This is a genomic window from Bradyrhizobium frederickii (genome assembly GCF_004570865.1).
GTDB lineage: Bacteria > Pseudomonadota > Alphaproteobacteria > Rhizobiales > Xanthobacteraceae > Bradyrhizobium > Bradyrhizobium frederickii.
Map to the genome: position 1 here is coordinate 1 of NZ_SPQS01000010.1, position 108,689 is coordinate 108,689.

The 108,689-nt window shown below is 65.6% G+C and carries 112 protein-coding genes, 1 pseudogene and 1 riboswitch; of the genes and pseudogenes, 53 read left to right on the plus strand and 60 right to left on the minus strand.

Annotated elements, in window-relative coordinates; translation table 11 throughout:
* Positions 1-393: 393 nt before the first annotated feature.
* The gene (cycA, locus tag E4K64_RS18330; RefSeq protein ID WP_135164778.1) at positions 394-789 is read right to left on the minus strand and encodes a cytochrome c-550 CycA; all 396 of its coding nucleotides are present in this window, start codon (positions 787-789) and stop codon (positions 394-396) included.
* Between the two features lie 227 nt (positions 790-1,016).
* Here cycA and E4K64_RS18335 point away from each other — a divergent pair, with 227 nt between their 5' ends.
* The 5 genes from E4K64_RS18335 (at position 1,017) to E4K64_RS18355 (ending at position 7,002) form a co-directional block, all read left to right on the plus strand.
* Positions 1,017-2,510: an FAD-linked oxidase C-terminal domain-containing protein gene (locus E4K64_RS18335; RefSeq protein WP_135164779.1), complete on the plus strand. Its 1,494-nt coding sequence runs from the start codon at positions 1,017-1,019 to the stop codon at positions 2,508-2,510.
* Positions 2,511-2,571: 61 nt separating this feature from the next.
* Positions 2,572-3,810, plus strand: coding sequence for an FAD-binding protein (locus tag E4K64_RS18340; RefSeq protein ID WP_135164781.1), 1,239 nt, complete (start codon positions 2,572-2,574; stop codon positions 3,808-3,810).
* The gene (gene glcF, locus E4K64_RS18345) at positions 3,807-5,129 is read left to right on the plus strand and encodes a glycolate oxidase subunit GlcF (protein ID WP_135164782.1); all 1,323 of its coding nucleotides are present in this window, start codon (positions 3,807-3,809) and stop codon (positions 5,127-5,129) included. The genes E4K64_RS18340 and glcF overlap by 4 nt, the downstream gene beginning before the upstream one ends.
* Before the next feature lie 84 nt (positions 5,130-5,213).
* Positions 5,214-5,588, plus strand: coding sequence for a histone (locus tag E4K64_RS41155; RefSeq protein ID WP_135164783.1), 375 nt, complete (start codon positions 5,214-5,216; stop codon positions 5,586-5,588).
* A 400-nt stretch (positions 5,589-5,988) separates the two neighbouring features.
* Positions 5,989-7,002: a TorF family putative porin gene (locus tag E4K64_RS18355; protein WP_135164784.1), complete on the plus strand. Its 1,014-nt coding sequence runs from the start codon at positions 5,989-5,991 to the stop codon at positions 7,000-7,002.
* Positions 7,003-7,195: 193 nt separating this feature from the next.
* On the opposite strand, the gene E4K64_RS18360 is transcribed toward E4K64_RS18355, so the two are convergent.
* Positions 7,196-8,953 carry an ABC transporter ATP-binding protein/permease gene (locus tag E4K64_RS18360; protein ID WP_135164786.1) on the minus strand — a complete coding sequence of 586 codons (1,758 nt, stop codon included), beginning with the start codon at positions 8,951-8,953 and terminating at the stop codon, positions 7,196-7,198.
* Between the two features lie 314 nt (positions 8,954-9,267).
* Between E4K64_RS18360 and E4K64_RS18365 the strand changes: the two genes are divergently transcribed.
* Both E4K64_RS18365 and E4K64_RS18370 read left to right on the plus strand, forming a co-directional pair.
* The gene (locus tag E4K64_RS18365) at positions 9,268-10,932 is read left to right on the plus strand and encodes an L-lactate permease (RefSeq protein WP_135164788.1); all 1,665 of its coding nucleotides are present in this window, start codon (positions 9,268-9,270) and stop codon (positions 10,930-10,932) included.
* Between the two features lie 139 nt (positions 10,933-11,071).
* Complete coding sequence (locus E4K64_RS18370; protein ID WP_167772106.1) at positions 11,072-11,470, plus strand: META domain-containing protein; 399 nt, start codon at positions 11,072-11,074, stop codon at positions 11,468-11,470.
* Positions 11,471-11,607: 137 nt separating this feature from the next.
* Here E4K64_RS18370 and E4K64_RS18375 read toward each other — a convergent pair whose 3' ends face one another.
* The 3 genes from E4K64_RS18375 to E4K64_RS18385 form a co-directional block, all read right to left on the minus strand.
* On the minus strand, positions 11,608-12,819 hold the full coding sequence (locus tag E4K64_RS18375) for a hypothetical protein (protein WP_135164790.1): 1,212 nt from the start codon (positions 12,817-12,819) through the stop codon (positions 11,608-11,610).
* A gap of 141 nt (positions 12,820-12,960) precedes the next feature.
* Positions 12,961-14,592, minus strand: a complete 1,632-nt coding sequence (groL, locus tag E4K64_RS18380; protein ID WP_135164791.1) for a chaperonin GroEL — start codon at positions 14,590-14,592, stop codon at positions 12,961-12,963.
* A gap of 137 nt (positions 14,593-14,729) precedes the next feature.
* Complete coding sequence (locus E4K64_RS18385; RefSeq protein WP_028134320.1) at positions 14,730-15,026, minus strand: co-chaperone GroES; 297 nt, start codon at positions 15,024-15,026, stop codon at positions 14,730-14,732.
* Positions 15,027-15,342: 316 nt separating this feature from the next.
* Here E4K64_RS18385 and E4K64_RS18390 point away from each other — a divergent pair, with 316 nt between their 5' ends.
* Positions 15,343-15,861, plus strand: coding sequence for a hypothetical protein (locus E4K64_RS18390; protein ID WP_167772107.1), 519 nt, complete (start codon positions 15,343-15,345; stop codon positions 15,859-15,861).
* A gap of 250 nt (positions 15,862-16,111) precedes the next feature.
* Here E4K64_RS18390 and E4K64_RS18395 read toward each other — a convergent pair whose 3' ends face one another.
* A complete protein-coding gene (locus E4K64_RS18395; RefSeq protein ID WP_126261939.1) occupies positions 16,112-16,897 on the minus strand; it encodes a protein phosphatase CheZ in 786 nt (261 codons plus the stop codon).
* A gap of 315 nt (positions 16,898-17,212) precedes the next feature.
* Between E4K64_RS18395 and E4K64_RS18400 the strand changes: the two genes are divergently transcribed.
* Entirely contained in the window at positions 17,213-18,040 is an 828-nt protein-coding gene (locus E4K64_RS18400; RefSeq protein ID WP_135164794.1) for a L,D-transpeptidase, read from the plus strand.
* A 650-nt stretch (positions 18,041-18,690) separates the two neighbouring features.
* Here the strand turns inward: E4K64_RS18400 and E4K64_RS18405 are convergent.
* From E4K64_RS18405 to E4K64_RS18430, 6 genes are all read right to left on the minus strand, one after another.
* Entirely contained in the window at positions 18,691-19,515 is an 825-nt protein-coding gene (locus tag E4K64_RS18405; RefSeq protein ID WP_135164795.1) for a DUF2076 domain-containing protein, read from the minus strand.
* A gap of 126 nt (positions 19,516-19,641) precedes the next feature.
* Positions 19,642-20,487 carry a ChbG/HpnK family deacetylase gene (locus tag E4K64_RS18410; protein WP_135164796.1) on the minus strand — a complete coding sequence of 282 codons (846 nt, stop codon included), beginning with the start codon at positions 20,485-20,487 and terminating at the stop codon, positions 19,642-19,644.
* Complete coding sequence (locus E4K64_RS18415) at positions 20,484-21,530, minus strand: glycosyltransferase family 2 protein (protein WP_135164797.1); 1,047 nt, start codon at positions 21,528-21,530, stop codon at positions 20,484-20,486. The genes E4K64_RS18410 and E4K64_RS18415 overlap by 4 nt, the downstream gene beginning before the upstream one ends.
* Positions 21,531-21,630: 100 nt before the next feature.
* A complete protein-coding gene (hisG, locus tag E4K64_RS18420) occupies positions 21,631-22,608 on the minus strand; it encodes an ATP phosphoribosyltransferase (RefSeq protein ID WP_126261934.1) in 978 nt (325 codons plus the stop codon).
* A 2-nt stretch (positions 22,609-22,610) separates the two neighbouring features.
* Positions 22,611-23,762: an ATP phosphoribosyltransferase regulatory subunit gene (locus tag E4K64_RS18425; protein WP_126261933.1), complete on the minus strand. Its 1,152-nt coding sequence runs from the start codon at positions 23,760-23,762 to the stop codon at positions 22,611-22,613.
* A 120-nt stretch (positions 23,763-23,882) separates the two neighbouring features.
* On the minus strand, positions 23,883-24,653 hold the full coding sequence (locus tag E4K64_RS18430; RefSeq protein WP_135164798.1) for a 16S rRNA (uracil(1498)-N(3))-methyltransferase: 771 nt from the start codon (positions 24,651-24,653) through the stop codon (positions 23,883-23,885).
* Between the two features lie 210 nt (positions 24,654-24,863).
* Here E4K64_RS18430 and E4K64_RS18435 point away from each other — a divergent pair, with 210 nt between their 5' ends.
* Positions 24,864-25,526 carry a hypothetical protein gene (locus E4K64_RS18435; protein WP_135164799.1) on the plus strand — a complete coding sequence of 221 codons (663 nt, stop codon included), beginning with the start codon at positions 24,864-24,866 and terminating at the stop codon, positions 25,524-25,526.
* A gap of 142 nt (positions 25,527-25,668) precedes the next feature.
* Positions 25,669-26,625, plus strand: a complete 957-nt coding sequence (gene ubiA / locus E4K64_RS18440; protein WP_135164800.1) for a 4-hydroxybenzoate octaprenyltransferase — start codon at positions 25,669-25,671, stop codon at positions 26,623-26,625.
* A gap of 123 nt (positions 26,626-26,748) precedes the next feature.
* Here ubiA and E4K64_RS18445 read toward each other — a convergent pair whose 3' ends face one another.
* Positions 26,749-27,267: a DUF6101 family protein gene (locus E4K64_RS18445; protein WP_135164801.1), complete on the minus strand. Its 519-nt coding sequence runs from the start codon at positions 27,265-27,267 to the stop codon at positions 26,749-26,751.
* A gap of 263 nt (positions 27,268-27,530) precedes the next feature.
* Between E4K64_RS18445 and E4K64_RS18450 the strand changes: the two genes are divergently transcribed.
* The 7 genes from E4K64_RS18450 to E4K64_RS18480 all read left to right on the plus strand — a co-directional run bounded on the left by E4K64_RS18450 (position 27,531) and on the right by E4K64_RS18480 (position 33,664).
* Complete coding sequence (locus E4K64_RS18450) at positions 27,531-28,919, plus strand: TldD/PmbA family protein (protein WP_167772108.1); 1,389 nt, start codon at positions 27,531-27,533, stop codon at positions 28,917-28,919.
* A complete protein-coding gene (locus tag E4K64_RS18455; RefSeq protein WP_135164803.1) occupies positions 28,906-29,715 on the plus strand; it encodes a 3'(2'),5'-bisphosphate nucleotidase CysQ in 810 nt (269 codons plus the stop codon). The genes E4K64_RS18450 and E4K64_RS18455 overlap by 14 nt, the downstream gene beginning before the upstream one ends.
* A 77-nt stretch (positions 29,716-29,792) precedes the next feature.
* Entirely contained in the window at positions 29,793-30,035 is a 243-nt protein-coding gene (locus E4K64_RS18460; RefSeq protein WP_126261926.1) for a DUF4170 domain-containing protein, read from the plus strand.
* A complete protein-coding gene (locus E4K64_RS18465; protein WP_126261925.1) occupies positions 30,032-30,745 on the plus strand; it encodes a lysophospholipid acyltransferase family protein in 714 nt (237 codons plus the stop codon). Before E4K64_RS18460 ends, E4K64_RS18465 begins: the two co-directional genes overlap by 4 nt.
* Positions 30,708-32,054 (plus strand): 3-deoxy-D-manno-octulosonic acid transferase, encoded by a 1,347-nt coding sequence (locus E4K64_RS18470; protein WP_135164804.1) that lies wholly within the window; start codon positions 30,708-30,710, stop codon positions 32,052-32,054. The genes E4K64_RS18465 and E4K64_RS18470 overlap by 38 nt, the downstream gene beginning before the upstream one ends.
* Positions 32,047-33,072, plus strand: coding sequence for a tetraacyldisaccharide 4'-kinase (lpxK, locus tag E4K64_RS18475; protein ID WP_135164805.1), 1,026 nt, complete (start codon positions 32,047-32,049; stop codon positions 33,070-33,072). The genes E4K64_RS18470 and lpxK overlap by 8 nt, the downstream gene beginning before the upstream one ends.
* Before the next feature lie 256 nt (positions 33,073-33,328).
* Positions 33,329-33,664 (plus strand): GYD domain-containing protein, encoded by a 336-nt coding sequence (locus E4K64_RS18480; protein ID WP_135164806.1) that lies wholly within the window; start codon positions 33,329-33,331, stop codon positions 33,662-33,664.
* 378 nt (positions 33,665-34,042) lie between these two features.
* Here the strand turns inward: E4K64_RS18480 and E4K64_RS18485 are convergent, their stop codons facing one another.
* Positions 34,043-34,228, minus strand: coding sequence for a hypothetical protein (locus E4K64_RS18485; RefSeq protein WP_235884703.1), 186 nt, complete (start codon positions 34,226-34,228; stop codon positions 34,043-34,045).
* Between the two features lie 469 nt (positions 34,229-34,697).
* Here E4K64_RS18485 and E4K64_RS18490 point away from each other — a divergent pair, with 469 nt between their 5' ends.
* Complete coding sequence (locus tag E4K64_RS18490; RefSeq protein ID WP_135164808.1) at positions 34,698-34,994, plus strand: hypothetical protein; 297 nt, start codon at positions 34,698-34,700, stop codon at positions 34,992-34,994.
* A gap of 121 nt (positions 34,995-35,115) precedes the next feature.
* Here E4K64_RS18490 and E4K64_RS18495 read toward each other — a convergent pair whose 3' ends face one another.
* Positions 35,116-35,343 (minus strand): DUF2093 domain-containing protein, encoded by a 228-nt coding sequence (locus E4K64_RS18495; RefSeq protein ID WP_135164809.1) that lies wholly within the window; start codon positions 35,341-35,343, stop codon positions 35,116-35,118.
* 195 nt (positions 35,344-35,538) lie between these two features.
* Between E4K64_RS18495 and E4K64_RS18500 the strand changes: the two genes are divergently transcribed.
* Together E4K64_RS18500 and E4K64_RS18505 are read left to right on the plus strand one after the other, a co-directional pair.
* A complete protein-coding gene (locus E4K64_RS18500; RefSeq protein WP_167772110.1) occupies positions 35,539-36,363 on the plus strand; it encodes a dienelactone hydrolase family protein in 825 nt (274 codons plus the stop codon).
* A gap of 190 nt (positions 36,364-36,553) precedes the next feature.
* Positions 36,554-36,700, plus strand: a complete 147-nt coding sequence (locus tag E4K64_RS18505) for a hypothetical protein (RefSeq protein ID WP_135164811.1) — start codon at positions 36,554-36,556, stop codon at positions 36,698-36,700.
* Positions 36,701-36,885: 185 nt separating this feature from the next.
* Here E4K64_RS18505 and xseA read toward each other — a convergent pair whose 3' ends face one another.
* A complete protein-coding gene (gene xseA, locus E4K64_RS18515; protein WP_167772133.1) occupies positions 36,886-38,508 on the minus strand; it encodes an exodeoxyribonuclease VII large subunit in 1,623 nt (540 codons plus the stop codon).
* A 136-nt stretch (positions 38,509-38,644) separates the two neighbouring features.
* Between xseA and E4K64_RS18520 the strand changes: the two genes are divergently transcribed.
* From E4K64_RS18520 to E4K64_RS18530, 3 genes are all read left to right on the plus strand, one after another.
* Positions 38,645-39,655, plus strand: a complete 1,011-nt coding sequence (locus E4K64_RS18520; protein ID WP_167772111.1) for an alpha/beta hydrolase — start codon at positions 38,645-38,647, stop codon at positions 39,653-39,655.
* A 281-nt stretch (positions 39,656-39,936) separates the two neighbouring features.
* Positions 39,937-40,491, plus strand: a complete 555-nt coding sequence (locus E4K64_RS18525; protein WP_167772112.1) for a hypothetical protein — start codon at positions 39,937-39,939, stop codon at positions 40,489-40,491.
* Positions 40,492-40,494: 3 nt separating this feature from the next.
* Positions 40,495-40,794, plus strand: a complete 300-nt coding sequence (locus E4K64_RS18530; RefSeq protein WP_135164814.1) for a winged helix-turn-helix domain-containing protein — start codon at positions 40,495-40,497, stop codon at positions 40,792-40,794.
* Between the two features lie 160 nt (positions 40,795-40,954).
* On the opposite strand, the gene E4K64_RS18535 is transcribed toward E4K64_RS18530, so the two are convergent.
* Positions 40,955-41,488 (minus strand): REP-associated tyrosine transposase, encoded by a 534-nt coding sequence (locus tag E4K64_RS18535; protein WP_135164815.1) that lies wholly within the window; start codon positions 41,486-41,488, stop codon positions 40,955-40,957.
* A 237-nt stretch (positions 41,489-41,725) separates the two neighbouring features.
* Between E4K64_RS18535 and E4K64_RS18540 the strand changes: the two genes are divergently transcribed.
* The 4 genes and pseudogenes from E4K64_RS18540 to E4K64_RS18555 all read left to right on the plus strand — a co-directional run bounded on the left by E4K64_RS18540 (position 41,726) and on the right by E4K64_RS18555 (position 44,966).
* Positions 41,726-41,914 (plus strand): hypothetical protein, encoded by a 189-nt coding sequence (locus tag E4K64_RS18540; RefSeq protein ID WP_126259031.1) that lies wholly within the window; start codon positions 41,726-41,728, stop codon positions 41,912-41,914.
* 199 nt (positions 41,915-42,113) lie between these two features.
* Positions 42,114-42,237: pseudogene (locus E4K64_RS18545) on the plus strand (transcriptional regulator); the annotation flags it as partial.
* Between the two features lie 290 nt (positions 42,238-42,527).
* Positions 42,528-43,811: a phosphoribosylamine--glycine ligase gene (purD, locus tag E4K64_RS18550; RefSeq protein ID WP_135164816.1), complete on the plus strand. Its 1,284-nt coding sequence runs from the start codon at positions 42,528-42,530 to the stop codon at positions 43,809-43,811.
* Between the two features lie 249 nt (positions 43,812-44,060).
* The gene (locus E4K64_RS18555; RefSeq protein WP_135164817.1) at positions 44,061-44,966 is read left to right on the plus strand and encodes an alpha/beta fold hydrolase; all 906 of its coding nucleotides are present in this window, start codon (positions 44,061-44,063) and stop codon (positions 44,964-44,966) included.
* A gap of 149 nt (positions 44,967-45,115) precedes the next feature.
* Here E4K64_RS18555 and tadA read toward each other — a convergent pair whose 3' ends face one another.
* On the minus strand, positions 45,116-45,574 hold the full coding sequence (tadA, locus tag E4K64_RS18560) for a tRNA adenosine(34) deaminase TadA (RefSeq protein WP_135164818.1): 459 nt from the start codon (positions 45,572-45,574) through the stop codon (positions 45,116-45,118).
* 121 nt (positions 45,575-45,695) lie between these two features.
* Between tadA and E4K64_RS18565 the strand changes: the two genes are divergently transcribed.
* Together E4K64_RS18565 and rsmD are read left to right on the plus strand one after the other, a co-directional pair.
* Positions 45,696-47,780, plus strand: a complete 2,085-nt coding sequence (locus E4K64_RS18565; protein WP_167772113.1) for a pseudouridine synthase — start codon at positions 45,696-45,698, stop codon at positions 47,778-47,780.
* Between the two features lie 140 nt (positions 47,781-47,920).
* Positions 47,921-48,475 (plus strand): 16S rRNA (guanine(966)-N(2))-methyltransferase RsmD, encoded by a 555-nt coding sequence (gene rsmD / locus E4K64_RS18570; protein ID WP_135164820.1) that lies wholly within the window; start codon positions 47,921-47,923, stop codon positions 48,473-48,475.
* A 128-nt stretch (positions 48,476-48,603) separates the two neighbouring features.
* Here the strand turns inward: rsmD and mutL are convergent, their stop codons facing one another.
* A complete protein-coding gene (gene mutL, locus E4K64_RS18575) occupies positions 48,604-50,418 on the minus strand; it encodes a DNA mismatch repair endonuclease MutL (RefSeq protein WP_135164821.1) in 1,815 nt (604 codons plus the stop codon).
* A gap of 196 nt (positions 50,419-50,614) precedes the next feature.
* On the opposite strand from mutL, the gene E4K64_RS18580 reads away from it, so the two are divergent.
* Complete coding sequence (locus E4K64_RS18580; protein ID WP_235884704.1) at positions 50,615-51,037, plus strand: hypothetical protein; 423 nt, start codon at positions 50,615-50,617, stop codon at positions 51,035-51,037.
* 56 nt (positions 51,038-51,093) lie between these two features.
* Here E4K64_RS18580 and arfB read toward each other — a convergent pair whose 3' ends face one another.
* From arfB to E4K64_RS18615, 7 genes are all read right to left on the minus strand, one after another.
* Positions 51,094-51,510, minus strand: a complete 417-nt coding sequence (gene arfB / locus E4K64_RS18585) for an alternative ribosome rescue aminoacyl-tRNA hydrolase ArfB (RefSeq protein ID WP_135164822.1) — start codon at positions 51,508-51,510, stop codon at positions 51,094-51,096.
* 157 nt (positions 51,511-51,667) lie between these two features.
* Positions 51,668-53,035: a M16 family metallopeptidase gene (locus E4K64_RS18590; protein ID WP_167772114.1), complete on the minus strand. Its 1,368-nt coding sequence runs from the start codon at positions 53,033-53,035 to the stop codon at positions 51,668-51,670.
* Complete coding sequence (locus tag E4K64_RS18595) at positions 53,032-54,426, minus strand: M16 family metallopeptidase (protein ID WP_205680514.1); 1,395 nt, start codon at positions 54,424-54,426, stop codon at positions 53,032-53,034. The genes E4K64_RS18590 and E4K64_RS18595 overlap by 4 nt, the downstream gene beginning before the upstream one ends.
* A gap of 184 nt (positions 54,427-54,610) precedes the next feature.
* Positions 54,611-55,339, minus strand: coding sequence for a hypothetical protein (locus E4K64_RS18600; protein ID WP_135164824.1), 729 nt, complete (start codon positions 55,337-55,339; stop codon positions 54,611-54,613).
* Between the two features lie 96 nt (positions 55,340-55,435).
* Positions 55,436-55,930 carry a signal peptidase II gene (gene lspA / locus E4K64_RS18605; protein WP_135164825.1) on the minus strand — a complete coding sequence of 165 codons (495 nt, stop codon included), beginning with the start codon at positions 55,928-55,930 and terminating at the stop codon, positions 55,436-55,438.
* 7 nt (positions 55,931-55,937) lie between these two features.
* Positions 55,938-58,946, minus strand: coding sequence for an isoleucine--tRNA ligase (ileS, locus tag E4K64_RS18610; RefSeq protein ID WP_135164826.1), 3,009 nt, complete (start codon positions 58,944-58,946; stop codon positions 55,938-55,940).
* 204 nt (positions 58,947-59,150) lie between these two features.
* Positions 59,151-60,122: a bifunctional riboflavin kinase/FAD synthetase gene (locus E4K64_RS18615; protein ID WP_135164827.1), complete on the minus strand. Its 972-nt coding sequence runs from the start codon at positions 60,120-60,122 to the stop codon at positions 59,151-59,153.
* A 230-nt stretch (positions 60,123-60,352) separates the two neighbouring features.
* Between E4K64_RS18615 and E4K64_RS18620 the strand changes: the two genes are divergently transcribed.
* Positions 60,353-60,748, plus strand: coding sequence for a response regulator (locus E4K64_RS18620; protein WP_008567674.1), 396 nt, complete (start codon positions 60,353-60,355; stop codon positions 60,746-60,748).
* Between the two features lie 179 nt (positions 60,749-60,927).
* Here E4K64_RS18620 and E4K64_RS18625 read toward each other — a convergent pair whose 3' ends face one another.
* The 3 genes from E4K64_RS18625 to E4K64_RS18635 form a co-directional block, all read right to left on the minus strand.
* Positions 60,928-61,782, minus strand: coding sequence for a TIGR01459 family HAD-type hydrolase (locus E4K64_RS18625; RefSeq protein WP_126259048.1), 855 nt, complete (start codon positions 61,780-61,782; stop codon positions 60,928-60,930).
* A gap of 15 nt (positions 61,783-61,797) precedes the next feature.
* Positions 61,798-63,294 carry an EAL domain-containing protein gene (locus E4K64_RS18630; protein ID WP_135164828.1) on the minus strand — a complete coding sequence of 499 codons (1,497 nt, stop codon included), beginning with the start codon at positions 63,292-63,294 and terminating at the stop codon, positions 61,798-61,800.
* A gap of 141 nt (positions 63,295-63,435) precedes the next feature.
* Positions 63,436-64,998, minus strand: a complete 1,563-nt coding sequence (locus E4K64_RS18635) for a winged helix-turn-helix domain-containing protein (protein ID WP_167772115.1) — start codon at positions 64,996-64,998, stop codon at positions 63,436-63,438.
* Between the two features lie 119 nt (positions 64,999-65,117).
* Between E4K64_RS18635 and E4K64_RS18640 the strand changes: the two genes are divergently transcribed.
* Positions 65,118-65,957, plus strand: coding sequence for a class I SAM-dependent methyltransferase (locus tag E4K64_RS18640; RefSeq protein WP_135164829.1), 840 nt, complete (start codon positions 65,118-65,120; stop codon positions 65,955-65,957).
* Between the two features lie 50 nt (positions 65,958-66,007).
* Here the strand turns inward: E4K64_RS18640 and E4K64_RS18645 are convergent, their stop codons facing one another.
* The 7 genes from E4K64_RS18645 to uvrC all read right to left on the minus strand — a co-directional run bounded on the left by E4K64_RS18645 (position 66,008) and on the right by uvrC (position 72,286).
* Positions 66,008-67,138, minus strand: a complete 1,131-nt coding sequence (locus E4K64_RS18645) for a YihY/virulence factor BrkB family protein (protein ID WP_135164830.1) — start codon at positions 67,136-67,138, stop codon at positions 66,008-66,010.
* Complete coding sequence (locus E4K64_RS18650; protein WP_135164831.1) at positions 67,138-67,725, minus strand: phage holin family protein; 588 nt, start codon at positions 67,723-67,725, stop codon at positions 67,138-67,140. The genes E4K64_RS18645 and E4K64_RS18650 overlap by 1 nt, the downstream gene beginning before the upstream one ends.
* Before the next feature lie 92 nt (positions 67,726-67,817).
* Positions 67,818-68,777 carry a 50S ribosomal protein L3 N(5)-glutamine methyltransferase gene (prmB, locus tag E4K64_RS18655; protein ID WP_135164832.1) on the minus strand — a complete coding sequence of 320 codons (960 nt, stop codon included), beginning with the start codon at positions 68,775-68,777 and terminating at the stop codon, positions 67,818-67,820.
* Positions 68,777-69,259 carry a molybdenum cofactor biosynthesis protein MoaE gene (locus tag E4K64_RS18660; protein WP_135164833.1) on the minus strand — a complete coding sequence of 161 codons (483 nt, stop codon included), beginning with the start codon at positions 69,257-69,259 and terminating at the stop codon, positions 68,777-68,779. The genes prmB and E4K64_RS18660 overlap by 1 nt, the downstream gene beginning before the upstream one ends.
* Positions 69,260-69,262: 3 nt before the next feature.
* Positions 69,263-69,514 carry a molybdopterin converting factor subunit 1 gene (gene moaD / locus E4K64_RS18665; RefSeq protein ID WP_135164834.1) on the minus strand — a complete coding sequence of 84 codons (252 nt, stop codon included), beginning with the start codon at positions 69,512-69,514 and terminating at the stop codon, positions 69,263-69,265.
* Positions 69,511-70,128, minus strand: coding sequence for a CDP-diacylglycerol--glycerol-3-phosphate 3-phosphatidyltransferase (gene pgsA, locus E4K64_RS18670; RefSeq protein ID WP_135164835.1), 618 nt, complete (start codon positions 70,126-70,128; stop codon positions 69,511-69,513). Before pgsA ends, moaD begins: the two co-directional genes overlap by 4 nt.
* A gap of 97 nt (positions 70,129-70,225) precedes the next feature.
* On the minus strand, positions 70,226-72,286 hold the full coding sequence (gene uvrC, locus E4K64_RS18675; RefSeq protein WP_135164836.1) for an excinuclease ABC subunit UvrC: 2,061 nt from the start codon (positions 72,284-72,286) through the stop codon (positions 70,226-70,228).
* A gap of 250 nt (positions 72,287-72,536) precedes the next feature.
* On the opposite strand from uvrC, the gene E4K64_RS18680 reads away from it, so the two are divergent.
* The gene (locus tag E4K64_RS18680) at positions 72,537-73,160 is read left to right on the plus strand and encodes an outer membrane protein (RefSeq protein WP_164718784.1); all 624 of its coding nucleotides are present in this window, start codon (positions 72,537-72,539) and stop codon (positions 73,158-73,160) included.
* A 130-nt stretch (positions 73,161-73,290) separates the two neighbouring features.
* Here E4K64_RS18680 and E4K64_RS18685 read toward each other — a convergent pair whose 3' ends face one another.
* From E4K64_RS18685 to E4K64_RS18700, 4 genes are all read right to left on the minus strand, one after another.
* Positions 73,291-73,506, minus strand: coding sequence for a cold-shock protein (locus E4K64_RS18685; RefSeq protein ID WP_008544396.1), 216 nt, complete (start codon positions 73,504-73,506; stop codon positions 73,291-73,293).
* Positions 73,507-73,775: 269 nt separating this feature from the next.
* The gene (locus E4K64_RS18690; protein WP_135165027.1) at positions 73,776-74,636 is read right to left on the minus strand and encodes a 23S rRNA (adenine(2030)-N(6))-methyltransferase RlmJ; all 861 of its coding nucleotides are present in this window, start codon (positions 74,634-74,636) and stop codon (positions 73,776-73,778) included.
* 156 nt (positions 74,637-74,792) lie between these two features.
* Positions 74,793-75,497, minus strand: coding sequence for a ribonuclease T2 family protein (locus tag E4K64_RS18695; protein WP_135164837.1), 705 nt, complete (start codon positions 75,495-75,497; stop codon positions 74,793-74,795).
* 120 nt (positions 75,498-75,617) lie between these two features.
* Positions 75,618-76,079, minus strand: coding sequence for a hypothetical protein (locus E4K64_RS18700; protein WP_135164838.1), 462 nt, complete (start codon positions 76,077-76,079; stop codon positions 75,618-75,620).
* 184 nt (positions 76,080-76,263) lie between these two features.
* On the opposite strand from E4K64_RS18700, the gene E4K64_RS18705 reads away from it, so the two are divergent.
* Together E4K64_RS18705 and E4K64_RS18710 are read left to right on the plus strand one after the other, a co-directional pair.
* Positions 76,264-76,551, plus strand: coding sequence for a hypothetical protein (locus E4K64_RS18705; RefSeq protein WP_135164839.1), 288 nt, complete (start codon positions 76,264-76,266; stop codon positions 76,549-76,551).
* 44 nt (positions 76,552-76,595) lie between these two features.
* Complete coding sequence (locus E4K64_RS18710; protein ID WP_135164840.1) at positions 76,596-77,126, plus strand: DUF3617 domain-containing protein; 531 nt, start codon at positions 76,596-76,598, stop codon at positions 77,124-77,126.
* Between the two features lie 174 nt (positions 77,127-77,300).
* Here the strand turns inward: E4K64_RS18710 and E4K64_RS18715 are convergent, their stop codons facing one another.
* From E4K64_RS18715 to E4K64_RS18725, 3 genes are read right to left on the minus strand one after another with little or no spacing between them, the layout of a single operon-like run.
* The gene (locus tag E4K64_RS18715) at positions 77,301-78,689 is read right to left on the minus strand and encodes an ATP-binding protein (RefSeq protein WP_135164841.1); all 1,389 of its coding nucleotides are present in this window, start codon (positions 78,687-78,689) and stop codon (positions 77,301-77,303) included.
* Positions 78,690-78,708: 19 nt separating this feature from the next.
* Positions 78,709-79,440, minus strand: a complete 732-nt coding sequence (locus E4K64_RS18720) for a response regulator (protein WP_126259063.1) — start codon at positions 79,438-79,440, stop codon at positions 78,709-78,711.
* Positions 79,437-79,979 carry a MarR family winged helix-turn-helix transcriptional regulator gene (locus tag E4K64_RS18725; RefSeq protein ID WP_205680515.1) on the minus strand — a complete coding sequence of 181 codons (543 nt, stop codon included), beginning with the start codon at positions 79,977-79,979 and terminating at the stop codon, positions 79,437-79,439. Before E4K64_RS18725 ends, E4K64_RS18720 begins: the two co-directional genes overlap by 4 nt.
* 338 nt (positions 79,980-80,317) lie before the next feature.
* On the opposite strand from E4K64_RS18725, the gene E4K64_RS18730 reads away from it, so the two are divergent.
* The 5 genes from E4K64_RS18730 (at position 80,318) to E4K64_RS18750 (ending at position 84,600) form a co-directional block, all read left to right on the plus strand.
* On the plus strand, positions 80,318-81,400 hold the full coding sequence (locus tag E4K64_RS18730) for a branched-chain amino acid aminotransferase (RefSeq protein WP_135164842.1): 1,083 nt from the start codon (positions 80,318-80,320) through the stop codon (positions 81,398-81,400).
* A gap of 205 nt (positions 81,401-81,605) precedes the next feature.
* A complete protein-coding gene (locus E4K64_RS18735) occupies positions 81,606-82,130 on the plus strand; it encodes a YegJ family protein (RefSeq protein ID WP_135164843.1) in 525 nt (174 codons plus the stop codon).
* A 40-nt stretch (positions 82,131-82,170) separates the two neighbouring features.
* Positions 82,171-83,691 carry a histidine--tRNA ligase gene (hisS, locus tag E4K64_RS18740; protein WP_135164844.1) on the plus strand — a complete coding sequence of 507 codons (1,521 nt, stop codon included), beginning with the start codon at positions 82,171-82,173 and terminating at the stop codon, positions 83,689-83,691.
* A 100-nt stretch (positions 83,692-83,791) separates the two neighbouring features.
* Complete coding sequence (locus tag E4K64_RS18745) at positions 83,792-83,998, plus strand: tautomerase family protein (RefSeq protein WP_135164845.1); 207 nt, start codon at positions 83,792-83,794, stop codon at positions 83,996-83,998.
* Between the two features lie 209 nt (positions 83,999-84,207).
* Positions 84,208-84,600, plus strand: coding sequence for a thioesterase family protein (locus E4K64_RS18750; protein ID WP_135164846.1), 393 nt, complete (start codon positions 84,208-84,210; stop codon positions 84,598-84,600).
* A gap of 124 nt (positions 84,601-84,724) precedes the next feature.
* Here E4K64_RS18750 and proC read toward each other — a convergent pair whose 3' ends face one another.
* Together proC and E4K64_RS18760 are read right to left on the minus strand one after the other, a co-directional pair.
* Positions 84,725-85,549 carry a pyrroline-5-carboxylate reductase gene (proC, locus tag E4K64_RS18755; protein ID WP_167772116.1) on the minus strand — a complete coding sequence of 275 codons (825 nt, stop codon included), beginning with the start codon at positions 85,547-85,549 and terminating at the stop codon, positions 84,725-84,727.
* A gap of 174 nt (positions 85,550-85,723) precedes the next feature.
* Positions 85,724-86,224: a type III secretion system chaperone family protein gene (locus E4K64_RS18760; protein ID WP_028134393.1), complete on the minus strand. Its 501-nt coding sequence runs from the start codon at positions 86,222-86,224 to the stop codon at positions 85,724-85,726.
* 452 nt (positions 86,225-86,676) lie between these two features.
* Positions 86,677-86,834: riboswitch (FMN riboswitch) on the plus strand.
* 77 nt (positions 86,835-86,911) lie between these two features.
* Between E4K64_RS18760 and E4K64_RS18765 the strand changes: the two genes are divergently transcribed.
* Positions 86,912-87,484 carry a 6,7-dimethyl-8-ribityllumazine synthase gene (locus E4K64_RS18765; RefSeq protein ID WP_135164848.1) on the plus strand — a complete coding sequence of 191 codons (573 nt, stop codon included), beginning with the start codon at positions 86,912-86,914 and terminating at the stop codon, positions 87,482-87,484.
* 155 nt (positions 87,485-87,639) lie between these two features.
* Here E4K64_RS18765 and E4K64_RS18770 read toward each other — a convergent pair whose 3' ends face one another.
* From E4K64_RS18770 to lgt, 5 genes are all read right to left on the minus strand, one after another.
* On the minus strand, positions 87,640-88,593 hold the full coding sequence (locus E4K64_RS18770) for a ribose-phosphate pyrophosphokinase (protein ID WP_164718785.1): 954 nt from the start codon (positions 88,591-88,593) through the stop codon (positions 87,640-87,642).
* Positions 88,594-88,785: 192 nt separating this feature from the next.
* A complete protein-coding gene (locus tag E4K64_RS18775; protein WP_135164849.1) occupies positions 88,786-89,403 on the minus strand; it encodes a hypothetical protein in 618 nt (205 codons plus the stop codon).
* A gap of 185 nt (positions 89,404-89,588) precedes the next feature.
* Complete coding sequence (pgeF, locus tag E4K64_RS18780) at positions 89,589-90,356, minus strand: peptidoglycan editing factor PgeF (RefSeq protein ID WP_126259073.1); 768 nt, start codon at positions 90,354-90,356, stop codon at positions 89,589-89,591.
* The gene (locus E4K64_RS18785; RefSeq protein ID WP_135164850.1) at positions 90,356-91,471 is read right to left on the minus strand and encodes a class I SAM-dependent methyltransferase; all 1,116 of its coding nucleotides are present in this window, start codon (positions 91,469-91,471) and stop codon (positions 90,356-90,358) included. Before E4K64_RS18785 ends, pgeF begins: the two co-directional genes overlap by 1 nt.
* 21 nt (positions 91,472-91,492) lie before the next feature.
* The gene (lgt, locus tag E4K64_RS18790; RefSeq protein WP_135164851.1) at positions 91,493-92,338 is read right to left on the minus strand and encodes a prolipoprotein diacylglyceryl transferase; all 846 of its coding nucleotides are present in this window, start codon (positions 92,336-92,338) and stop codon (positions 91,493-91,495) included.
* A 197-nt stretch (positions 92,339-92,535) separates the two neighbouring features.
* Here lgt and E4K64_RS18795 point away from each other — a divergent pair, with 197 nt between their 5' ends.
* The 4 genes from E4K64_RS18795 to ychF all read left to right on the plus strand — a co-directional run bounded on the left by E4K64_RS18795 (position 92,536) and on the right by ychF (position 95,556).
* Positions 92,536-92,787 carry an accessory factor UbiK family protein gene (locus E4K64_RS18795; RefSeq protein ID WP_135164852.1) on the plus strand — a complete coding sequence of 84 codons (252 nt, stop codon included), beginning with the start codon at positions 92,536-92,538 and terminating at the stop codon, positions 92,785-92,787.
* A gap of 282 nt (positions 92,788-93,069) precedes the next feature.
* Positions 93,070-93,786: a 50S ribosomal protein L25/general stress protein Ctc gene (locus E4K64_RS18800; RefSeq protein WP_126259076.1), complete on the plus strand. Its 717-nt coding sequence runs from the start codon at positions 93,070-93,072 to the stop codon at positions 93,784-93,786.
* Positions 93,787-93,847: 61 nt separating this feature from the next.
* Positions 93,848-94,453: an aminoacyl-tRNA hydrolase gene (gene pth, locus E4K64_RS18805; RefSeq protein ID WP_135164853.1), complete on the plus strand. Its 606-nt coding sequence runs from the start codon at positions 93,848-93,850 to the stop codon at positions 94,451-94,453.
* A 5-nt stretch (positions 94,454-94,458) separates the two neighbouring features.
* A complete protein-coding gene (gene ychF / locus E4K64_RS18810; protein ID WP_135164854.1) occupies positions 94,459-95,556 on the plus strand; it encodes a redox-regulated ATPase YchF in 1,098 nt (365 codons plus the stop codon).
* 122 nt (positions 95,557-95,678) lie between these two features.
* On the opposite strand, the gene E4K64_RS18815 is transcribed toward ychF, so the two are convergent.
* The gene (locus tag E4K64_RS18815; RefSeq protein WP_135164855.1) at positions 95,679-95,975 is read right to left on the minus strand and encodes a DUF4282 domain-containing protein; all 297 of its coding nucleotides are present in this window, start codon (positions 95,973-95,975) and stop codon (positions 95,679-95,681) included.
* Positions 95,976-96,141: 166 nt separating this feature from the next.
* On the opposite strand from E4K64_RS18815, the gene E4K64_RS18820 reads away from it, so the two are divergent.
* The 3 genes from E4K64_RS18820 to E4K64_RS40380 all read left to right on the plus strand — a co-directional run bounded on the left by E4K64_RS18820 (position 96,142) and on the right by E4K64_RS40380 (position 97,554).
* Positions 96,142-96,594: a MaoC family dehydratase gene (locus tag E4K64_RS18820; protein ID WP_126259080.1), complete on the plus strand. Its 453-nt coding sequence runs from the start codon at positions 96,142-96,144 to the stop codon at positions 96,592-96,594.
* Positions 96,594-97,076 carry a MaoC family dehydratase gene (locus tag E4K64_RS18825; RefSeq protein ID WP_135164856.1) on the plus strand — a complete coding sequence of 161 codons (483 nt, stop codon included), beginning with the start codon at positions 96,594-96,596 and terminating at the stop codon, positions 97,074-97,076. The genes E4K64_RS18820 and E4K64_RS18825 overlap by 1 nt, the downstream gene beginning before the upstream one ends.
* Positions 97,077-97,407: 331 nt before the next feature.
* The gene (locus E4K64_RS40380; RefSeq protein WP_164718786.1) at positions 97,408-97,554 is read left to right on the plus strand and encodes a hypothetical protein; all 147 of its coding nucleotides are present in this window, start codon (positions 97,408-97,410) and stop codon (positions 97,552-97,554) included.
* Between the two features lie 42 nt (positions 97,555-97,596).
* Here the strand turns inward: E4K64_RS40380 and E4K64_RS40385 are convergent, their stop codons facing one another.
* From E4K64_RS40385 to E4K64_RS18845, 5 genes are all read right to left on the minus strand, one after another.
* Complete coding sequence (locus E4K64_RS40385; RefSeq protein WP_018648329.1) at positions 97,597-97,734, minus strand: hypothetical protein; 138 nt, start codon at positions 97,732-97,734, stop codon at positions 97,597-97,599.
* A gap of 351 nt (positions 97,735-98,085) precedes the next feature.
* On the minus strand, positions 98,086-98,508 hold the full coding sequence (locus tag E4K64_RS18830) for a hypothetical protein (RefSeq protein WP_135164857.1): 423 nt from the start codon (positions 98,506-98,508) through the stop codon (positions 98,086-98,088).
* A 327-nt stretch (positions 98,509-98,835) separates the two neighbouring features.
* Positions 98,836-99,756: a hypothetical protein gene (locus E4K64_RS18835; RefSeq protein ID WP_135164858.1), complete on the minus strand. Its 921-nt coding sequence runs from the start codon at positions 99,754-99,756 to the stop codon at positions 98,836-98,838.
* A 265-nt stretch (positions 99,757-100,021) separates the two neighbouring features.
* Positions 100,022-100,462: a nuclear transport factor 2 family protein gene (locus tag E4K64_RS18840; protein ID WP_135164859.1), complete on the minus strand. Its 441-nt coding sequence runs from the start codon at positions 100,460-100,462 to the stop codon at positions 100,022-100,024.
* Positions 100,463-100,681: 219 nt separating this feature from the next.
* On the minus strand, positions 100,682-101,128 hold the full coding sequence (locus tag E4K64_RS18845; RefSeq protein WP_135164860.1) for a nuclear transport factor 2 family protein: 447 nt from the start codon (positions 101,126-101,128) through the stop codon (positions 100,682-100,684).
* A gap of 388 nt (positions 101,129-101,516) precedes the next feature.
* Between E4K64_RS18845 and E4K64_RS18850 the strand changes: the two genes are divergently transcribed.
* Complete coding sequence (locus tag E4K64_RS18850; RefSeq protein ID WP_135164861.1) at positions 101,517-101,903, plus strand: hypothetical protein; 387 nt, start codon at positions 101,517-101,519, stop codon at positions 101,901-101,903.
* A gap of 74 nt (positions 101,904-101,977) precedes the next feature.
* Here the strand turns inward: E4K64_RS18850 and uvrB are convergent, their stop codons facing one another.
* The 4 genes from uvrB to E4K64_RS18870 form a co-directional block, all read right to left on the minus strand.
* Positions 101,978-104,965, minus strand: coding sequence for an excinuclease ABC subunit UvrB (uvrB, locus tag E4K64_RS18855; RefSeq protein WP_135164862.1), 2,988 nt, complete (start codon positions 104,963-104,965; stop codon positions 101,978-101,980).
* 93 nt (positions 104,966-105,058) lie between these two features.
* Entirely contained in the window at positions 105,059-105,289 is a 231-nt protein-coding gene (locus E4K64_RS18860) for a hypothetical protein (RefSeq protein ID WP_135164863.1), read from the minus strand.
* Between the two features lie 57 nt (positions 105,290-105,346).
* Positions 105,347-105,571: a hypothetical protein gene (locus tag E4K64_RS18865; protein ID WP_135164864.1), complete on the minus strand. Its 225-nt coding sequence runs from the start codon at positions 105,569-105,571 to the stop codon at positions 105,347-105,349.
* A 113-nt stretch (positions 105,572-105,684) separates the two neighbouring features.
* The gene (locus E4K64_RS18870) at positions 105,685-106,602 is read right to left on the minus strand and encodes a LysR substrate-binding domain-containing protein (RefSeq protein ID WP_135164865.1); all 918 of its coding nucleotides are present in this window, start codon (positions 106,600-106,602) and stop codon (positions 105,685-105,687) included.
* A gap of 205 nt (positions 106,603-106,807) precedes the next feature.
* On the opposite strand from E4K64_RS18870, the gene E4K64_RS18875 reads away from it, so the two are divergent.
* The 3 genes from E4K64_RS18875 to E4K64_RS18885 all read left to right on the plus strand — a co-directional run bounded on the left by E4K64_RS18875 (position 106,808) and on the right by E4K64_RS18885 (position 108,689).
* On the plus strand, positions 106,808-107,587 hold the full coding sequence (locus E4K64_RS18875) for a sulfite exporter TauE/SafE family protein (protein ID WP_135164866.1): 780 nt from the start codon (positions 106,808-106,810) through the stop codon (positions 107,585-107,587).
* Positions 107,584-107,814 carry a hypothetical protein gene (locus tag E4K64_RS18880; protein WP_135164867.1) on the plus strand — a complete coding sequence of 77 codons (231 nt, stop codon included), beginning with the start codon at positions 107,584-107,586 and terminating at the stop codon, positions 107,812-107,814. The genes E4K64_RS18875 and E4K64_RS18880 overlap by 4 nt, the downstream gene beginning before the upstream one ends.
* Before the next feature lie 176 nt (positions 107,815-107,990).
* Positions 107,991-108,689 carry a glutathione S-transferase family protein gene (locus E4K64_RS18885; protein ID WP_135164868.1) on the plus strand — a complete coding sequence of 233 codons (699 nt, stop codon included), beginning with the start codon at positions 107,991-107,993 and terminating at the stop codon, positions 108,687-108,689.

Below are 108,689 nucleotides of genomic sequence, written 5' to 3' on the forward strand. Positions count from 1 at the left end.
CGAATTAAGCCGCGAGGCTGACGAGTCACGTCTGTCACCACACACTCATTGTCATCGCCCGGTTCAACCGGGCGATCCAGTATTCCAGAGAAGCTCGCGATTGAACCGAGAAGCCGCGGCGTACTGGATTCCCCGCCTTCGCGGGGAATGACAGTGTTGCTTGGAGGACCAGCTATCGCCTCATCCTCCGTCATTGCGAGCGAAGCGACTTGTCCGCCGAAGCCTTGGCGAAGGCGGAAGCAATCCAGAATCCTTCCGCGGAAAGATTCTGGATTGCTTCGTCGCAAGGGCTCCTCGCAATGACGCCGTGGAGAGAGCGCGCCAAAATAGATCGCGGCAGCTTCGGTCCTGATGCGATCAGAACCGAAGCTGCCGCGACTGCCTTGTGCAGGCTTACTGCTTAACCTTCCCGTCCTTGTCGTATTGGGCAATGAAGGCCCAGAGATTGTTGATCTCGGTCTCGTTCTTGATGCCGGCGAACGCCATCTTGGTGCCGGGGATCTTGGCCTTGGGGTCCTTGATGTATTCCTTGAACACGGCCTCGTCCCAGGTGATGCCGGAATTCTTGTTCGCGTCCGAATAGCTGTAGCCTTCGACGGTGCCCGACTTGCGCCCGTTGAGGCCGTTGAGCTCGGGGCCGACCTTGTTCTTGGCGCCTTCGCCGATCGCGTGGCAGGCCAGGCATTTGTTGAACGATGTCTTGCCGGCTGCGACATCCTGCGCCATCGCGGCGGGGGCGGTGGCAATCACGGTGAGGATCGTCAGTGCGCCAAAAGTCAATTTTGTCATAAGTGTGCTCTTCGTCTCTTCCCGGGTCAGATGGAGGGCCGTGTTTTGGCAGGTCCGATGCAAGTGGACAAGCCGCGAAACCTTGACAGGTTTCCTGCTAGCAGACTTGTCCCAGAGAGAACTTGCGCTGCAACAAAGCAATGAGACCTTCGGAGGACCTACCCAAAGCGGGCAAGACATGATTGATTTGCTGCGACTTTTCCATCCGGCGGACGAAAGCTTTTGAAATGGCCATCATGATGCCCGCAAGCGACCAGGCCGTGCTCGCGCGCCGCGCTGAGATCGTTGCTGCGTTGCGCGCAATCGTGCCCGGCGAGGGCGTGATCGATACGCCTGCCGAAATGCGGGCCTATGAGTCCGACGGGCTCACGGCCTATCGGCAGCCGCCGATGGTCGTCGTCCTGCCCGACACGACCGAGCAGGTCTCGCTGATCCTGAAATATTGTGCAGGGCAAGGCATCAAGGTGGTGCCGCGCGGCTCGGGCACCTCGCTGTCCGGCGGCGCGCTGCCGCTCGAAGACGGCGTGCTGCTCGGCCTCGGCAAGTTCAAGCGCATCCGCGAGATCGATTTCGACAACCGCGTCGTCGTCACCGAGCCCGGCGTCACCAATCTCGCCATCAGCCAGGCGGTCGCCCATGCCGGCTTCTATTACGCGCCCGACCCGTCCTCGCAGATCGCCTGCTCGATCGGCGGCAATGTCGCGGAAAATTCCGGCGGCGTGCATTGCCTGAAATACGGCATGACCACCAACAACGTGCTCGGCTGCGAGATCGTGCTGATGAGCGGCGAGATATTGCGCATCGGCGGCAAGTCTGCGGAGAACGCGGGCTACGATCTGATGGGCGTCATCACCGGCTCCGAAGGCCTGCTCGGCGTCATCACCGAGATCACGGTGCGCATCCTGCAAAAGCCGGAGACGGCGCGCGCGTTGATGGTCGGCTTTGCCGAGGTAGAGGCCGCCGGCGAATGCGTGGCGCGCATCATCGGTGCCGGCATCATCCCCGGCGGCATGGAGATGATGGACAAGCCGGCGATCCACGCCGCGGAGGCTTTCGTGCATGCCGGTTACCCGCTCGACGTCGAGGCGCTGCTCATCATCGAGCTCGACGGTCCCAAGATCGAGGTCGACGAGCTGATCACGCGGGTCGAGACGATCGCCAATGCCTGCGGCTCGACCACGTGCCAGATCTCGACCTCGGAGGCCGAGCGCAACCTGTTCTGGGCCGGCCGCAAGGCCGCGTTTCCTGCCGTCGGCCGCATCTCGCCGGACTATCTCTGCATGGACGGCACCATCCCGCGCGGCGCGCTGCCGAAGGCGCTTGCCCGCATCCGCGAACTCTCGGAAAAGTACCAGCTCGGCTGCGCCAACGTGTTCCACGCCGGTGACGGCAATCTGCACCCGCTGATCCTCTACGATGCCAACAAGCCCGGCGAGATCGAGCGCGCCGAAGCCTTCGGCGCCGACATCCTGCGCGCCTGCGTCGAGTTCGGCGGCGTGCTCACCGGCGAGCACGGCGTCGGCATCGAGAAGCGCGACCTGATGCCCGAGATGTTTTCCGAGATCGACCTGAACCAGCAGCAGCGGCTGAAATGCGCCTTCGATGCGCAGGGCCTGCTCAACCCCGGAAAGGTGTTTCCGACCCTGCACCGCTGCGCCGAGCTCGGCCGCATGCATGTTCATGCGGGCAAGCTGGCGTTTCCGGATCTGCCGCGGTTCTAGTCTCGATCGCTGCCACGCGCGAAATTTGCCTTTCGCTCTAAACTTGGATACCCGCTCAGTCGTGGATACGCTCAAGGTCAGAGACGCCAAAGACGTCGAAGAAGTCGTGCGCGCGGCGATTGCCAATGAGCAGCCGCTCGAGATCGTCGGTCATGGCTCCAAGCGCGGCATCGGCCATGCGATGGCAACCAATGCCGTGCTCGACGTCTCCGCGCTGAATGCCGTCACCTCCTACGAGCCCAACGAGCTCATCATCACCGTTCAGTCCGGTGCGCCGCTCGCCGACGTGCTGTCACTGATCGACGCCAAGAACCAGCAATTCGCCTTCGAGCCTGTCGACACCGCGCCGCTGCTCGGCACCGCGCCATCGGGCACCATCGGCGGCATGATCGCGGCCGGGCTCGCCGGTCCGCGCCGGATCAGGGCTGGCGGGGCGCGTGATCACCTGCTGGGGGCGCACGCCGTCTCGGGCTTCGGCGACAGCTTCAAGACCGGTGGCAGGGTGGTGAAGAACGTCACCGGCTACGACCTCTGCAAGCTGCTGGCGGGATCCTGGGGCACGCTGTCGGTGATGACCGAGGTCACGCTCAAGGTGATGCCGAAGCCGGAAGCGGAGCGGACGCTGCTGCTCCGCGGCCTCGACGATGCCGTCGCCAACAAGGCCATGACCGCGGCGCTCGGCTCGCCCTTCGACGTTTCCGCCGCCGCGCATCTGCCAAAATCGGCGTTCCGCGCCAAGACCGACGGGCTTGGCGATCTCGCAGGTGAGGGCGAGGCGCTGACCGTGCTGCGGCTGGAGGGCATCACGGCCTCCGCCGCCCACCGCGCCGGATCGCTGCGCGAGTTGCTGGCGCCGTTTGGAACCGCGACGCTGATCGAGGACACGGCTTCCGCGGCGCTGTGGACCACGATCCGCGACGTGCTGCCGTTCGCGGCCGGCGGCGCGCTCGGCGCCTGGCCGGTGTGGCGGATCGTCTGCCCGCCCGCCTCGGGTGCAGTGCTCGGCACGCAATTGGCGCGCGAGACCGGGGGCGAGGTGATCTACGATTGGGGCGGCGGCCTGATCTGGGCGGCGCTGCCGCCGAAGGGCGACGCGCATGGCCCGGCGGTTCGCGCGCGTGCAAACGCGCTCGGTGGGCACGCGACGCTGATCCGGGCGCCCGACGACGTCAGGTGCAATGTCGATGTGTTCCATCCGCAGGCGCCCGGTATCGCCGCCCTGAGCGAGCGGGTCCGCGCCAGTTTCGATCCGAAGACCATCCTGAACCGGGGACGGCTCACGCGGAGCGCTGCTGAATGAAGACCGAATTCTCACTGGCGCAGCTCGCCGACCCTGACATCGCGGAGGCCGACAAGATCCTGCGCGCCTGCGTCCATTGCGGCTTCTGCACCGCAACTTGTCCGACCTATGTGCTGCTCGGTGACGAGCTCGATAGTCCCCGCGGCCGCATCTATCTGATCAAGGAGATGCTGGAGAAGGATCAGGCGCCGACGGCGGAAGTGGTCAAGCATATCGACCGCTGCCTGTCGTGCCTGGCCTGCATGACGACCTGCCCCTCGGGGGTGAATTACATGCACCTCGTCGACCAGGCCCGGGTCAGGATCGAGCAGCGCTATCAGCGGCCCCTGGCCGAGCGGCTGCTGCGCCGGGTGCTGGGCTTCGTCCTGCCGGACCCGCAGCGATTTCGCATCAGCATGGTGCTGGCACGGCTGGCCCGTCCGCTGGCCGTGTTCCTGCCGACGCCGCGCCCCTCGGCCACGCCCGGCCTGGTCCAACGCCTCAAGGCGATGCTGGCATTGGCCCCGCACCGGCTGCCGTCACCGGGGCCGCTCCCGGGCAGCGTGTTCGCCGCGCTCGGCAAGAAGCGCGGCCGGGTCGCGCTACTCCAGGGCTGCGCCCAGCAGGTGCTGGCGCCGCGCATCAACCAGGCCGCCATCAGCCTGCTCACCCGTCACGGCATCGAGGTCGTCCTGGTCAAGGACGAGCAGTGCTGCGGGGCGCTGACCCATCATCTCGGCGACGACCACGACGCCTTGGCCCGCGCCCGCGCCAATATCACGGCCTGGCAGAAGGAAGCGGCAGGCGAGGGGCTCGACGCCATCCTGGTGACGGCCTCGGGCTGCGGCACCGTGATCAAGGACTACGGCTATCTCCTGCGGGAAGACAAAGCGTTTGCGGCCGATGCGGCGAAGGTGTCTGCGCTCGCCAAGGACATCACCGAATATATTGCCGGCCTTGGACTCGAACCGACCGCGCGCCAGGACAACATCGTCGTCGCCTATCACTCCGCGTGTTCGTTGCAGCACGGGCAGAAAATCACAGCTCTTCCGAAAGAATTGCTTTCCAAGAATGGATTCGTGGTGAAAGATGTGCCGGAGAGCCATTTGTGTTGCGGTTCGGCGGGGACTTACAACATTCTCCAACCCGAGCTTGCGGGCCGGTTGCGCGATCGCAAGGTCGCCAACATCGCAAGCATCAAGCCGGACATGATTGCCGCGGGCAATATCGGCTGCATGGTGCAGATTGCCAGTGGCACGTCAGTTCCGGTCGTACACACGATTGAGCTTCTCGATTGGGCTACGGGCGGGTCGCGGCCGGCACTGAACGCGTCAGTTTGAGCTTTCAGAGCCTGAACTTTCCTCCCGAGGTGACGACTGAAGGCGCCCGATCGACCATTGTTCGGCGGCAACAGGAGGACCACGATGGCGAAAGCGAAGAAGAAGAAAAGCAAGAAGGCCAAAAAGGCCAAGAAGGTTGTAGCGGCGAAGAAGACCGCCAAGAGGGCAACCAAGAAGTCCGCGAAGAAGTCTGCCAAGAAGACTGCAAAGAAAGCTGCGAAGAAGTCTGCCAGGAAGGCAGCCCCGAAGAAGGCCGCCAAGAAGGCTGCGGCGAAGTCGGCCAAGAAGGCCGCACCCAAGAAGGCCGCGAAGAAAGCGGCACCGAAGAAGGCGAAGGCAGCTCCTGCTCCGAAGCCATCGGCACCGGTGGAAGCTCCGGCTCCCGAGCCTGCCTCCGAGACAAGCTGGGCGATGCCTTCGTCTTCTGCGGAACCCGCGCCGGCAGAGGGGCAGGGGTAAGCCCGGCCGCTCCCTGGCTCTTGAAGCGATCAGCAATCAGGAAGGCCGCGGCGCCGGGCGCTGCGGCCTTTTTGCATCGTCGCAAGCTGATTCTGCTTCAGCCTTCGGCCGTGCCTGTCTGATTCGTGGCCTGGGGTCGCCCAGCCGAAGACCCCGGACTTACACGGGCCTCCTGTGCACTTTGGAATGCAAAAAATGTGATCGGGAAGCCACACAGGCGGACAACCTTTCGTGAAATGGTCAAAACGCCTAAAAAGTCGGCAGATGCCCGCGCTTTTTGCTTCACGGTTCCTATCCGCCAATCCAGATTGTCGCAGTGATGTAATTTGCAATCAGGTCGAGCGCCCCGGGGGGCTTCCGGGATCCGACTGGGGTCTAAGAACTGGTGATGGGGATCGAAATGAAAAAAGTGGCTTTGTTGGCAACGGCGCTGGCAATCGTGACGACGGGCTCGGCTTTCGCGGCAGATTTGCGGGTGAAAGCGCTGAAGGCCCCGCCGCCGCCGGCCTTCGATCCCTGGGATATCGCCTTCGGCGGTGGGATCATGAGCGACTACATCTTCCGCGGTATCAGCCAGTCGAACCACAAGCCGTCGGTCACGGCCTATTTCGAGCCGCGCTACAACGTCAACAAGGACCTCCAGCTCTATATCGGTGCGTCCGCCTCGAGCATCTCGTTCCCGAACCGCGCAGCGGCGGAAGTCGACATCTACGGCGGTATCCGCCCGACCTTCGGCATGTTCGCCTTCGACTTCGGTGTCTGGGGCTACCTCTATCCGGGCGGACAATGCTTCGGCTCGCAGGGCACCCTGCTGCAGGGCAATTGCGGCGGCGACATCGACTACTCGCAGGGCGCGATCGGCCTTCCCATCAACGGCAACTTCGCCAAGAAGAGCGCGAGCTTCTACGAAGGCTATGCCAAGCTGAACGTCACCCTCAACGATCAGTGGACGGTCGGCTTCAACGAGTACTATTCGCCGAACTTCCTGAACCTCGGCGCCTGGGGCAACTACGCCTCGATCACCGCCAAGTGGACCGCGCCGAGCACGACCTTCGGTGCCAGCGGCGTCGGCATGTATGTGTCGGGTGAGTTCGGCCGGCAGTGGCTCGGCACTTCCGACATCTTCTACGGCATCGCGGGCGATCCGGTGTACGCGAACGGCATCAAGGAGCCGAGCTACAACACTTGGAACGTCGGCGTCGGCTTCACCTACAAGGTGTTCACCCTCGATCTGCGCTACTACGACACCGACCTGAGCAAGGGCGACTGCAACGCCTTCACCAGCGACCACACCGCGAAGTTCGACGGCAGCTTCACCGCCATCAATCCGGGCGGCTTCGGCTCCAACTGGTGCAGCGCGGCCGGCGTCGCCAAGCTCTCGTTCGACCTGACGGCGATGACCAACCTGAAGTAAGGTTCTTCCCGACACGACTTAGCGAGGGCGGCAGGGCAACCTGCCGCCCTTTTGCTTTGGGAAGCCACTCGCGTTGACGGCCGCTCCAGATGCCCGTCCTGGCCGCGCCGGTCCCGGCCGTCCACGTAGTCGCACCAAGAGCGTGGATGCCCGGGACCAGCCCGGGCATGACGATGCGATCGCCTGAAGCGCCTCAGCCCGCCGCGCTCGGCTCCTTCGCAGTCAGCGCGCCGTCGCCGAGGACGTGAATCGCACCGTCCTCCACCAACGCCACCTTGCGGGTATGGAAGGCGTCCAGGGTCGAGCGATGGCCGATCGAGACGATGGTGGCCTGTGGCAGCTTCTCCGTCAGCAGCCGATAGAGCCGGTCCTCTGACGGCTCGTCGAGCGAGGCGGTCGCCTCGTCGAGGAAGAGATAGTCGGGTACGTGCAGCAGTGCGCGGGCAAGCCCAAGGCGTTGCTGCTCGCCGAGCGACAATGTCCGGTTCCAATGAGCGTCCTCGTCGAGCCGGTCCGCCAGGCGCGGCATGCCGACCGCAACCAGGGCGTCGCGGATCTTCTCGGGCGGGATAGAGCCGTGCCCGGCCGGGTAGATGACGGCGTCGCCGAGCGGGCCGATCGGGAAATACGGCCGCTGCGGCAGCATCATCAGCTTCGCCTTCTCGGGAATGGCGATCGTGCCGGTGCCGAACGGCCAGATGCCGGCCATGGCCCGGAACAACGTCGATTTGCCGGAGCCCGACGCGCCGGTCACCAGCACCCGCTCCGACGGCTGGATCGTGAAGGCATCGGCTGCGACCAGGGGCGTGCCGTTCGGCAGGTTGACGAGCAATTGCTCGAGCGTGATGGCCTCGCCCTTCGATGGCACGACGTCGATAGCCGGCTCGAGCGTCGCGCCGCGGGCGGCGGCGCTGACCGACATCTCGAAGCCGTCGAGGCGGGCGATCACGGCGCGCCACTCGGCGAGCGAGCGATAGGCCGTGACGAAGAACGACAGCGCATCCTGCACGCTGCCGAACGCCGAGCCGGTCTGCATCATGTCGCCGAGCTGGATGCGCTTGGCGAAGTAGGCGGGCGCCACCACCACATAGGGAAAGATCGTTGCAGCCTGTCCGTAGCTTGCCGTGAATGCGGTCAGGCGCTTGGTCCGGCTCATGATCTCGTACCAATTGCCGATGACGAAGCCGAAGCGCTGCAAGAGACGCCCCCGCTCGGCGTTCTCGCCTTTCAGGAGGGCGATCTGCTCGGAATTCTCCCGCACACGGATCAGGTTGAAGCGGAAATCGGCCTCGAAGCGCTGCTGCTCGAAATTCAGATTGATCAGCGGGGCGCCGATCCAGTGGGTCAGCGCGGTACCGGCGATCGCATAGGCCACCGCGCACCAGACCAGAAAACCGGGGACGACGATATCGGTGCCGTAAATGTACAAAGGCGCCTTGTAGGAGAGGCCCCAGAGGATGACGACGAACGAGGCCAGCGTCACGATTGAGGACAAAAGGCCGAGGCCGATGGTCAGCGTCTGTTCGACGAAGGTCTTGACGTCCTCGGTGACACGCTGGTCCGGATTGTCGGCAGCGTCGCCCTTGAGCTGCATGCGGTAATGCGTGGCGCCGTCGAGCCATTCGCCGAGATAATGTCGCGTCAGCCATTGCCGCCAGCGGATCTGCAGCCACTGGTTCAGGTAGAGCTTGTAGACGGCCAGCGCGACGAAGGTGAAGGCAAGGCCAAGGAAGATCCAGACCTCCTTGACGAACTCGGGCAGATCGTAGGCCTGCAGCGCGCTGTAGAACCGGTTCTGCCATTGATTGAGCAGCACGTTGATCGCGACCAGCACCAGCTCCATCGCGACGATGACGGCGAGCAGGCCGCGACCGGCCCATTTGTCCTCCGACCGGAAATAGGGGGCGGCGATTCGCCAGACGATCGCGAGCGTGGCGCTGATATTCTTCACAGAGCGGAATCTCCTCGGGGAATGTGCACAAATGCCCGCAGCCAAAGACTTGAAACCATGGCGGAAAGCGGCGCGCTTAGACTAAAGTCGCAAGTTCTGCAATTTGCGTTGTCCTGTCGCACCCTGCAACCCTAGCATGGCGTTCAGCGGCGCGGGGTAGGGACGCTCCGGGATTTCGCGACCTTGTGAGCGGACGGGAACCGCTGCATCCGCGAGGAATTCGCATCCAGCTCGGGGGTTATCGCTTCCAGCGTCAAGCAGGATCGGCTCTCCACGCGGGCCGCCTGCCGCAACATGCGTGGGGGAGGAACACCATGTGGAATCAAATCTATGATCCGCTGCACAGCCCGGTGCTGTCGACGATTGCGGCGGCGGTGCCGGTCGTCACGCTGCTGGTCCTGATCGCGAGCGGCCGCGTCCAGGCCCATATCGCGGCCGTCATCGCCGTGATCGTGACCAACCTGATCACGATCTTCGTCTTCACCATGCCGGCGAACATGTCGATCCGCGCCTCGGTGCTGGGCATCGTCACCGGCTTCTTCCCCATCGGCTGGATCGTCCTCAACGTCATCTTCCTCTACCAGGTGACGGTGAGCACCGGCCGCTTCGAATTGCTCAAGCGCGCGGTCGGCGGCGTTACCGAGGACCGCCGGCTGCAATTGCTGCTGATCGCGTTCTCGTTCGGGGCGTTCTTCGAGGGCGCCTCGGGCTTCGGCACGCCGGTCGCCATCACCGGCGCCGTGCTGATCGGGCTCGGCTTCTCGCCGCTCGCAGCCTCCGGCCTTTCGCTGATCGCCAACACCGCGCCGGTCGCCTATGGCGCGCTGGGCACGCCGATCCAGGGCCTCGCCTCGGTCACCGGGCTCGATCCCTACATCCTGGGCGCGATGGTCGGCCGGCAATTGCCGTTCTTCTCGCTGATCGTGCCGTTCTGGGTGGTGTGGGCGTTCGCGGGCTGGAAGGGCATGAAGGATGTCTGGCCGGCGATCCTCGTCACCGGCGTGTCGTTCGCAATCCCGCAATTCGTGATCTCGAACTACATCAATCCCTGGATCGTCGACATCGGCGCATCGCTGATCTCGATGGGCGCGCTGATCCTGTTCCTGAAGGTCTGGCAGCCGAGGGAGCTCTGGCTGTCGCCGGCGCTGCGCGGCCGCGACGAATCGGCGGCCACCATGGCGGCCGCAAAGCCGCTCGACAGGACGCCGCTGACGCAGAGCGAGCTGTTCAGCGCGCTCTTGCCGTGGATCATCGTCTGCATCGTGATGCTGGTCTGGGGCAACGGCGCCTTCAAGGCCTGGGCGAATTCGATCTTCGTCTGGAACTATCCGGTCCCCGAGCTGCACCAGATGATCAACAAGATGCCGCCGGTCGCGCCGGGGCCGACCAAAGAGAGCGCGGTGTTCGGCTTCACCTATCTGTCGTTCACCGGCACGGGCATGCTGATCGCGGCGATCATCTCCGGCGTCCTGATGGGGGTCCGTCCCGGCCGGCTCCTGACCGAATACGGCCGGACCATCCGGCTGTGTGCGATCTCGCTGATCACGATCTCGGCGATGCTGGCGATCGGCACGCTGACGCGCCTGTCCGGCGTCGACGCGACGCTCGGCCTCGCCTTCGCGGCCACCGGCGTGCTCTATCCCTTCTTCGGCACGCTGCTCGGCTGGCTCGGCGTGGCGCTGACGGGATCGGACACCGCCTCCAACGTGCTGTTCGGAAACCTGCAGAAGATCACCTCGGAGCAGCTCGGCCTGTCGCCGATCCTGATGAGCGCGGCCAACTCGTCCGGCGGCGTGATGGGCAAGATGATCGACGCCCAGTCGATCGTGGTCGCCTCCACCGCCACCAATTGGTACGGCCACGAGGGCACGATCCTGCGCTTCGTGTTCTGGCATTCGATCGTGCTGGCCTGCCTCGTCGGCGTGCTCGTGACGTTGCAGGCCTATGTCTGGCCGTTCACGGCGATGGTCCTGAAGTAGCAGGCCACGTCCGGCTTTCGACGCAGATCCCCGCGAGGTTCGCCCTCGCGGGGATCTTTGCATCCGGGCAGCGCGAACCTTCTCAATGGCGCCGCCGTCTTATAGAAGGTGCGGAAAATCAGGTCGGACGAGAGGTCTCATGGTTCTGTTCAAGCGGTTGGTGTGTGCGGCGGTTGCAATACTCGCGATGTCCACGCTCGCGCGTGCCGAGGACGGTTTTCCGTTCGGCACCGAGATGACGCTGGAAGCGTTGCCGCAGGCAGGCTCCAAACGGATTCCGAACATCGAGATCGGCGACCACGGCGAGGTCGTGCTGGAGCTCTGGTGCAAGGGCGGCAAGGGCCAGTTCTCGGTCGCCGGCAACACCGTGATCTTCGTTCCCGGACAGATCCAGGACCGCTCCTGCCCGCCGGCAAGAGCCCAGGCCGACGACGAGCTCGTCGCGGCGCTCGCCAGCGTCGAGACCTGGAAGCGTCAGGGCGATGTGCTGACCCTGATCGGCCCCAAGCCGCTGCGGTTCAGGACGACGGGGAATTAGGGCTCTCGTGTCCCGGACCAGGCGCGTCGCGCAAGCGACGCGCCGCAGAGCCGGGACCCAGACTCTCCGCGATCCAGTCTCTGGCCTCTGGGCTCCGGCTCGTAGCGCTTCGCGCTACGTCCGGGGCATGGCGTACGTCACTTCCACACCGACTTGTCGGCGTCCCAGCGCTGACCCCTGAGCTCCCTGGCGAGCGCCTCGATCGAACCGTTGTCGTCGGGCTGGTCGCCTTCCTCGTCGACCGAGGCGTCGTCGGAGAGATTGAGCTTGGCGCCGCTGCTCTCGTCGGCGGTCGTCGTCGCGGGGCTGCCGATCCAGAGCATGAGCTTGTCGGTGGTGCCGGGCTTGTCCGGCGAGACGAGCCCCGTGACCTCGATTGTGTCGGTCAGCTCGAGCGCCGGAAAATCCTGGTTCGGGCGCTTGAAGACCAGCTTGAGCTTGCCCGTGGCGGAGTTGAAGCTTTGCGAGACCGGCTTTGCCGCGAGCGTTCGGCTCAAGACGTTCGAGACGGCGGTTGCCAGCTTGTTGCGGTTGATCTTGTCGCCCTCGCGCCAGTCGGCCGCGGCAAAGCGGATGGTGCGGTCCATCTCGGTCATGCCGGCGGTCCACCCTGCGGCAGTGACGCCTTGCATCGCCTTGAACTTCGCCAGCAGCGCGCCGGCGCGCTCGGGATCGACCGACATGTTGATGGTCTGCTCGCCCGCGCGCAGCGCATCGCAGCCGACATTGAGGCTCGCAAGCGTCACCTCGACGTCCTGGCCCTTCAGGCTCTTCAGGAAGTCGGTCGCCGCATCCAGCTTGACCTTGACCGCGATCGCCTCCGGCGAAACGTCGGTAAAATCCTTCGGCTGCGCCGTGATGCCGTCGTCGGAGGTCTGGTTGTCCAGGAATTCCTTCTCGCTGAGATCGGAATTGTCGGGCGAGGTGACCTCGGTCACCGCCTGGCCGATGCTGATCTGGCCGCGAAACTCGAAGAAGTCTCCGCTCTGCTTGCGCAGCAGCTTGACGCTGACGGGCGCCTTCTCACTGATGCTCTGCGTGGTGCCGGTCAGCGTCTGGCCCGCGACCTGGAGATTGACGACGAAGCGGTCCTTGCGGTCGGAATTCTTCGCGATCGGGTAACAGACGTCGAGCACGGCCGCGGTGACCGTCTTGCCCTGGCGCGTCTCCTTCAGGATCACGTCGGCATTGCCGTCCATCAACCCGTCGATCGAGGTGAAATAGCGCGTCTCCACGCCGCCGGGCGCCGTGGCCTTGGGCGACAGCTTCATCTGGGCGGAGGCGACCTTCGGTGAAGCTGCCAGCAAAACCGCCAACAGGGCTGTCGAACAAACCAGAAGCGCGCGCATCGACGACATCCTCAAGCAATCAGAATCGGCGCCACCGTAGTGGGTTTTGGCCGTGGATTGAATCGGAAAGCGGTACCCATCGTTCCCAAAAAGAAGGCCGCCCGGAGGCGGCCTTCACAACATTGTCGTGCAAGGATGGACTTAGAAGCCGCCCATGCCGCCGCCGGCGGGCATGGCGGGCGGGGCTTCCTTCTTCGGCGTCTCGGCGACCATGGCCTCGGTGGTCACCAGCAGGCCGGCCACGGAGGAGGCGTCCTGCAACGCGGTGCGCACCACCTTGGCCGGATCGATGATGCCCTTCTCGACCATGTCGACATAGTCCTCGTTCTGGGCGTCGAAGCCGAAGGTCTCGGACTTGTTCTCCAGGATCTTGCCGACCACGATCGAGCCTTCCACGCCGGCATTCTCGGCGATCTGGCGGATCGGGGCTTCGAGCGCCTTCAGCACGATGTTGATGCCGGCCTGGACGTCGGCATTGGCGTTGGTGAGGCGTCCCACCGCCTTCCTGGCGCGGAGCAGCGCGACACCGCCGCCGGGGACGATGCCTTCCTGCACCGCGGCGCGGGTGGCGTTGAGGGCGTCCTCGACGCGGTCCTTCTTCTCCTTGACCTCGATCTCGGTCGCGCCGCCGACGCGGATCACCGCGACGCCGCCGGCGAGCTTGGCGAGGCGCTCCTGGAGCTTCTCGCGGTCGTAGTCCGAGGTGGTCTCCTCGATCTGGGCCTTGATCTGGCCGACGCGGGCCTCGATGTCGGGCTTCTTGCCGGCGCCGTTCACGATGGTGGTGTTCTCCTTGTCGATCACCACCTTCTTGGCGCGGCCCAGCATCTTGACCGTGACGTTCTCGAGCTTCATGCCGAGGTCTTCGGAGATGAGCTGGCCGCCGGTCAGGATCGCGATATCCTCGAGCATGGCCTTGCGGCGGTCGCCGAAGCCCGGCGCCTTGACGGCGGCAACCTTGAGGCCGCCGCGCAGACGGTTGACGACCAGGGTGGCCAGCGCCTCGCCCTCGACGTCCTCCGCGATGATGACGAGCGGCTTGCCCGACTGCACCACCGCTTCCAGCACCGGCAGCATGGCCTGCAGGCCCGAGAGCTTCTTCTCGTGCAGGAGGATGTAGGCGTCCTCGAGCTCGGCGGTCATCTTCTCGGGGTTGGTGACGAAGTAGGGGCTGAGATAGCCGCGATCGAACTTCATGCCCTCGACGATGTCGACTTCGGTGTCGAGCGACTTGTTCTCTTCGACGGTGATGACGCCCTCGTTGCCGACCTTCTGCATCGCCTGGGCGATCATCTTGCCGATGGCGGCATCGCCGTTGGCCGAGATGGTGCCGACCTGGGCGACCTCGGAGGAGGCCGCGACCGGCTTGGCGCGCTTCTCGATGTCCTTGACGACGGCCAACACCGCGCTGTCGATGCCGCGCTTGAGGTCCATCGGGTTCATGCCGGCGGCAACCGCCTTGGCGCCCTCGCGCACGATGGCCTGGGCCAGCACGGTCGCGGTGGTGGTGCCGTCGCCGGCGAGGTCGTTGGTCTTGGAGGCGACCTCGCGCACCATCTGGGCGCCCATGTTCTCGAACTTGTCCTCGAGCTCGATCTCCTTGGCGACGGTGACGCCGTCCTTGGTGATGCGAGGCGCGCCGAACGATTTCTCGATGACGACGTTGCGGCCCTTCGGGCCGAGCGTCACCTTGACGGCGTTGGCGAGAATGTCGACGCCGCGCAGCATGCGATCGCGCGCGTCTCCGGAAAACTTGACGTCTTTGGCAGCCATTTCTGCAGTCCCTCGTGTTTCGTGATTGGCTCGTCGCATCGCTTCCGGGATCCGAAGATCGAACCCCGGCGGAATGATGGATGCCCGGATCGCTTGGATCCGGGCATGACATTCAGCGGCTGTTCAGGCGGATGGCCTTAGGCCAGCACGCCCATGATGTCCGACTCCTTCATGATCAGGAGCTCTTCGTTGTCGATCTTGACCTCGGTGCCCGACCACTTGCCGAACAGCACGCGGTCGCCGACCTTGAGGTCGATCGGGGTCAGCTTGCCGGTCTCGTCGCGGCCGCCGGGGCCGACGGCGACGACCTCGCCCTGGGACGGCTTTTCCTTGGCAGTGTCCGGAATGATGATGCCGCCCTTGGTCTTTTCCTCGGCGTCGATACGTTTGACCACGACACGGTCATGCAGCGGACGAAATTTGGATTTAGCCATGACGTTTCCCTTTGGAGGCTCGCTTCGGAAGTAGTGGAAGTGGGTGCGGCGGCGCTTCCGTCCATCCCCTATCCCAGGGTTCGAACGACGCGCTTAGCAATCGGGCTTTCCGAGTGCTAATAGTGGGCTCGGAAATATGGCTTGGCCGCGATCCTGTCAAGCAAAGGTGGTTAAGCGATTGGTGAGGCGGATATAGGATGGTGGCATTGGAAACTTGTTCGGGGCGCCGACGTATCGAAGGACGTCATTGCTCCGGCAGCTTTTTTGCGCTTGGCTGCGTGAGGGGTGCGGCCATGGTCTTGCTCGGGGGAATGCCATGATCAGTTCAGCTCACGCGCGCACGGTTGCCAATCTGGCAGCCGCCTCTTGTCTGGCGCTGCTGCTGGGCGCCTGTGGCGGCGGCATGAGCCTGCCGTCCTTCTCGTCCGCGCCGCCGCCCGAAGCGGAGCCCGGCGTCGCCCCGGAAATGCCTGCGACCATTCGCGCCGACGAGATCGTGGGCCGCTGGGGTCTGGCCTCGTTCCAGAACCCGGCCGACCGCGCCCGCACCGAGGCGGCCGCCCGGGCCCAGTGCAAGAATCCCTACGTGATCACCGCCGGTTCCTCCGGCGGCGTGATCATGCATCTGGCTGACCAGGCGACGCCCCAGGAGCTGCGGCTGAAGGGCTCGCCGAGCGGCAAGAACTACATCGGACCGGCGGGGCCGACCCCCGGCGAGCAGGACCGCGAAATCGTCTCCTTCGACGGCCGCGTCCTGATCACCCGCTTCATCGACAAGGACGCCGCCACCCGCTACGGCAACATGGTCTACGTCCGCTGCGCACCGAGGGCTTAAAGGCGATCGTGCGACTTCCCCTCTCCCCCCAAGTGGGAGAGGCGGCTCGCCGCGTAGCGGCGAGACGGGTGAGGGGGCTCTCTCCCCACGTCTAACTCGCATTGGAATGCGCGGAGAGACACCCCTCATCCGGCGCTTCGCGCCACCTTCTCCCACAAGGGGAGAAGGGGCAGTCGCTTGTTGGGCGATAGAAATCAAAAAAACGCCGGCCTCGTGGCCGGCGTTTTGTTTTTCTGTCGGTCTTGCGCGCTCAGTCGAACAGCGCGTCGATGTCGTCCTGCGAGGCGTGGCCGACGTCGCCGTTGAGCTTCGGGCCGTTGAGAAGCTTTTCGTCCTCGCTGCGATTGTCCACCTGCGGCGGCACGTGGGACTTGATCGCGTCGACGCCGCCCCAGATGTCCATCATCGCATTGATGTGCTGCTCGATGAACTTCATCGTGGTCATGACCTTGCTGATGCGCTGGCCGGTCAGGTCCTGGAAGTTGCAGGCTTCGAAGATCGAGATGACACGTTCCTGGATGTCGTCGGCGAGCCGCTTCTGCTGGTCGATCGAGTCCACCTTGGACATGGCGCTGGCGGCCTGGTCGATCGATTCCGCGGCTTCGAGGATCTGCTGCGTCGCCTGCTCGGTGCCGCCGACCACCGCGCCGAGCTCGCCATTGACCTTGGCCATTTCGCCGCCGTCAAAGCTCTTGCCGTGCAGCGTCGCGATTTCGCGCTTGGTGCGGTCGATGGCGTCGTGGATGAGGTCGAGCTCGACCTTCAGCTTCTCGCACTGCTCGATCTGGGCCCGATAGGTCTCGAGCATCGTGCGCGCCTCGGAAAGCTCGTGGGCGGTGGAGGCGTCGATCGCCGCCATGGCCGCGCTACCGGACAGCGGGGCCGCCGTGATGCCCTTCGCCATCTGCGCGCGGATCGCGCGTAGCTCGGCCATGATCTCGCTATGCATCGGGATTGCCTCTTCGGTTACGTCCAAAATCGGCATCTCGCCACCAGCGATGTCCTCGACGCGAAAACGTTTGCGGTGAACAGCCATCAGGATACTCCCCCACCTCACTCACGCGTCTTTGTAGGCAGAAGCGATTTAACACGAAGTTCACAGCCGGAACTGTTGTGCTGCGTCGCGCGCCGGGGTGCAAAGAAGCGATTAACCATGGCCGCGCCGCGTTCATCGAAAATAAACGCTGATCGCCAAATTGCCGCTTCGCTCGCGACGTGGTGAATCCAAACACGCTTTCCGTTTACCAAACAAAACGGCTTTTGCCTTTTATTGACCACGTCGAAGGGCGCGGACCAGCCATCAGCTCTCCACGACGCATGTGATCTAGACGAAACAGTACAGAGTACGTCGATGTTCAAGAAAATGTCTGTCGCGCTGCTCGGCAGCGCTTGCACCTTCATTGTCGGCGCGAACGAGGCCAGCGCCTTCGACAACGCCGTGCCGAACGATCCGCCCGCGGTGCTCTATGCGCCGCAGGTGCCGCCCGCGCCGGTGCGCGTCGCCTCCAATTCGAACATGGGCGGCGGTTTCATCGAATTCCTGTTCGGCGACGGTCCCGGCCGCGGTCCGGCCTACGCGCCCGAGCGGCCGGTGTATCAGCAGCAGCCGGCTTATTACGATCAGCGCCGCCTGCCGCCGGTGGGCGAGCCGCAGATGCAAGGCGGATATCAACAAGGCGGATATCAGCAGGGTACGCTGCAGCAGGACGCGGTCGATCCGCGGCAGCGTCAGTTCGATCCGAAATTCGAGAAACAACTCGTTGACTATAGCGGCAAGGAAAGTCCCGGCACGATCGTGGTCGATACGCCGAACAAGTTCCTCTACCTCGTCGAGGGCAACGGCCGGGCGATGCGCTATGGCATCGGCGTCGGGCGCCCCGGCTTCACCTGGTCCGGCGTGAAGTCGATCACGGCCAAGCGCGAATGGCCGGACTGGACGCCGCCAGCCGAGATGCTGGCGCGCCGGCCGGATCTACCCCGGCACATGGAGGGCGGCCCGGAGAATCCGCTCGGTGCCCGCGCGATGTATCTGGGCTCGACGCTCTATCGCATCCACGGCTCCAACGAGCCCTGGACCATCGGCACCAATGTGTCCTCCGGCTGCATCCGCATGCGCAACGAGGACGTCATCGACCTCTATGGCCGCGTCAATGTCGGCACCAAGGTCGTGGTGATGTGAAGCGTCATGCGCTCGATGCAGCGATCAAATCCGATTGCCGCGCCGACTCGAAATGCGCGGCATCCAAGTGGGCGCTGCCGCCGCCGAACGCCTGCCTGAAGGGTCTATGATTGCTGACGGTGCCGCAACCCGAGACGAGGGACAGCGGAGCGGCGACGACGAGTTGACGAGGCCGGATGCGGTGCGCGAGCCGAGCGGTTCAAGCGCCGCACCGTCAGCTCCGCCTTCCTGATGCGCTCGTGCAGTCCTTCCAACTCGTACAATTCGGTGATGAGATGTGTTGTGACGTCGCTCAGGCTTGCAATGCGCTGCTGAAGTGGACTCATTCTCGAAACCCTTCGACTATAGCCAAGAGAGGCAGCCACGACGTGTGGCAAGCAACGTGTTCGCCCAGTTGAACACCTATGTCCAAATTTGGAAATCCGGGAGTCTACGTGCTGCACGTGTCGGAGTGCGATTTCGTTCTGTATGGTGAAGTCAGGCTCGTCTCGTGACGTTCTGCTCAGTGCTCTCCGACAAGCGCCGCATGCACTAATCATATTATATCGATTGGCCTCCTTGCGGGTGATGGCCGAGCGGACGCTTGAGCTCTGCTTCGAAAGAAATCGGCCGCCCGGAGGCGGCCGTTCCACGTCTGTCGCTCGAATTGCCTACGCGTAATCGCTGCCGCCGTCGTCGTCGCCGCCGAAGTCGCTGTCGTCGGCCGTGTCGAAGCTGTGGTCGCGATCGTCGCCGTAGTTCTGGTCGTTGTTGTCGCGGTCGTTCGACGCCTGGTCGGTGAAGCCCTGGCGGGACTCGCGATTCGAGCCGACGTCGTCGAGACCGGCATCGCGCGCGAGCGAGCCGCCGGACTGGTCGCTGCCGCTCCAAGGGCTTCCACCGGCGCTACGGTCACCGAGGCCATTGGTGTCGCCGAAAGCCTGCTGGTGCGATCCGCCCATCATGCCGCGGATGCTGGAGAGCAACAGCGAGCCGCCGACGACGCCGGCCGCGGCCGCGGCCGCCGTGCCGAGGAACGAGCCGCCGCCACCGCCGACCGGCGGAGCGCCATAGCCCTGACCCGGGCCTTGTTGGCCGTAGGCCTGTCCGTAAGGCGGCGCACCGTAGCCCGGCTGCGTCTGCTGCGCCGCTCCGCCGCTGTTCCAGACTGGCCTCTGCTCACGCGGCGGCACGTTCGGAACCGAGCCGCGCGAGGGGCCTCCGCCGAACAGCGTGTCACGCATGGTGTCGAGGAAGCCGCCGGACTGCGCCTGTTCGGGCGCATGGGCCGCTTCCAGCTCCTGGATGCGGGCATTCGCGCGCTTCAGCGCCTCGTCCTGCACCAGCGTCGTCTGCACCAGCGCATAGACCGCGCCGGGCGCCTTGCGCAGCCCGTCGGAGATCGCGGCGATCGCATCGGGATCGCGCGGTGCATTTTCCAGCTTTGAAAGCCGGTCAAAAAGGTCGTCGACGAGCTGGCGTTCCTGCGGCGTCATGATCTCTCTCCTTTGCGCAAAACCAAGCGCGCAGGAGATGTAGGGTTCCATTGTGGCCCCAACAGTGCCGGCCGGATTAAATTTCGGTATGCGACAAGCTGCCTCGCGGCTTGCCGTCCGCCGTCTTCACCCCAGCGTGGCGCCGCTGTCCGCCAGCAGACGCGCGAAGGCGTCGCTTGCGAGATAGGCGTGCTCCCGCTCGCGGACATCGGTCATCGGGTCGAGGCCGGCAAGGACATCGTCGACGAAGCCGGGGTGGCACATCACGAGGCCGCCGTCGGGGAGGCCTTCCAGGAATTGCCGCATCAGCGCGCCGAAATCGGTCGCCCGCGTGAAGTCATAGGCGCCGGCGAAGCCGGGATTGAAGCTGAGGCCGGCGCTGCCGGCGCGGCGGCGGAATTGCGCGCTGAGGATATCGAGCACCATGGCCTTGGGGGAGGCCAGCCGCAGCTTGAGCGGCAGGTCGCGGCCGCACTGGCGCACCCAGGCGTTTGGCGCGGCGGCAACGACCGCATCGACGAAGCCGTCGCGGACCTGCGGATAGAGCTGCACATGCTGATGGCCGTCGACGAAGTCGGGTGCGCGGCCGAACGCCTCCGCGAAGGCGGCGAGCTGCGCCTTCACCTCGTTGCGGAAGAATTCGGGGTCGAGCCGCCGTAACACGCCCGCGCGCAGCAGCTTCGGAAACGGCATGAACATGTCGCCGTCGAGCGGACGGAAATGCATGGTGAGCGGCCGGAACGGCGCCGACAGCGTCACGTGCAATCCGATCGCGCAGCGCGGGCTCGCTGTCGCGGCGGCCTGGAGCGCTTCGACCTCGCTGCGCTCGATCGCCGGCCCCACCGTCATCACCGACGTGGCGTTGAGGCGACCGCGTTCGATCAGGTCGCGGATGGCACGGTTGACGCCCGGACTGATGCCGTAATCGTCGGCGCAGAGCCAGATCCGCCGCAGCTCCGCGGCCGCGCTCATTCGGCCGCCGTCCTCTTCGCGGCGTCGTCCGCCTTGTCGGTCTCGTAATGCTTCTCGGTGTGCTCGGCGACGAAGTAGATCGGGCGCGCCTTCAGCTCGGAGAGGATCTTGCCGATATATTCGCCGACGATGCCGATCATGATGAGCTGCACGCCGCCGATCGTCATCAGGCCGATCACGAGCGAAGGATAGCCGGGCACCTGCTTGCCGGTCGTGAACACCTCCCAGAGGATCGAAAGGCCGAACAGGAAGGCGCCTCCGGCGAGGATGACGCCGAACAGGCTGGCGAAGCGCAAGGGAGCCACCGAAAACGAGGTCAGGCCCTCGATCGACAGGCCAAGCAGGCTTGCGGCGTTGAAGGTGGTGACGCCGTGGACGCGCGCCGCGGGCTCGTAATCGACCCGGATCTGGCGGAATCCGATCCAGCTGGCGAGGCCTTTGAAGAAGCGGTTGCGCTCGGGCAATTGCCTGAGCGCGGCGACAGCGCGCGGGGAGAGCAGGCGGAAGTCGCCGGCGTCCTCGGGAATCTTCTGCCGTGCGCCCCAATTGATCAGCGCATAGAAGCCGTGCACGGCGACGCGGCGCAGGAAGGTCTCGTTGTCGCGATGCGCCTTGGCGGTGTAGACGACGTCATAGCCGTCTTCGATCCAGTGCCGTACCAGCTGTTCGATCAGGGCCGGCGGATGCTGGCCGTCACCGTCCATGAACATGACGGCGCCGAGCCGGGCATGGTCGAGGCCGGCCATCAGCGCCGCCTCCTTGCCGAAATTGCGCGACAGCGACACCACCTGGACGTCGATCGCATCGGCCGGCAGCGAACGCGCGATCGCCAGCGTCGCATCCTTGCTGCCGTCGTCGACATAGACGACTTCGCAAGGCAGCCGGTAGCGCTCCCGCAAGGTTCTTGCGAGATCGCAGATGCGCTGATGCAGGGCGGCGAGGCCCGCCGCCTCGTTGTAGACGGGGACGACGATCGACAATCCCTTCGCGGCGGCGGTGCCCGCGGTGGTCGTCATGCCTGATACGTCAGAGCCCAGCGTCATCGATCAAGGTCCCAGGGGCGTTCAAAGTCATCTCAACAGCATATGGTAGCTGCCGTTTGCTGTCGCAAAGCTGAACGGAAAAGCTGAACCGGCCCGTGGCTCACCGCCGCAGGAACGCTTCGAGCTTCGCGAACAGCGGGTTCTCCCGGTCGAACACGTAGTCGAGCGAGACCACCGAGACGGTCTCGGCGCCATGCTCGCGCAGGAAGCTCGCCAGCGCATAGAGCTGCCCCGGTGGGCAGTGCAACGTCAGCATGCCTGACGAGGTCGGCCCGCCGAACGGAGCCTCGACGCCGAACCGGCTATGGGCTTCGCCGAGCAGGGCGGCGTCGCATTGCCGGAAGCGGGTGCGGACCTCGCGGTATTTGTTGGCCCGCGCCCTTGCGGCGATGTGATCGAGGATGATGCGCGCCGTCTCCCGCGCCTGCGGCGACCAGTCGGCCTCCTTCGAGGCGACCAGATTGGCCTGGCTGCGCAGGATCACGCCGTCGTCGAGCACCCGCAAGCCGTTGGCGGCGAGCGTCGCGCCGGTCGTGGTGATGTCGACGATCAGCTCGGCGCTGCCGGCCGCAGGTGCGCCTTCGGTCGCGCCGGCGCTTTCGACGATGCGGTAATCGGTGATGCCGTGGCTCTGGAAGAACGCGCGGGTGAGATTGACGAACTTGGTCGCGACCCGCATCCGCATATGATGCTGCTCGCGGAAGCCGGTGGTGACGTCGTCGAGATCGGCCATGGTGCGGACGTCGATCCAGGCCTGCGGCACCGCGACGACGACGTCGGCATAGCCGAAGCCGAGCCCGTCGATCAGCGACACGCGCTTGTCGGCATCGGCAATGTTCTCGCGCACCAGGTCCTCGCCGGTGACGCCGAGATGCGCGAAGCCGCGCGACAGCTGCGATGCGATCTCGCTCGCCGAGAGATAGGCAACCTCGACATTGTCGAGGCCGGCGATGGTGCCGCGATAGTCGCGGGCGCCGCCGGCCTTCGACAGCTTCAGGCCGGCGCGGGCGAAGAAGGCCTCGGTGTTTTCCTGCAGGCGGCCCTTGGAAGGAACGGCCAGAACGAACGGCGCGCTCATGATCAAGCCCCCACCTTGCGGCCGATCCTGGTCAGCGCATCCACCCAGACCGAGAAGCCGACCGCGGGAATAGGTTCGGCCGAGCCGAGCTGGGTCATCAGTCCGTCATAGCGGCCGCCGGCGACCAGCGGCTCGGCGCCGTTGCCCCGGTGATGCAGCTCGAATTCGAAGCCGGTGTAATAGTCGAGGCCGCGTCCGAATGCGGTCGAAAAGCGCGTCTGCTTCACGTCGATGCCGCGCGCCGCCATGAAGCCGACCCGGCTTTCGAACTGGTCGATGGCCGCAGCAAGGTCGAGCTTTGCATCGGCGGTGAGCGCGCGCAGCGCGGCGATGGAATCGTCGGGATTGCCTGATATCGACAGGAAGCGCTTGAGCACGGTGATCGCCTCGCGCGGCAGCGCGCCGCCCTTCAGCGTCGATTGCTCGAGGAAGCGATCGGCGATCTCGGCCGTGGTGCGGCCGCCGACATTGGTGGTGCCGGCGATCGACATCAGGTCGGTGACGAAGGCGAGCGCGGCCTTGCGGTCGGAGCCCGCGAGCGCGGCGAGCACGCCCTGATATTCGCTGCGGGTCGCGGTGGTCGCGGCCGCCAGCCGCTCCAGATCCTGCTCCAGGCTGATCTTGCGGTTGAAATCCTTGACCAGGCGGCGGCGCCAGACCGGATAGAGGTCGAGCGCATCGAGCAGCGCGTTGAACAGCGCCACGTCGCCGGTGCGGATCTCGACGTCGCGGACGCCGAAGGCCGCGGTCGCCTCCAGGGCAAGTGCCAGCGTCTCGGCGTCGGCCGCGGCGCGGTCCTGGCGGCCGAACGATTCGATGCCGGCCTGCAGGAATTCGCTGGCCTGGCCGCTGCGGTAGCGAAACACCGGACCGAGATAGCTGAACCCGGCCGGCTGGCCGGCGCGGCCGGAGGCGAGGTAGTCGCGGGCGACCGGAATGGTCAGGTCCGGACGCAGGCACAGCTCCTCGCCCGTGAGGTCCGTGGTCAGGTACAGGCTCTTGCGGATGTCCTCGCCGGAGAGGTCGAGGAACGGCTCGGCCGGCTGCAGGATCGCCGGCTCGGCCCTGACATAGCCCGCCTGCGCGAACGACAAGAGCAGCGTATCCGCCCAGGCGGCGGAGCCGGCAGCATTTGAGGTGGCAGTCGCGGTCATGACAGAGGTCCATCGTCCCGGTGGAACCGGGCAGGGCAAGGGAAGGACAGGAATTGCGCAGCCCTTAGCATGGCCCGAAAGCGGTTTCGACCTCCAAAGGATCAATCGCTTAACGGGGGGTCAGTCGGATTTGGCGCCGGTGATCCGGCCGCCCCAATCGCCCAGCACCGCCTGCACCAGCGCCAGCGCCGCCACGGCGGCCGTGTCAGCCCGCATGATCCGGGGTCCCAGGGCGAGCCGGAGGATCCTGGGTTGCCGCAGCAGCAGGGCCCGCTCTTCTTCGGCAAAGCCGCCTTCGGGGCCGATCAGGACGTCGATACCCTGTCCGGCCGCGCGCGCGGCTTGCAGGCTCTGAACCGGGTTCTCGACCTCCGCGGCCTCATCGCAGAAGATCAGCAGGCGGTCGGCCGGGCGCTGGCTGAGGAAGCGCTCCAAGGCGACCGGTTCGGCGACACTGGCGATGCTCAAAATGCCGCATTGCTCGGCTGCCTCGACGACATTGGCCCGCATCCGCTCGGTGTTGACCCGGGAGGCCTGGGTGAACCGGGTCAGAACCGGCTGCAGCGCGGCGGCGCCCATCTCGATGGCCTTCTGGACCATGTAGTCGAGCCGGGCATGCTTCAGCGGGGCGAAGACGTAGGCGAGGTCGGCAAGTCGGTCCTGGGGCCGGGTCTGCTGCAGGATGACGAGGCCGTCCGGCCGCTTGCGGCCTTCAATGGCGGCCTGCCACTCGCCGTCCCGCCCGTTGAACGCCAAAACCTCGGCCCCGGCGCCAAGCCGCAGCACATTGCCGAGATAATTGCTCTGATCGCGGTCGAGCGCGACCCTGGCGTCCTGGGCAAGGGGGGCGTCGACGAACAGGCGGGGGGCGCGAAAGTCGTGGGCGGGCATCGTTCAAAAGTCCAATTTGGCGCCGTTATTAACCGAAAGCGGCCATTTGGGGGGTAAATATTGCCAAACCGCCGCGTCGGTGCGCCGCGCTCTTGCCCTATTCGGCGGGTTGTTAAGCGCCGGCGGGAATCGTAAAATCGCGAGCACGCTGGTTGCGCTTCGATTGGAAGACGCTGGACCCCGTTGGCTCCTGCCGGAGAGATTTTCTTGATGATCCGTCATTTGATGGTTCCGATCGCTGCCGCCATGGTCACCATGGTTGCCTCTTGTGCCTATGCGCAAAGCGCGTTCCCGGCCCCCCTGCCCAATCAGGCTCCCACCAGTTCTGCGTTTCCGCCGGTGAACGGCTCGGCGCCGACCGCGTCGGTTGGTGCGGCTCCGCAATCGTCATTTCCCGTGAACGGCGCCGCGCCGATCGGTGGCGCCGGTGCTTTCAGCGCGGCTCCGCCGACCCAAGCCGGTCCCGGCGAGGATTGCATGAAGGCGTTCATGCCCCTGCGCGAGGAAGCCGAGAAGCGCGGCAAGCTGATCAAGGCCGCGAGCGACCGTCACGCGCCGCCTGACGAGGCTTGCAAGCTGATCCGCAATTTCAGCCAGGCTGAAACCAAGATGATCAAGTACATCGAGGCCCACGCCGCGAAGTGCGGAATCCCGCCGCAGGTCGGTGCTCAGATGAAGGACGGCCACAAGAACACCGAGGCAATGGCGAACAAGGTCTGCAACGTTGCGCAGCAGATGCAGAACCAGCCGCGCGGTCCGGCCGGCCCGTCGCTGAGCGAGGTGCTTGGGTCGGGCTCGGCGCCTGAGGCCAATGCCGGCAAGAAGGGCGGCAGCACCTTCGACACGCTCAACGGCAACGTCCTCACCCGATGATACACGTGCCGCCGATTTGAAGTTCCTACGGTGCTCGCCGCGAGATCTCATAGGAACTTCAAATCGATAAGCGGCACGTGAACTAAAATTTTCTGTGCTAGTGCCCTTGTAGTTTTCGAAGTTCGTACCGGAATACGCCGCGATGGAATACGAACTTCGAAAACTGGGCACTAGCACATCCGCCCGCGTTGCCGATTCCACCGGCAACTGGGTCGATACGCTCGCGCCGCCTTGGGCGCGGCCTTACCTCCGCCTGTCCCGCTTCGATCGTCCGATCGGCTCCTGGCTGCTGTTGATGCCATGCTGGTGGTCGGCTGCGCTCGCGAGCGGCATGGCGCATGACGTCCGCGGACTGCCGCTCACCATCGCGCTGTTCTTCGTCGGTGCCTTCGTAATGCGCGGAGCGGGCTGCACCTGGAACGATATCACCGACCGCGATCTCGACGACAAGGTCGAGCGCACGCGCTCGCGGCCGCTGCCGTCGGGGCAGGTGAGCACGAAGCAGGCGCTGGCCTTCATGGTCATGCAGGCGCTGATCGGCCTTCTGGTGCTGCTGCAGTTCAACCGCTTCGCGATCGCGACCGGAATCGCCTCGCTCCTGATCGTCGCGATCTATCCCTTCATGAAGCGGATCACCTGGTGGCCGCAGATCGTGCTCGGGCTTGCCTTCTCCTGGGGCGCGTTGATGGGATTTGCCGTCACCTTCGGCCGCATCGATCTCACTGCTCTGGTGCTCTATGCCGGCGCGATTTCCTGGGTGATCGGCTATGACACGATCTACGCGCATCAGGACGCCGAGGACGACGCGCTGATCGGCATCAAGTCGACCGCACGCCTGTTCGGCGCGCATACGCACCAGGCGCTGATCCTGTTCTACGGGCTGTCGGTGATGCTGATCGGCGTCGCGCTGGCCTCAGGCGATGCGCGCTGGCCGGCCTGGCTCGGCCTCGCCGCCTTCGCCGCGCATCTGGCGTGGCAGATCGTGCGGCTGCGGATCGAGGATCCGAAATTGTGTTTGCGCCTGTTCAAGTCGAACAGGGATGCGGGCTTGCTGCTGTTCGCCGGACTGCTCGCCGACGCGCTGATGCGGGCGGCGTAGCTGTCGTAGGGTCGTCGTAGGGTGGGCCAAGCGAAGCGTGCCCACCTTTCCTATCAATCATTGAGAGATGGTGGGCACGGCGCGAGTGCGCCTTTGCCCACCCTACGGCACCGTGATTGCCGCTCAATCCCTTGCGATGATCTCGCGTTCTTCGCGATGAACCGGCAGCTCGCGCGCCATCGCGACGCGCCGGCGCATCAGGAATTTCGGGCGGCGGGCGCGGATTGCATTGGCGCGGCGGCGGCGGGCTGCGGGCTTGCGCGCACCTTCGTCGAGCTGCGGCAGCGCGAACAGCTCGCTCCAGATCGCCCAGGCCTCGATGAGCTCGTCGCCATCGGCCCCGACCAGCAGCGGCACGGACAACGAGGGATCGCGATGCACGAGCACGAGGGCTTGCGCCTCGTCGTTGCCGCGCAGCGCGACGCCGGTGAAGTCGCTGACGCGGACGTTGATCGCCATCTGCATGCCGCGGACGGCACGGCGCAGCACGACACGTTCGCGATGAAGCTCGATCTGCCTGACATATCCGTCGGCGCGCGGGTCATGCGCATCGAAGCGGACCGGAAGGGAAAGAGGGTCGAGCCGCAGTGAGCGGCTCGACCCGGCGGGGTGGGCCCCGCATGTTGCTGTTTGACGCCTCACGGCTTTCGTTCTCCCCGCCAGGATTATGTTCCCGGTCGATGCGAGGACCTTAGCGCGCGCTCTTCCGAAACCGCTTAAAAAGGCTGGTTAACCCACCGTCACTGCTCCTCATGATTGACAAGACCTTGGCGCGCATGATTGACGAGACGTTGCGCCGAAGTTGCGAATCTGAGCTTTGCGGGCTGAAAATGCTTGAAGTCCGCGCGATCAGGGCACATCTGTGGGTTCCGGCCCCGCACCCCCGCCCCAACAGGATTTCGTTCGTGAACGCTTCACCATCCGCAAGCTCGACCACAGCCAATCGCGACCTGTTCGATCAGTCCGCGCTCTCCGATCTCGCGCAGCGGCTGGTCGAGGCGGCCAGGCGCGCGGGCGCGGACGCGGCCGATGCGGTCGCGGTGCGCGGCGTCTCGCAAGGCGTCGAGGTGCGCGACGGACGCGTCGAGGAATCCGAGCGGTCGGAGGGCGACGATGTCGGCCTGCGGGTGCTGGTCGGCCAGCGCCAGGCGGTGGTCTCGACCAACGACGTCAGCGGCGATGCCGTGACCAAGCTTGCCGAACGCGCGGTCGCGATGGCGCGCGTGGCGCCGGACGACAAATATGTCGGCCTCGCCGATCCCGCGCTGCTCGCGCGCGATTTCCCCGATCTCGACCTGCTCGACCCCGGTGTGCCCGCAACCAGCGAGCTCGAACGCCGCGCGCTCGCGGCGGAAGCCGCGGCGCTCGCCGTCAAGGGAGTGACGAAATCCGGCGGCGCCTCGGCCTCCGCCGGCATCGGCGGCATGGTGCTCGTCACCTCGACCGGCTTCCACGGCTCCTACCTGCGCTCCAGCCAGGGCATCTCGGCCACCGCCATCGCCGGCGAGGGCACCGGCATGGAGCGCGACTACGACTTCACCTCGGCGCCGCATGCCGCCGATCTGCTGTCGCCGGAAGCCGTCGGCCGTTCCGCCGGCGAGCGCACCGTGGCGCGCTACAATCCGCGCAAGGTCGAAACCTGCAAGGTCCCCGTCGTGTTCGATCCGCGCGTTGCCGGCTCCCTGGTCGGTCATCTCGTCGGCGCCATCAACGGCGCCTCGATCGCGCGCAAGACCAGCTTCCTGAAGGACAAGCTCGGCCAGCAGCTGTTTGCCAACAACATCCGCATCGTCGACGATCCCCTGCGCAAGCGCGGCCTGCGCTCGCAGACCTTCGATGCCGAGGGCGTCGCGGTGAAGAGAACCGCGCTGGTCGACGAGGGCGTGCTGACGACCTGGCTGCTCGATTGCGCCACCGCGCGCGAGCTCGGTCTCGTCACCACCGGCCACGCCCATCGCGGCGTCTCCTCCTCGCCCTCGCCGGGGCCCTACAATCTGCATCTCGAGGCCGGCGCACTGAGCCCCGCCGAGCTGATCTCCGACATCAAGCAGGGTTTCTACGTCACCGATCTGATCGGCTCCGGCGTCAACGGCGTGACCGGCGATTACAGCCGCGGCGCCTCCGGCTTCTGGATCGAGAACGGCGAGATCACCTATCCCGTCAGCGAGGTGACGATCGCCGGCCATCTGTTCGATATCTTCAAGTCGATGCAGCCCGCGAACAATCTCGAGTTTCGCTACGGCATCAATGCGCCGACGGTGCGCATCGAGGGTTTGACGCTTGGCGGACGTTGACGCGAACGACACGATCCGGACGCGCGACGCGGCGCTGCTGCAAGAGACGGTGCGGGAAGCGGGCGCGCTGGCGCAGTCGATGTTCCGCACCGAGCTGAAGAAGTGGACCAAGGGCGCCTCCTCGCCGGTCTCGGAAGCCGACATCGCCGTCAACGATCTGCTCGAAAAGCGCTTGCGCGGCGCGACGCCGGATTATGGCTGGCTCTCGGAAGAGAGCGCCGACGATGCGGCCCGGCTGTCGCGGCGGCTGACCTGGATCGTCGATCCCATCGACGGTACGCGCAATTACCTGGGTGGCCATGACGATTGGTGCGTCAGCGTCGCGCTGGTCGAGGATGCCTCGCCCGTGCTGGCCGCGGTGTTCGCGCCGACGACCGGCGAGTTCTTCTTCGCCGCGCGCGGACGCGGCACGACGCTCAACGGCGTCCCGGTGCGGGCGACCTCCGGAGCCGAACTGGATTTCGCCCGCGTCGCCGGGCCGAAGCCGCTGGTCGAGCGCCTGAAGCCGTCCCTCGGCGACATCAAGCTGCATCCGCGAATCGGCTCGCTGGCGCTGCGCCTGTGCCGGGTCGCCCATGGCGCGCTGGATGCGGCTTTTGCGGGGGGCAACAGCCACGATTGGGACCTTGCGGCGGCCGATTTGATCGTGCAGGAAGCCGATGGTAGGATGAGCGACCTCTCCGGAGAACCCATCCTCTATAACCGCCGGGAAGTGGCGCACGGGGTGCTGGTGGCAGCGGGGCGCGATCGTCATGCGGGCATTGTCGCGCATTTTCGAAACCGCCCCTTGGCCTAGGCGCTTCGCGTCGTGCTTGTCGAACACTGTGCTTGTTGAACACTGCTTTGCCGGGCAGCCCGTTAGGAACAGAACTGATGCCAGATAGTGCCCCGCAACAACTGCTTCACCTCGTCATCGGCGGCGAGCTCGTCGATCTCGAGCACAACGTCTTCAAGAATCTCGACGACGTCGAGATCGTCGGCCTGTTTCCGAATTATGCGACCGCCCACGCCGCCTGGCGGGCCAAGGCGCAGAGCACGGTCGACAATGCGCAGATGCGCTATTTCATCGTCCATCTCCATCGGCTGCTCGACCCGAATCAAGAACCGGCACGTTGAAAAAACTGCTTCGCAATACGCTGCGAAGCAGCTGGTTTCAGCGTGCCGTCGGGGTTCTGGCGGCCGAATATCTGCGTCTGGTCTGGCGGACCAACAAGTTCACGTTCGATCCGCCCGACGTCTATGAACGCGTCGAGCCGCAGATCCCGGCCATCTTCGCGTTCTGGCACGGCCAGCATTTCCTCACCCCCTTCATCAAGAACAAGGACTCCTACCGGGCCAAGGTGCTGATCTCCCGTCACCGCGACGGCGAGTTCAACGCCATCGCGGTGGAGCGGCTCGGCATCGGCCTGATCCGCGGTTCCGGCGATCATGGCGGCGCCTTTCACCGCAAGGGCGGGGTCGGCGCCTTCAAGGAAATGGTGCGGACCCTTCAAGACGGTTGTAATGTCGCGCTGACTGCCGATGTCCCCAAGCGCGCGCGCGTGGCCGGGCTCGGCATTATCATGCTGGCACGGGAATCGGGGCGGCCGATCATGCCTTTCGCGATGGCGACCAGCCGCTTCATCCGGCTGAAGAACTGGGACCGCACCACCATCAATCTGCCGTTCGGGCGGGGCGCCTTGGTCGGCATCAAGGAGATCCACGTTCCCGCAGATGCCGACGCCGCCACGATGGAAGCGCTGCGGCTGGAGCTGGAAGAGACGTTGAACGAGGCGACCAGGCGCGCCTATGCGCAGCTCGGCCGCCCGGGGCCGCAAGATGGCTAAATCGCTGCCCATTGCACTGCCGATGACGCTGCGGATGTATCGGCGCCTGGCCGCGGGCCTGGTGCCGCTTGCGCCTGCGCTGATCAAGCGGCGGCTCAGGCAGGGCAAGGAGGACCCCGCGCGCGTCGGCGAGCGGCGCGGCCTGTCCCGCGACGTGCGGCCGCATGGCCCGCTGGTCTGGATCCACGGTGCCAGTGTCGGCGAGGTGCTGGCCGCGGCGGCGCTGATCGAGCGGTTGCGCGATCTCAATCTGCGAATCCTGCTCACCTCGGGCACCGTCACCTCGGCTGCCGTGGTCGCAAAGCGCTTTCCGCCCGACGTCATCCATCAATACGTGCCGTACGATTCCCCGCGCTACGTCGCGCGCTTCCTCGACCATTGGAAGCCGTCGCTGGCGCTGTTCATCGAATCCGATCTGTGGCCGAACCTGATCCTGGCCGGCGCGGCGCGCCGGGTGCCGATGGTGCTGATCAACGGGCGGATGTCGCCGCGCTCCTTCCCGCGTTGGCAGCGCATGCACGGCACCATCTCGGCGCTGCTGTCGCGGTTCGACATCTGCCTGGCGCAGTCGAAGATCGATGCCGAGCGCTTCTCCGCGCTGGGCGGCCGCGATGTCGTCACCACGGGCAATCTCAAGCTCGACGTGCCGGCGCCGCCGGCCGATCCCGCCAAGCTCGAACGGCTGATGGCGATGACGCGCGGCCGGCCGATCATCGTCGCGGCCTCGACCCATCCGGGCGAGGACGAGATGCTGGTCGCGGCGCATCGCAGCCTCGTCGGTGTCTTCCCGCAGCTCCTCACCGTGATCGTGCCGCGCCATCCCGATCGCGGCTCTTCGATCGCCGGCCTGATCACGGCCTCGGGCCTGACGCCGGCGTTGCGCTCGCGCGAGGAGCTGCCGACCGCGACCACCGACATCTATGTCGCCGACACCATGGGCGAGCTCGGCCTGTTCTACCGCCTCTCGCCAATCGTGTTCATGGGCGGCTCGCTGATCCGCCACGGCGGGCAGAATCCGATCGAGGCGATCAAGCTCGGCGCCGCCATCGTCCATGGTCCGCACGTCTTCAACTTCACCGAAGTGTTCGAGGCGCTCGATGCGAGCGGCGCGGCGCGGCAGGCCGACACGCAGGAAGCGCTGGTCAAGCAGCTCGGCCAGTTGCTGGCCGATCCCGCCCTGCGCGAGAAGATGCAGCGCGCAGGCTCCGGCGTGGTCGAGCAGCTCGGCGGCGCACTGGATCGCACCATGACGGCGCTCGAGCCCTATCTGCTGCAATTGCGGATCGAGATGGGGGCTGCCAATGCGTGAGCCGGCCTTCTGGTACCGGCCACGTTCTCTTCCGTCGTATGCGTTATGGCCGCTCGGAGCGCTCTACGGCGCGATCGCCGAACGGCGCATGCTGCTCCCGGGCACGGACGCCGGCATTCCCGTGATCTGCGTCGGCAATTACCATGTCGGCGGCGCCGGCAAGACCCCGACCGTGCTGGCGCTGACCAAGCTGCTGCGCGAGCTCGGCGAGACGCCGGTGGTGCTCAGCCGCGGCTATGGCGGGCGCCTGAAGGGCCCGGTGATGGTCGACCGCGCACGCCACACCGCAGCCGATGTCGGCGACGAGCCCTTGATGATGGCGCGCGACGTCCCGGTCGCGGTCGCGCGCGACCGCCTCGACGGCGTCGCGCTGGCGAAGTCGCAAGGCGCCACAATGATCCTGATGGACGACGGTTTTCAGAACCCGCGCCTTCTGAAAGACGCGTCGCTGATCGTGATCGACAGCGAGCGCGGCCTCGGCAACGGCCAGGTGTTTCCCGCCGGCCCCTTGCGCGCGCCGCTGCAGGCCCAGCTCGCGCGCACCGACGCGCTGGTGCTGATCGGCGACGGCCGCGCCGCCAACGATGTCGCCGCCGAGCTCGCCAAGCGCAACAAGCCCGAGCTGCGCGCGCACCTGAAACCGGATGCTTCATCCATTGCGCAGCTCTTTGGCAAACGTGTTCTCGCCTTTGCCGGCATCGGCGATCCCGAGCGCTTCTTCAGGACATTGCGGGCAAGTGGGATCGAGATTGTCGGCAGCCGTGCCTTTGCCGACCACTACCCATATTCCGAGCGCGACATCGAGGATTTGTGGGGCGACGCCAGGCGCAACGGGCTAACGCTGGTGACGACCGAGAAGGACCTTGCGCGAATCCATGGCGGCGAAGGGATGTTGTCCCATGTCGAAGGAATAGTGCCGTTCAAGGTAACGTTGGAGTTCGACGATCCCGCCGCGCTCCGGGAGTTGATCAGCGATCATCTCTACAAGGCGCGCGAGCGGCGGTACAGCGCGCGTTGATCTCGTGCACTAGGCAAGCGTCTCTGCCATAGCTCATCCAGCGACGTGTCGCGGGTGACGAATTCTCTTCCGCGCTCTTGGCAGTTGATGTAGCCTTTCATGAGAGCCGTCACCAGGACGTGCCGAACTCCCGGCAATCATAGACGGCGTTTATGCCCACGGCGGGCGCGATCTTGTTATTTCAGATGCGACGGCCGCAACGACCAGTTCGGAGCGGCAGGGAGAGTCATTGCCAAAAAACAGAGGAGAGCATGCCATGCATTTTTGCCTCACCGGACAATACACACCACGCGCTCTCAACGCCATCTTGGAAAATCCCACGACCAATCGCCAGGAGGCCGCCAGGAAGCTCATTGAAGCGGCCGGCGGAAAGCTGATTTCGATGTACAGCGTCGCGGCCGACGGCCCAGGCGTCCTGGTGATTTTTGATGTGCCTGATCCGGGCGCGGCTCCGGCCATTTCCGGACTGACCGTTACGGCAGGCACCCTGCAGAACGTGAAGCTGACCCGGTTGTTCACGCAGGACGAGATCAAGCAGGTCCGCCAGAACGCGGCGAAGCTGCGTTCTTCATATACTCCGCCCGGAGGCTGACATCCGGATCTCGAGCGAAGCCGCCGCAGGCGTTGCAGGCGGCGGCAACGCTCACATCACAGAAACAATCAATTCTGCAAGCCGATGCGAGGCGAAGGTCTGGCGTCCGTCGACGGACGATGCAATGCGGTGCGTGCTGCGTCCGGTGCCATGGGTCGGATTGAACGTGCCAGCAGCCCCGGTTCCCCGCGGCGGTCGTGCTTCAGCAGTCAGTTATGCTCACCACGCCCCAGCGGCCATCATTCCGACAATGGTCAGGCACGAGAGGCAGGCCACCATGACGGTATAGTATTCGGGTGTATTCATTGCAGGCTCCCAAACTGTTGCCAATTGCCTGGTCATTGCTACGCGGGAGAGGTTACCCGTCGTCGGGCCGCTTCAGTGCGGCGCGCGGTCATCGGGTTGGCGATGTGTGTCCGTCTTGTCATCGTCACCCTGATCTGCAGGATGATGATCCGCGTCCAGCGCCTGAGCGCGTTCAGTCGCGATCAGAAGCTGTTTCCGCATTTCAGCAAGACGGGCGCGACAATATTCACGATAGAGCAACTCGAATATGGCGGGCATGGTCACCCCCATCGTTTGGCTTGATATTCCACCGCGAATTTTCCTGGTGAACGTAGCCGTCCAGATGACTCTTCGATATGAGTCCGTTCACAGACTGCGCCAATTCCAAAGCTCAATGGTCGTTTGGTTGGCTTGATTGTCTGCGCGATAAAAGGAGCAGGGCCAGTTACCTAACATGTAACTATAGCAGCCCTCTGTTTCAGCAAGACTTCGTCGAACAACTTAAGGGCGCCGAATCGCAACGAAGAATCCAACCACAGCGCGAAATGACTAACCACTGAGTGCGCGCACTGTTCGATGCAACGCGGAGCGTGAGGCCGCGACGATCGTGGTGCAGGATGTGCTCGTGCCGTTGCCGCCACCGGAGCTGAGGTTGGCCTTTGCCAGGTAGATGGCGACGCCGAACGGGCATTCAGCCGGCATTCATGGCGAGGCTCCTATCGATAGAGCTGCATCCAGGAGAGGTCAGATGAAATTGCGGTCCGCGCTTCTTACCGCCAGCGTCATGTGTCTGCCGGTTCTGCCCGCCCTTGCCCAGACATCCGCACCGACCGCCACCGTGCCGGTTCCCGCCACCAAGCGCGTAACATGCCTTGCCACGACGGCGAGCCTGAAAGGGCAGGACAAGCGCGATCAGCTGCAGCTCTGCCTGGCGCAGGCGCGGCTCGATTGCCTGAAGCAGGCGATCGATCAGAAGATCGTCGGTGAGGCGCGGAAGAGTTTTATCAAGACCTGCGTGGGCAGCGATGCGCCCGAGCCGCAATAGCCGAACCATGCCAAGAGTTCGATCTTGTAGGGTGGGCAAAGCGAAGCGTGCCCACGTTCTTCGTCGCTATCGTGCAGAGATGGCGGGCACGGCGCGTTGCGCATTTGCCCACCTTGCGGGATCACGCCTGCGGTTTCGGCGCGCCGGGAAAATGCCGCTGCAAGACGGCGGCGGGCGTGGCGTAGGCCTCCTGCAGGTCCACGCTCCAGTACTTCAGCTCGTCGAGCGGGATCCGCGCGTCGGTGATCGCGCAGCGTACGTAGGTCCCCGGCGAGATCACGCGGAAATCGCCGTCGAGATATTGCACCTGCGCTTCGCCATGGCCCGAGGGGCCGAACTTGTTCAGCACGGTCGAAAGTCTCCGTGGAAGGCCGCTGCCAAGGAAACCCCTGGAGGGCACGATGTGTTGGCCAGGATGTAGCATAGATAGGGCGGCTTGTCCGCCCGTTAAACCCACCGGTTTGTGATGTTTTGCCGCCGCTCCCGCGTGATAGTGCCTTCCGCGAAGGATCGTTGGTTCCGGCACCTCCTACGGCAGAGTCCGATGCGCCTTCGATTGACCGCCCTGTTCATGACGCTGCTGATGTCGGCCGCGCGTGCCGCGCCGGCGCCGCAGCCGGTCGAGATTCCGCTGGCGTCAGGCGTCCTCCATGCGCAGCTCTACAAGCCCGAGGGTGCAGGCCCGTTTCCGACCGTGATCGCGCTGCATGGCTGTGGCGGGCTCGGTGGCCATTCCGATTCCGTCCTGCCGCTCTATCGCGACTGGGCCGAGCGCCTGCTCAAGGCTGGTAACGCCGTGCTGTGGCCCGACAGCTACGGCTCGCGCGAGCTCGGGCCGCAATGCCGCGTCAAGGAGATGCACGTCAAGACGCGCCGTGAGCGCGTCGCCGACATCGCGGCGGCGCGGGCCTGGCTGGCGAAGCAGAGTTGGGTGGCGCGCGACCGCGTCAGCCTGATGGGCTGGGCCAATGGCGCCAGCGCGCTGCTCTGGGCCGTGCGTCCGCAGAGTGGCGCGCGGGACCACGGCCCGGATTTCCGCGCCGCGATCGCGTTCTATCCCGACTGCCGGATTTCCGCCGGCCTCGGCTGGAGCACGCGGGTGCCCACCCTGGTGCTGATCGGCGCCGATGACGACGTCTCGTCTCCGCCGGCCTGCCGCCAGATGGTCGAAGGCGCGCATGGCCGCAGCGCGCTCGCGCGCATCGTGGTCTATCCCGGCGCCTATCACGATTTCGACCGCGCCGACACGCCGCCGCACGCAGCTGCCGGCAGCAACGATGCCACAGCGCCCGAGCGCGGCCATCTCGGCACGGATGCAGAGGCGCGCGCGGAATCGCAGCAAGATGTCGCGAAATGGCTGGCGCGGTGATGGTGGTACCGTAGCCCGGATGAGCGCAGCGATATCCGGGGAGGCTGGTCCCGCATATCGCTGCGCTCATGCGGGCTACACGTCCCACATCAAGCGGGGCCGACCGGGAAGCTACGGATCGCGCAAGGCGCCGATTTCAGCACGTGACGGCGCCTTAGTTCGACCACGATGTCGATTCAACGCAATTCCCATGCGCAGCCGCATCGTCCTCTTCTCCGCACTCGTCGTCTTCACCGTCGCGATCTTCCTGTACGAGGCCCATGCCGGCGCCCCACAGCACGCGCCGGACCATTGCGGCTTCTGGACCACGATCGATGCGGGATTGTCCTGCCGCTGAAGTCCACCAATCCACCTCCGTCACCCTGAGGTGGCCGCTTCTTCAGCGGCCCTCGAAGGGCGACGGCCCGGCTGCAGCTCGGGCGTACATCCTTCGAGGCTCCCGGCGCGGTGCCATGCACCGCGCCACTCGCACCTCAGGATGACGGGCTGGCATTCAGATCGACAGCAAAGGCGCGCCCAGCCTCAGAACAAGCTGCCCTGATCCACCGGTTTCGCCACGCGCTTCGGTGCGGGCTTTGCGTCCGCCGCCGCGGGCTTTGGCTGCGCCGGCGCGCGCTTGGCCGTCGGCGCCGGTCGATCCGCATCCGCGGTCGCGCCGACGCGGCCATCGGCGAACTCGATCTCGACGCGTGCGCCAGGACCAATCGCGTCGGCCGCATGCAGGGGATGGCCGGCCTCGTCCCGCACCAGCGCAAAGCCGCGCGCGAGCACGCTGCGATAGGACAAAGCCGACAGCAGCTTGCCGCTGTTCTCGACGCGGGCATCGAGCCGGTGCAGCAGCGTCGCGAGCGCGCGTTGCGCCCGCTCCGCCAGACGATGCGTGCGCTCGCGCTGGCGGGCAATCGCGTTGCGCTGCGCCTGCGCATTGGAGAGCTTTGAGGCGCGCAAGCGAATCTGGAGCCCGGCGAAGCGGTCGCGCCGCTGCCGCAGCAGCGAACGCGTGGACAGGCCGAGCCGTTCGCCGCACACGGTGAGCCGGTGGTCGGCCTGTGCGATCTGGCCGTGCAGCACCCGCAGCGTCAGTTTTGAGCTGGCCGCGGTGAACCTGCGGAAATGCGCGTGCGTGTTGGCCTTGAGGCAGCGGGGCAGGGAGGCGCCCGCCGAATCCAGCCGCTGCCTGGGAATGGCGAGCAGATCGCCGGCCGCCGGCAGCGCGCGCGCGGCGGCGCGCAGTTCGCTGCGGCGGCTTTCCTGGGCGCGTTGCCAATAGGCGCGGGTGCGACGGCCGAGATCGGCGACCTCGACGAACAATTCGCTGCGCACCGGCACCGCCATCTCGGCCGCCGCCGTCGGCGTCGGGGCGCGCTTGTCGGCGACGAAATCGATCAGCGTGATGTCGGTCTCGTGCCCGACCGCGGAGATCAGCGGGATCATGCTTTCGGCCGCCGCCCGCACCACGATCTCCTCGTTGAACGACCAGAGGTCCTCCAGCGAGCCGCCGCCGCGTGCGACGATGAGCACGTCCGGCCGCGGAATCCTGCCGCCCTCCGGCAGCGCGTTGAAGCCGCGGATCGCGGCCGCGACCTGGTCGGCCGAGCCTTCGCCCTGCACCTTGACCGGCCACACCAGCACGCGGCGGGGGAAGCGGTCCTCCAGCCGGTGCAGGATGTCGCGGATCACGGCGCCGGTCGGCGAGGTGACGACGCCGATCACCTCCGGCAGCCACGGCAGCAGCTGCTTGCGCGCCTCGTCGAACAGGCCCTCGGCGGCGAGCTTCTTCTTGCGCTCCTCCATCAGCGCCATCAGCGCGCCGATGCCGGCCGGCTCCAGCGCCTCGATCACGATCTGGTATTTCGAGGAGCCCGGATAGGTCGTGAGCTTGCCGGTGGCGATGACCTCGAGCCCCTCCTGGGGCTTGAAGCGCATCCGGCCGTGCACGCCCTTCCAGATCACCGCCTCGATCTTGGCGCTCTCGTCCTTGAGCGCGAAATAGCAATGGCCCGAGGAGTGGGCGCCGCGGAATCCCGAGATCTCGCCGCGGACCCGGACATGGCCGAAGGTATCCTCCACAGTCCGCTTCAAGGACTGGGAGAGCTCGGAGACGGTGAATTCGTACGCGTTGTTGAGTTGTTCCGCAGGCGGCATCGGCAAACGATTCGGCATTTGGGGTCGGACCCGACGTTAAGGATTTTCATGGCGCGGCGCCAATCCGGCGATTGATTCTAAGAGTACTCTGTAATATAGAGTTATCTATTGTTGATCGATTTGAGGGAGGCAAGCCATGGCGGTCCGTCTGGTGCGCGGCGTTCTGAACGGCCTGAAATGGGTCCTGTGTGCGGCCGGCGCGGTGGCGCTGACCTTGGCCGCAATGATCGCAACGCCACTGGAGCGGCCGCCTGAGATGCGCTCCGTCTCCGACTCCAGCAAGGGGATCGACTGGTCCACGCTGCCATCGCTCGAGCGCTTTCAGGCGCGTGACGGGACCTGGATCGGCTATCGCCATTACGCAGCCAACGGCCCGGCGACGGGCGGCGGGGCGATCTTCATTCACGGCTCCTCCGGCTCCAGCGGCACGGTCAACCATGCGCTGACCCATGCGATCGCCGCGCGCGGCGTGGAGACCTGGGCGCTCGACATCCGCGGCCATGGCGGCTCCGGCACCCGCGGCGACATCGGCTATGTCGGCCAGCTCGAGGACGACCTGATCGATTTCGTCGCCCATCTGCGCAAGGGCGCGCCGGACCTGCCGCTCACTTTGATCGGCCATTCCGCCGGCGCCGGCTTCTCGCTGCGCGTCGCCGCGACGCCGATCATGCAGGACATGTTCGTGCGCACCGTGCTGCTCGCGCCCTATCTCGGCTACGACGCGCCGACCAACCGGCCGGATTCCGGCGGCTGGGCCAAGGCCGACATTCCACGCTTCCTGGGCCTGACCGCGCTGCGCAAGCTCGGCATCGACTGCTGTTCGCAGCTCCCGGTGCTCGCTTTCGCGGTGCCCGCGACCTCGGCGAAGTACCTGACCTCGACCTATTCGGACCGCCTGATGCGCAACTTTGCCACGCGCGGCTATCGGCTCGATCTGCCGGCAACCACGCGTCCGATCACGATCTTCGGCGGCGGCGAGGACGAGATGATGATCTCGGACAAATATGCGGAAGTGGTGCAGACGCTCAAACCTTCGGTCGACGTCAAGATCATCGACGGCATCAATCACATGGGCATCGTCACCAATTCGAAGGCGATCTCGGTGATCGCCGAGGACGTGGCAAGGCGCGGGGTAGGGCAGTCGTGATGCGCCCCGTCGACGGCAAGGCAATCGCAGACAGGAGCGGTTTCCCCGCGGCCATCCTTCGAGACGCCCGCCTGCGGCGGGCCCTCAGGATGAGGGGCGGAGTCCGCGGCAGCCGCTTCAACGGGTCCTGGTGCAGCTGAGCCTCATCCTGAGGAGACCGCTGGAAGCGGTCGTCTCGAAGCCTCATCCTGAGGAGACCGCGTAGCGGTCGTCTCGAAGGACGAGGCGCTCAGGTGTCACCGAGCGTCATACGAGATAGCCCAGGGACAGAAAGGGACGACATGATCGACAGCAAGGAGGCATCCGCAGCGCTGGCCGATATCGACGACATCGTCCAGCGCGTGAAGCAATCGCAGCTCTATGAGCTCGCGAGCCTCGCTGCGGTGTGGTGGGGTGTGCTGGTGTTCGCAGCCAATCTCGTGACCTGGCTCTGGCCGATCTACGCGGTCTACGCCTGGGTTGCGGTGGACGTTCTCGGCGTCGGCGGTCTGATTGCCCTTCGCGTGTTCAATCCGAAAAACCACCCCTTTGGGGCTGGCGTTGGCATCAGGCTGTTCCTGATATTCGCCCTGTTCTTCGCGTTCGGCTATCTCGTGACCAACGTTGTCGGTCATTTCGGTCCACGCCAGCTGGGAACGTTCTGGCCGATCTATTTCATGCTGTTCTACACACTCGCCGGGCTCTGGTTCGGCTACGCCTTCGTTGCGATCGGTCTTTGCATCACGGCGCTGACGCTGTTCGGCTTCTTCTACATCGGCGAGGCATTCCCGCTGTGGATGGCCTTCGTCAACGGCGGCGGCCTGATCCTCGGCGGGCTCTGGATGCGGCGGATCTAGCGCATGGCCGAGCTCGACGACATCATCCACCAGCCGCTGCGGCTGAAGATCATGGCCGCGCTGAACGCGCTGCCCGTATCGGCCGGTCTCGAATTCGCCCGCCTGAAGAAGCTCACCGGCGCCACCGACGGCAATCTGGGCGCGCATATCGAGACCCTGGCCAAGGCGGGGTACGTGTCCGTGGAGAAGGCCTTCGTCGGCAAGAAGCCGCAGACCACGGTCACCGCCACCGCCGCCGGCCGCGGCGCATTCGCGCGGCATGTGGCAACGTTGCAGGAGATCATTGCGGGGAGGCAGGTGTAGCGGCCGCCGTCATTCCGGGGCGCGCCCCCTTGGGCGCGAACCCGGAATCCATCCCACCTCCGACGCTGCGGCCCAATGGATTCCGGGTTCGCGCTGCGCGCGCCCCGGAATGACAGTTCGTAGGACGGGTTGAGCCCTTGCGAAACCCATCGCTTCTCTATCACCGTTCACCGTAACCGCGGCAGTCATCCGACTGATCGCCGGCCCAATCGGCCGGGTAATTGCCAAGCTCCACGTGGCGATGAAACGAGGAGGGAGCCCAGTCACGTACTCGGTTGACGAGCCCGTGCTTGACCGGATTGATATGAACGTAGTCTACATGCCGCGCGAAATCGCCTTCGTCGCGAATGGTATGCTCCCAATATCTGCGCTGCCAGATGCCCCGTTCACCTTTGGCCGAGCGGCTTTGGGATATCCTTTCGTTGCGCGCCAGACCGCGCGAAAAGGTGGATTTGATCAACTGCCAGCGCATTGCAAAATCGGCATCACCTTCTGGTAATGTCCACACCGAGTGAAGGTGGTCAGGCAGCACCACGATGGCATCGATGGTAAATGGATGGCGCCGGTGCGTTTCGCGAAACGCCCCGCGCAACACCTCGATATGATCTGTCAGCAACGCCAGCCTCCGCTCCGCCAGATTGACGGTGAAGAAGAAGCACCCACCCGGAACGAAGTTGCGGCGGTACGCGGTCATTACGCGATCTTATCACGAAACAAGTGCGATGGGTTTCGCAAGGGCTCAACCCATCCTACGGGCTGCGCGCATCGATGTCAGCCTTGCCTGTTCGGCTGGTATGTGCCGCGGCTCGACTAAGAGCCTCGACGGGACCGGGAACAATGTCCATGTGATCTGATTGGAACGTTGGTACGTCCAATCCGGGATCAACCAGCGAGCTTCCTGGGAGGCGTCTTTATCAGGGAGGAGCCACCAATGGATGACGAACGAAAATCATCAAAGGCGGGGGAACAGGCCGCTGAAGGCTTGCGTGAAGCGACGTCCAAGGAAGAAGCGAAGAACGAGAGCAAGATGGGGCACGATCTGGCCAAGGGGTCTGATCGTTTCGAAGAGCGCTCGAAAAGCTCCGATGGAAAGAGCGCAGAAGAGAAACAAAAAGGGTGAAAGCAGACCCGTTTCTGCGGGCTCGGTGCAACCTCTCCCGCGTGCGGGAGAGGTCGCGCAAGGCGCGGGTGAGGGCTTTCTCCTCTGGGGGAGTATCCCATTGCGGAAATACCCTCTCCCCAGCCCTCTCCCGCAAGCGGGAGAGGGAGTGCACTTATGTTGCAGCGATCAAACCTGATCTCATCACGCTTTAGGAAACGCCGCCGAGAAAGCGTTCGTCGGCAAGAAGCCGCAGACCACGGTCACCGCCACCGCCGCTGGCCGCGGGGCGTTTGCGCGGCACGTCGCGATTGCAGGAGATTATCGCGGGGAAGCAGGTTTGATCGCCTGCGGTGCCGATTGCTGTGCCCTCGCCCCTTGCGGGAGAGGGCATCTCCGCTGGTAGACACAAGCTCACTCGGGTGAGGGGTTCTCTCGGCGAGTCCTATTTCCAATTGGAATCTGCGGATGCAACCCCTCATCCGGCGCTTCGCGCCACCTTCTCCCGCAAGGGGAGAAGGGGCAGCAGAGCAAGTCGCCGGAATGACGGGGAGTCCTGGCCGTTTCCCCTTGAGCCCCCCGCCGATTCGTGCGACCTCCGCCCTCAGCAAAACCCCTCATTTCTGAGCCCTCGATGCATATTCTCCTGCTCGGTTCCGGCGGCCGCGAACATGCCCTGGCGTGGAAGATCGCAGCCTCCCCCCTGGTGACCAAATTCTGGTGCGCGCCCGGCAATGCCGGCATCGCGAAGGAGGCCGAATGCGTGGCGCTCGATGTCGCCGACCATGCCGCGGTGATCGACTTCTGCAAGCAGAACAAGGTCGAACTCGTGGTGGTCGGGCCGGAGACGCCGCTGGCGGCCGGCATCGTCGATGATCTCACCGCCGCCGGCATCAAGGCGTTCGGGCCGAGCAAGGCGGCCGCGCAGCTCGAAAGCTCCAAGGGGTTCACCAAGGCGCTCTGCACCGAATTCGGCATTCCGACCGGCGCCTACAAGCGCTTCACCAATGCCAACGATGCGCGCGACTACGTGGGCAGCCAGGGCGCGCCGATCGTGGTGAAGGCCGACGGGCTTGCCGCCGGCAAGGGCGTCGTCGTTGCCAAGACCGTGCGCGAGGCCGAGGACGCCATCGCCATGATGTTCGAGGGCGCCTTCGGCGAGGCCGGCGCCGAGGTCGTGATCGAGGAATTTTTGCCCGGCCGCGAGATCAGCTTCTTCGCGCTGTGCGACGGCGAGACCGCGATCCCGCTGGCCTCCGCGCAGGACCACAAGCGCGTGTTCGACCACGACGTCGGCCCGAACACCGGCGGCATGGGCGCCTATTCGCCGACGCCGCTGGTGACGCCTCAGGTCCACGACGCGATCATGGCCAAGATCATCCTGCCGACGGTATCAGGCATGAAGCAGCGCGGCACGCCGTTCCGCGGCGTGCTCTATGCCGGCATCATGCTGACGACGCAGGGCCCGAAACTGTTCGAGTTCAACGTCCGCTTCGGCGATCCCGAGTGCCAGGTGCTGATGCTGCGCATGATGTCGGATATCGTGCCGGCGCTGCTGGCCGCCTGCGACGGGCAGCTGAAGCATTTCGATCTGCGCTGGCACAAGGAATCCGCGCTCACCGTGGTGATGGCGGCGAAGGGCTATCCCGGCGACTACCAGAAGGGCACGCGCATCGAGGGGCTCGACGACGCCGCCAAGGTGGACAATGTCGAGATCTTCCACGCCGGCACGGTGGCGAAGGACGGTGCGATCCTCGCCAATGGCGGCCGCGTGCTCAATGTCTGCGCGTTGGGGGCGACCGTGACGGAAGCGCAGGCCCGGGCCTACCAGGCCGTCGATCGCATCCGCTGGCCGGAAGGCTTCTGCCGCCGCGACATCGGCTGGCAGGCGGTGGAGGCGGAGAAGGCCAAGATCTGACACAGCTTCGGGCTGACACAGCTTCGGGCTGACACGGCTTCGGCCGAGCGTCCGGATGGGCCGGAAAGGTACGCCGGGCCGGGACTCCCGCGGTTTTGGTCACCGCGCCGCCACATCCGCACTCCAGAAATGTGCAATCAGCTGTTGGGGTTAGTGACCCCGCAGATCATACCGCTACTGTGCATGGGGTTGTTTTCGACATTTTTTGGTCGGGCGGCCCCACGACTGACCAGATAAGGATGCAACAAGATGTCCGATCTCGCCGACCTCTATCCGGATTTTGCCGCCGAATGGATCAATACCTCGTTCGGCCGCGTCTTCGCCCGCGTCGGCGGCAGCGGGCCGCCGCTGTTGCTCCTGCACGGCTTCTCCGAGACCCACGTGATGTGGCATCAGGTGGCGCCTGAGCTGGCCGAGCACTTCACGTTGATCATCGCCGATCTGCCGGGCTACGGCTGGTCCGACATGCCCGAGAGCGATGCGCTGCACATCCCCTACAGCAAGCGCGCGATGGCGAAGGCCATGGTCGAGATGATGGAGCGGCTCGGCCACGTGCACTTCGCGCTCGCCGGCCACGACCGCGGCGGCCGCGTCTCCTACCGCCTCGCGCTCGACCATCCCGGCCGGCTGTCGAAGCTCGCGGTGCTCGATATCCTGCCGACCTATAATTACTGGGAGCGGATCAACCGCGCCTACGCGCTGAAGATCTATCACTGGACCTTCCTGGCGCAGCCCTATCCGCTGCCGGAGACGCTGATTTCGAGCAACGGCGAGTTCTTCCTGCGCTTCAAGATGGCGAGCCAGACCAAGTCGAGGACGCTCGATGCGATCGATGAGCGGGCGCTCGAACATTACCTCGCCCCGTTCCGCGATCCCGCCCGCGTGCATGCGATGTGCGAGGACTACCGCGCCGGCGCCTATTTCGACTACGACCTCGACAAGGCGGATTTCGAGGCCGGCAAGAAGATCACCATTCCCATGCTGGCGCTGTGGGGCAATGCCGGCGTGGCGCAAGCCGCGGCGACGCCGCTCGATACCTGGCGGCAATGGGCGACGAACGTGGAGGGCATGCCGGTGGATTCCGGCCACTTCCTCACCGAGGAGAATCCCGAGGTCACCGCGAGCGCGCTGCGGGAGTTTTTCGCGGCCGGTTGAGCTGTGACGCTGCAGGCCACACACTCAACTGTCATCGCCCGGCTTGACCGGGCGATCCAGTACGCCGAGACGGCAATGGTTGATCCGAGAAGCCACGGCGTACTGGATGCCCCGGTCAAGCCGGGGCATGACAGCGCAGGGTGGAGCCGTCAGCGCCGCTGCCGGAAGAACTCCTTGAGCAGCCGCGCCGCCTCGCTCTCGCCGACGCCGGAATAGACGTCCGGCGCGTGATGGCAGGTCGGGGAGGCAAAGAACCGCACCCCTGATTCCACCGCGCCGCCCTTGGGGTCGGCGGCGCCGTAATAGAGCCGCCTGATCCTTGCAAACGAGATCGCGCCCGCACACATGGTGCAGGGCTCCAGCGTCACGTAGAGGTCGCAGTCGACGAGGCGCTCGCTGCCGATCTTCGCGGCGGCCTCGCGCAGCGCGATGATCTCGGCGTGGGCGGTCGGATCATGGTCGGTCAGCGTCCGATTGGCGGCGGTGGCGATGACCTCGTAATTGCGGACCACCACGCATCCGATCGGAACTTCGCCCGATTTTCCGGCATTTTCGGCCGTCACAAGCGCCAAATCCATGAAAGAAGGGGCTTTCATGCCTCGTATCATCGCCAGAAACCTGCTAGTAGCTCCGCCTTCAGCAAGAGTGGATACCGATTTTGCCTGAGCATGCGGCTCGGAACGAGCGCGCACAATGCTCATCGCACTACCCCCGTAAGTGAGATCATTCATGCCTCGCGACAGCGACAAAGACAACGATTCCCGCGGCCGGCGTGATCGAGGCCCGGCCAAGGGAGCAGCGAAGGGCCGCTCCGGCAAGGCGCGCGGCCCCGAGAAGAAGTTCGCCAAGCGCGGTTTCGAGGGCAAGAGCGACAGGAAGGGCGACAGCCGCCCGCCCCGCGAGGGTCGCGAGGACCGTCCGTTTCGCCGCCGCGAGGAGGGCGATGCCCCGCGCCGGGATTCTTCCGACCGTCCGCGCTTCAAGCGCGACGATCGCGGCAATGAAGGCCGCGGCGAGCGCAGCTTCAAGCCGCGTGGCGACCGTCCTTTTTCCGATCGTGGATCGCGCGATGGCGACAAGCGCTCCTTCAAGCCGCGCGGTGACCGCCCGTCCCATGGCCGTGACGATCGTCCGCCGCGCAGCCGCGATCGCGACGAGTCCCGTCCCGCCGGCCGGTTCGGCGACAAGAAGTTCGGCGACAAGCGGCCGTATTCGCCGCGCGGCGACCGTCCGGAGCGTCCGTTCGACGGCGAGCGAAAGTTTTCGCGGGGCGGTCCGGATCGCGACCGTGGCGATCGCGGCGATTCAAAGCCCTGGCAGAAGCGCGACGCGGCTCCGCGCGGCGATCGGCCGCCGCGCAAGGATTTCGGCAAGGGTCCGCGCAAGGATTTCGGCGGCCGTGACCGCAGCGAAGACAAGCCCTGGCAAAAGCGCGACGACCGCCGCGAAGGCGGCCGCGGCGAGGATCGTCCGCGGTTCTCGCGCTCACGCGACGATCGCGCATCGGGTGATCGCCCGTTCCGCGAGCGGCCCAAATTCGACCGGCCGCGCGAGGATCGTCCAAAATTCGATCGGCCCCGTCGTGACGGCGATGGCGACCGCGGCGGGCGTGGTGGCGACCGGCCGAAATTCAATCGTCCGCGCGAGCGGTCGGAAGGCCGTTCCGATTGGCACGAGCATCCGCGCAGCGAAGGCCGTTTCGGCGATCGCCCGCGCCGTGAAAACGAGAATGAAGCCAGGATCTTCGAGAAACGTCCCGCCTTCGGCGGCCGCGGTGCCTATCGCGAGCGCGATCGTGATGTCGACCGGCGGCCGCGCCGGGAAGAAGAGCCGAAGCCGAAGAAGGCCGGCGAGCGCATCGCAAAGGTGCTGGCGCGCGCAGGCCTCGCCTCGCGCCGCGATGCCGAGGAGATGGTCACGCAGGGCCGCGTCACCGTCAATGGCCGCGTCATCAACTCGCCGGCGCTGGACATCACGAAGAACGACGTCGTCATGGTCGATGGCAAGCCGTTGCCGGAGCGCGAGCGCACGCGGCTGTTTCTCTATCACAAGCCGCGCGGACTCATGACCACGCATGACGACCCCGAGGGGCGTCCGACCGTGTTCGACAATCTGCCGGAAGGTCTGCCGCGGCTGATCAGTGTCGGCCGGCTCGATTTCAATACCGAAGGCCTCTTGCTGCTCACCAACGACGGCGGGCTCGCGCGCACGCTCGAGCTGCCCGATACCGGCTGGCTGCGCCGCTACCGCGTTCGCGCCCACGGCGACGTCACCCAGGCGCAGCTCGACGAGCTCAAGAATGGCATTGAGATCGAGGGCGTCAAATACGGTCCGATCGAGGCGACGCTGGAGCGCGATCAGGGCGCCAATGTCTGGCTGGTGTTCGCGATCCGCGAAGGCAAGAACCGCGAGGTGCGCAACGTCTGCGCCCATCTCGGGCTCGAGGTGAACCGGCTGATCCGCGTCTCCTATGGCCCGTTCCAGCTCGGCGAGGTCCCCGAAGGTCAGGTCGAGGAGATCAAGTCGCGGGTGCTGCGCGAGCAGCTCGGCGACAAGGTGATCGAGAAATCGGGGGCGCAGTTCGACGTGCCGTCGAAATCCTCGCGTGTCGACGATGCGCCGCGCGAGACGAAGCCCGCCAGCAAGCGCGCCGTGATCAACGACCGTAAGGGCCGCCGCGTGCTGGTCCAGCGCACCGGCAGCGAGGAGGCGCGCGAGCGCAACGAGGAACAGGCCAGCGGCTACGGCCCGCCGCGCCGTCCCAAGCGCGGCTATCACGGCAAGCGCGATCTGACGCCGCGGGATGGCGAGTAAGCTTCAATGCTTGGAGCGACGCCGACACCGCGCAACAGGTCGTCATGGCCGGGCTTGACCCGGCCATCCACGTCTTGCTTGCGTCTACTACTGAAGAACGTGGATGCCCGTGACAAGCCCGGGCATGACGGAGTCGTGTAATGCGCGTCGTCGGCGGTCGCTTGAAGGGGCGCAATCTCGCCTCACCGTCCTCGCGCGACATCCGCCCGACGGCGGACCGCTTGCGCGAGTCCGTGTTCAACATCCTCATGCACGCCTATGACGATCCGATTGCCGATGCGCGCGTGCTCGATCTCTTCGCCGGCACCGGCGCGCTCGGCATCGAAGCGGTCTCGCGCGGGGCGAAGTTCACGCTGTTCGTCGACAATGGCGCGGAAGCGCGGGCTCTGCTGCGCAACAATGTCGAGACGCTGGGCCTGGGTGGCGTCACCAAGGTCTATCGCCGCGACGCGACCGATCTCGGGCCTGCGCATCCCGTCGAGCCGTTCTCGCTGGTGTTCCTCGATCCACCCTATGGCAAGGGCTTCGCGGAGAAGGCGCTGGCCTCCTTGCGCGACGGCGGCTGGCTGACGCCGGGCGCGCTGCTGGTGGTGGAGGAAGCGAAGGCCGCGCAGTTCGCGACGCCGGAGGGTTTTGAGGAGCTGGAGCGGCGGACGTATGACGACACGGAGTTCGTGTTCTTGCGGAAGCCGTAGCTCCGAAACGTCGCTGTCGTAGGGTGGGCAAAGGCGCAACGCGCCGTGCCCACGATCTCTGCATGATTGAGACAGGTGGTGGGCACGCTTCGCTTTGCCCACCCTACGGCAGCGCGATTACGGCACCGTCACCTTCGCCCGAACAGCTTCTCGACATCGCTCAGCTTCAGCTCGACATAGGTCGGCCGGCCGTGATTGCACTGGCCGGAGTTCGGGGTGTCCTCCATCTCGCGGAGCAGGGCGTTCATTTCCTCCGGCCGGAGCCTGCGGCCGGCGCGCACCGAGCCGTGGCAGGCCATGGTGGCGGCGACGTGCATCAGGCGGCGTTCGAGCGGCAGCGCCTCGTCCCACTCGGCCATGTGCTCGGAGAGATCGCGCAACAGGCCGCCGGCATTGGTCTTGCCGAGCAGCGAGGGCGTCTCGCGCACCGCGACTGCGCCGGGGCCGAAGGATTCGATGGCGAGGCCGAACGAGGCGAGCTCGTCGCTGCGCTCCAGGAGGCGCTCGACCGTCGCCTCGTCCATCTCGACGATCTCGGGAATGAGCAGGATCTGCCGCTGCACGCCGTTCGCGGCCAGCGACGCCTTCAGCCGTTCATAGACAATGCGCTCGTGCGCGGCATGCTGGTCGACGATGATCAGCCCGTCGCGGGTTTGCGAGACGATATAGGTCTCGTGGATCTGCGTGCGCGCCGCGCCGAGCGGGCGGTCGACGAGGTCCGCCACCGGCTGCGTCTCGATCCGCACGTCCGCGCTGGGTGCGCCGACATCGAACGCGGCCTGCGCGCGCTCTGCAAAAGCGGATGTCGCGGCGCCCTCGAATGACGGCATCGGCGCGACAGGGGCGGCGGGCGAGGCGCGCCAGTCCCAGCTTGCAGAACGCTGCGGCGTGAAGGCGGGCCGGAACGCGGACAAGGCGCTCTCGCCGCTGTTGGCGGCGGTGCGGCGTCCCTCGCGCGCGAGACCTTCCTTCAATCCGTGCACGATCAGCGCGCGAACGAGGCCGGCATTGCGGAACCGCACCTCGGTCTTGGCGGGATGCACGTTGGCGTCGACCTCGCGCGGATCGAGCGTGACGAACAGCGCCAGCACCGGATGGCGGTCGCGCGGCAGATAGTCGGAATAGGCCGCGCGCACAGCGCCGAGAATCAGCTTGTCCCGCACCGGGCGGCCGTTGACGAAGAGATATTGCCCGAGTGCGTTGGCCTTGGTCAGCGCCGGTGCCGCCGCATAGCCGGCGACGACGACGCCCTCGCGCTCGGCATGGATCTCGATGGCGTGGCTGCGAAACTCCGCCCCCAGGATGTCGCCGAGCCGGGTCAGCCGTCCAGCAGCGCCGGGCAGCGCCGCCGCCCAGGTCACCGGCGCGCGCTCCTCACCGGCAAGCGTGAAGGCAATGTCGGGCCGCGCCATGGCGAGCCGCCGCACCACCTCGCGGATCGCTTCGGCCTCGGTGCGGTCGGTCTTCAGGAATTTCAGCCGCGCCGGGGTCGCATAGAAGAGGTCGCCGACCTCGACGCGCGTGCCGTGCGCCAGCGCCGCCGGCATGATCTCGGATTTCTCGCCACCTTCGACCGTCAGCGCCCAGGCATGCGGCTCGCTGGCATGGCGTGTGGTGATGGAGAGCCGCGCGACGGAGCCGATCGAGGGCAGCGCCTCGCCGCGGAAGCCGAGGGTCCGAATCTGGAGCAGGTCCTCGTCGTCGAGCTTGGAGGTGGCATGGCGCTCGACCGCGAGCGCGAGGTCTTTCGCGGTCATGCCGCCGCCGTCATCGGTGATGCCGATCCGCCGCCGCCCGCCGCCATCGGTGAAGACGTCGATCCGGCTCGCACCGGCATCGATCGCGTTCTCGACCAGTTCCTTGACCACGCTCGCGGGTCGCTCGACCACCTCGCCGGCGGCGATGCGGTTGACGATCTGTTCGGGAAGTTGGCGGACGGGCATAGGTTCACTCGGTGAATGTCCCAGTGTAACGCCGCCCGGCAACAAATGCATGGGTAAGGTCGCGCTTCCCACATACCAGATGTGGGAAATCCCGCGCCTCGGGCAGTTCCGATGAAATGCGGCGTTCGTGCGCGGGTGCCGCATATGAGGAGCGTAATTCCGCGAAACCGCCGCGAAATCCCTAAACGATCAACACATGAAACCGTTTGCATCACGGGTGCGCCGTTCGCACTCTTTGCGCGATGTGATGGTCCGGTCCGAAAGGAACGGCGTGGAGAATCGCCGAACCGTTCATCGCGAGCAAATCCAGGAGAAATGGATGAAGTTGGTGAAGACCTCTGCAATCGCATGCGCTCTCTCGGCTCTCATTGCGACGCCCGTTCTCGCGCAAGGCACATCGTCCGGCGTCAAGTCCGGCGGCACCGTGCAAAGCAAACCGATGCAGGGCGGCGCGACCATGGGCAGTGAGGATGACGACGTCGGCGCTCAGCAGGGGAGTGCCGGCGAGAAGGTTGGCATGAAGTCGGGCAGGGGGACCAAGGGTAACGCTGCAACCACGGGCAGTGCGACACACAAGGGCACGGCCGACGATTCGGCTGCGACCGGCAAGCGCTACTGAAGTCAGCTTGCGAAGCGCAAACCTCCGGTCGCATCGCGGCCGGAGGTCTTGCTCGATCAATCGTCGAAGCCGCGGCCGCGCTTTGCCTTGACGTCGCTGCGGCGCTTCTTGCCCTCAAGCCGGCGCTGCTTTGAGCCGAAAGTCGGTTTTGTCGCGCGCCGCGGCTTTGGCCGCACCATCGCCTCGCTCAGGATTTCGACCAGCCGGTCGATGGCATCCTGGCGGTTGCGCTCCTGGGTGCGGAAGCGCTGCGCCTGGATCACGATGACGCCGTCCTTGGTCATGCGCTGGCCGGCAAGGCGGGCGAGGCGTAGCGCCGCATCCTCCGGCAAGGTCAGCTTGCGCGTGTCGAAGCGCAGTTGCGCCGAGGTCGCGACCTTGTTGACGTTCTGCCCGCCCGGGCCGGAGGCGCGGACAAAGCCGATCTCGATGTCGTCCTCGTCGATGACGAGATCGCGGGATATCCGCAGCATGATGGCACCAGGAAAAGGATTCGTGCGCGCACCATAGCTGCTTTGATGGAAGTTTGCCGCGCTCTATCCGTTCCCTCCCCCCTTGTGGGGGGCAGGGGAGGGGGCAGCCACGGGCGCCCGTGCGGCAGCCAGAGAACGCTGCTGCTTGCAATAAAGATCAATTCGACTTCGTCGCCGGAGCCGCGGTCGGCTGCGCCGCGGCCTGCGGGGCGCGGCCGACGACGACGGTCAGGAGGCCCTGGCCCCAGAGCCGCTTGGCGGCCGCCTTGGCGTCGTCCAGCGTCACGGCATCGACGATGGCGTTGCGCTTCTCGATATAGTCGATCGGCAGCTTGTCCTGCTGGTACTGCAGCAGCGCTTGCGCCAGCTTGGAGGAGGTGTCGAGCGCCAGCATCTGCGAGCCCTTGAGGTACGACTTGGCCTCGTCGAGCTCCTTCTGCGTCGGGCCTTCCTCGGCGATCCGGCGCACTTCCTTCTCGATGGCATCGATGGTGTCGCCGGAGCGGTCGGCGCGCGTGCCGGTATTGCCGATGAAGATCGCCGAATGCTCCATCCAGAGCAGTGATTCGAACACCGAATAGGCGAGGCCGCGCTTCTCGCGGACCTCGCGATAGAGACGCGAGGACAATCCGCCGCCGCCGAGGATGTGGTTGACGACATAGGCCGCCATGAAGTTGGGATCGCTGCGCTTCACGCCGGGCCCGCCGAAGGTGATCACGGTCTGCGGCACGTCGAGGGTCACGAAGGCGCGTTGCGGCGGCCTTGCGGCCTCGACGTCGGGGACCGGCGTGAGGTTGGCCTTGGCGGGCAGGCTGCCGAAGGTGTGGTCGAGCAGCTTGCCGAGCGTCGCCGGATCGACGTCGCCGACGACCGCGACCTTCAGCCCATCCCTGGCCAGCACGCGGCCGACATAGTCCTTCATGTCGGCGACCGTGATGGTCGGCACGCTGTCGAGGTTGCCGTTGGTCTGCCGGCCGTAGGGATGATCGCCGAAGGCGACTTCCAGGAACTTGCGGCTCGCCAGCGAGGTCGGGTTCGTGGTCTCGCGGCGCAGGCCCGAGATGACCTGCGAGCGGATGCGTTCGACATCGGCGGTGTCGAAATGCGGCGAGGTCAGCGCGCTCCGCAAGAGATCGAAGGCCTCGTCCTTGTTGTCGCGCAGCATGCGCAGGCTGCCGCGGAAGGCGTCGCGGGTGGCGCTGAAGGACAGCTCGATTGCGCGGCGGTCGAGCCGCTCGTGGAAGGTCTTGGAATCGAGATCGCCGGAGCCTTCGTCGAGCAGGTCGCCGACCAGATTGGCGACGCCAGACTTGTCCTTGGGATCCTGGGCCGAGCCGCCAGCAAAGGAATATTCCATGGCGATCAGGGGCACGGTCGCGTCCTGCACGAACCAGGCCTCGATGCCGCCGGGCGAGACCAGGCGCTGGATCTTTGCGGCGGCGAGCGACGGCGACACCGCAGCCAGCGCGAGTGCGGCGCCGGTGACGAAAGAGAATGCAACGTGTCGAAGGAAGGGATAGGTCACGACCGCTTCTCCTCGCGCTTGGCAGCACTGGTGTCCTTGATCAGATAGCCCGTGACCGAACGCTTCTTCTCGAGCCATTTCTGCGCGACGGCGCGGACCTGCTCGGCGGTGACCGCGCGGATGCGGTCGGGCCAGCTCCTGATGTCCTCGATCGACAGGCCGGTGGTCAGCGCGCCGCCGTACCAGCGTGCCAGCACCGCCTGGTTGTCCTGGGCGTAGATCGCTTCCGCGATGAGCTGGGTCTTCACGCGCTCCAGATCCTCGGCGCGGATCGGGTTCTGCGCCACGTTGGCGATGACGCCGTCGACCGCCTGCTCGACCTCCGCGAAGCTGACGCCGGCTTTCGGCGCGGCCGAGATCGCGAACTGGGTCGGGTCGAGCGAGATGCTCGAATAGCTGGCGTTGGCGGAGACCGCGAGCGGCTTGTCGACGACGAGGGCGCGGTAAAGATAGGAATTGCTGCCGCTGCCCATCAGCTGCGCCAGCACGTCGAGGGCCGCGCTCTCGCCGGCCGCGGCCGTGGTTGCCGACGGTACGAGATAATAGCGCCGCATGTTCGGCTGCTCGACGCGCGGATCGGCCAGCGTCACGGTGCGCGGGGCGGCGGGCTCAGGCTCCTGCGGACGGACGCGCCGCGCCGGGATCGCTGATTGCGCCGGGATCGAGCCGAAATTGCGCTCGACCAGCGGGCGAATTTCGGCGGCGTCGACGTCGCCGGCGATCACCAGGATCGCGTTGTTCGGCGCATAGAAGCGGCGATAGAAGGCGAGCGCGTCCTCGCGATCGAGCTTCTCGATCTCCTGATGCCAGCCGATCACCGGCCGGCCGTAGGGATGATTGAGGTAGAGCGCAGCCATGATCTGCTCGTTCAGCCGCGCGTCGGGATTGTTGGCGACGCGCATGTTGTATTCTTCGAGCACGACGTCGCGCTCGGGCAGCACGTTCTCGTCCTTGAGGATCAGGCCGGTCATGCGGTCGGCCTCGAACTCCATCATGGTCGGGAGCTGCTCCTTCGGCACACGCTGGTAGTAATTGGTGTAGTCGACCGAGGTCGAGGCGTTCTCGTTGCCGCCGACGCGGAGCACGGTCTGGGAGAATTCGCCGACGGGATGCTTCGAGGTGCCCTTGAACATCAGGTGCTCGAGGAAGTGCGCGAGCCCGGATTTTCCCGGCGTCTCGTCGGCCGAGCCGACCTTGTACCAGATCATCTCCGTGACCACGGGCGTGCGGTGATCCGGGATCACCACCACCTGCATGCCGTTGCTGAGCGTGAAGCTGGCGGGCGGGGCCGATGTGACCGTGGTCTGGGCGAGGGCCGCCCCGGCCGTCAGGACACTGGTCGAAAGCAGCGCGGCAAGGAGGCGGGCAGCCGATCGGTAAGAGGACATCATGATCCTTTTGGAACGCCGAGTCCGGATCTCCGGCTCGGAGGCACGGCATGCTACACCGTGCGGCTGAGGCTTCGCGTCACGAAGCAGAGAACGCCATCAACTCGGGAGCAAGCCAGCGGCCGAAGCCATACAAGGGCCGGCGGCCAGCTCCGCGGTCCGACATGTTCGGGTCGGAACAGGAGCGCTATTGCTCCTTCTCCTTGCCGGACCGGACGTCGAAATAGGTCCGCTTCGAGTTATCCGGCCCGGAGCCGTAGGCGTAGTTCGGCGAGGGCGTCTGATATCCGGGCGGCGGCTCCACCAGCGATTGGCGTGGTGGCTCCGACGTAAACTGCTTCGACTCGGGCCCGTTTCCCTTGAACAGATTCCATAGCCCGCCGGTGTATCCGAGCTGGGCGGGGCTGAGAGTCGGATTAGCGATGTTGCTGCCCGGCTGAACCGGATCATTGCCGCTCTTTTCGGCTGCGGCCGTCTTGTGGGCGTTGATCTCGGCGGGCGAGAGCGGCCGGGCATTCTTCCAATACTCAGCCGCCTTGTTGTCGCCCCCCTTCTTCCGCGCGGCGACGGCGTCCTTGCGGCGCTTCTCGTCGGGGTCCTTCGGCCAGTTTGGCGCAACCGCGGCCTCCGTCGCGGCCGGCGGCGGGAGGTCGAGCTTGGGCGGCACGACCAGCGGCGAACGCTCACGGTATTCGATGCCGGGCTTCGACATGCTCTTGGCGCCGAGGCCCGACATCAGATTGTCGATGAGCTTCTCTTCGAAGGTCATGTCGTCGTCCTCGTCGTCACCAGCGCGGGCGGCGCCAGTCGACATCACGAGGCCAATGCCGAGCGCGACAGCGGACAATTTCAAAGCCCGCCAGAACCCCCCTTGGGGGTCTCGAACCATTGACCCGCTGGTCTTCGAGCTGCGCATTACGATACCTGTTCCATATTGTGGCAGATCGCCGCTCAAATGCGGCCAGTCCCTCGCAAAAACCGGGTTCCGCCTGCCGGTCCGTATCGGCCGGGATCAGGGCGCTTTTGCGGCGGGTATCCCCAGGAAGGAATCATACAATAGCGCCGCCACCCCAGCAACGATCGCCACGTCCGCGAGGTTAAACACGTACCAATTATAGGTATTTCCGCCGATCTCGATGTGGAACAGCGCGAAATCGACCACCGCACCATAGGCCAGGCGGTCGATGCCGTTGCCGATGGCGCCGCCGATGATCAGGCCCAGCGCAACCGTGGCGAGCCTGGTGTGCGAGCGGGCCATCCAGATCGCCAGCGCGACCACGGCGAGGGCCTTGACCGCCATCAGCGCGAGCTGCGCCGCCTGGCTGTCGTTCTGCAGCCAGCCGAAGCTGATGCCGATATTCCAGGCCAGCACCAGGTCGAAGAACGGCGTCACCTTGACGACGCCGCGCCGGGCAAGGTCGAACCCGTTCAGCAGCCAGAGCTTCGAGACCTGGTCGGCCACGAGCGTGACCATTGCCGCGAGGATGCCGGCGCCAAGCGGGGTCATGCGGGAATCAGACCGCCACTCCCAACGCCTTCCATTCGCGCAGCGCCTTGGCGTCGCGCGGGGTGACGTCGGGGTATTCAGCGTCCTCGCCGACCATCGGGGAGATCTTCCAGGAACGGGCGCATTTGGTGCCGACCGCCTTCTCCACCACGACCGCGACACCGGGCACCGCATCGAGACGGAACGCCGAGGCCGGCGCCTCGCCCTCCCGCACCTCGTAATTCGAGGTGATGCAGACTTCAGCCAGATCGATGTCGAACAGCGTCATGAGCATGTCGCGGTCGGCGACATAGATTACCGGCGAGGCCTCCAGCGAGGAGCCGATGTTCTTGGCGGCGCGTTCGAGCTCGAGCGCCCCGGTGACGACGCGGCGGACGTTGCGGATCGTCTCCCACCTCGCGGCGAGCTTGTCGTCGCGGAAGTCTTCGAGATCGGTCGGGAACAGCGTCAGATGCACCGACGCTTCGGCGCCGGGGCGATACATGCGCCAGGCCTCCTCCGCGGTGAAGCTGAGGATCGGCGCCAGCCATTTCAGGATCGAGGTGCACAACAGGTCGATCGTCGTCAGCGCGGCCTTGCGCGTCAGCGAGGACGGCGGATCGCAATACAGCGTGTCCTTGCGGATGTCGAAATAGAACGCCGAGAGCTCGCTGTTGAGGAAGGCGGAGAGGGTCGCGACCACGGTCTTGTAGTCGAACTCCCGATAGGCCTTGTCGACGGCGGCGGCGCGCACCGCCAGCTCGTGCAGCATCAGGCGCTCGAGCTCGGGCATCTCGGCCGGCGGAACTGCATCGGCCGGCTTGTAATGATGCAGCGTGCCGAGCATCCAGCGCACGGTGTTGCGCAGCTTGCGATAGGTCTCGACGGTGTTCTTCAGGATCTCCGGGCCGATGCGCTGATCGTCGGTGTAGTCGCAGGACGCGACCCAGAGCCGGAGGATGTCGGCGCCGGATTCCTTGATGACGGCCTGCGGCTCGATGGTGTTGCCGAGCGACTTCGACATCTTGCGGCCGTCCTCGGCCTGGGTGAAGCCGTGGGTCAGCACGATGTCGTAAGGCGCGCGGCCGCGCGTGCCGCAGCTTTCCAGCAGCGAGGAGTGGAACCAGCCGCGATGCTGGTCCGAGCCTTCCAGATACATCACCGTGTCGGTGCCGCCGTCGACCTTGCGCTTGATGCCGGCGAGCCCGGGAAACTGCACGGGGTCTTCGAGTACGAATGCGTGGGTCGAGCCGGAATCGAACCAGACGTCGAGAATGTCGTCGACCTTCTGCCAATCCTCGCTCGCGCGCGCGTCCAGGAAGCGCTCGCGCGCGCCGGTCGCGTACCAGGCGTCGGCGCCTTCCTGCTCGAAGGCCTCGCCGATGCGCGCGTTCACCGCCTCGTCCTGCAGGATCTCGGCGGAGCCGTCGCCCTTCTCGCGCACGAACACGGCGATCGGCACGCCCCAGGCGCGCTGGCGCGAGATCACCCAGTCGGGCCGGGCCTCGATCATGCCGTTGATGCGGTTCTCGCCCGACGGCGGCACCCATTGCGTCACCGAGATCGCGTGCAGGGCGCGGGCGCGCAGCGTGTCGCCGCTCTTCGCCTTGCCGCCTTGCGCAACATCCTTGTCCATCGCGATGAACCATTGCGGCGTGTTGCGGAAGATCACCGGCTTCTTGGAGCGCCAGGAGTGCGGATATTGATGCTTCAGCCGGCCGCGCGCGAGCAGCATGCCTCGTTCGACCAGCGCCTTGATCACGGCCTCGTTGGCATCGCCCTTCTCGCCCTTGTCGTTGATGACGCGCTTGCCGGTAAAGCCGGGGGCATGATCGGTGTAGGCGCCGTTCTCGTCGACGGTGTAAGGGATCGCCGTGTTGATGCCGCGCGCGTCGAGATCGCGCGCCTGCGCCATCCAGGCATCGAAGTCCTCCCGGCCATGGCCGGGCGCGGTGTGCACAAAGCCGGTGCCGGTGTCGTCGGTGACGTGGTCGCCGGGCAATAGCGGCACGATGAAGTCGTAGCCGCCGGCGAGGCCCTTGAGCGGATGGGCGCATTCGATCGCGTCCATGGTGTCGCCGGGGACGTCGCGGAGCTTCTCGTAAGCGGTCACACGCGCCTGCTTGAAGACCTCTTCAGCGAGCGCGTCGGCGAGGATCAGCAGATCGCCGGTCTTGGTCCAATTGTCGGCGGGCGCATCCGTCACCTTGTAAAGGCCGTAGGCGATCTTCGGGGAGAACGAGATGGCGCGGTTGCCGGGCAGCGTCCAGGGCGTGGTGGTCCAGATCACGACGCTTGCGGAGGCGAGCGCACCATGCGCGGGCGAGGTGACCGGGAATTTCACCCACACCGTATCGGAGGTGTGGTCCTCGTACTCGACCTCGGCTTCGGCCAGCGCCGTCTTCTCGACCACGCTCCACATCACCGGCTTGGAGCCGCGATAGAGCGTGCCGTTGGCGGCGAACTTCATCAGCTCGCGCGCGATCTGGGCCTCGGCCGGGAAGCTCATGGTGGCGTAGGGATGGTCCCAGTCGCCGATGACGCCGAGGCGCTTGAACTCCTCGCGTTGCACGCCGAGCCAATGCGTGGCGTAGGCGCGGCACTCCCGGCGGAAGTCGATCATCGCGGCAGAGTCGCGGAAGTCGGGCTTCTGCTTGCCCTTCTTGCGATAGTGCTCTTCCTCGACCTTCCACTCGATCGGCAGGCCGTGGCAGTCCCAGCCCGGCACGTAGTTGGAATCGAAGCCGAGCATCTGCTGGCTCTTGGTGACGAGATCCTTGAGGATCTTGTTCAGCGCCGTGCCGATATGGATGTTGCCGTTGGCGTAGGGCGGGCCGTCATGCAGCACGAACTTGGCGCGGCCACGGGCAGCCTCGCGCAGCTTCTCGTAGAGGCCGATCTCGTACCAGCGCTTGAGGATCTCCGGCTCGCGCTGCGGCAGGCCGGCGCGCATCGGGAATTCGGTCTGCGGCAGGAACAGGGTCTTCGAATAGTCTTTGGCTTCAGATTTTTGGGACTTTTGCGGCTTTTCGGACATGAGGCTGACTGGCTCGGAATGGCGCGGGAACGGATGGCGATGCGGAATCGCGGGGGTGAAACGACCAAATCCCGGTCTTGCGCCGAGCCCTTGGGCTCAGGCGGAAGCCGGGCTGCTAATCCCTATGATGCGCCGCGCAAACATGGGCTCTCCATAGCAGGGGGGCGGAGGAAGCGCAAAGGTTCGGGAAGGCCGGGTTTGGGGTCAATCGACGGCGCCGAGCCGTGGAAACGCGTCCGGGGCGGCGGCCAGGATGGCGCGGGCGCGGGCGGAATCGTCGTCCATCTGCCGGATCAGGGCCTCGATACCCTCGAACTTCAGCTCCTCGCGGATGAAGCCGATGAAGGCGCAATCCAGCGCCTGCCCGTAGAGATCGCCCTTGAAGTCGAACAGGAAGATTTCCAGCAGTGGGGCGCCATTGTCGAAGGTCGGGCGGCGCCCGAAGCTTGCCACCCCGTCCAGCCGCTCAGTGCCGCGGCCGACCCGCACCGCATAGATGCCGTGCTTCAGGCCGCAATTGGCATCGAGGCGGATGTTGGCGGTGGGATAGCCGAGATCGCGGCCACGCTTCTCGCCGTGGATCACCTCGCCGGTGATGAACCAGGGCGCGCCCAGCATGGTGGTGGCCTCGTCGAGCTGGCCCTCGGCGAGGGCGATGCGGATCGCGCTGGAGGAGACCGGCCGCTCGTCGATATCGACATGCGGCTGCACGTCGACTTCGATGCCGAGCCGGGGCGCCTCGTTGACCAGCAGGCTCGGCGAGCCGACCCGTCCCTTACCGAAATGGAAGTCGTACCCCACCGCGATCCCGCTGACGCCGAGCCGCCCGATCAGCTCATGGTGAATGAAATCTTGCGCGCTGGTTCCGGCGCGTGCCTTGTCGAAGGTCATGACCACGGCGCCGGCAAGCCCGGTGCCGGCCAGAAGCCGCAGCTTGGCCTGCTCGTCCGTCAAGCGGAATTGCGGGGTATTGGGGCTGAAGAACCGCCGCGGATGCGGCTCGAAGGTCAGCGCCAGCGCGGGGCGGCCATGCGTCCGGCCCATTTCCAGGGCGGCGGCGATCACCGCGCGGTGACCGAGATGAACCCCGTCGAAATTGCCCATGGCGACCACGGCGCCCCTTGGAATCGCGGAAACGGGCGTGCTGTCGCGGATAACGTTAAAATGCGGGGCCATCAGGGGAATTCTCGAACCGGCGGGACCGGCCGGGACCGTGGCGCGACCGGCCCAATGAAGTCAAGCGGAAGGGGGAGCGCCGAATCCCACGCCATTTCAGTTCGTTCGGGACGCCCCCAATTAACGCGCTGTTTAACGCCTTGGTGCTAGTCCTTGCATCTGGAACAGGCGGGGCTCCGGCCCGGCAGGTCCGATCGTAATATTCCTGGGTATGCGTTGGGGGAGTCGAGATGGCGGTTGATTTGTCGATGCCGGTTCTGGTGGTGGATGACTACAGCACCATGATCCGTATCATCAGGAATCTGCTGAAGCAGCTTGGCTTCGAGAATATCGATGATGCCAGCGACGGTTCGGCGGCGCTGAACAAGATGCGCGGCAAGAAGTACGGGCTCGTGATCTCCGACTGGAACATGGAGCCGATGACGGGGTACGACCTCCTGCGCGAAGTGCGCGCGGATCCGAACCTCGCCACCACGCCCTTCATCATGATCACGGCGGAATCCAAGACCGAGAACGTGATCGCGGCCAAGAAGGCCGGCGTGAACAATTACATCGTCAAACCGTTCAACGCGGCGACGCTGAAGACCAAGATCGAGGCGGTGTTCCCGGACATGGCAAGCGCGTAAGGCGCGCACCTAACCGCAAAACAACTGTCCATCGAGATCGTCATGCCCGGGCTTGTCCCGGGCATCCACGTTCTTGGATATGCAAAGTAAGTCGTGGATGGCCGGGTCAAGCCCGGCCATGACGGCGTCCAGGGCACGGTCATTGGTCTAAGCCCGCGCCACCTGGGCGGACTATGCCGTCACCACTTCAATTCGCGCATCAGCGCCTTCGGCGGGTGGCCGAACAATTCCATCACCGATGCCGGGTCGAGCTGGTCAAGGCCCTCGAACTCCTCGGCATGGATGCCGCGGGTCACGAACAGGCAGTCGATGCCGAATTCGCGCGCGCCGGTTAAGTCGGTGCGGACGGAATCGCCGATCGCCAGCACCTTCTTCCGGTCGATCTGGTGGCCCTGGCGTTCACCGGCGAGCGCCATGGCGCGCTCGTAGATCGGCCGGTGCGGCTTGCCGTAGAAGATCACTTCGCCGCCGAGCTCGCGGTAGAGCTCCGCGATGGCGCCGGCGCAGTAGATCAGCCGGTCGCCGCGTTCCACCACGATGTCGGGGTTGGCGCAGACCAGCGTCAGCTTGCGCTCGCGCGCCTTCAGCATCATGCCGCGATAGTCTTCCGCCGTCTCGGTCTCGTCGTCATAGAGGCCGGTGCAGACGATGTAGTCGGCTTCCTCCAGCGGCGCGGCCTTCGCGTCGAGGCCGCGATAGATCGAGTTGTCGCGCTCGGGCCCGAGCCAGAACATCTTGCGGCCGGGATGCTCGGCGACATAGAGCCGGGTCAGGTCGCCCGACGAGACGATCGCGTCGTAGGTCTCGTCGGCGACGCCGAGCTTGCGCAATTGCCGCTGCACGGAGTCCGCCGGACGCGGCGCGTTGGTGATCAGGATCACCGTACCTCCGCGGCTGCGATAGGTGTGCAAGGCCTCGCAGGCTTCGGGGAATGATTCGAGGCCGTTATGGACGACGCCCCAGATATCGCTGAGAACGACCTCCACACCGCCCACGAGCTCGCGCAGGCCTTCGGCGAAATGCAGCGTGGTCATGATACGTGCGGCCGATCAGATGCGGCGCGCCAGCGCCGCGTTGCCGGTGATGCGTTGTGCTGGAGCAGCGGCTGACGTCGCGCCAGATGTCGTGCCTTGGCTGGGGGAAGCGGAGCCATTGGATCCTTGCGTGTCCTGCGCCTGGTTCGGCGCGGCCCCGCCGGTAGCAGATGCCCCTTCCGGCCGCAATGGCCGGGGCGGCGCAAACAGGAAGCCCTGGCCGAACCGCACGTCATAGTCGAGCAGGTCCACGACCGCGCGCTCGCCTTCGATCCTTTCGGCGATCAGGTCGATGCCGAAGCGGCCGAGCAGGTCGGAGAGGTCGGACGGATGGATGTCCGAGGTCGATGCCCGCCTGGGGTCGAGCAGCAGCGCGGCCGGCACCTTGATGAAGCGCACCCCTCGATCGGCCAGCTCGCGCGGCTCGATGCGCAGATCCGTGACGTGGTCGATCGAGAAGCGGAAGCCACGCTGGGCGAGTGCCGCGAGATTCTCGGTCTCGGCCGGGCCGAGATTGCGGAACGTCGATTGCTTGAACTCCAGCACCAGCGAGGGCGCCAGCGCCCGGTTGGCTTCGAGGAAGTCGAGGCATTGCGCGAAGGTGGTGGAATTGCCGAGCGTGGACGCCGCGACGTTGCAGAACACGCCGACGTCCTTGTTGCGCACCATCAGGCGCCGCAGCACCTGCACACAGCGCAGCATCACCATGTTGTCGATGCGCCCGATCAGCCCGGAAGCCTCCGCGATGCTGATGAACTCCTCGGCTGCGACCAGCTGGTCGCGTTCGTCGCGCAGGCGCGTCACCGCCTCGTAGAACCGCACCTTGCGCTGCGGCAACGTCACCATCGGCTGGAGGAAGATGTCGATGCGGTTCTCGTCGATGGCGTTGCGCAGCGTCGCCAGCAATTGAGTCTGGTTGCGCCCGGTGGCGGTCTGAATCGGGTTGGAGGTCGGGGCCTGGACCGCCGGCGCCGGCCGCGGCTGCGCCGATGGAGGCGGAGGCGAGGGTGCTGCGGGAAGCGGGGGAGGGGCGGCTCGCCGCTCCTCGAACGGCGCAACCAGGTCGATCGGTGCCTCCGGCTCGGCCGTGGCGGGAGCCGCCGGGCTGCCGGCCAGCATGTCCTCATGGGCCGACACGGTGGTGGCGAGCTGCCTGACCAATCCGCCGAGCTCGTTGATCTCGCCGACCACCGACTGGATGCGGTCGGAGTTGGTCGAATTGGACGAGGCGATGCGTCCCTCGATCGCAGCCAGCCGGCGGCCGAACTCGGCCACCTGGCGGGCGAGGTCGGCAGTGCCGCGCGACAGATCCGCGATCTGGCCGCCGACGTCGCTGCGGTCACGCAGCCGCATCGACACGGCGTTGTAGAGGATCAGGAAGGTCAGCGCCGTGAGCGCCACGATCGCGGACTCAGTTCCGCTGATGCCGGCGACGGCGTAGAGCGCAAGCCCGAGCGAGGCTGCGACCAGAACCATGCAGATGGCGATGAAAATCGTCGAAATGCGAATCATGCCGCGCGTTACGCCTCAAGAGCTGCCTGCCTCACCCGGGAAAACACGGGTCGCGATGCGATTCCGTCCTGCCTCGTGCCCCCAAAGCAGCATGAGCTTAACATCATTGTTGATTCGAGGGGATAGCGGCCCCGCTGAGGCTCAAGTCAATCCGGCCCGGCGAAAGCCTTCGAGGTAGCGTTCGCGGTCGCTGGCAAGCTTGACCGGCATGAACTCGGCGAGCCAGGCGAGCGAGATGTTCGGCTGGGCACGGCGGAGCTCCTTCAACGCCGCGTGGGCGAGATCCCTCTGCCCGGCCATGCCGGCCGCCGCCGTCAGCACCCGATGCGCGCCGACGAAATCGCTGCGCTGGCGCAGGGCCTCCTGAGCGAGGCGGATCGCCTCAGCGTCATCGCCGCCGAGGAAGCGGGCATAGGCGGCTATACCGTAATAGACGGGGGCATAGGGATCGCGCGGGCTGAGGCGGATCGCCCGCCGCGCGGCCTCGTCGGCATCCCGCCAGCGGCCGCAATAGCCGAGCGCCAAACCATAATAACCCTGCGCCAGGGCGAAATTCGGATTGAGCCGCAGTGCCGTCTCGAATTCGGCCAGAGCATCCTGGAACCGGCGTGCAAACAAATTGACGTGGCCGAGCGCGTTGTGCGCCCAGGCATCCTCGCTGTCGGCACGGATGGCGGCCCGTGCGGCACGTTCGGCACCGGTGATTGCGCTGTCCATGTCCATCCAGCCCATATGCGCCGTGAACATGTAGCTCGTCCCGAGCAGCCCGAGCGCCTTGCCATAGTTCGGGTCGAGCGCGATGGCTTTTTCGAGCAGGGCCTGCGCGACGACGTGATCCTGCCGTGTCACACGCCAGTAATGCGACAGCGCGCGCATCACGAGATCCCAGGCATCCATGCTGTCCGGCGGCTTGCGTTGGGCGCGAAAGCTTTCCGCTGCATAGAGCTGCGGCTCGATCGCCGCGACGATAGCTTCGGTGATCTCGTCCTGCACGGCAAAGACGTCGGCAAGCTCGCGATCGTAGCGTTCGGCCCAGAGATGACTGCCGGTCGCGACATCGTTGAGCTGCGCGCTGATGCGGACGCGGTCACCTTCCTTGCGGACGCTGCCTTCGACGACGTAGCGAACACCGAGTTCTTGGGCGACCTCACGCAGATGAACCGCGCGGCCCTTGTAGATGAATGAGGAGTTACGCGCGATCACGAAGAACCAGCGCAGCTTCGATAGCGCGGTGATGATGTCCTCGCTGATGCCGTCGGAGAAATAGTCCTGCTCGGCCTCGCCGCTCATATTGATGAATGGCAGGACCGCGATGGCAGGCCGGTCGGGCAGCGGCAAGCCTGCCGATGTAGCGGCTGCCGGCTGGCTCGTCGCTGCCGGCGTCGCCGCCTCGGAGAGCTCGGTGACTTCGCCGACAAACCGGACGCCCTTGCGCGCGATGGTGCGGATCAGCCGCTGCTCCTCACCATTGTCGTCGACGGCGCGCCGCGCGGCGTTGATCCGGCTGGTGAGCGTCGATTCCGAGACGACGCGGCCGTTCCAGACCGCGTCGAGCAGATCGTCCCGCGTCACCACGCGTTCGCGGTTGCGAAGGAGATAGAGCAGAAGATCGAACACCTGGGGCTCGAGCGCTATCAGCGTCTTCGCGCGGCGCAATTCGCGCCGCCCGGCATCGAGCACGAAATTCTCGAAATGAAACGCCACGCCAGCCTCGGTTCGGGCTCGGAAATCAAGGTCCTCTCAGCGTAAAATAATGCCGCTCTCAAGGCCAGCGCGCCGCATGCGCCCTATCGTCCCGGCGTTTTCAACCCCGGAGAATTGCCATGTCGACATCCGCCGCGCTCAAACAGGCTCCCACCCAGCCCGATCTTGCCGCCATCAAGCAGCGCCAGCATGGCGCCTGGTCTTCGGGCGACTATGCCGTCGTCGGCACCACACTGCAGATCGTCGGCGAGCAACTCTGTGAAGCCTTGGACTTGCGCGCCGGCAGCAAGGTGCTGGACGTCGCCGCCGGCAACGGCAACGCGACGCTGGCTGCGGCGCGGCGCTGGTGTGACGTCACATCCACCGACTATGTGCCGGCGCTGCTCAAGCGCGGCCAGGAACGTGCGGCGGCGGACCATCTGACGGTCGAATTTCGCGAGGCTGACGCCGAAGCGCTGCCGTTTGCGGACGCGAGTTACGACGTCGTGCTCTCGACCTTCGGCGTGATGTTCACACCGGACCAGGAAAAGGCGGCCTCCGAGCTTGCACGCGTCTGCAAATCCGGCGGCAAGATCGGGCTCGCCAACTGGACCCCGCAGGGTTTCATCGGCCAGCTGTTCAAGACCATCGGCAAGCATCTGCCGCCGCCGGCCGGCGTGAAGTCGCCGGCGCTCTGGGGCACGCCGGCGCGGCTCGAGGAGATGTTCGCAAGCCAGGCCTCGGATATATCGGCCGAGCCGCGCATGTTCGTGTTCCGCTATCGCTCGCCCGAGCACTGGCTCGATGTCTTCAAGACCTTCTACGGGCCGACGCTGAAGGCGTTTGCCGCGCTCGACGAGAGCGGGCAGGCCGCGCTGCGACGCGATCTCCTGGCGCTGCTCGGCGAGTTCAACCATGCCGATGACGGCACCATCGTCGTGCACAGCGAGTATCTGGAAGCCGTCATCACCAAGCGCTGAGATGCCGTTCGATCGGGCCGGATGAGCTCCGGCCCGATCGTCGTCATGGGCTAAAATGGCGCAGCGGCTCCGACGGTGTCGGCCGAGACCGCATCGCGGGTACCGAGCGGCTTGGGCTGCCCCTCGGTCGTGTCCCTCAGCGTCTGCCGCTCGATCTCCGAATTCAGCTCGGCGCCGAACATGATGACGATCGCCGACATCCACATCCACGTCATCAGGCCGATCGCGGCGCCGAGAGAGCCATAGGTCGCGTTGTAATTGGCGAACTCAGAGAGATACCAGGACAGCAGCGCCGAACCGGCGATCCAGAGGAGGGCGGCCGTCACCGCGCCGAAACTCAGCCATTGCCAGCGCGGTGCATCGCGACTGGGCGCGAAGCGGTAGAGGATCGCGAGCGCCACCAGCAGGATGAGGAACATGAGCGGCCATCGTGCCAGCGCCACGATCAGCTTGCTTTCGGGCGCCATGCCGATGTGATTGAGTGCCAGCGGGAAGGCGACGACAACGCCTACCATCACCAACAGGGCCACGATGCCGCCGATTGTGAAGGCGAGCGACACCAAGTTGAGCTTGATGAAGCTGCGCTTCTCACGCTCCTCATAGGCCACGTTGAGGGCATCGAAGATCGCCTTGACCCCGGCATTGGCGCTCCAGATCGCCAGCAAGAGGCCGAACAGGAAGGCGGCACCCAGCGTGGTATTGCCGTTCGAGACCACGCGCGCCACCTGGTCCTCGACGATCTGGAACGAGCCCTCGGGCAGCATGGTCGCCAGCGTCTGCAGATTGGAGCTGATCGTCGCGGGGTCAGCGAACAGGCCGTAAGAGGAAACCAGCGCCGTGACCGCCGGAAAGATCGCGAGCAGCCCGAAGAACACGACACCGCCCGCGGTCGCGAGCAGGCGGTCCTCGTCGATGCGCTGATAGGTCCGCCAGAAGATATCCTTCCAGCCGGCCCAGGGGATTGAGAACGGGCTCTTGGCATGGCGGCCGCGGCCGAGCTGCATGGCCGCGCGCGCCGGGTGTGTTTCCGGTGAATTCGCCTCGCCCTTGCGGTGGTCTTGCGGAGGCCCCGACCCGGCCAGGCCAGAGTCCTGAAAGTAGCGCTCCGCCGTCAGCACGAACACGGCTGTCGCCGCCACCAGCAGCCAGGAGTCGATCTGTTCGGAGCGCCGCACCAACATCAAGCGTCCAATCGATGACCGTGGCGCCTGCGGCGCGCCGCCGTATACCCCGCCAGTCCAATCGCCGCGAGCATCAGGCCAAGCTGCACGGATCGGTTGGTGCGAACCGGCCAGGCTCTTGCGCCATGGCGGCGCTCGCCCGGCGCCAGCGGCGCAAGGGGAATCGTGGTCGCGACCTCCTTGACAGCCTCCTTGACCGTTCCGCGGGGAATCCGCGGGGTCGCAATGGCAACGCGCAACCGGCTGGCAAGTGGCACGATCGGCTTGGCTTTGCGCCTCATCTGCGCCATCGCCACCCCGGCGCAGACCGCCGCCAGCACCAGCAGCACGCCCGCGACGACACCGAAACCCCAGAACTGCCCGTAGCTGATGGCGACCCAGCGGTACAGGGCGATCAGGCCGACGAAAAATGTCGCCACGACGAACAGGCCCGCGGCCGCGAACAGACCGCCGGCCACGGCGTAAGACGTTACCTTGCCGGTGGCCTGGCTGGTCTGGTCGCGCAGATAGGATTGCGCGGCGCGTTTGACGTGATTGAGCTTCAGCGCCATACCGGCGCGCAGCAATTCGCCCGATGGCGCGAGCATCTGGAGATCCTCCGAGAGCGAGAAAATTCGTTCGGGGGATGAACGTGGCCGAATTTGAGTTGTTCCGACCGAGCTCGGTCCGTCCTGATGAATCAGCCGAGATCGGCGGCCGCGATCCAGAACACCTCGCCTTCGGACTCCTCGGTGTCGAGCCAGAGCAGCGGCAGGTCCGGAAAGGCCTCGTCGACCAAGTCCCGGCCGCGGCCGATCTCGCAGATCAGCCCGCCGTCCGGCGTCAGGTGATCCGGCGCCTCGCGCAGGATGCGCCGCACCACATCGAGGCCGTCGGCGCCGCCGTCGAAGGCGAGCTTGGGCTCGGCCCGGCATTCCGGCGGCAGCGCGGCCATGCCTTCGGCATCGACGTAAGGCGGGTTGGTGATGATCAGATCGTATCTGTTGTCGCCGAGCGGGGCGAACAGGTCGCCGCGATACAGGCTGATGCGGTCCTCCAGCCCGAACTCGCCGACGTTCCGTGCGGCGACTTCGAGCGCGCCCTTGGAGATGTCGACGGCATCGACAATGGCATTCGGGAAATGATGCGCGGCGAGGATGGCGAGGCACCCCGACCCCGTGCAGAGATCGAGCACGCGCCCGACGGCGGTGGGATCGTCGATCAGCGAGCCGGCCTCGCCGTCGCCGCCGAAATGCGAATCCAGGAGCTCGCCGATGAAGGAGCGCGGAACAATGACGCGCTCGTCGACATAGAAGGGCAGGCCGCGCATGTAGATCTTGTTGACGAGATAGGCGGCCGGTTTGCGCGTGGTCACGCGTTGGTGGATCAGATCGAGGACGGTCTTGCCTTCCGCGGCCGTGACGCGCGCGTTGGCGAAGCTCTCGAGCTGTTCGGGATGCAGATGCAGCGCCTCGCAGACCAGAAAGGCGGCTTCGGCGACCGGATCGGTCGTGCCGTGGGCAAAAGCGAGCTTGGCTTCATTGAAGCGGCTCACCGCATAGCGGACGAAATCGAGCAGCGTGAGGAGCTCGCCGCGTCCGACTTTCGCGAGCTTTGGCGCGGCGCGGCTGCGCGCAGTCTTCTTGGTTGCTCTTGCCATCAGGATTTGGTCCAGCGTGCGGCGGCTTGGTCGTCACGGGCCTGGGCTTCGACCCAGCCGGTGCCGGTGGCGCTCTCTACCTTCTTCCAGAACGGCGCGTTGGTCTTGAGGTAATCCATCAGGAACTCGGCCGCCTGGAACGCGGCCTGGCGATGCTGCGAGGCGGTCAGGACCAGCACGATGTTCTGGCCCGGCATGAAGCGGCCGACACGGTGGATCACCGTGACGCCGTTGAGCGGCCAGCGCGAAACGGCTTCGTCGGCATGACGCCTGATCTCTTCCTCGGCCATGCCGGGATAATGTTCGAGCGTCAGCGCCGCGACCTTCGCGCTGTCGTCGTCGGCGCGGCAGATGCCGGAGAAGCTCACAACCGCACCGATATCGGTGCGGCTCTGGGTCAGGACCGCGATCTCGCGGGCGATGTCGAAATCGTCTTCCTGAATCCGGATGGTGACGGGGCAGGTGGCGACAGGGGTGGTCATGGCCTAGCCGCCGGTCATCGGCGGGAAGAACGCGATCTCGCGGGCGCCGGCGATCACGGCGTCCGATTTGACGTGGGCGTGGTCGATGGCGGCGCGGATCACCTTCGGCTTCTCGAATGCGTAGGCATAGGCCTCGCTTTGGCCCGACAGCCAGGCGATCAGCTCCTCGACGGTGCGCACGGTCGCCGGCGGCTCGATGGTCTCCTCCGCCTTGCCGACGCGCTCGCGCACCCAGGCAAAATACTTCACCTTCATCCCTCGTCCTCCTTGATGAGGTGATGGATGCCGGCGCGGAAGTAATCGTAGCCGGTGTAGATGGTGAGGATCGCCGACGCCCACAGCAGCGCGAGGCCGATCATCGAGACCACGGGCACCACCTCGTCGCCGGCAGGTCCCGCGAGCAGGAAGCCGATCGCGACGAGCTGGACCGTGGTCTTCCACTTCGCAAGCTTGGTCACGGGCACGCTGACGCGGAGCGCGGCCAGATATTCGCGCAGACCCGAGACCAGGATCTCGCGGCACAGGATCACGATGGCGGCCCACAGCGACCAGCCGTGGATGATGCCGTCGGCGGCGAGCATCAGCAGGCAGGAGGCGACCAGCAGCTTGTCGGCGATCGGATCGAGCATCCGGCCGAATGCCGATTGCTGATTCCAGATCCGCGCGTAATAGCCGTCGAGGTAGTCGGTGACCGCAGCCGCAATGAAGATGGCGACCGCGACCCAGCGCAGCCACAGCGGCTGATCCAGGATGGACTGCGCGTAAATGCATCCGACCACGACCGGGATCGCGGCGATCCGGCCATAAGTCAGGATGTTCGGGAGGGACATCGCGCGCCTCGTCGTCCCTCGTGTCGTGGCGATGTTCATCCGTCCTACCAATACCGCTCGGGCCTGAAGGTCAACCGTTCCGCTTCCCAGATGGGTGCGGGATACGACGACCATATGACCGCGGTCCCCCTTTAGTTCATCCCGGCTGGGGATGGAAATACTCGAAAATCCTGCGGGCGCTCTCGGCGCTCACCCCCGGAACCTTGCCGAGATCGGCGATCGAGGCCCGCTCGATCTCCTTCAGGGTCCCGAAATGATGTAGCAAGGCACGTTTGCGGGACGGGCCGATGCCCGGAATCTCCTGCAAGCCGGCCTCGCGGATGTCCTTCTTGCGCAGCTTGCGGTGCGAGCCGATGACGAAGCGGTGAGCCTCGTCGCGCAGGCGCTGAATGAAATAGAGCACGGGATCGCGCGGCTCGAGCTTGATGGCCTCGCGCTCCGGCATGAACAGGGTCTCGCGGCCGGCATCCCGGTCCGGCCCCTTGGCCACCGACATCAGCGACACCTGGTTCAGGCCGAGATTGGCGAAGATCTCGCGGACGGCGTTGAGCTGGCCGCGGCCGCCATCGATGATGACGAGGTCGGGCCATTGCGGAAAATCGTCGTCCTTGGCCTTGGTGCCGGCGTCCTCGGGCGGATTGATCAGGCGCTTGAAGCGCCGCTCGAGGACCTCGCGCATCATGGCGAAGTCGTCGCCGGGCGTGATCCCTTCCGACTTGATGTTGAACTTGCGGTATTGGTTCTTCACGAAGCCGTCGGGGCCGGCGACGATCATGGCGCCGACCGCATTGGTGCCCTGGATATGGCTGTTGTCGTAGACCTCGATGCGCTTGGGCGGATGCGGCAGGCTCAGCGTCGCGGCCATGGCCTCCAGCAGCCGGCTTTGCGTGGCGGTGTCGGCGAGCTTGCGGCCAAGCGCCTCGCGCGCATTGGTCAGGGCGTGGATGACCAGCTCCTTCTTCTCGCCGCGCTTGGGCGCAGTGACCTCGACCTTATGGCCGGCCTTGATCGCCAGCGCATTGGCGAGCAGCTCGCTCTCCTCGATCTCGTGCGAGAGCAGGATGTTCCTGGGCGGCGGCTTGTCGTCGTAGAACTGCGCGAGGAAGGAGCCGAGCACCTCTTCCGGGGTGAATGACTTCTCCGCGCGCGGGAAATAGGCGCGGTTGCCCCAGTTCTGGCCGGTGCGGAAGAAGAACACCTCGACGCAGGAGAACCCGCCCTCCTGGTGGATGGCGAACACGTCGGCTTCCTCGACCGTGCGCGGATTGATGCCCTGCTGCGACTGGATCGCCGAGAGCGCGGCGAGGCGGTCGCGGTAGAGCGCCGCGCGCTCGAACTCGAGTTCATTGGCCGCCTTCTCCATCTCGCCGGCGAGTTCCTGCTTCACCGCGTGGCTCTTGCCGGACAGAAAGTCGCTCGCCTCGCGCACCAGCGTCGTATAGCCGCCGAAGTCGATCTCGCGGGTGCAGGGGCCGGCGCAGCGGCGGATCTGGTAGAGCAGGCAGGGCCGGGTCCGGCTCTCGAAGAAGGAATCGGTGCAGGAGCGGATCAGGAACGCGCGCTGCAGCGCCGTGATGGTGCGGTTGACCGCGCCGGCCGAGGCGAACGGACCGAAATAGCGCCCGGGCCGGCTCTGCGCGCCGCGATGTTTCAGGATCTGCGGCGCCCAATGGTCGCCGGTGATCAGAATGTAGGGAAACGACTTGTCGTCGCGCAGTTGCACGTTGAAACGCGGCCGCAGCTGCTTGATGAGGTTGGCTTCCAGCAGCAGCGCTTCGGTCTCGGTGTTGGTCGAGACGATCTCCACCGTCACGGTGGCGGCGATCATGCGCAGGATGCGCGCCGGCTGCGGCGCGCTCTGGCGCGCATAGTTCGACAGGCGCTTTTTGACGTTCTTGGCCTTGCCGACATAGAGCACGTCGGCATTCGCGTTGAGCATGCGATAGACGCCGGGCGAGGTCGGGGCGAGGCGGACGGCGCGCTCGATCGCCTCGTGGCCCGTCGCCAGCGGCTCCTCGCCGACCGCGCCGCTCTCCTCCAGGATATCGGGCAGCCGCGAATCATCCTCGTCCTCGCCGCCCGGGGCGGCGGGATCGACGTCCGGCGCTATCAACGTCTCGGGGGGCACGTCGCTCGCGGCGGCCCGCGGCAATTTGCGCGCGCGTTCGTCCGGATTGTCGGTGGAATCGTGAACCATGGGGCGAATCTAGGCGCTCGGGGTGCCGATTTGAAGTTCCGGCCGTGCGGCACGCACAGGACGGCGGCGCAGTTCCCGGTAACGCTTCGTTAAGTCTGTTAACAGCGCGGTAACCCGGCTTAACAGCCCTTTAAGCTAAAACTCTCGATAAATCTTACGCGAAAAAGTGATGGTTCCGTAACCATGCGGTTGTGCCTCGCGCGGCGGCGCAGGCGCCGCAGCGGCGACGGCAGTTGCGTTGGAGTGTGTGATGAAGAGGCTCGTTGTGGGCGCGGCCGCGTTGGTTGCAGCCGGCTGGACAGCTTCGGCAGAGGCCGCCGATCTCAATTACGGGCAGCGCGCCCCCTATACCGTCAACCAGCCGCTCAATGCCTATAGCTGGGCGGGTCCCTATCTCGGCGGCAACATCGGCTACGAATGGGGCTCGGTCGACAACAATCCCTCGAAGCCGTCGGGCTTCGTCGGCGGCGTGCAGGCCGGCTACAATTTCCAGAACGGCCCTTGGGTGTTCGGCGTCGAGGGCGATATCCAGGTCAGCGGTGCCGACGATACTTTCGCACCGTGGAAGTTCTCCAATCCGTGGTTCGGCACCCTGCGCGGCCGCGCCGGCTATGCCTTCAACAACGTGCTGTTCTACGGCACCGCGGGCCTTGCGTTCGGCGAGCTGCGTGGACAGACCTTCGGCTGGGCGGAATCGCATACGACCGCCGGATGGACCATCGGCGGCGGCGCGGAAGTCGGCCTCGCTCCGAACTGGAGCGCCAAGCTCGAATATCTCTACATCGATCTGTCGACGAGTCAGTTCGCAATTACGGGGGTGTCAAACGGCTATAGCGCCAGCGTTGTTCGCGCAGGCGTGAACTATCGCTTCTGACAGCTGAAGAAGAAAATACCGGACAACACCTTCCCGGCCGCTCGCGGCCGGGAATTTTTTTTGCGCCGAGTATTTCTTTGCGCCAAGTATTGCGGCGAAATATTGCGCCGCGTGTCTTGCGTCGGGCCCGCTAGGAGAGGATGACCAGGTTGACCGCCTTCGGCCCCTTCCCCTTCTTGTCCGGTTCGACTTCGAAAGTAATGCGCTGTCCTTCCGCAAGGTCCTTCAGTCCGGCCCGCTCCACAGCAGTAATGTGCACGAAGACGTCGCGGCCGCCGTCGTCAGGCTTGATGAAACCGTAGCCGCGTTCACCGTTGAAAAACTTGACTGTTCCCGTCATGGCCATCGGGAAACTCCCCCTCATTGCTCCTCCGTCGCGACGCAGACTCACGTCGCGACATGACTGGGCATTACGAAGCCCGGGAGAGCTGGCCATCCTTGGGCGGACCTAACGGTCCGGCCGGATCTTTCTTAGGCCTTCACTCCGCCGCAACCATTCGCGGAAGCGGAACGTAAAGCCAGTCACAGAAACAGCATAATACGGTTCTCTGCGGATTGACTACCGCTCCTGCATATTTTTCCCAAGAATGCCGGAGTGTTACGGCTTTGCTTGCTTTAAGGCTTGGGTACCTCCAATCGGAATCTGGCAGCGCCGCCCTGGCCGAGCGGCATTTCCAGCTCGGGCAGGATGGTCTTGAGCTCGCCCTGCAGCGTGTAGGGCGGATTGACGATCAGCAGCCCGGCGGAGGCCAGAGCGCCACCATCGAGCTGGGGCGCGACGCTGAATTCGAGGCGCAGGCATTTTCCCGGTGGTTTTGCTGCGGCTGCGAGCCGCGCCACCGTTTGAGCCAGCGTGTCGGTGGCACGGCGGCTCTTGGCCGGATACCAGATGACATAGATACCGGTCGGCCATTTCGCGAAGGCGGTGGCGAAGGCTTCGCCCAGCCGCTCGAACTCGTCCTTGGCCTCGAACGGCGGATCGATCAGCACGAGGCCGCGCCGCTCCTTTGGCGGCACGAAGGCCGGCAGCGCCACCCAGCCGTCGAGGTCGACCACGCGGGCCTGTTCGTCGCGGCGCAGCACGCCGATCAGCGCTTTCCGCGCCTTCGGCTCGAGCTCGCAGGCGACGAGCCGGTCCTGCGGCCGGAGCAGGCCGCGCGCGATCAGCGGCGAGCCGGGATAGGCCTTGAGCTCCCCCTGCGGGTTGAAGGCGCGGACGATGTCGAGATAGGGCTTGGTCAGCGCCGCGCTCTCGTTCGACAGGCGGGCCTGCATCAGCCGCGCGATGCCGGTCAGCCATTCGCCGCTCCGGCGCGCCTCGTCGCTGTCGAGATCGTAGAGGCCGGCTCCGGCGTGGGTATCGATGACGCGGAAGGGCCCCGGCTTGTCCTGCAGATAGGTGATGATGCGGGCCAGCACGATGTGCTTGATGACATCGGCGAAGTTGCCGGCGTGGAAGGCGTGGCGGTAGTTCATGTCGGGAGAGTTACGACATCGCGCGCCGAAAGTAACGGCCGTCATTCCGGGGCGGTGCGCCAGCACCGAACCCGGAATCCACTTTGCTACCGGTAACGCCGAGAGATGGATTCCGGGTTCGCGCTCCGCGCGCCCCGGAATGACGGCGAATCAATCCTACCCACCCCTGATCGGCGGCATCGTCACCTGATCGCGCCGGCAGGCGCGGCGATCGGTTTCCTCGCAGGCGCGGAATTGCAGGTCCTTGCTGAGGCAGATGCGGACCTCGGAGAGCCGGGTGCGGTTGCAGGTGACCGAGACGGCGGCATTGCTCAGCCCCGGATTGGCCTTGATGAAGGCCTCCTCGACCTCCGCCGGCGCCACGGTCCTGGATTGCGACAAATCGAGATATTCGGCCGGAATCTTGATCGCGGCGCGCGCTTTGCGGATCGTCTCGAAATAGCTGCGATCGGCGAGGCCCGAGCAGGTGCCGTGCTTGTCCCATTCGTTGAAGATCAGCCCCGGCGCCGGCATCAGATCGAGCATCGAGGAGACGATGCTCCGGTTCAACCGCGGCGCGGGCCGCTGGCAATATTCCGGGAAGCCGTTCTCGTATTGCGGCCACAGCCCATGCACCACGAAGGCGTAGGGCCGTCCGCTGCACTGGAGCTGGGAGCGGCCGCCACGCTCGGCCGCCTCCTCGCAGAACGAGGGCGACCATGACAGCGACAGCACATAGAAATCGAACTCGCCAGGGGCGTTCTGCCGCTTGTCCTGGGCCTTGGCGTCACCGGCGAACGAGGCCAGGCTAGCCGCAAGGATCAGGGAAAGGGCCAGCGAGATCACCAGGCGAGAGAAGGAATGCAATCTGGAATGAAACATGGCAACGCCCCTCAACTAGACTGTGAAAGGAAGCCTAGCAGGCGATAAGAACATTTCAAGAACAAAATTCCGGCGGCCGCCGTTTGGCCGCTGACGGGCCCCGAAGCAGGCGGCTCGGACTTAAGGCCGGGCGGCGCGGCAGGCCGGATTGTAGGCCCAGTTGCGGTCGAGCCCGACCACGCACCATTCGACGCCGCTGCCGTAGCTGGCGAACCCGCCATCCTCGATGATCGAGAAGTGCACCTTGCGCGCCTTGCCGTCGGTGAGCATGGCCTCGCCGGTGCAATAGCGGCGCGGAATGTTGTCGGACTGCCATGGCCGGTACGCGGTCTCGCGAACGGCGGCAAAGCCGGTGATCTTCAGCGAGGAATTCCAGAACGTATATTCCTTCTCGGCGAACTCGTGCACGATCCTCGGCAGAGCCCAATCGCAATTGGCGACCGTGCCGTCATAGCGCGGTCCGCTCAGCCAGAAATTCATCTCCAGCGGATTGGCGGCCCGGGCCTCGCCGAGCGACAGCGCTCCGAACAGGAGGCCGAGCATGGCGGCAAAGCGGAGCGATTTCAGGGAGGGGGCGCGCATGGTCAATCCGGACAGCTAAGGTCTTGCGAAGGGGGACGGTGCCGTGAAGGGCGGGGGAGGTCAAGTGCAGCGCGGCAACACTTCGCCAGGACTTGACCACAACGTCGCGGTCGGCAGGGCTTCGGTTCTTTTCACTTCCATCCCGGCACCGTAGAGTGGCGGCCAGCCAATTGGAGTGACGATAATGCGAATCATTGCGGCCGCGGGCGTTCTTGCCCTGGGTATGATGGCGGGCCAGCCGGCGCGGGCCGACATCGTGCCGCCGTTCAAGGGCAATGACACCGGCGGCATCATCGCCTATTCGATGGCCACCCAGGTCGATGCACGTCAGGTCGCGGTCGATCACTGCGCGCGTTACGGCAAAGTGGTCAAATTCCTCGGCGTGCAGGCCTATGAAGGCGGCTATATCTCATTCTCCTGCCGTTGGGTGCCCTATGGCGCCGCCGAGCAGCCGATCCGCACGCTCTACTAAGGCGCTATTGTAGCGCCGCACTCTCTCAGCCGGGAGCTTCTCGCATGACGCGCAAACTTGCTTTGCTCGGCTCGACGCTTTGCCTCGTGGTGTCGGCGGGCAGCGCCAGCGCCGATGATCTGCCGGTGCGCAAGGCGGGTCTTTGGGAAATGAAGCTGGTCACATCAGGCTCACCCATGCCCGAGATGACCATGCAGCATTGCACCGACGAGACGGTCGACAAGGAGATGAACAACAACGTCTCGCCGATGGCCAAGCAGATCTGTTCCAAGCAGGACATCAAGAAGACCGCGACCGGCTATGTCAGCGATTCCGAGTGCAGCGTCGCCGGGGTCAACACCACCTCGCATGCCGAGATCACGGGCGATTTCAACTCGGCCTATACGGTGAAGACCACCTCGCGCGCGCAAGGCGGCGTCGCCGGCGCGGCGGGACGCGATACGACGATGCAGCTCGAAGCGAAGTGGCTCGGGGCCTGCAAGCCGGACCAGAAGGCCGGCGACATCGTGATGCCCGGCGGCTTCAAGATGAACGTGCGCGACATGGACAAGCTGAAGGCGCTGCTGCCGAAGTAGGGTGAGATAGTCGCTCGGAAGTCGGTGCGCTCCCTCGCCCCGTTCTTACGGGGAGAGGGTGGGGTGAGGGGCTCTCTCGGCAAATGAGACCGCTGTGAGACCTGTACCCCCTCACCCGAATTCGATCTGCGATCGAATTCGACCTCTCCCCGCAAGCGGGGCGAGGTAAGACAGTTACACCGGAATCCTGACGCTCGCCCTCAATCCCCCCATCGGGCTGTCGCCCAGCGTGATGTCGCCGCCGTGGGAGCGGGCGATGTCGCGGGCGATGGCGAGGCCAAGGCCCGTGCCGCCCTCGTCCTGGTTGCGGGCGTTGTCGAGCCGCAGGAACGGCTTGAACACTTCTTCGCGCAAATGCGTCGGAATGCCGGGCCCGTCGTCGTCGACCGTCACGGTCAAATAACGGTGATCGCGCTGGCCGGTGATGGCGATGCTCTTGCCGTAGCGCGCCGCGTTGGTGACGAGGTTGGCGAGGCAGCGCTTGAACGAGGCCGGCTTCACCGTCACAACGGGCAGGCCGTGGAAGGCGACGGTCGCGGTATGGCCGTGGCGCTCGGCGTCGCCGCGCAGCTCCTCGAGCGCCTGCGCCATGTCGGTCGGTTGCGACTGCTCGCCGGAATCGCCGCGCGCAAAGGCGAGGTAATCTTCCAGCATCATCGACATCTCGTCGACGTCCTTGCGCATGCCCTCGAGCTCCGGACTGTCGCCGATCAGCGCCAGCTCGAGCTTGAAGCGGGTCAGGATGGTGCGCAGGTCGTGGCTGACGCCGGCGAGCATCGCGGTGCGCTGCTCCATCGTGCGCTCGATGCGCGATTTCATCTCGAGGAATGCGACCGCCGCGCGCCGCACCTCGCGCGCGCCGCGCGGTCTGAAGTTCGGCGCCTCGCGGCCCTTGCCGAAGCTTTCGGCGGCGTCGGCAAGGCGCAGGATCGGCCTGATCTGGTTGCGCAGGAACAGCACCGCGACGATCAGCAGGATCGAGGAGGTGCCGACCATCCAGAACAGGAAGATCTCCGAGTTCGAGGCATAGGCGGCGCTGCGCTGCGCGAACACGCGCATCACGGCATCGTCGAGCTGGATGCGGATCTCGACCAGATTGGAGCGGCCGACCGTGTCGATCCAGAACGAGCGCCCGATCTGGCGGCCGAGCTGCACCGACAGCGTCTGGTCGAGCAGCGAGAAGAACGGCTTCGGTCCCGGCGGCGGCATGTCGCCGGCGGGCAGGAAATCGACGACGAGGCCGAGGCGCTGCTGCGCGATGCGGCGGATCTGGTCGCGATCCCGGTCCTGCGGATAACCCTTGTAGACGTCGATCAGTGCGGCGATGTCCTGCACCACGGCGGCCGACAGGCGGCGCGTCACCGTGTTCCAGTGCCGCTCCATGAACACGAAGGCGACCACCGATTGCAGCACCACCATCGGCACGATCATGATGAGGAGCGCGCGGGCGTAGAGGCCGGTCGGCATCCAGCCCTTGAACGCGTGGCCCATCCAGCCATTGGCCGCGGAGACGCGGCCGGCGGCGCTCTTCAGAAGCGTCAGGCCGGTATCGATCGTGCTCATCTGGCGCGCTTCACTTGATTTATGGCGAGGCCACCAGCCGGTAGCCGATGCCGCGCACCGCCTGGAGGAACAGCGGATTGGCGGGATCGGTCTCGATCTTGCGCCGGAGGCGGTTGATCTGCACGTCGACGGCGCGCTCGTTGACGCTGCCGTTGCCGGTCAGCGCGCTGCGCGGCACGGTCTCGCCCGGCGTCTCCGAGAGAATGCGCAGCATCTCGCGCTCGCGGTCGGTGAGGTGGATGACCTCCTCGCCCTGGCGCAGCTCGCCGCGCTCGAGGTGGTAGATGTAGGGACCGAAGGCGATCTTCTCGATCGTCGTGGCCTGCGGCGGCGGGGCGGCGCGCTTGAGGATGTTGTTGATGCGCAGCGCCAGCTCGCGCGGCTCGAACGGTTTTGCCACGTAATCGTCGGCGCCGATCTGCAGGCCCTCGATGCGGGCCTCCGCCTCGTGCCGCGCCGTGAGCATCACGATCGGCACCGAGGAGGATGTGCGGATGAAGCGGGCGAGATCGAAGCCGGTCTCGCCGGGCATCATCACGTCGAGGATCAAGAGGTCGAAATGCAGACCCAGCAATTTCGATCGTGCATCGCCGGCGCTCGCGGCGGTGGTGACGCGGTAGCCCTCGCTGGCAAGGAAGCGCGACAGCAGATCGCGGATGCGGCGGTCGTCGTCGACCAGCAGCAGATGCGGCGCGTCGTCGGCAGGGCGCGCCGGCGGGCGGGCGAGAGTGGCAGCGAGCGGCACGGTCACTCCTTGGTGGTTTGATTGACGGAAGCGAAGATGGTCTCGAGCACCTTGTCCGGATCGTCCCGATCGATCATCGCGCGCAGGAAGCGTTTGACCGTCTCGGCGTCCTGCGGCCCGATCTCGGCGAGCGCCTTGGTGATCCGCGTGGTCTGCAGCCCGGCGAGCTTCTGCACCAGCGCCTCGCCCTTCGGCGTCGCGTAGAGCAGGCGCTGGCGGCGGTCGTTGTCACCGGTCTTCTGCACGATATAGCCCTCGTCCAGGAGCTGCTTGAGCACGCGGCCGAGCGATTGTTTGGTGATGCGCAGGACGTCGAGCAGATCGGCGACCTTGAGGCCGGGATAACGGTAGACGAAGTGCATGACCCGGTGATGGGCCCGGCCGAAGCCGAAAGCCTCCAGCTCCTGGTCGGGATCGCCGACGAAATCGCGATAGGCGAAGAACAGCAGCTCGATGATATCCCAGCGCAAATTGCTTCCATCGCCTGCGGCCGGCCGAGGCTCGGCGGCGCTTTCAGAAGGATTCGCGAAATTTATGTCAGGCATATTGACGTATCTTGGGTTCAATGTTACAAAACGATCGATCCGCACGAAATTTTAGATCGTTTCGTGGCGGGCGGCATCGAAGCAGGACGGCGGAAAGAGCCGGACAGGCGACGACGGCCGGATCAGATCTACCGTGCGATTGTCGAGCGGCATTTCGGCAAAACATACTGGACTTCCGCCTCCCGCAAAAGCATGTCCTCAGCGACATGCTGGCCACGGGAAACCGGCCGTAACAAGGCTGGCGGCGGTCCGGCCAGAAACCAATCAAGCCGGCCGGCCCCCGAACGGGGCCGGCGGGCGCCAGAACAGCGCCGTTACCGGCAGCGGGAGCCAAGGACATGAGCATGACATTCGACATCCAGCCCGCAACCAATCCGACCCCCGAGAAGGACCGCGTGGCCAAGCTGGTGGATCCCGGCTTCGGGCGGGTCTTCACCGATCACATGGCGATCGTCCGCTACAACCAGGCCAAGGGCGGGTGGTACGAGGCGAAGATCGAGGCCCGCGCCAACTTCCAGATGGATCCGGCCGGGGCCGTCCTGCACTACGCGCAGGAGATCTTCGAGGGTCTGAAGGCCTACAAGCGCGACGATGGCGGCGTGAATCTGTTCCGGCCCGACGCCAATGCGCGGCGTTTCAAGGACTCCGCCGACCGCATGGCGATGGCGCAGCTGCCCGAGGACGTCTTCATCGAGGCGGTCGAGCAGGTCGTGCGCATCGACCGCGCCTGGATGCCGGGCGGCGAGGGTAGCCTGTACCTGCGTCCTTTCATGATCGCGAGCGAGACCTTCCTCGGCGTCAAGCCGTCGTCGGAGTACATCTTCTCGGTCATCGCCTCGCCGGTCGGCTCCTATTTCAAGGGCGGACCCGCGCCGGTCTCGATCTGGGTGTCGGAGAACTATACGCGCGCCGCCGTCGGCGGCACCGGAGCCGTCAAATGCGGCGGCAATTACGCCGCGAGCCTGCGCGCCCAGGCCGAAGCCATCCAGCACGGCTGCGATCAGGTCGTGTTCCTGGATGCGATCGAGCGCCGCTACATCGAGGAGCTCGGCGGCATGAACGTCTTCTTCGTGTTCGACGACGGCTCGCTCTCGACGCCGCCGCTCGGCACCATCCTGCCCGGCATCACCCGCGATTCCATCATCACGCTCGCCCGCGATGCCGGCAAGACCGTGCGCGAGGAGCCGTACTCGCTCGACCAGTGGCGCAAGGATGCGGCCAGCGGCAGGCTGAAGGAAGCCTTTGCCTGCGGCACCGCCGCCGTGATCTCGCCGATCGGCAAGGTGCGTTCGGTCAGCGGCGATTTCGAGATCTCGGGCGGCGCCGCCGGCCCCGTCGCCATGGGCCTGCGCAAGCAGCTCGTCGACATCCAGTACGGCCGCACCAACGATCCGCACAATTGGATCCGCAAGGTGTTTTGATCTCTCGTGTCCCGGACGCGCGAAGCGCGAGCCGGGACCCAGAGTGCCAGTGGCTGGACCCCGGATCAGCAGCGCACCACGCCGCCAAGAAGCGGCGCGCTGCGCAGCATCCGGGGAACGCCGGCCGGTATCTGGCGCCATGAACGCCCCGCCACGATCTCGCGACAAAGCCAGGACACATCAAGGCATCCTGGACATCGCGATCATGGCAACAAGACTCTCCCAACCCATGAAATGGGTCGTTCTCACCGCAATCACCGGCGTCTCCGTCTTCGGCATCCTGACCATCGGCCCGACGCACGAAGTCGCAGCGCAAGACCGCTCGCCGATCGTCGACGTGCGCACCGGCGATCCAGAGATGAACGCGGCGATCGCGCGGGCTCGCGGCACGCTCCCGACGTTCTGGGCCTCCTACGAATCGCCGAAGCCGACGGAGACCGGGCACGCCCTGAAGGTGCGCTTCTCGACCCGCAAGGGCGGCGAGCACATCTGGATCGGCGAGGTGAAGAAGCAGCCCGACGGGACCTTTACCGGTCTGTTTGCCAACCAGCCCCGCGATCTGCCGGGCAAGCACGCCGGCGATAAAGTTTCGTTCGCCGAAGCCGACATCTCGGACTGGATGTTCATGCGCAACGGCAAGATCGTCGGCGGCGAAACCATCAAGCCGACGCTGAAATCGCTGCCGAAGGCGGACGCGGATGCGCTGCGGGCGCGGATGGAGCAGCCGTAGGGCAGTTGCCGCCTCGCGCCCCGGCTGGTAAACGCCGCGCATGGCCGAGAAACCCAGAAAACCCCAGAAACTGAAGGCGCGCCTGCCGCGCGGGCTCGAGGATCGCGATCCCGCCGCGATCCGGGCGACGCGCGAGATGGTCGAGAAGATCCGCGCCGTCTACGAGCTCTACGGCTTCGAGCCGGTGGAGACGCCGGCGATGGAATACACCGACGCGCTCGGCAAGTTCCTGCCCGACCAGGACCGTCCGAACGAGGGCGTGTTCTCGTTCCAGGACGACGACGAGCAGTGGATCAGCCTGCGCTACGATTTGACCGCGCCGCTCGCCCGCTACGTCGGCGAGCGCTACGGCACCGACGCTTTGGTCCTGCCCTACCGCAGCTACCGCGTCGGCTATGTCTTCCGCAACGAGAAGCCCGGCCCCGGCCGCTTCCGCCAGTTCATGCAGTTTGACGCCGACACGGTTGGCTCGGCGACGCCGGCGGCGGACGCCGAGATCTGCATGATGGCTGCGGACACGATGGAGGCGCTCGGCATTGCGCGCGGCCAGTATGTGGTGAAGGTGAACAACCGAAAGGTGCTCGACGGCGTGCTGGAAGCCATTGGGCTCGCGGGTGACGAGAACGCGGCGCGCCGGCTGACGGTGCTGCGCGCGATCGACAAGCTCGACAAATTTTCCACCGACGAAGTGCGCAAGCTGCTCGGTCCCGGACGCTGGGACGGCGGCGAAGAAGGCAAGGGCGACTTCACCAAGGGCGCCAATCTGAGCGAAGCCGAAGCCGACGTCGTTCTCGCCATCACCAAGCCGCGCGAGGATTGGAAAGAGGCCGTTGCCGCCGCAGAGACCTACCTCGCCAAGAGCCCGGTCGGTCAGGCCGGCGTGAGCGAGCTGGAGGAGATTGCCAAGCTGGTCACGGCGTCGGGTTACGGTGCGGATCGCATCAAGATCGATCCCTCCGTCGTGCGCGGCCTCGAATATTACACCGGGCCCGTCTACGAGGTCGAATTGCTGCTCGAGACCAAGGACGAGAAGGGCCGCCCGGTGCGCTTCGGCTCGGTCGGCGGCGGCGGGCGCTACGACGGCCTGGTCTCGCGCTTCCGCGGCGAGCCGGTGCCGGCGACCGGTTTCTCGATCGGCGTGTCGCGCTTGCAGGCCGCGCTGACGCTGCTCGGCAAGCTCGACACCAAGCCGGAATTCGGACCGGTCGTCGTCACCGTGTTCGACCGCGACCGCGTCGCCGATTATCAGAAGATGGTGGCAAGCTTGCGCGCCGCCGGCATCCGTGCCGAGCTGTATCTCGGCAATCCCAAGAACATGGGCAACCAGCTCAAATATGCCGATCGCCGCAACTCACCGTGCGTGATCATCCAGGGCTCCGACGAGAAGGCGCGCGGCGAGCTGCAGATCAAGGATCTGATCGAAGGCGCCAAGGCGGCCGCCGCGATCGCGTCCAACCAGGAATGGCGCGAGAGCCGGCCGGCGCAGTTCTCGTGCAGCGAAGCCGATCTCGTCGCCAAAGTGCGCGAGGTCCTGGCCCGCCATGACGTAAAGTGGGGCTAGCCATTCCGGGAGGCCGTCATGCCCGGGCTTGTCCCGGGCATCCACGTCTTGTTTGATGGCGACCGTCAATGGCCGGCGTCCGGCCGCAAGGGAGAGAACAATGCCTGAGATCACCATCAGCATGGCCGAAGGCCGCACCGACGAGCAGAAGGCCGGCATGATGCGCGACATCACGCAGGCGCTGGTGAAGAATCTCGGCGTCGATGCCGATGCCGTCGTCATCCAGATCAACGAAGCTCCGCTCCGCCACAAGATGAAGGGCGGCAAGACCTTCGTGGAACGCGCGGCGGCGGCTGCGAAGAAGTAGCCACGGGCAGCGCGGCATTCTCCACTGTCGTCCCCGCGAACGCGGGGACCCATAACCACAGGGAGTGGTTGTGGGGCGGAACTGGTAATTCCGAGTCTTCGTCGAACTCAACCCTGTGGTTATGGGTCCCGGATCGGCGCTTCGCTCGAGACAACGCTACGCGTTGTCACGAGCTGCGCTTGTCCGGGACGACACCGTGTGAGGGTCCCATGGACGCACGCGACTTCATCACGATCGGCATGAGCGCCGAGCGCACGCTGGTGGTGCCGGCCGAGCGCACGGTCGGGCATTTCGTGCCCGGCATGCCCTTTGTCTATGCGACGCCGATGATGATCCTGGAGATGGAGATGACCTCGGGCGATGCGATCCGCGCCGCGCTGCAGCCGGGCTGGGTCACTGTCGGCACCGAGGTCGATATCCGCCATCTCGCCGCCGCCCTCGTCGGCGCGACGGTGCGGACCGCCGCAAGGGTGGTTGCGGTCGAGCGCCGCGTCATCCGCTTCGAGGTCGAAGCTTTCGAGGGTACGCGCAAGCTCGGCGAGGGCCGTCACGCGCGCGGGCTTGTGAATGTCGAGATGTTCAACAAGCGGCTGGGTAAGTAGGGTGGATTAGCGAAGCGTAATCCACCAACTCGTTTGACGATCGCTGAAACATGGTGGGTTACGCCTTCGGACTGCGCTTCGCGCAGCCGACGGCTAACCCACCCTACGAAGGTACGGCACCTGTTTACTTCGCCAATTCCTTCGATCGCTTGGTCGCTGCGGCAATGGCGCGGATCATGAGATCGCGCAGGCCGGGCTCGCCCATCAGGACGCCGAGCGCTGCGGCGGTGGTGCCGCCGGGCGAGGTGACGTTCTGGCGCAGCGTGCTCGAGGGCAGCTCCGACCGGTGCAGCAGTTCGCCGGAGCCCGCGACCGTCTCGCGTGCGAGCTTCGTTGCGAGCGCCTCGGGCAGGCCGGCCTCGACGCCGGCGCGTGCCAGCTCCTCGGCGAGCAGGAACACATAGGCTGGCCCTGAGCCGGAGACGGCCGTCACCGCGTCCATCAGGCCTTCGTCCTCGACCCATTCGACCGAGCCGGTGGCGCGCAGCAGCGCGTCGGCCACCGCGCGCTGCGTGGTGCTGACGTTGTTGGCCGCGACGGCTACGGTGATGCCGCGGCCGATCGCGGCCGGCGTGTTCGGCATCGCGCGCACGACGGCGCCGCCGCAGACCTCCTGGAGCGAGGCGATCGTGGTTCCCGCCATGATCGAGACCACCGAGGTCCGGTCCGAGACGAACGCTTTCAGTCTTGCGCCGGCCTCGCGGAACATCTGCGGCTTCACCGCAACGACCAGTGTCTCGACGGGGCCGAGCGTCGTCGCGTCGGGATTGAGCGCGACACCCCTGGCGGCGAGCGCGGTGATCTCGGGCGAGAGATGCGGATCGATCACGGCGACGCGGCGCGGGTCGAGCCCGCCCGAGAGCCATCCGGTCAGCATCGCGCCGCCCATCTTGCCGGCGCCGGCGAGCAGGATGGTGCCGGTGATGTCTTGAAGGGTGCTGTTCGCCATCGTTGCCGCCACACGCTCAGTGTCGTCCCCGCGAAAGCGGGGACCCATAACCACAGGCGGTTCTAGTGGATGAAGATGGTGGCAACAAGCGTTGTGCCACAACGGGCATCACGCGGTATGGGTCCCGGATCTTCGCTTCGCTCGTCCGGGACGACGCTGGAGAGAGGCGATCCCCTACGCCTCGCCGACCGTATCGAACATCGCGGCGTCCATGGCCTCGGTCGTGGTCTTGCCCGCCCACACCACGAACTGGAACGCCGGGAAATAGCGCTCGCAGGCGTGGATGGCGCCGGCGAGCATGGCCTCGCATTGCGCGGTCGAAGCGGTCAGCCCGCCCGGCAGCACCAGGGCCTGGCGGTGCATCACCATGCCGGTGTTGGTCCACAAATCGAAATGACCGACCCACAGCTGCTCGTTGACGGCAGCGACGAGCCGCTGCACCTCGCCGCGACGCGCGAGCGGAATCTTCATGTCGAAGGCGCAGGCCAGATGCAGCGCCTCGATCTCGCCCATCCAGGTGAAGGAGAGCTGGTAGTCGGTCCATTGTCCCTTCGAGACAATCGTGAGTTCGTCTTCGCCGGAGCGTTCGAACGGCCAGTTGTTGCTGGCAGCGATATCCTCGACCACCGCGAGCGGATGGCTTCTGGAATCGATAGTGCCTTCGAGCAGGGACATGCCGTCTCGACCTCTTGCCTTTTTGTTATCCTTGATACGCACGCGGTCGGCCCGGCACGCTCCCTCAACGTCGCTGCTGCGATCCCTCAGGGTCGCTCTTGCGATCCCCAGGTCACTGTTGCGATCCCCTCGGATCAGCGCGGGCCTGTCGCGGATCAAGTGATGTGATTTGCGGAATCTGCGCAACCGGGTCCCGAGTCCGTCCACAAGCCAGGACTCGTTCGTCCACAGCTCATCTCCGCCACAATTCTTAACGTCGGAAGTCCCGGATCCCGATGCAGGAAGAACAAACCGGAATCGGATTCGGCGGAGGGCGCCAGTCGTTAATTCCGTCCCGCGAGGCCCGGACCGCCGCGCCGGCATGGGACCATGCGATTTGCCCATGCGGAACACGCTTGCCGCGCCGGCGCGCCGGCGGCATATTTCCGCCCAGGCCGTTCATCCCGAGCGGCCGATGTTCTCAGGGCGGGGTGAAAGTCCCCACCGGCGGTAAGGGCCGAAAGGCCCAAGCCCGCGAGCGCCTTCCCTAAGGGGTTCCCGAAGGGAAGGGTCAGCAGATTCGGTGCAACTCCGAAGCCGACGGTCAAAGTCCGGATGAAAGAGAACGGTCGGTGGCAGACGCATCGCAAGGTGCGGCTGTTTGTCGTTCCGTGTGCCCTGATTCTGGTCCTTAAACCGAGGAAAGCCATGAATCAGATGCTGCAAGATCCCCAAGTCGAAGCTCTCCAAGCCGAAACTGAAATCCACCAACCGTCGGTTCCGCAAGGACCCGCGACCGAGCATCCACGCTTCGCCAAACCGCAGCGGGTGGCCTTCGTGAAGGCCTGCTGGCACCGCGACGTGGTCGAGGAGGCCCGTATCGCCTTCATGAGGGAGGCCGCGGCGCGGCACCTCACGCATGTCGACGTGTTCGAGGTGCCGGGCTCGTTCGAGATCCCGCTGCATGCGCAGGTTCTCGCCAAGACGCGGCGCTACACCGCGATCGTCGCCGCCGGCCTCGTCGTCGACGGCGGCATCTATCGCCACGAATTCGTCGCCGACACCGTGATCAAGGCCTTGATGGACGTGCAGCTCCGCACCGAGGTGCCGGTGTTCTCAGCGGTGCTGACGCCGCAGCAATTCCACGAGACCGAGGTGCACTACGACTTCTTCCGCAAGCATTTTGCTATCAAGGGTGTCGAGGTCGCCGCCGCCTGTGCGGAGACCCTGCTCGGCCTCGAACGTCTGCGTGGCCAGGTCGCGGCGGGCATCGTGGGGTAGGATGTCTCTCCCTCTCCCCGCAAGCGGGGAGAGGCGAAGAAGATCAGTCGTAGGGTGGGCAAAGCGCAAGCGTGCCCACCTTCTCTCGCAAAGAAAATAAGGTGGGCACGGCGCGTCGCGCCTTTGCCCACCCCACGAGACCAGCAAAAGAAAAATCAGTCGAACAGGCTCGACACCGACTCTTCGGCCGCCGTGCGCGCGATCGCATCCGAGATCAGGCTGCCGATCGGCAGCGTGCGGATGTTCGGCGCCTTGGTCACTGCCTCCGTCGGCAGGATCGAGTCGGTGATCACCAGCTCCTTCAGCTTGGAGCCGGAGATGCGGGCGGCCGCGCCGCCGGAGAGCACGCCGTGGGTGATGTAGGCGTAGACGTCCTTGGCGCCCTTGGCGATCAGCGCGTCGGCCGCATTCACCAGCGTGCCGCCGGAATCGACGATGTCGTCGACGAGGATACAGGTGTAGCCGGCGACATCGCCGATCACGTTCATGACCTCGGATTCACCCGGGCGCTCGCGACGCTTGTCGACGATCGCGAGCGGGGTGTTGATGCGTTTGGCAAGGCCGCGCGCGCGGGCCACGCCTCCGACGTCGGGCGAGATCACCATCACCTTGGAGAGGTCGAACTTGTCCTTGATGTCGCGCACCATCAGCGGCGCGGCGTAGAGATTGTCGGTCGGGATGTCGAAGAAGCCCTGGATCTGGCCGGCATGCAGGTCGAGCGTCATGACGCGGTCGACACCGGCCTGCGTGATCAGATTGGCGACGAGCTTGGCCGAGATCGGCGTGCGCGAGCCCGATTTGCGGTCCTGCCGGGCGTAGCCGAAATAGGGCAGCACCGCGGTGATGCGGCGCGCCGAGGAGCGGCGCAGCGCATCGGTGATGATCAGGAGCTCCATCAGATGGTCGTTCGCGGGAAACGAGGTCGACTGGATGACGAAGGCATCCGAGCCGCGGACGTTCTCCTGGATCTCGACGAAGATCTCCATGTCGGCGAAGCGCCGCACCACCGCCTTGGTCAGCGGCAGGTCGAGGCCTTGCGCGATCGCCTGCGCGAGGGCCGGATTGGAGTTGCCGGCGACGAGCTTGATGGAGCCGTTTTTGGCCGACATAGACGCTTCCTCCCGCGCTTTGCTGGATACGACGTTCAACATCTCAGATCCCACTGGAAGCACGGTTACGACGGGCGAGGAAATATCAGGCGGGAGGCTGCAATGGCAACCCGGAAGGCTACGTTTTCCCTTCGAAAATCCTGAGTCGGGCCAACGGTTTGGCCGCAACTTCAGGCCGTGGTTTAGCAGGGGTTATTGCTCGGCATAGCCGAGCGCCGAGGCCGGCATCTCCGGCGCGGGCGGGACCGGAGCGACGCTCGCCACCGCCGGACCCCGCAGGCCCGGAGCCGTGCTCGGCGCATCCGGCGTGCCGTTGATCATGTTGGAAAGTCCGCCGAATCCGGCCTGGGCGATCTTCCGCAGCACCAGATCGTCGGCAGCCGCCCACGCGTCGCGACCGCCCTTGGCCGAGGTCGGTTCCTCGCCGGACAGGCGCAGCGCGCGCTGCTGGTTGGCGTCGTAGACGTCCCAGACCCAGGCGATCACGGTCTTGCCGCGGACGATCTGGGCGGAGAGGTAGCTGCGCACGCGGTAGGCGGCCGAGCCCTCGCGGGAGACCACGGACAGGCTGCGCAGCTTGGATTCGCTGTCGAGCACGCCGACCATGCGGTCGAACACCTGCGGCGGCGGGCCGTCGATCGATTCGAAGGCGACCGTCGCGCCCGAGCCGGTGCTCGGCGCCATCGCATAGGAATTGGCGGCGCTGCCACCACCGCCGGCGCAGCCGCCAAGCGCGGTCGCAGCCGCCAGCAGCATGACCGCCAGCACGCGCGAACCCGCGCGGCCCAGGATGAATGACGCGTCCCTCATTATGGAGGGCAGCGATATCGTTAAAATCGGTTAAGGTCTAGGGCGGTGGCGACACAAGCTGCCGTCAATCCGGGGCGCGCCACCTGGCGCGAGCCCGGACTCCATTTCTCCCCGTACATTGCTGCACGATGGATGCCGGGTTCTCGCTTCGCGCGCCCCGGAATGACGGGATGTTGCCCTTGTGTTCACGCTTCGAGCGCAATCGCGTGGACGTGGCGGCCGTAATCCGGCTCCTTGCGATGTACCGAGCGGCGATAGCTGAAGAAGCGCTCGTCGGCATAGGTATCGAGACCGAGATCGTCGATCATCAGGATGCCGGCGGCCTCGAGCCGCTGGCGGATGAAGCCGGCGAGATCGAACATCGCATGCCCCTCGCGCACCGACGGGATGAAGAACATTGCATTGTCCGCATCGGCCTCGATGAAGCGCGCCACGAACTCGTTGCCGACCTCGTAGCTGTCCTGGCGGATCAGCGGCCCGATCGCGGCGATGATGCCCCCGCGGCTGGCGCCGAGATCCTCCATCGCCGAAATCGTTGCCTCCAGCACGCCGGTGAGCGCGCCTTTCCAGCCGGCATGTGCGCCGCCGATCACGCGCGCATGGGGATCGACGAACAGCACCGGTCCGCAATCGGCGGTGGAGACGCCGAGCGCAATGCCGGGCGTTTTCGTCACCAGCGCATCGCCCTTCGGCCGCGGCCCGCTCGGCCACGGTGTCTCGGCAACCAGCACGTCGGGCGAGTGGATCTGGTGCAGGCTGAGGAAACGGTCCGCGGCGACACCGACATGCTCGGCCATGCGGCGGCGGTTCTCCGCAACGAGGCCCTGATCGTCGTTGGAGCCGAGCCCGCCGTTCAGCGCGGAATAGATGCCGCCGGAGACGCCGCCTTCACGCGTGAAGAAGGCGTGGCGCAGGCCGGGCACCGCTGCCAGCAGCGAGGAGGTGAGCGTCATCAATTGCCTCCGGCCTGTTCGAGATCGCTGAGGCCGGCGATGCCCGTCAGCCGCGGCTCGGAGATGCCGAGCACCTTGAACATCGAGCCCATGCCGCCGCGCCCGGTGTCCGTCAGCCGCTTGAGCGCGATCGAAATGTCGGTGGCCACTTCCGGCGTTGCCTTCTGCATCAAAGCGGCAGCCCTCGTATCGATGCCGATGCGCTTGAGGAAGTCGCCTTGCGCCACCGGCCCGTGCACGCGCGCGCCGACATCCTCAGCCGCGCGCGCCAGCGCCTGGAAGTCGACATGGGCGGTGACGTCGGCCTGGCCCGGCGCCTTCAGGGGATCGGCGAAGGTGTGGCGGGCAATCGCCTGGAACGTGTCGCCGGCATCGCTGCGCAAATGGCCGTAGTCGATGATCAGGGCCGCGCCGTCCTGGTCGCGCACGCGGGTGGCCAGCTTCATGATCTCGCCGTCGGGCCGCCATTCGAACACGGCGCCGACCGGCGCGGCGCGCACCAAGGGCGGCAGCAGCACGTCGAAGCGCGGGGTCGGCTCCGGCGCCTCGCCGAACTGAAGCCTGCCGTTGCCGTCGAGCTCGATCACGCGCTCGTGCCAGCCGTTCTCGAGGCGGACCATCTGGTGGATCGGCAGCACGTCGAAATATTCGTTGGCGAGGATGATGCTCGGCCCTTCCGGCACGTCGTCGATGCTGTCGTGCCAGGAGATGTTGCGCACGGCGGACAGCGTCGCGCCCTGCCGCTCGCGCAGGACCGGATTGACCTCGACCATGTGGATATGGAGCGCCTGATAGAGCGGCGGCAGCACGCGGAGTGCGCGCAGGGCGTCCGCCATCATGGTGCCGCGGCCCGGTCCGAGCTCGATCAGCCGCAGGAATTGCGGCGAGCCCATCTGCTTCCAGACCGAGGCGGTCCACAGGCCCAGGAGCTCGCCGAACATCTGGCTGACCTCGGGCGCGGTGGTGAAATCGCCCTCACGCCCGAGCGGATCGCGCGAGACGTAATAGCCATAGCGCGGATGCATCAGGCACAGTTCCATGTAGCGCCAGACCGGCATGGGGCCTGAGGATTTGATCAGCGCCTTGATCTCGTCGAGTAGCGGCTGGTCGGTCACGGCGTACTTTCTCGAAATGAATTAACGAATGGCCTCAACGGGCTGCGGCGCACCGCGCCTGACTGCCAATACAATAAGTATGAGGCCGACGATAAGCATCGGGATCGACAGCAGCATGCCCATGGTTAATCCGCCCCAGAGGAAACCAAGCTGTGCGTCCGGTTCGCGGAAATGCTCGCCGGCAATCCGGGTCAGGCCATAGATCAGGATGAAGGCGCCGAGGATTATGCCGGGCCGCTTCAAGGCACCGTAGCGGATCATGATCGCAAGCACGGTGAACAGCAGGATGCCCTCCATGCCGGCTTCGTAGAGCTGGCTCGGATGACGCGGCAGTTGCGTCGGATCGTTGGGGAAGATCATCGCCCAGGGCAGGCTCGCGTCGGTGGCGCGCCCCCACAATTCGCCGTTGATGAAATTGGCGATCCGCCCGAGCAGCAGCCCGACCGGGGCGACCGCGGTGGTGATGTCGCCGAGCGACAGGATCGAGATGCCGTTGCGATAGGCAAACCACATCACCGCGACGACGCAGCCGAGGAAGCCGCCGTGGAACGACATGCCGCCCTCCCATAGCCTGAAGATCGCGGCGGGATGATCGACGAAGAAGGGCAGGTTGTAGAACAGCACGTAGCCGGTGCGGCCGCCGAGGATGATGCCGAGCGTGACCCAGAGGATGAAGTCGTCGATCTGGAGCAGCGAGATCGGCGCCGGTCCGCCCCACAGCCGGTCGTTCTTCAAGAGCGAGCGCGCATAGAGCCAGCCGAACACGATGCCGCAGATATAGGCCAGCGCGTACCAGCGGATCGCGAACGGTCCGATCTCGAGCGCGATCGGCTTGAAGGCGGGGAAGTCGATCAGAAGAAGCTGCATCGCGCCTTCTATGTCCAAGCGAAATCGCGGCGGTCGGCGCCAGCAGACGCCATGTGATTCTTCTTATGCAGGGACGTCGAGTACGATTGCAAGGACACCGGGGCATGACAAGGATATCACCCCGCGGCCCTTGAACCGCTCCCTTCGGATTGCCATTGTGTTTCGGAGAGTTCGCGCAAAGTTTATCGGAGGCAGCCATGACCCAGACCAACAACCGGTTTTTCGACGAGATCGGCCGCCTGATGAACGACGCCGCCGGGGCCGCCCAGGGCGTCAAGCGCGAGTTCGACACGGTGATGCGGACCCAGGCGGAGAAATTCCTGCGCGACATGGATCTGGTCAAGCGCGAGGAGTTCGAGGCGGTCAAGGACATGGCGCGCCTGGCGCGCGAGGAGAATGAAGCGCTGAAATCGCGCATCGCGGCGCTGGAGGCCAAGCTCGGCGGGTAAGTTTCCCTCGGCGTCATTCCGGGGCGATGCGGCAGCATCGAACCCGGAATCTCGAGCTTCTCAGGTGCGCAATTGCGCACCATAGTTCGGTCGCTGTGCGACCGCCCCGGAATGACGGCAGCCGGTCTCTCTTCCCGCCAGCCATTCTCCTTGTCATTTCCGCATCTTCCAGCTAAAAGCCCGCCAAGTTCGTGGCCCCCGCACCCCTGGAGGCTTGCTGCGAGCTATGCCATGGGCCGCGCTGCGGCCCATTAACTTTTGCAAAAACAAGGACTTAACGACATGGCGACGACCGTCAAGGAATTGAAGGCGACCGCACGTCCGAAGAGCGGCAAGGGGGCCGCCCGGGCTGAGCGTCGCGCCGGGCGCGTGCCCGGAGTGATCTATGGCAACAACCAGCCCCCGGTGACGATCTCGATCGAAGATCGCGAACTGCGCCAGCGCATCCTCGCCGGCCGGTTCCTGACCACGCTGGTGGACATCGATCTCGAGGGCAAGAAGCACCGCGTGATTCCGCGCGACTATCACCTCGATCCGGTCAAGGACTTCCCGATCCATGTCGACTTCATGCGGCTCGGCGAAGGCGCCACCATCCGCATCAGCGTGCCCTTGCACGTCGTGAAGGCGGAAACGTCCCCGGGCGTGAAGCGCGGCGGCACCGTCAACATCGTCGCCCACGCGATCGAGCTCGAATGCGGCGTCGAGAGCATTCCGCAGTACATCGAGGCCGATGTCGGCTCGCTCGAAATCGGTCACTCGCTGCATCTGTCCGACGTCAAGCTGCCGGCCGGCGTGAAGGCGCTGACCCGCGAGGACGCGACCCTCGTCACCATCGTGCCCCCGTCCGGCTACGCCGAAGAGCAGAAGGCCGCGGCTGCGGCTGCAGCTCCTGGCGCTGCTGCGGCAGCTCCGGCCGCTGGCGCTGCGGCTCCGGCCGCGGGCGCTGCTGCGCCTGCCGCGGCTGCCAAGGCTCCCGCCGGCGGCGACAAGAAGAAGTAATCTCTCGAAAGAGCTGGCGCGGGGTCCCTGATCGCGCGCCGGCTGAGGGGCGCGCCGCGTCATGCGACTCTTTGTTGGGCTCGGCAATCCCGGCGCGAAATACGCACGTAACCGGCACAATATCGGCTTCATGGCCGTCGACGAGATCGCGCGGCGTCATGGCTTTGCGCCGTGGCGCCGCAGGTTTCAGGGCGAGACTTCGGAAGGCACGCTCGGACCTGAGCGCGTGATCCTGCTCAAGCCGACCACCTACATGAACGAATCCGGCCGCAGCGTTCAGGAAGCGGCGAGCTTCTTCAAGATCGCGCCCGGCGACGTCACCGTGTTCCATGACGAGCTCGAACTGCAGCCGGGCAAGGTGCGGGTGAAGATCGGCGGCGGCATCGCCGGACACAACGGCCTGCGGTCGATCTCGGCGCATATCGGCAACGACTATCGCCGCGTGCGCCTCGGCATCGGTCATCCCGGCGTCAAGGAACTGGTGCACGCCCACGTGCTGTCGGACTTCGCCAAGGCCGACAACGACTGGGTGGCGACGCTGTGCGAGGCGGTGGCCGAGCACGCAGGCCTGGTGGCCAAGGGCACGGACGCGACCTTCGCCAACAGGGTGCATCTCGCCATGCAGGCGAAGGGATTTTTGACCAAGGACGACAACGGCAAGGAATAACGCTGGTGGGATTCAAATGCGGAATCGTCGGATTGCCCAATGTCGGCAAGTCGACCTTGTTCAACGCGCTGACCGAGACGGCCGCGGCGCAGGCCGCGAACTATCCGTTCTGCACCATCGAGCCGAATGTCGGCGAGGTCGCCGTGCCGGATCCGCGGCTGGAGAAGCTCGCCGCCATCGCCAAGTCCGGCCAGATCATCCCGACCCGGCTGACCTTCGTCGACATCGCGGGCCTGGTCCGCGGCGCCTCCAAGGGCGAAGGCCTCGGCAATCAGTTCCTCGCCAACATCCGCGAGGTCGACGCCATCGCGCATGTGGTGCGCTGCTTTGAAGATTCCGACATCACCCATGTCGAGGGCAAGATCGCCCCCCTCGCCGACATCGAGACCATCGAGACCGAGCTGATGCTCGCCGACCTCGACAGCCTCGAAAAGCGCGTCGACAACCTCACCAAGAAGGCCAAGGGCAACGACAAGGACGCAAAGGAGCAGCTCGACCTCGTCAACCGCACCCTGGTGCTGCTGCGCGAGGGCAAGCCCGCGCGCCTCGTCGAGCGCAAGGCGGAGGAGGAGCGTGCCTTCTCCATGCTCGGCCTGCTGTCCTCCAAGCCCGTGCTCTATGTCTGCAACGTCGAGGAAGGCTCGGCCGCGACCGGCAATGCGTTCTCCAACGCCGTGGAGGAGCAGGCCGCCAAGGAGGGCGCTGTCGCCGTCGTCATCTCGGCAAAAATCGAATCCGAGATCGCCACGATCTCACGTGAAGAGCGCGCCGACTTCCTGGAGACGCTCGGCCTGGACGAAGCCGGCCTCGATCGCCTGATCCGCGCCGGCTACAAGCTGCTCGACCTCATCACCTATTTCACCGTCGGCCCGAAGGAAGCCCGCGCCTGGACCATCCATCGCGGCACCAAGGCGCCCGCGGCGGCCGGCGTGATCCACACCGATTTCGAGAAGGGTTTTATTCGCGCCGAGACGATTGCGTATGAGGACTACGTCGCGCTGGGCGGCGAAGCCGGCGCGCGCGATGCCGGCAAGCTCCGCCTCGAAGGCAAGGAATACGTCGTCGCCGACGGCGACGTGATGCATTTCAGGTTTAATACGTAAGCCGGGAATACCGGTGCCGTAGGGTGGGCAAAGCGGAAGCGTGCCCACCGCCTGTAGCCATTGAGAAAGATCGTGGGCACGGCGCAAGCGCGCCTTTGCCCACCCTACGGCACCTGCGAGGCTCACCGCATCCCGCTGCCCTGGTCGCGGATCGCGCCGAGATGTTCGTTGATGCGGAAGACGATCAGGATCAGCTCCGCGAGGATGCGCGAGAAGACGATTCCGACGACGACGCTCGCGATCGACGACAGCAGCACCAGGAAGCCGCCGAACGGGCTGATCGCCATCGCGGCGAGCCCGGAGAAGATGCCGGAGAGACCGAACAGGCAGATCAGCGCGATCACCAGCCAATAGAAGGTCTTGATGATGGTCGGCGTGATAAAGCGGTCCCATTGAAACAGGTCGCTGAATGAAAACATTGCTCTCCCCAGGGCATTGGGCCTTGGTAAATGGATCCCGGTCCTCGGTCGATCCGACTCAGATCAACGCCGCCACCCGGTATGTAGCACGAGCCATGCGGGCCGGCGGGTTGAGATTGCCGCAAAGTGCGGCCACAATCTGTCATTCCCGCGAAGCTTTCCCAAGATGACCCTGACCTTCGAAGATTTCCCGCCCGGCCGGTTCGGCACGTTCGGCCCGCGCCACGTCACCCGCGACGAGATTTTGGCCTTTGCCGCCGAGTTCGATCCGCAGCCGATGCACCTGGACGAGGAGGCCGCCAGCAAAAGCATGCTGCGCGGTCTGTCCGGCTCGGGCTGGCATCTCTGCTCGCTGATGATGCGGATGATGGCCGACGGCTTCATCACCCGCGCCGCATCGCTGGGATCGCCCGGCGTCGACGAGGTGCGTTGGCTCTCGCCGCTGCGGCCCGGCGACGACCTCACGCTCGATGTCGACGTGATGGAGGCGCGCAGCTCGAAGAGCCGGCCCGAGCTCGGCATCGTCAAGTTCAAATGCACCGCGCGCAACGCCAAGGGTGAGGCGCTCGCCGAGATGACGTCGCCGATCCTGATCAAGCGGCGCGAGGGAGCGGCCTGATGCAGTTCTTCGACGACATCGAGATCGGCCAGCGCCGCGAGATCGGCACCTATACGTTCACCGCCGAGGCCATCAAGACATTCGCCGCCAAGTTCGATCCGCAGCGTTTTCATCTCGACGAGGAGGAGGGCAAGAACTCGCTGTTCGGCGGGCTCGCCGCGTCGGGCTGGCATGTCGGCTCGGCCTGCATGAGCCTGCTTGTCGCCGACGGCCAGCGTCTGGCGCGCGAGGCCGCTTCGCGCGGCGAGGAGGTTGCGGTGTGGGGCCCGTCGCCGGGCTTTCGTGACCTGCGCTGGATCAGGCCGGTGCTCGCCGGCGATACCGTCGCGTACGTCAACGTCGTCACCGACAAGCGCATCTCGGCCTCGCGCCCCGGCTGGGGCATCCTGACCGCCCACACCACCGGCACCAACCAGCGCGGCGAAGACGTCTATTCCATCACCGCTTCAGCCTTCGTGCCGAGGCGTGCGAACAGCGGTTAGACGGGATCGAGCTGGTTTCTTCACCTTTCCCCGCTTGCGGGGAGAGGTCGAATTCGATCGTAGATCGAATTCGGGTGAGAGGGTACAGGTCTCTCGACATCCCGTACGCTGAGAGAGGCCCCTCTCCCTCTCCCCGTAAGAACGGGGAGAGGGAGAGGAGAAACCGAGCGAGTGTTGCCCGCGCGCTATGGACGCGATTCGGGACGGCTGCCATAAGCCTGCGCAACATGATTATCGCGAAGCGTTTCTGCGGAACCAGTGAGTTGCTAACTAATTATGAACCTGTCGCTGTCTATTTGAAACCAATTGGCAGAGACAGGGGACGAGGACCATGGCAGATCGCGGCGCACTCAAGTTTGTTGGATTTATCTTCGCGACCGCGACGCTCGCCGTGATGCTGGTTGCCGGCATGGTGGTGAAGGGCTATGCCGATGGCGCCTATACCCTGGAAATCTCGGCCGCCGACGCGAGCCGGTAACACTTCGTTCATTTTTCGCGGCCGGCATCCGGCCGCCGCAGCTCAGCGGCTATAGACGAACGCCAGGACGGCGATCGCAACCGCCAGCAGCCCGACAAAGCGCAGCATGATCGTGCCGAATTGGTTCGGCGCGGGCCGCAACGGTATCGGGTCCGTGGTGTCGGGCCGAATGCTTTCCATCTGAAATATCCCCAGGCCCGGCCACGGCGGCACGGGTGCCTGCCATTGGTCGCCGGGGACGGGCGGCGGGTTCAAAAGGACGCGCGGCGCTGACCATGTGAACGCGCATGCACCGCAGCGCTGTCGTCGCGGCCACACCCTCTGCTGTCATGCCCCGGCTTGACCGGGGGCATCCAGTGCGCCGAGGCCTCTCGGCTCGATCACCGCCGTCTCTGGAATACTGGATCACCCGCTTTCGCGGGTGATGACAGCTCTGTTGGAGAGGCAGTGTAGCCTATCGCACCCTCCCGGAATCAAAACCGCCGCGCTCCCTTGGGAGAACGCGGCGGCCGGTGATGCGGTGCTTTGCGATCAGCTGTTGCGCAGGCCGTCGGCGGCGCGCTTCCACTGCGCGACGTTGTCGGCGATCATGCGGGTCGACTTCATCGCGGCCTGGCTGAGCTGGGCGTAGCCGGAGATCTCGCGCTGGACGCGCTGGCCTTCGGCATGGAGCAGGTCGCGCAGGCTCTCGAGCTCGGAGATCAGGTTCTCGATCTCGGCAAGCGAGGTGCCGGCGACGCGCTGGATCAGCGAGTTGACGTTGTTGACGGTGGCTTCCGCGCTCGGGTCGAGCGGCGGCGCGTCGGTGGTGGTCGACGCCGGCCGGCGCAGATAGGCGATATCGTTGCGCACGAAGTCACGGATGCCGGCCTCGACCTCCGTCACGGCGGCGAGGTTGGTGTCGACCGTCTCGGTCTCGGTGGTCTCGATCTTTTCGGGACGCATGGCGTTCATCGTTGTTCCCCTGTTCGCGTTGAGCGCAGCGCGAGTGTCCCCCGCACGACGACGTCTGTGAGGCTTCCCTATCAGGGCGTCCGATTTTGGCCGCAAATGGGCCAAGATGCGGCAAGGGCGGACCATTCGGGGGTTTTGCCGTGGCGCATGGTTAGGAGAGTGTGAACGCCGTTGCGGGGACGCCAACCCTATCCCCTCATGGTGAGGAGCGCGCTCTCGCGCGCGTCTCGAACCATGCAGGCCCGGCTGTGGCAGAGGGGCCTCGATCCTTCGAGACGCGCTCCTTCGGAGTGCCCTCAGGATGAGGGGAGAAGGTGGAGCGTGGAACTACCAGCTCTTCTTGAAGCCGGCCGTCACGCTCTTGTTGATCGCGCCTTGCGAGGTCTCGCCGACCGAGCCGGAGACGGTGACGTTGTCGAACAGCTTCTGCTCGGCGCCGACCTTGCGCAGCCATTTGTCGTCGGTGGTCGACAGCGTCTGGCCGGCGGTGATGCTGGTGCCGGTGTCGCTGAGGGTGACCTTGGCGGACTGGTCGGTTTCGTAATTGCGGGTGATGTGGCCGCCGATGCCGGGCACGGCGCTGGTGCCCTGCTGGTTGACGCTGTAGCCGTTCTGGAGCGTCAGCGCGGTGTCGCTCGACAGCGGCACCGATTTGGTCAGCGAGGCCCCGATCTTGCTCTGCTCGGCGCCGGGATCGACGCGGGCTTCCACCGCGGTCTTGTCCCAGATCGCGCCGGCGCCGGGCGCGGTTGCCGTCGCCCAGGCGCTGCCGGAGGATTGCGGCAGGTTGCCGCCGTTGGTGGCCTTCTGCGCCAGCAGCTCGGACATCGTCCGCGGCTCGCTCGTCACCGTAATGTCGGCGCCGATCCGCGTATCCCAGAACGAGGATACGGACTGCTTCACCGTCACCGCCGAGGAGCCGTTCGCGTTGGCATTGGACGACCAGTCCAGCCCGTCCCTGGCGGCGGCCTGGGCGCGTTTCTTGGCGGCCATGGGATCGATGCCGGTGCCGGCGTCGACCGCGAGCTGGCTCCAATCGAGCTTGTCGACGTCGATGCCTTTGAGCACGTCCGGATCGTTGACGTCGACCGGCTCTGCCGTCTCGGTTTCGGCCTCGTCGTCGGGCGCGGCCGCTGCGGGGGAGAAGGGCGGGATGATCTGCGCCGAGGCCGTCAGAACCGAGCCCAAAATGAATGTGGCCGCCAGCATCGGCAGCCTGGTCCAGCCAAACCCTGTCGAGAATTCCATCGTCCTGCCCGCGAGCCCCAACGCATGCTGTCCGATAACATATATCGGCCGTCAGCAAAGACCATGCGCCATTGCGCGCGAAAATGCTGACCCATCGTTGCGAAATTGTGGCGGTGCCTTCAAGGCGGCGAACCAACGGGCCGCGCGCGCGGCGCGCGCCCGATGACGAGCTCCTGGCGCGACGGCATCCGGCGGGGCTGGAAGCCAGGACGTCGCAGCCGGCATCGTCATCGGTCCCGAACAGCGGGGCCCGTTGGTGTCCCCGTCAGCCGACGCTGGTCATCTTCGGCAGATGAATGGCGCGGCCGAGTGCCTGCTCGACCAGATCGAACGTGTCGATCAGGACGCGCATGCTGACGAGCTTGCCTGCCCTGAACTGGGCGAACTGCGCGACCCGCAGGCTGATCGGCTTGTTGGAATCCAGGGCCGTGAGTGAATAGCGCACCATCGAAGCGGCGGAATCGACGCCGAGCATGATGCTCTCGCGGTCGAAGCGGCGGACCTGGAAATTGTCGGCGAGCTGACGGATGACGTCGAGCACGGCGTCCTTGCCCTGGCGCGCGCCGAGGAACGGAAACATGTCGATCGGGCCGTAGAGCGCCCATTCGACGTCCTCGTCGATCAGGGCCTCGATATCCCCGAAATGCCGGTCGTTGATCGCGCGGTGCAACGCGCGCGAGAAACGCCAGAGGCTGTGCTCTGTCATTCTGGCAGTCCTGAAGCTGGCTTGCGAAAAAACGGAAAACAACCCCACGCGCAGTCAGGCGCCGGGGGGGATCAACTCATTTGTATGCGAACAAAATAGTAGGTTTCGGCCAAAACGCAATTCACGTTTTCGCAATGCACAATTGAACGGGGTTTGTGAGATTTACAATAGAACCCCGTAATCTTCCGGGCTCGGATCCGGGTTCGAGGCGAGAAGCGATCAATCCACCTGCACGCCCGTGATCAACGGCCCGATTTCGCGCTCCAGCACCTGCTGCACCAGATCGTAGGAATCGATGATCTCGCGGATCTCAGCCACCAGCCTGCCGCGGAAGGTATAGAACACGGCCATGTCGAACTGCACGATGCGGTCGTTGCTGCGCTTCCTGAAATAGGTCTGTATGTAGGTCGCGACCGCCTCGCCCTCGGCGACAATGTGCGGCGCCTTGTAGCGAACTTCGGAATAGCGCGACCAGATCGTCTGCCACAGCTCGCGCAATTCGGCCTTGCCGTGGCGGGGCCCCATATGCGGCAGCACGTCGATCGGCGCATGGGTGAGGAAGTCGACGTCGTCGGTGCAGCAGGACAGCGCGGCTTCGATATCGCCGCGCACAAAGGCGTCGAGCAGATGCAGCACGCGTTGGCGATTGAGCTTCTCGATCGTCATTCCGCCCGTCCTCTCTGGCCGTTGTGCAACGCTAGCGCGTGGCCCCGCGCACCGGCAATCCGCAAAACCACAGGGACGTTGCAGACGGTATGACGCGCCAGTGCAATGCCAGGTTCATGGCATGCAACTGAGAGTTGAGTAATGGGGTGGCTGCACGAATTCGTGCTGGAATGTGCGGCCCGTCGCGCAACGCGCAGGAGCGGGGCGAGCGAACTCCCGGAGCCACCCCTCTCAACGCGGAGCGGGCGGTAGGTTCAACGCCACAAGCCCGGCCCCCTTCTCATTCTTGTCCGGCGTCGAAAAGCGCGTGACCCATCTCACATCGCCCCGTGGGCATCGCCGCTAACGTCATCCCCAAGTCATCAGGGTGTCATCAGGGAGACGTGCCATGGCTGCCATCGCCAGAGTCCGAAAGTCCCGCCTGCACAACGCGCTCGAAGGCCTCGCGCTGACCGCGATCCTGCAGAGCTTCCCGACCTTCGCCCTGGCCGCCTTCCTGCTCAAGCTCTGCGGCAACCACGATCTCGTCGGCGATCCCGGCGTCGCCATCTTCGTCGCCATCGCCTCGCTCGCCCACGCGCTGCTGGCCGTGACGTTCGGCCCAAGCTTCCCGCACCTGTTCAAGACCGTCTACGAGTCGAAATTCTTCGAGGCCCATCTGTCGCTGTCCGACAAGATCACGGCCTGGCGCACCCAGCCGGTCGCCTCGCTCCAGCTCGTCACCATCGTGCTGCTGCTGTCGGTGATGGCCGTGGTGACGGCGAGCGTGGGGTGAGGTCTCCGCCGTCATTCCGGGGCGCTGCAAAGCGAGCCCGGAATCCATAGCCACGAACGGTGTTGCCTCTAGGCCTACCTCTTCTTCCACCCACCCCGCCGTCCCGGCATCCCGCCGGTCGACTTCGGCGCCGGCCCGAACTCCGGGCCCGATTGCCTTGAGTCCGTCGGCTGGATGATCCGGCTGGTGCTGCCGAACGGCTTTGCCGGCAGGCTCGGCTTCTCGCGGTAGGGCAGCGACTCCGGGCCGTGCATCTCGTCGAGATGCGGCTTGTGCACCTTCGAGCCGCTGCCGCCGCTCGCCTTCAACGCGGAGCCGACCGTTTTCTTCTTCATCGCGCTGACCGGCAAGTTCGCCGCATCGCCGTACTTCTTAGCTCCGGCATAGGCGCCGGCCTTGCCGGCGACGGTGCGCTGCTTGGCGGTGGGATCGTCGACCACCGCGAGCTCGGTGGCGCGCAGGCGCTTGACCTCGTCGCGCAGGCGGGCGGCTTCCTCGAAGTTCAGATCGGCTGCGGCCTCGCGCATGCGGGTTTCCAGGTCCGCGAGCACGGCTTCGAAATTGTGGCCGATCGAGATGACGTCGTCGGTCATGTCGTGGCCGCCGACCTCGACCAGCACGTGGTCGCGCTCGTAGACGGAGTTGAGGATGTCGCCGATCTGCTTCTTCACGCTCTCCGGCGTGATGCCGTTGGCGTTGTTGTACTCGACCTGCTTCTCGCGGCGCCGGTTGGTCTCCGCGATGGCGCGCTCCATCGAGCCGGTCATCTGGTCGGCGTAGAGGATCACCTTGCCGTCGACGTTGCGCGCGGCGCGGCCGATGGTCTGGATCAGCGAGGTCTCGCTGCGCAGAAAGCCTTCCTTGTCGGCGTCGAGGATCGCGACCAGGGCGCATTCGGGGATGTCGAGGCCCTCGCGCAGCAGGTTGATGCCGACCAGCGCGTCGAAGGCGCCGAGGCGCAAATCGCGGATGATCTCGATGCGCTCGATGGTGTCGATGTCGCTGTGCATGTAGCGGACGCGGATGCCCTGCTCGTGCAGATATTCGGTGAGGTCTTCCGCCATGCGCTTGGTCAGCACCGTGATCAGCGAGCGATAGCCGGCCTGCGCGGTCGCGCGCACCTCGCCGACGAGATCGTCGACCTGGGTGCGGGCCGGGCGAATGTCGACCGGTGGATCGATCAGTCCGGTCGGACGAATGACCTGCTCGACGAACACGCCGCCGCTCTCGTTCAGCTCCCAGCCGCTCGGCGTTGCCGACACCGCGATGGTCTGCGGTCGCATCATGTCCCATTCCTCGAAGCGGAGCGGACGGTTGTCCATGCAGGAGGGCAGACGGAAGCCGTATTCGGCCAGCGTCGCCTTGCGGCGGAAGTCGCCGCGGAACATGGCGCCGATCTGCGGGATGGTGACGTGGCTCTCGTCGGCGAAGATCAGCGCGTTGTCGGGCACGTATTCGAACAGGGTCGGCGGCGGCTCGCCGGGACGGCGCCCGGTGAGGTAGCGCGAATAGTTCTCGATGCCGGCGCAGCTTCCCGTCGCCTCCATCATCTCGAGGTCGAAGGTGGTGCGCTGCTCCAGCCGCTGCGCCTCCAGCAGACGGCCCTGGTTGTGGAGCTGGTCGAGCCGCTGCTTCAGCTCCGATTTGATCGACTTGATCGCCTGCACCAGGGTCGGGCGCGGCGTCACGTAGTGCGAGTTGGCGTACATCTTGATGAATTCGAGCTCGTCCTGCTTGTGGCCGGTGAGCGGATCGAACTCCTCGATGGTCTCGATGGTGTCGCCGAACAGGTTCACGCGCCAGGCGCGGTCCTCATAGTGCGCCGGGAAGATGTCGATGACGTCGCCGCGCACCCGGAAAGTGCCGCGGGTAAAATCGGCCTGGGTGCGCTTGTACTGCAACGCGACGAGGTCGGCGATGAGCTGGCGCTGGTCGATGCGCTCGCCCTTCTTCAGCGCGAAGGTCATCGCCGTGTAGGTCTCGACCGAGCCGATACCGTAGATGCAGGACACCGAGGCGACGATGATGACGTCGTCGCGTTCGAGCAGCGCGCGCGTCGCCGAGTGGCGCATCCGGTCGATCTGCTCGTTGATCGAGGAATCCTTCTCGATATAGGTGTCGGTGCGCGGGACGTAGGCTTCCGGCTGGTAGTAATCGTAATATGAGACGAAATACTCGACCGCATTGTCCGGGAAGAAGTTCTTGAACTCGCCGTAGAGCTGGGCGGCGAGCGTCTTGTTCGGTGCCAGGATCAGCGCCGGGCGCTGCGTCTTCTCGATGACCTGCGCCATGGTGTAGGTCTTGCCCGAGCCGGTGACGCCGAGCAGCACCTGGGTGCGGTCGTTGCGATTGATGCCCTCGACCAGCTCGGCGATCGCGGTCGGCTGGTCGCCGCGCGGCTCGTAGGACGACTTGATCTCGAACCGCACGCCGCCTTCGGACTTTTCCGGGCGCGGCGGCCGGTGCGGGGTCCACACCTTGGTGGAGCCGTCGTCCTTGCGGAACTCCGGCCGGCCTTCGCGGATCAGCGATTCCAGGGCATCGGCGGTCGCCTTGACGCCGAGCGCTTCCAGCTTGCTGCGCGGCGGCCGCGCCAGCGCCTCGGCATCGTCCTCCTCGGTGGGAAGCCCGAGCTGCCGCGCCAGTTCCGGATCGAGCGTCGGGATCGTGGCTGCGGTTCCGTAGTTGGCCTGCGGCGCCTCCTCCAATCCGGCAAGCTCACCGGACTGACGCGCGCCCGGCGGCTGCGGGTTGGGCCGCAGCGGCATCGGACGCGCACGATCCTGCGGAAATTCCTTCGGCGTCGAAGCGCGCGCGCGATGCGCGGCGGCTTCGCCTCCGGATCGCCGGTCGCGCGAATTGTCCGGCGGCGGCTGCAGGCCGGTGCCGGATCCCAGCCCGGCGTCTCCGCGGTTGATCGCGGGATTGAGCAATTCCGCCAGCGCCGGCCCGATCGGCTGCACGTCAGGCCGATGAGCTTTAGAATTTGGCGCCTTCGAGTTCGGGGCCTTGGTCTTGGGGGATTTGCCGGATTTTTCGGAGGATGCAGGTTTCTTCGCCATGAGGCGAATATGGGACGAGTCCGCCTCCCGATAAAGGGCGAATGGCCGTCGCCATGCAGGCTGCTGACAGCAGGTTGGCAGCAGCAAGGAACCTTACGACGCCGGCAGCGGACCCTCGCTGTCCTCGCTCGCCCGATAGGGTTCGAGGATGTCGAGGTGGATGCCGCCGCAATCGGTGCAGCGCATGGTCCAGTACTCGCATCCGGCGCGCCCGCCGATCACCCGGAGCACGGTGAGATCGCCGTCGCATTCCGGGCAGTTGGACAGCACAGCGCGGGCGTAGATCCTCGGCCGCGACGGGCCTTCGAATTCGATGACTGACATGACCAATTGCCCCTTCTTGACTTGCGCCGTCCCTGATTGGCTTGCCGTCCGGCCCGCTTATTCGTCGTCGCTGTCGGTCCGCCGGCGGAAGCGGTCGATGTGATGCTTGGCGTCGGCGATCGCGGCGTTCTGATCCGGCCAGGCGAAACCGACTTCCATGGCCGGAAACAGCACGCCGTCGATGGCGAGGGGGCTGAGATCGGCGCGGCGGATGCGGGCGTGCCAGAGGCCTTTGCCAGCCTCGAAGGATTCGATGTCAAAGCCGTCGTAGATGGTCGTCATGGTCGTCCCCGAAGTGTTCCGTACGTGTCTTGTTGGAGAGTCAGGGGACCACGTTTGCGATTTTCGGGATGTGAAGCCGTTCACAAAGCAGCCGGCTTTTTTGCCGTCGGGCGTCAGTTCCGCGCCGCAATACGGCCGACCCGCTTCCCCGGCCGGGCCGCGGGTTCCGCCGCCGCACGCATGATCCAGCGGCGGAACGCGGCAAAGTCGCGCTGCTCGGTCTGAAAACTGCGATAGAGCAGATACCAGCGCATGCCCTTGGGCACCGAGAGATCGAACGGCGCCACCAGCCGGCCGGCGGCGAGGTCGTCGTCGATATAGGGGCGGATGCCCATGGCGATGCCGAGTCCGTCGGCAGCGGCCTGCAGCGCCTGGCCGTAGAACTGAAACTCCGGCCCGCGCGCGTTGATCCGGGTGACGCCGGCGGCCTTCAGCCAGATCGGCCAGTCCTCGGCCGAGTGCGCCACGCGGATCAGGCTCGGGCCCTTCAAATCGGCCGGGCGCTTCAGGCCGCTCGCGAGGCGGGGCACGCCGACCGGCGTGAGGTCGCCGGCGAACAGCGGCTCGGCGACGAGGCCGGGCCAGTCGCCGGTGCCGAGCTTGATGCCGCAGCTCCAGTCTTCGCCGAACGGCACTGACGCGCCGCCGGTGGTGAAGCGCACCTCGATATCGGGCTCCTCGCTGCGAAACTCGGACAGGCGCGGGATCAGCCAGCGCATCGCAAAGGTGTGGCCGACGCCGATGGTGAGCACGCGGACGCTCGCCGGCGCCGTCACCTGCGCGGTGAGGCTGGCCAGCGCATCGAAAATCGGCGTCAGCCCGCTTTGATAGGCGCGGCCGGCCTGCGTCAGCACCAGGCGATTGGCCTTGCGCTCGAACAGCGCGACGCCAAGCCGCTCTTCCAGCAGATGCACCATGCGGCTGACGGCGGCTGCGGACACGCTCAGCTCGAGCCCGGCCGCGGCAAAGCTGCCGGTCCGCGCCGCCGCCTCGAATGCCTTGATGCCGTTGAGAAACAGCAGCCGCCGCAAATGCAAGACCCTTGTGCCAAGACCCTCAGGAAAGCTGAGGCCAGGCCAAGATAACTCAGTTTGCGAAGCAGGGGCAAGCGAGGCACAACTTGCAAAGTAGATTTAAGCCGATTTGTCGCGCGCGTCGCGGTTCTTCGCCTCTCCCCGCGCGGGGCGAGGGAGACGAACAGTTTGCCGTTCCTCACTTGTGCGGAGATTCCCCTTCGTGACGCCCATCATGATCGCTGCCCTCGGATTGCTGATGGTCGCCACCGCGTTCCTGTCGGGGCTGTTCGGCATGGCGGGCGGGCTGATCCTGATCGGCGTGCTCCTGGCCCTGATGCCGCTGCCGACGGCGATGGTGCTGCACGCGATCACGCAGATGGCCTCGAACGGGTGGCGCGCGTTCCTGTGGCGGGGGCATATCCGCTGGCGGCCGGTCGCTAACTATATGGTCGGCGCCGCCGTGGCGCTCGCGGCCTGGTCGCTCACCCGCTACGTGCCGGACAAGCCGACGGCGCTGCTGCTGCTCGGCATCACCCCGTTCATGGCGCGGCTCTTGCCCGCGAACATCAAGCCGGATCCCGACCGTCTCTGGCAGGGCACGGTCTATGGCACGATCTGCATGGGCCTGATGCTGATGACCGGCGTCTCCGGCCCGCTGCTCGATACCTTCTTCCTCGGCGGCAATTTCGGGCGGCGCGAGAAGGTGGCGACGAAGGCGATGTGCCAGCTCGTCAGCCATTTCACCAAGCTGATCTATTTCGGCGGCATCATCGATCAGGCCGCAAGCCTCGATCCCGTGCTCGCCGGCGTCGCGATCGCGGCCTCGATGCTCGGCACCACGCTGGCGCGGCGCATCCTGGAAGCCATGACCGACCAGCAGTTCATGGCCTGGTCGAACAAGTTGATCACCACCATTGCCTGCTATTACATCGCCTATGGCGGCTGGCTGTTGCTTCGTGCGCCCGTGCTGGCCGCCTTCGACAGGGGAGGTTTGCAATGAGCGAGACGGCCGATCCGCTGGTGCTGGACTTCGTCGAATGGGTCGCGCGCGAGCCTCGCGCCTATGCCGAGGTGATCGCGACCTGGAAGACCTCGTGCCCGCGCCTCACCATCTGGGAAGACGCCACTGAGCGCGGCTATGTCGCGCGCGAGACGGTTGCCGGCCTCGGGCTGGTGATCGCGGTGACGGAAGGCGGCGAGCGGCTGCTGCGGAACAACGGGCGGTAAATCCTCCGCATCGGCGTTGCGAGTGCAAGCGAAGCAATCCAGAATGGGAGACCCTCACCCTGAGGAGCGCGCATCTTGCGCGCGTCTCGAAGGGCCGAGGCCGAGCTCAGGCCTTCGTCCTTCGAGACGCGCGTTCCGCGCTCCTCAGGATGAGGAGCTGGCAGGAAAGGGCTTTCATGTCACTCAAGCTCTACGAACTCGTCGGCACCGACCCCTCGCGCCCGTTCAGCCCGTATTGCTGGCGCACGCGGATGGCGCTGGCGCATAAGGGATTGTCGGCGGAATCGCTGCCCTGGCGGTTCACCGAGAAGAGCGCGCTTGCGCCGCACGGCTCGGAAAAAGTTCCGGTGCTGCTGCACGATGACAAGCCGATCGTCGATTCCTGGACGATCGCGACCTATCTCGAAGACCATTTTCCGGACCGTCCGTCGCTGTTCGGCGGCGAGGGCGGCCGTGCCATGGCGCGCATGATCAACGCCTTCGGCGACATCGCCATCGTCGGCGGCATCTTTCCGCTGATCGTCGCCGACATCCCGAACAATCTCGCCGAGGTCGACGCCGCCTATTTCCGCACGTCGCGCGAGGCGCGCTTCGGCGGCAAGAGCCTGGAAGCGGTCATGGCGAGCCGCGACACCGGCGTGGTCGCCTTCCGCAAGTCGCTCGAGGTGATGCGGCAGACGGTGAAGAAGCCGCCCTATATCGGCGGCGAAGCGCCGAACTACGCCGACTACATCGTATTCGGTGGTTTCCAATGGGCGCGGGTGGTCAGCCCGTTCAAGCTGTTGGAGGCGGATGATCCGATCTATGCCTGGCGGGACAAACTGCTCGACGCGTTCGACGGCATGGCGCGGAAATCGCCGGGGCATCAAGTGTAG

Excerpts from the sequence above, each read along its gene's own strand:
- cycA (WP_135164778.1), bottom strand. The coding sequence starts at position 789 with ATGACAAAATTGACTTTTGGCGCACTGACGATCCTCACCGTGATTGCC.
- E4K64_RS18335 (WP_135164779.1), top strand. The coding sequence starts at position 1,017 with ATGGCCATCATGATGCCCGCAAGCGACCAGGCCGTGCTCGCGCGCCGC.
- glcF (WP_135164782.1), top strand. The coding sequence starts at position 3,807 with ATGAAGACCGAATTCTCACTGGCGCAGCTCGCCGACCCTGACATCGCG.
- E4K64_RS41155 (WP_135164783.1), top strand. The coding sequence starts at position 5,214 with ATGGCGAAAGCGAAGAAGAAGAAAAGCAAGAAGGCCAAAAAGGCCAAG.
- E4K64_RS18355 (WP_135164784.1), top strand. The coding sequence starts at position 5,989 with ATGAAAAAAGTGGCTTTGTTGGCAACGGCGCTGGCAATCGTGACGACG.
- E4K64_RS18365 (WP_135164788.1), top strand. The coding sequence starts at position 9,268 with ATGTGGAATCAAATCTATGATCCGCTGCACAGCCCGGTGCTGTCGACG.
- E4K64_RS18370 (WP_167772106.1), top strand. The coding sequence starts at position 11,072 with ATGGTTCTGTTCAAGCGGTTGGTGTGTGCGGCGGTTGCAATACTCGCG.
- E4K64_RS18375 (WP_135164790.1), bottom strand. The coding sequence starts at position 12,819 with ATGCGCGCGCTTCTGGTTTGTTCGACAGCCCTGTTGGCGGTTTTGCTG.
- groL (WP_135164791.1), bottom strand. The coding sequence starts at position 14,592 with ATGGCTGCCAAAGACGTCAAGTTTTCCGGAGACGCGCGCGATCGCATG.
- E4K64_RS18385 (WP_028134320.1), bottom strand. The coding sequence starts at position 15,026 with ATGGCTAAATCCAAATTTCGTCCGCTGCATGACCGTGTCGTGGTCAAA.
- E4K64_RS18390 (WP_167772107.1), top strand. The coding sequence starts at position 15,343 with ATGATCAGTTCAGCTCACGCGCGCACGGTTGCCAATCTGGCAGCCGCC.
- E4K64_RS18395 (WP_126261939.1), bottom strand. The coding sequence starts at position 16,897 with ATGGCTGTTCACCGCAAACGTTTTCGCGTCGAGGACATCGCTGGTGGC.
- E4K64_RS18400 (WP_135164794.1), top strand. The coding sequence starts at position 17,213 with ATGTTCAAGAAAATGTCTGTCGCGCTGCTCGGCAGCGCTTGCACCTTC.
- E4K64_RS18405 (WP_135164795.1), bottom strand. The coding sequence starts at position 19,515 with ATGACGCCGCAGGAACGCCAGCTCGTCGACGACCTTTTTGACCGGCTT.
- E4K64_RS18410 (WP_135164796.1), bottom strand. The coding sequence starts at position 20,487 with ATGAGCGCGGCCGCGGAGCTGCGGCGGATCTGGCTCTGCGCCGACGAT.
- E4K64_RS18415 (WP_135164797.1), bottom strand. The coding sequence starts at position 21,530 with ATGACGCTGGGCTCTGACGTATCAGGCATGACGACCACCGCGGGCACC.
- hisG (WP_126261934.1), bottom strand. The coding sequence starts at position 22,608 with ATGAGCGCGCCGTTCGTTCTGGCCGTTCCTTCCAAGGGCCGCCTGCAG.
- E4K64_RS18425 (WP_126261933.1), bottom strand. The coding sequence starts at position 23,762 with ATGACCGCGACTGCCACCTCAAATGCTGCCGGCTCCGCCGCCTGGGCG.
- E4K64_RS18430 (WP_135164798.1), bottom strand. The coding sequence starts at position 24,653 with ATGCCCGCCCACGACTTTCGCGCCCCCCGCCTGTTCGTCGACGCCCCC.
- E4K64_RS18435 (WP_135164799.1), top strand. The coding sequence starts at position 24,864 with ATGATCCGTCATTTGATGGTTCCGATCGCTGCCGCCATGGTCACCATG.
- ubiA (WP_135164800.1), top strand. The coding sequence starts at position 25,669 with ATGGAATACGAACTTCGAAAACTGGGCACTAGCACATCCGCCCGCGTT.
- E4K64_RS18460 (WP_126261926.1), top strand. The coding sequence starts at position 29,793 with ATGCCAGATAGTGCCCCGCAACAACTGCTTCACCTCGTCATCGGCGGC.
- E4K64_RS18470 (WP_135164804.1), top strand. The coding sequence starts at position 30,708 with ATGCGCAGCTCGGCCGCCCGGGGCCGCAAGATGGCTAAATCGCTGCCC.
- lpxK (WP_135164805.1), top strand. The coding sequence starts at position 32,047 with ATGCGTGAGCCGGCCTTCTGGTACCGGCCACGTTCTCTTCCGTCGTAT.
- E4K64_RS18480 (WP_135164806.1), top strand. The coding sequence starts at position 33,329 with ATGCATTTTTGCCTCACCGGACAATACACACCACGCGCTCTCAACGCC.
- E4K64_RS18485 (WP_235884703.1), bottom strand. The coding sequence starts at position 34,228 with ATGCCCGCCATATTCGAGTTGCTCTATCGTGAATATTGTCGCGCCCGT.
- E4K64_RS18490 (WP_135164808.1), top strand. The coding sequence starts at position 34,698 with ATGAAATTGCGGTCCGCGCTTCTTACCGCCAGCGTCATGTGTCTGCCG.
- E4K64_RS18500 (WP_167772110.1), top strand. The coding sequence starts at position 35,539 with ATGCGCCTTCGATTGACCGCCCTGTTCATGACGCTGCTGATGTCGGCC.
- E4K64_RS18505 (WP_135164811.1), top strand. The coding sequence starts at position 36,554 with ATGCGCAGCCGCATCGTCCTCTTCTCCGCACTCGTCGTCTTCACCGTC.
- xseA (WP_167772133.1), bottom strand. The coding sequence starts at position 38,508 with ATGCCGCCTGCGGAACAACTCAACAACGCGTACGAATTCACCGTCTCC.
- E4K64_RS18520 (WP_167772111.1), top strand. The coding sequence starts at position 38,645 with ATGGCGGTCCGTCTGGTGCGCGGCGTTCTGAACGGCCTGAAATGGGTC.
- E4K64_RS18525 (WP_167772112.1), top strand. The coding sequence starts at position 39,937 with ATGATCGACAGCAAGGAGGCATCCGCAGCGCTGGCCGATATCGACGAC.
- E4K64_RS18530 (WP_135164814.1), top strand. The coding sequence starts at position 40,495 with ATGGCCGAGCTCGACGACATCATCCACCAGCCGCTGCGGCTGAAGATC.
- E4K64_RS18535 (WP_135164815.1), bottom strand. The coding sequence starts at position 41,488 with ATGACCGCGTACCGCCGCAACTTCGTTCCGGGTGGGTGCTTCTTCTTC.
- E4K64_RS18540 (WP_126259031.1), top strand. The coding sequence starts at position 41,726 with ATGGATGACGAACGAAAATCATCAAAGGCGGGGGAACAGGCCGCTGAA.
- purD (WP_135164816.1), top strand. The coding sequence starts at position 42,528 with ATGCATATTCTCCTGCTCGGTTCCGGCGGCCGCGAACATGCCCTGGCG.
- E4K64_RS18555 (WP_135164817.1), top strand. The coding sequence starts at position 44,061 with ATGTCCGATCTCGCCGACCTCTATCCGGATTTTGCCGCCGAATGGATC.
- tadA (WP_135164818.1), bottom strand. The coding sequence starts at position 45,574 with ATGATACGAGGCATGAAAGCCCCTTCTTTCATGGATTTGGCGCTTGTG.
- E4K64_RS18565 (WP_167772113.1), top strand. The coding sequence starts at position 45,696 with ATGCCTCGCGACAGCGACAAAGACAACGATTCCCGCGGCCGGCGTGAT.
- rsmD (WP_135164820.1), top strand. The coding sequence starts at position 47,921 with ATGCGCGTCGTCGGCGGTCGCTTGAAGGGGCGCAATCTCGCCTCACCG.
- mutL (WP_135164821.1), bottom strand. The coding sequence starts at position 50,418 with ATGCCCGTCCGCCAACTTCCCGAACAGATCGTCAACCGCATCGCCGCC.
- E4K64_RS18580 (WP_235884704.1), top strand. The coding sequence starts at position 50,615 with ATGAAACCGTTTGCATCACGGGTGCGCCGTTCGCACTCTTTGCGCGAT.
- arfB (WP_135164822.1), bottom strand. The coding sequence starts at position 51,510 with ATGCTGCGGATATCCCGCGATCTCGTCATCGACGAGGACGACATCGAG.
- E4K64_RS18595 (WP_205680514.1), bottom strand. The coding sequence starts at position 54,426 with ATGATGTCCTCTTACCGATCGGCTGCCCGCCTCCTTGCCGCGCTGCTT.
- E4K64_RS18600 (WP_135164824.1), bottom strand. The coding sequence starts at position 55,339 with ATGCGCAGCTCGAAGACCAGCGGGTCAATGGTTCGAGACCCCCAAGGG.
- lspA (WP_135164825.1), bottom strand. The coding sequence starts at position 55,930 with ATGACCCCGCTTGGCGCCGGCATCCTCGCGGCAATGGTCACGCTCGTG.
- ileS (WP_135164826.1), bottom strand. The coding sequence starts at position 58,946 with ATGTCCGAAAAGCCGCAAAAGTCCCAAAAATCTGAAGCCAAAGACTAT.
- E4K64_RS18615 (WP_135164827.1), bottom strand. The coding sequence starts at position 60,122 with ATGGCCCCGCATTTTAACGTTATCCGCGACAGCACGCCCGTTTCCGCG.
- E4K64_RS18620 (WP_008567674.1), top strand. The coding sequence starts at position 60,353 with ATGGCGGTTGATTTGTCGATGCCGGTTCTGGTGGTGGATGACTACAGC.
- E4K64_RS18625 (WP_126259048.1), bottom strand. The coding sequence starts at position 61,782 with ATGACCACGCTGCATTTCGCCGAAGGCCTGCGCGAGCTCGTGGGCGGT.
- E4K64_RS18630 (WP_135164828.1), bottom strand. The coding sequence starts at position 63,294 with ATGATTCGCATTTCGACGATTTTCATCGCCATCTGCATGGTTCTGGTC.
- E4K64_RS18640 (WP_135164829.1), top strand. The coding sequence starts at position 65,118 with ATGTCGACATCCGCCGCGCTCAAACAGGCTCCCACCCAGCCCGATCTT.
- E4K64_RS18645 (WP_135164830.1), bottom strand. The coding sequence starts at position 67,138 with ATGTTGGTGCGGCGCTCCGAACAGATCGACTCCTGGCTGCTGGTGGCG.
- E4K64_RS18650 (WP_135164831.1), bottom strand. The coding sequence starts at position 67,725 with ATGCTCGCGCCATCGGGCGAATTGCTGCGCGCCGGTATGGCGCTGAAG.
- prmB (WP_135164832.1), bottom strand. The coding sequence starts at position 68,777 with ATGGCAAGAGCAACCAAGAAGACTGCGCGCAGCCGCGCCGCGCCAAAG.
- E4K64_RS18660 (WP_135164833.1), bottom strand. The coding sequence starts at position 69,259 with ATGACCACCCCTGTCGCCACCTGCCCCGTCACCATCCGGATTCAGGAA.
- moaD (WP_135164834.1), bottom strand. The coding sequence starts at position 69,514 with ATGAAGGTGAAGTATTTTGCCTGGGTGCGCGAGCGCGTCGGCAAGGCG.
- pgsA (WP_135164835.1), bottom strand. The coding sequence starts at position 70,128 with ATGAACATCGCCACGACACGAGGGACGACGAGGCGCGCGATGTCCCTC.
- uvrC (WP_135164836.1), bottom strand. The coding sequence starts at position 72,286 with ATGGTTCACGATTCCACCGACAATCCGGACGAACGCGCGCGCAAATTG.
- E4K64_RS18680 (WP_164718784.1), top strand. The coding sequence starts at position 72,537 with ATGAAGAGGCTCGTTGTGGGCGCGGCCGCGTTGGTTGCAGCCGGCTGG.
- E4K64_RS18685 (WP_008544396.1), bottom strand. The coding sequence starts at position 73,506 with ATGGCCATGACGGGAACAGTCAAGTTTTTCAACGGTGAACGCGGCTAC.
- E4K64_RS18690 (WP_135165027.1), bottom strand. The coding sequence starts at position 74,636 with ATGAACTACCGCCACGCCTTCCACGCCGGCAACTTCGCCGATGTCATC.
- E4K64_RS18695 (WP_135164837.1), bottom strand. The coding sequence starts at position 75,497 with ATGTTTCATTCCAGATTGCATTCCTTCTCTCGCCTGGTGATCTCGCTG.
- E4K64_RS18700 (WP_135164838.1), bottom strand. The coding sequence starts at position 76,079 with ATGCGCGCCCCCTCCCTGAAATCGCTCCGCTTTGCCGCCATGCTCGGC.
- E4K64_RS18705 (WP_135164839.1), top strand. The coding sequence starts at position 76,264 with ATGCGAATCATTGCGGCCGCGGGCGTTCTTGCCCTGGGTATGATGGCG.
- E4K64_RS18710 (WP_135164840.1), top strand. The coding sequence starts at position 76,596 with ATGACGCGCAAACTTGCTTTGCTCGGCTCGACGCTTTGCCTCGTGGTG.
- E4K64_RS18715 (WP_135164841.1), bottom strand. The coding sequence starts at position 78,689 with ATGAGCACGATCGATACCGGCCTGACGCTTCTGAAGAGCGCCGCCGGC.
- E4K64_RS18725 (WP_205680515.1), bottom strand. The coding sequence starts at position 79,979 with ATGCCTGACATAAATTTCGCGAATCCTTCTGAAAGCGCCGCCGAGCCT.
- E4K64_RS18730 (WP_135164842.1), top strand. The coding sequence starts at position 80,318 with ATGAGCATGACATTCGACATCCAGCCCGCAACCAATCCGACCCCCGAG.
- E4K64_RS18735 (WP_135164843.1), top strand. The coding sequence starts at position 81,606 with ATGGCAACAAGACTCTCCCAACCCATGAAATGGGTCGTTCTCACCGCA.
- hisS (WP_135164844.1), top strand. The coding sequence starts at position 82,171 with ATGGCCGAGAAACCCAGAAAACCCCAGAAACTGAAGGCGCGCCTGCCG.
- E4K64_RS18745 (WP_135164845.1), top strand. The coding sequence starts at position 83,792 with ATGCCTGAGATCACCATCAGCATGGCCGAAGGCCGCACCGACGAGCAG.
- E4K64_RS18750 (WP_135164846.1), top strand. The coding sequence starts at position 84,208 with ATGGACGCACGCGACTTCATCACGATCGGCATGAGCGCCGAGCGCACG.
- proC (WP_167772116.1), bottom strand. The coding sequence starts at position 85,549 with ATGGCGAACAGCACCCTTCAAGACATCACCGGCACCATCCTGCTCGCC.
- E4K64_RS18760 (WP_028134393.1), bottom strand. The coding sequence starts at position 86,224 with ATGTCCCTGCTCGAAGGCACTATCGATTCCAGAAGCCATCCGCTCGCG.
- E4K64_RS18765 (WP_135164848.1), top strand. The coding sequence starts at position 86,912 with ATGAATCAGATGCTGCAAGATCCCCAAGTCGAAGCTCTCCAAGCCGAA.
- E4K64_RS18770 (WP_164718785.1), bottom strand. The coding sequence starts at position 88,593 with ATGTCGGCCAAAAACGGCTCCATCAAGCTCGTCGCCGGCAACTCCAAT.
- E4K64_RS18775 (WP_135164849.1), bottom strand. The coding sequence starts at position 89,403 with ATGAGGGACGCGTCATTCATCCTGGGCCGCGCGGGTTCGCGCGTGCTG.
- pgeF (WP_126259073.1), bottom strand. The coding sequence starts at position 90,356 with ATGACGCTCACCTCCTCGCTGCTGGCAGCGGTGCCCGGCCTGCGCCAC.
- lgt (WP_135164851.1), bottom strand. The coding sequence starts at position 92,338 with ATGCAGCTTCTTCTGATCGACTTCCCCGCCTTCAAGCCGATCGCGCTC.
- E4K64_RS18795 (WP_135164852.1), top strand. The coding sequence starts at position 92,536 with ATGACCCAGACCAACAACCGGTTTTTCGACGAGATCGGCCGCCTGATG.
- E4K64_RS18800 (WP_126259076.1), top strand. The coding sequence starts at position 93,070 with ATGGCGACGACCGTCAAGGAATTGAAGGCGACCGCACGTCCGAAGAGC.
- pth (WP_135164853.1), top strand. The coding sequence starts at position 93,848 with ATGCGACTCTTTGTTGGGCTCGGCAATCCCGGCGCGAAATACGCACGT.
- E4K64_RS18815 (WP_135164855.1), bottom strand. The coding sequence starts at position 95,975 with ATGTTTTCATTCAGCGACCTGTTTCAATGGGACCGCTTTATCACGCCG.
- E4K64_RS18820 (WP_126259080.1), top strand. The coding sequence starts at position 96,142 with ATGACCCTGACCTTCGAAGATTTCCCGCCCGGCCGGTTCGGCACGTTC.
- E4K64_RS18825 (WP_135164856.1), top strand. The coding sequence starts at position 96,594 with ATGCAGTTCTTCGACGACATCGAGATCGGCCAGCGCCGCGAGATCGGC.
- E4K64_RS40380 (WP_164718786.1), top strand. The coding sequence starts at position 97,408 with ATGGCAGATCGCGGCGCACTCAAGTTTGTTGGATTTATCTTCGCGACC.
- E4K64_RS40385 (WP_018648329.1), bottom strand. The coding sequence starts at position 97,734 with ATGGAAAGCATTCGGCCCGACACCACGGACCCGATACCGTTGCGGCCC.
- E4K64_RS18830 (WP_135164857.1), bottom strand. The coding sequence starts at position 98,508 with ATGAACGCCATGCGTCCCGAAAAGATCGAGACCACCGAGACCGAGACG.
- E4K64_RS18835 (WP_135164858.1), bottom strand. The coding sequence starts at position 99,756 with ATGGAATTCTCGACAGGGTTTGGCTGGACCAGGCTGCCGATGCTGGCG.
- E4K64_RS18840 (WP_135164859.1), bottom strand. The coding sequence starts at position 100,462 with ATGACAGAGCACAGCCTCTGGCGTTTCTCGCGCGCGTTGCACCGCGCG.
- E4K64_RS18845 (WP_135164860.1), bottom strand. The coding sequence starts at position 101,128 with ATGACGATCGAGAAGCTCAATCGCCAACGCGTGCTGCATCTGCTCGAC.
- E4K64_RS18850 (WP_135164861.1), top strand. The coding sequence starts at position 101,517 with ATGGCTGCCATCGCCAGAGTCCGAAAGTCCCGCCTGCACAACGCGCTC.
- uvrB (WP_135164862.1), bottom strand. The coding sequence starts at position 104,965 with ATGGCGAAGAAACCTGCATCCTCCGAAAAATCCGGCAAATCCCCCAAG.
- E4K64_RS18860 (WP_135164863.1), bottom strand. The coding sequence starts at position 105,289 with ATGTCAGTCATCGAATTCGAAGGCCCGTCGCGGCCGAGGATCTACGCC.
- E4K64_RS18865 (WP_135164864.1), bottom strand. The coding sequence starts at position 105,571 with ATGACGACCATCTACGACGGCTTTGACATCGAATCCTTCGAGGCTGGC.
- E4K64_RS18880 (WP_135164867.1), top strand. The coding sequence starts at position 107,584 with ATGAGCGAGACGGCCGATCCGCTGGTGCTGGACTTCGTCGAATGGGTC.
- E4K64_RS18885 (WP_135164868.1), top strand. The coding sequence starts at position 107,991 with ATGTCACTCAAGCTCTACGAACTCGTCGGCACCGACCCCTCGCGCCCG.